The sequence below is a fragment of the Streptomyces pseudoechinosporeus genome (genome assembly GCF_054783935.1).
Window position 1 is genome coordinate 525,908 of sequence record NZ_BAAGPS010000005.1, and the last position, 105,332, is coordinate 631,239.

Annotated in this window: 93 protein-coding genes and 4 pseudogenes; 42 read left to right on the forward strand and 55 right to left on the reverse strand. The window is 69.8% G+C overall.

Annotated features, from left to right (window positions below):
- Positions 1-29: 29 nt before the first annotated feature.
- The 3 genes from ACYVO6_RS09185 to ACYVO6_RS09195 form a co-directional block, all read right to left on the reverse strand.
- Positions 30-1,583 carry a hypothetical protein gene (locus tag ACYVO6_RS09185; protein WP_461059125.1) on the reverse strand — a complete coding sequence of 518 codons (1,554 nt, stop codon included), beginning with the start codon at positions 1,581-1,583 and terminating at the stop codon, positions 30-32.
- 75 nt (positions 1,584-1,658) lie between these two features.
- Positions 1,659-2,420 (reverse strand): SDR family NAD(P)-dependent oxidoreductase, encoded by a 762-nt coding sequence (locus ACYVO6_RS09190; protein ID WP_461059127.1) that lies wholly within the window; start codon positions 2,418-2,420, stop codon positions 1,659-1,661.
- A gap of 161 nt (positions 2,421-2,581) precedes the next feature.
- Positions 2,582-2,968, reverse strand: coding sequence for an AMP-binding protein (locus ACYVO6_RS09195; protein WP_461059129.1), 387 nt, complete (start codon positions 2,966-2,968; stop codon positions 2,582-2,584).
- Positions 2,969-3,015: 47 nt separating this feature from the next.
- Here ACYVO6_RS09195 and ACYVO6_RS09200 point away from each other — a divergent pair, with 47 nt between their 5' ends.
- Together ACYVO6_RS09200 and ACYVO6_RS09205 are read left to right on the forward strand one after the other, a co-directional pair.
- Complete coding sequence (locus tag ACYVO6_RS09200) at positions 3,016-3,639, forward strand: TetR family transcriptional regulator (RefSeq protein WP_461059131.1); 624 nt, start codon at positions 3,016-3,018, stop codon at positions 3,637-3,639.
- A gap of 575 nt (positions 3,640-4,214) precedes the next feature.
- On the forward strand, positions 4,215-5,735 hold the full coding sequence (locus ACYVO6_RS09205; RefSeq protein WP_461059133.1) for an NCS1 family nucleobase:cation symporter-1: 1,521 nt from the start codon (positions 4,215-4,217) through the stop codon (positions 5,733-5,735).
- Positions 5,736-5,930: 195 nt separating this feature from the next.
- On the opposite strand, the gene ACYVO6_RS09210 is transcribed toward ACYVO6_RS09205, so the two are convergent.
- Both ACYVO6_RS09210 and ACYVO6_RS09215 read right to left on the reverse strand, forming a co-directional pair.
- Positions 5,931-7,589 carry an ABC transporter substrate-binding protein gene (locus ACYVO6_RS09210; protein WP_461059135.1) on the reverse strand — a complete coding sequence of 553 codons (1,659 nt, stop codon included), beginning with the start codon at positions 7,587-7,589 and terminating at the stop codon, positions 5,931-5,933.
- A 45-nt stretch (positions 7,590-7,634) separates the two neighbouring features.
- Positions 7,635-9,140, reverse strand: coding sequence for an ABC transporter ATP-binding protein (locus ACYVO6_RS09215; protein WP_461059137.1), 1,506 nt, complete (start codon positions 9,138-9,140; stop codon positions 7,635-7,637).
- A gap of 23 nt (positions 9,141-9,163) precedes the next feature.
- On the opposite strand from ACYVO6_RS09215, the gene ACYVO6_RS09220 reads away from it, so the two are divergent.
- Positions 9,164-9,376 carry a GNAT family N-acetyltransferase gene (locus tag ACYVO6_RS09220; RefSeq protein WP_461059139.1) on the forward strand — a complete coding sequence of 71 codons (213 nt, stop codon included), beginning with the start codon at positions 9,164-9,166 and terminating at the stop codon, positions 9,374-9,376.
- A gap of 55 nt (positions 9,377-9,431) precedes the next feature.
- Here ACYVO6_RS09220 and ACYVO6_RS09225 read toward each other — a convergent pair whose 3' ends face one another.
- The 5 genes and pseudogenes from ACYVO6_RS09225 to ACYVO6_RS09245 all read right to left on the reverse strand — a co-directional run bounded on the left by ACYVO6_RS09225 (position 9,432) and on the right by ACYVO6_RS09245 (position 12,924).
- The gene (locus ACYVO6_RS09225) at positions 9,432-10,403 is read right to left on the reverse strand and encodes a hypothetical protein (protein WP_461059141.1); all 972 of its coding nucleotides are present in this window, start codon (positions 10,401-10,403) and stop codon (positions 9,432-9,434) included.
- Positions 10,404-10,496: 93 nt separating this feature from the next.
- Complete coding sequence (locus ACYVO6_RS09230; protein WP_461059143.1) at positions 10,497-10,727, reverse strand: hypothetical protein; 231 nt, start codon at positions 10,725-10,727, stop codon at positions 10,497-10,499.
- Positions 10,728-11,257: 530 nt separating this feature from the next.
- Positions 11,258-11,641: pseudogene (locus ACYVO6_RS09235) on the reverse strand (aldehyde dehydrogenase family protein); the annotation flags it as partial.
- Position 11,642: 1 nt separating this feature from the next.
- Positions 11,643-12,194 (reverse strand): annotated as a pseudogene (locus ACYVO6_RS09240) (SDR family NAD(P)-dependent oxidoreductase); the annotation flags it as partial.
- 160 nt (positions 12,195-12,354) lie between these two features.
- The gene (locus tag ACYVO6_RS09245) at positions 12,355-12,924 is read right to left on the reverse strand and encodes a TetR/AcrR family transcriptional regulator (protein ID WP_461059145.1); all 570 of its coding nucleotides are present in this window, start codon (positions 12,922-12,924) and stop codon (positions 12,355-12,357) included.
- A gap of 562 nt (positions 12,925-13,486) precedes the next feature.
- Here ACYVO6_RS09245 and ACYVO6_RS09250 point away from each other — a divergent pair.
- Together ACYVO6_RS09250 and ACYVO6_RS09255 are read left to right on the forward strand one after the other, a co-directional pair.
- Positions 13,487-14,365, forward strand: coding sequence for an alpha/beta fold hydrolase (locus ACYVO6_RS09250; RefSeq protein ID WP_461059147.1), 879 nt, complete (start codon positions 13,487-13,489; stop codon positions 14,363-14,365).
- A gap of 105 nt (positions 14,366-14,470) precedes the next feature.
- Positions 14,471-16,144 (forward strand): CocE/NonD family hydrolase, encoded by a 1,674-nt coding sequence (locus ACYVO6_RS09255; protein WP_461059149.1) that lies wholly within the window; start codon positions 14,471-14,473, stop codon positions 16,142-16,144.
- Between the two features lie 27 nt (positions 16,145-16,171).
- Here the strand turns inward: ACYVO6_RS09255 and ACYVO6_RS09260 are convergent, their stop codons facing one another.
- Both ACYVO6_RS09260 and ACYVO6_RS09265 read right to left on the reverse strand, forming a co-directional pair.
- The gene (locus ACYVO6_RS09260; RefSeq protein WP_461059151.1) at positions 16,172-16,696 is read right to left on the reverse strand and encodes a flavin reductase family protein; all 525 of its coding nucleotides are present in this window, start codon (positions 16,694-16,696) and stop codon (positions 16,172-16,174) included.
- A complete protein-coding gene (locus ACYVO6_RS09265) occupies positions 16,696-18,033 on the reverse strand; it encodes an NtaA/DmoA family FMN-dependent monooxygenase (RefSeq protein WP_461059153.1) in 1,338 nt (445 codons plus the stop codon). The genes ACYVO6_RS09260 and ACYVO6_RS09265 overlap by 1 nt, the downstream gene beginning before the upstream one ends.
- Positions 18,034-18,916: 883 nt before the next feature.
- On the opposite strand from ACYVO6_RS09265, the gene ACYVO6_RS09270 reads away from it, so the two are divergent.
- A complete protein-coding gene (locus ACYVO6_RS09270; RefSeq protein WP_461059155.1) occupies positions 18,917-20,014 on the forward strand; it encodes an NmrA family NAD(P)-binding protein in 1,098 nt (365 codons plus the stop codon).
- A 596-nt stretch (positions 20,015-20,610) separates the two neighbouring features.
- Here the strand turns inward: ACYVO6_RS09270 and ACYVO6_RS09275 are convergent.
- The 4 genes from ACYVO6_RS09275 to ACYVO6_RS09290 form a co-directional block, all read right to left on the reverse strand.
- Positions 20,611-21,318 (reverse strand): nitroreductase, encoded by a 708-nt coding sequence (locus ACYVO6_RS09275; protein ID WP_461059157.1) that lies wholly within the window; start codon positions 21,316-21,318, stop codon positions 20,611-20,613.
- Positions 21,319-21,498: 180 nt separating this feature from the next.
- The gene (locus ACYVO6_RS09280; RefSeq protein WP_461059159.1) at positions 21,499-22,233 is read right to left on the reverse strand and encodes an NADPH-dependent F420 reductase; all 735 of its coding nucleotides are present in this window, start codon (positions 22,231-22,233) and stop codon (positions 21,499-21,501) included.
- 152 nt (positions 22,234-22,385) lie between these two features.
- Positions 22,386-22,982 carry a TetR/AcrR family transcriptional regulator gene (locus ACYVO6_RS09285; RefSeq protein ID WP_461059161.1) on the reverse strand — a complete coding sequence of 199 codons (597 nt, stop codon included), beginning with the start codon at positions 22,980-22,982 and terminating at the stop codon, positions 22,386-22,388.
- A gap of 316 nt (positions 22,983-23,298) precedes the next feature.
- Positions 23,299-24,828, reverse strand: coding sequence for a helix-turn-helix domain-containing protein (locus tag ACYVO6_RS09290; RefSeq protein WP_461059163.1), 1,530 nt, complete (start codon positions 24,826-24,828; stop codon positions 23,299-23,301).
- A gap of 301 nt (positions 24,829-25,129) precedes the next feature.
- On the opposite strand from ACYVO6_RS09290, the gene ACYVO6_RS09295 reads away from it, so the two are divergent.
- The 3 genes from ACYVO6_RS09295 to ACYVO6_RS09305 all read left to right on the forward strand — a co-directional run bounded on the left by ACYVO6_RS09295 (position 25,130) and on the right by ACYVO6_RS09305 (position 27,524).
- The gene (locus tag ACYVO6_RS09295) at positions 25,130-25,654 is read left to right on the forward strand and encodes a peptidase inhibitor family I36 protein (protein WP_461059166.1); all 525 of its coding nucleotides are present in this window, start codon (positions 25,130-25,132) and stop codon (positions 25,652-25,654) included.
- 361 nt (positions 25,655-26,015) lie between these two features.
- The gene (locus ACYVO6_RS09300; RefSeq protein ID WP_461059168.1) at positions 26,016-26,543 is read left to right on the forward strand and encodes a peptidase inhibitor family I36 protein; all 528 of its coding nucleotides are present in this window, start codon (positions 26,016-26,018) and stop codon (positions 26,541-26,543) included.
- Between the two features lie 60 nt (positions 26,544-26,603).
- Positions 26,604-27,524: a hypothetical protein gene (locus tag ACYVO6_RS09305; protein WP_461059170.1), complete on the forward strand. Its 921-nt coding sequence runs from the start codon at positions 26,604-26,606 to the stop codon at positions 27,522-27,524.
- 210 nt (positions 27,525-27,734) lie between these two features.
- On the opposite strand, the gene ACYVO6_RS09310 is transcribed toward ACYVO6_RS09305, so the two are convergent.
- Both ACYVO6_RS09310 and ACYVO6_RS09315 read right to left on the reverse strand, forming a co-directional pair.
- Complete coding sequence (locus tag ACYVO6_RS09310; protein WP_461059172.1) at positions 27,735-28,937, reverse strand: serine hydrolase domain-containing protein; 1,203 nt, start codon at positions 28,935-28,937, stop codon at positions 27,735-27,737.
- A gap of 170 nt (positions 28,938-29,107) precedes the next feature.
- On the reverse strand, positions 29,108-29,248 hold the full coding sequence (locus ACYVO6_RS09315; protein WP_461059174.1) for a hypothetical protein: 141 nt from the start codon (positions 29,246-29,248) through the stop codon (positions 29,108-29,110).
- A gap of 147 nt (positions 29,249-29,395) precedes the next feature.
- Between ACYVO6_RS09315 and ACYVO6_RS09320 the strand changes: the two genes are divergently transcribed.
- Genes ACYVO6_RS09320 through ACYVO6_RS09335 form a run of 4 tightly spaced genes read left to right on the forward strand, consistent with a single transcriptional unit; the run spans position 29,396 to position 36,211 of the window.
- Entirely contained in the window at positions 29,396-31,765 is a 2,370-nt protein-coding gene (locus tag ACYVO6_RS09320; protein WP_461059176.1) for a hypothetical protein, read from the forward strand.
- Entirely contained in the window at positions 31,762-32,706 is a 945-nt protein-coding gene (locus ACYVO6_RS09325) for an AAA family ATPase (protein ID WP_461059178.1), read from the forward strand. Before ACYVO6_RS09320 ends, ACYVO6_RS09325 begins: the two co-directional genes overlap by 4 nt.
- Positions 32,706-33,884 carry a DUF58 domain-containing protein gene (locus tag ACYVO6_RS09330; protein WP_461059180.1) on the forward strand — a complete coding sequence of 393 codons (1,179 nt, stop codon included), beginning with the start codon at positions 32,706-32,708 and terminating at the stop codon, positions 33,882-33,884. The genes ACYVO6_RS09325 and ACYVO6_RS09330 overlap by 1 nt, the downstream gene beginning before the upstream one ends.
- On the forward strand, positions 33,881-36,211 hold the full coding sequence (locus ACYVO6_RS09335; protein WP_461059181.1) for a transglutaminaseTgpA domain-containing protein: 2,331 nt from the start codon (positions 33,881-33,883) through the stop codon (positions 36,209-36,211). The genes ACYVO6_RS09330 and ACYVO6_RS09335 overlap by 4 nt, the downstream gene beginning before the upstream one ends.
- Positions 36,212-36,473: 262 nt before the next feature.
- On the opposite strand, the gene dacB is transcribed toward ACYVO6_RS09335, so the two are convergent.
- The 4 genes and pseudogenes from dacB to ACYVO6_RS09355 all read right to left on the reverse strand — a co-directional run bounded on the left by dacB (position 36,474) and on the right by ACYVO6_RS09355 (position 41,320).
- On the reverse strand, positions 36,474-37,808 hold the full coding sequence (gene dacB / locus ACYVO6_RS09340; RefSeq protein WP_461059183.1) for a D-alanyl-D-alanine carboxypeptidase/D-alanyl-D-alanine endopeptidase: 1,335 nt from the start codon (positions 37,806-37,808) through the stop codon (positions 36,474-36,476).
- Positions 37,809-38,573: 765 nt separating this feature from the next.
- Positions 38,574-39,038: a TIGR02611 family protein gene (locus ACYVO6_RS09345; RefSeq protein WP_461059185.1), complete on the reverse strand. Its 465-nt coding sequence runs from the start codon at positions 39,036-39,038 to the stop codon at positions 38,574-38,576.
- Between the two features lie 67 nt (positions 39,039-39,105).
- A pseudogene (locus ACYVO6_RS09350) lies at positions 39,106-39,915 on the reverse strand (MerR family transcriptional regulator).
- A 655-nt stretch (positions 39,916-40,570) separates the two neighbouring features.
- Positions 40,571-41,320: a DUF4232 domain-containing protein gene (locus ACYVO6_RS09355; RefSeq protein ID WP_461059187.1), complete on the reverse strand. Its 750-nt coding sequence runs from the start codon at positions 41,318-41,320 to the stop codon at positions 40,571-40,573.
- Between the two features lie 211 nt (positions 41,321-41,531).
- On the opposite strand from ACYVO6_RS09355, the gene ACYVO6_RS09360 reads away from it, so the two are divergent.
- From ACYVO6_RS09360 to ACYVO6_RS09370, 3 genes are all read left to right on the forward strand, one after another.
- A complete protein-coding gene (locus ACYVO6_RS09360) occupies positions 41,532-42,884 on the forward strand; it encodes a helix-turn-helix domain-containing protein (RefSeq protein WP_461059189.1) in 1,353 nt (450 codons plus the stop codon).
- A gap of 95 nt (positions 42,885-42,979) precedes the next feature.
- Entirely contained in the window at positions 42,980-43,462 is a 483-nt protein-coding gene (locus ACYVO6_RS09365) for a DUF5990 family protein (RefSeq protein WP_461059357.1), read from the forward strand.
- Positions 43,463-43,658: 196 nt separating this feature from the next.
- A complete protein-coding gene (locus ACYVO6_RS09370; RefSeq protein ID WP_461059190.1) occupies positions 43,659-45,143 on the forward strand; it encodes an MFS transporter in 1,485 nt (494 codons plus the stop codon).
- Positions 45,144-45,234: 91 nt separating this feature from the next.
- Here the strand turns inward: ACYVO6_RS09370 and ACYVO6_RS09375 are convergent, their stop codons facing one another.
- Positions 45,235-46,395, reverse strand: a complete 1,161-nt coding sequence (locus ACYVO6_RS09375; RefSeq protein WP_461059192.1) for a low temperature requirement protein A — start codon at positions 46,393-46,395, stop codon at positions 45,235-45,237.
- Between the two features lie 211 nt (positions 46,396-46,606).
- Entirely contained in the window at positions 46,607-47,665 is a 1,059-nt protein-coding gene (locus ACYVO6_RS09380; RefSeq protein WP_461059194.1) for an NAD-dependent epimerase/dehydratase family protein, read from the reverse strand.
- Between the two features lie 330 nt (positions 47,666-47,995).
- On the opposite strand from ACYVO6_RS09380, the gene ACYVO6_RS09385 reads away from it, so the two are divergent.
- Entirely contained in the window at positions 47,996-48,499 is a 504-nt protein-coding gene (locus tag ACYVO6_RS09385; protein ID WP_461059196.1) for a GtrA family protein, read from the forward strand.
- Positions 48,500-48,580: 81 nt separating this feature from the next.
- Here ACYVO6_RS09385 and ACYVO6_RS09390 read toward each other — a convergent pair whose 3' ends face one another.
- Positions 48,581-49,114, reverse strand: coding sequence for an NUDIX hydrolase (locus ACYVO6_RS09390; RefSeq protein WP_461059198.1), 534 nt, complete (start codon positions 49,112-49,114; stop codon positions 48,581-48,583).
- Positions 49,115-49,308: 194 nt separating this feature from the next.
- Here ACYVO6_RS09390 and ACYVO6_RS09395 point away from each other — a divergent pair, with 194 nt between their 5' ends.
- A complete protein-coding gene (locus ACYVO6_RS09395) occupies positions 49,309-49,779 on the forward strand; it encodes an NUDIX domain-containing protein (protein ID WP_461059200.1) in 471 nt (156 codons plus the stop codon).
- Positions 49,780-49,846: 67 nt separating this feature from the next.
- Here the strand turns inward: ACYVO6_RS09395 and ACYVO6_RS09400 are convergent, their stop codons facing one another.
- A complete protein-coding gene (locus ACYVO6_RS09400; protein WP_461059202.1) occupies positions 49,847-50,245 on the reverse strand; it encodes a PIN domain-containing protein in 399 nt (132 codons plus the stop codon).
- Entirely contained in the window at positions 50,242-50,520 is a 279-nt protein-coding gene (locus tag ACYVO6_RS09405; protein ID WP_461059204.1) for a hypothetical protein, read from the reverse strand. Before ACYVO6_RS09405 ends, ACYVO6_RS09400 begins: the two co-directional genes overlap by 4 nt.
- Before the next feature lie 221 nt (positions 50,521-50,741).
- Between ACYVO6_RS09405 and ACYVO6_RS09410 the strand changes: the two genes are divergently transcribed.
- Complete coding sequence (locus tag ACYVO6_RS09410) at positions 50,742-51,125, forward strand: DoxX family protein (RefSeq protein ID WP_461059206.1); 384 nt, start codon at positions 50,742-50,744, stop codon at positions 51,123-51,125.
- Positions 51,126-51,167: 42 nt separating this feature from the next.
- Here ACYVO6_RS09410 and rox read toward each other — a convergent pair whose 3' ends face one another.
- Positions 51,168-52,604 (reverse strand): rifampin monooxygenase, encoded by a 1,437-nt coding sequence (gene rox / locus ACYVO6_RS09415; protein ID WP_461059359.1) that lies wholly within the window; start codon positions 52,602-52,604, stop codon positions 51,168-51,170.
- 269 nt (positions 52,605-52,873) lie between these two features.
- Here rox and ACYVO6_RS09420 point away from each other — a divergent pair, with 269 nt between their 5' ends.
- Positions 52,874-53,422 carry a tellurite resistance TerB family protein gene (locus ACYVO6_RS09420; RefSeq protein ID WP_461059208.1) on the forward strand — a complete coding sequence of 183 codons (549 nt, stop codon included), beginning with the start codon at positions 52,874-52,876 and terminating at the stop codon, positions 53,420-53,422.
- A 354-nt stretch (positions 53,423-53,776) separates the two neighbouring features.
- Here the strand turns inward: ACYVO6_RS09420 and ACYVO6_RS09425 are convergent, their stop codons facing one another.
- Positions 53,777-54,439, reverse strand: a complete 663-nt coding sequence (locus ACYVO6_RS09425) for a lysophospholipid acyltransferase family protein (RefSeq protein ID WP_461059361.1) — start codon at positions 54,437-54,439, stop codon at positions 53,777-53,779.
- A gap of 297 nt (positions 54,440-54,736) precedes the next feature.
- Here ACYVO6_RS09425 and ACYVO6_RS09430 point away from each other — a divergent pair, with 297 nt between their 5' ends.
- The 9 genes from ACYVO6_RS09430 (at position 54,737) to ACYVO6_RS09470 (ending at position 61,805) form a co-directional block, all read left to right on the forward strand.
- Positions 54,737-55,693, forward strand: coding sequence for a CPBP family intramembrane glutamic endopeptidase (locus ACYVO6_RS09430; RefSeq protein WP_461059210.1), 957 nt, complete (start codon positions 54,737-54,739; stop codon positions 55,691-55,693).
- A gap of 91 nt (positions 55,694-55,784) precedes the next feature.
- The gene (locus tag ACYVO6_RS09435; protein WP_461059212.1) at positions 55,785-56,414 is read left to right on the forward strand and encodes an RNA polymerase sigma factor; all 630 of its coding nucleotides are present in this window, start codon (positions 55,785-55,787) and stop codon (positions 56,412-56,414) included.
- Positions 56,411-56,959, forward strand: coding sequence for a hypothetical protein (locus ACYVO6_RS09440; RefSeq protein ID WP_461059214.1), 549 nt, complete (start codon positions 56,411-56,413; stop codon positions 56,957-56,959). Before ACYVO6_RS09435 ends, ACYVO6_RS09440 begins: the two co-directional genes overlap by 4 nt.
- Positions 56,960-57,022: 63 nt before the next feature.
- Positions 57,023-58,249: an acyltransferase family protein gene (locus ACYVO6_RS09445; RefSeq protein ID WP_461059216.1), complete on the forward strand. Its 1,227-nt coding sequence runs from the start codon at positions 57,023-57,025 to the stop codon at positions 58,247-58,249.
- Between the two features lie 28 nt (positions 58,250-58,277).
- Positions 58,278-58,589, forward strand: coding sequence for a hypothetical protein (locus ACYVO6_RS09450; protein ID WP_461059218.1), 312 nt, complete (start codon positions 58,278-58,280; stop codon positions 58,587-58,589).
- A gap of 401 nt (positions 58,590-58,990) precedes the next feature.
- On the forward strand, positions 58,991-59,485 hold the full coding sequence (locus tag ACYVO6_RS09455) for a hypothetical protein (RefSeq protein ID WP_461059220.1): 495 nt from the start codon (positions 58,991-58,993) through the stop codon (positions 59,483-59,485).
- A gap of 721 nt (positions 59,486-60,206) precedes the next feature.
- Positions 60,207-60,482 carry a hypothetical protein gene (locus ACYVO6_RS09460; protein WP_461059222.1) on the forward strand — a complete coding sequence of 92 codons (276 nt, stop codon included), beginning with the start codon at positions 60,207-60,209 and terminating at the stop codon, positions 60,480-60,482.
- Between the two features lie 15 nt (positions 60,483-60,497).
- On the forward strand, positions 60,498-61,256 hold the full coding sequence (locus ACYVO6_RS09465) for a hypothetical protein (protein ID WP_461059224.1): 759 nt from the start codon (positions 60,498-60,500) through the stop codon (positions 61,254-61,256).
- Between the two features lie 108 nt (positions 61,257-61,364).
- Entirely contained in the window at positions 61,365-61,805 is a 441-nt protein-coding gene (locus ACYVO6_RS09470; protein WP_461059226.1) for a hypothetical protein, read from the forward strand.
- 111 nt (positions 61,806-61,916) lie between these two features.
- Here the strand turns inward: ACYVO6_RS09470 and ACYVO6_RS09475 are convergent, their stop codons facing one another.
- From ACYVO6_RS09475 to ACYVO6_RS09505, 7 genes are all read right to left on the reverse strand, one after another.
- Positions 61,917-62,153, reverse strand: coding sequence for a hypothetical protein (locus tag ACYVO6_RS09475; protein ID WP_461059228.1), 237 nt, complete (start codon positions 62,151-62,153; stop codon positions 61,917-61,919).
- Between the two features lie 93 nt (positions 62,154-62,246).
- Positions 62,247-63,977, reverse strand: a complete 1,731-nt coding sequence (gene putP, locus ACYVO6_RS09480; RefSeq protein ID WP_461059230.1) for a sodium/proline symporter PutP — start codon at positions 63,975-63,977, stop codon at positions 62,247-62,249.
- A gap of 210 nt (positions 63,978-64,187) precedes the next feature.
- A complete protein-coding gene (locus ACYVO6_RS09485; RefSeq protein WP_461059232.1) occupies positions 64,188-65,894 on the reverse strand; it encodes a PhnE/PtxC family ABC transporter permease in 1,707 nt (568 codons plus the stop codon).
- 113 nt (positions 65,895-66,007) lie between these two features.
- Complete coding sequence (locus ACYVO6_RS09490) at positions 66,008-66,769, reverse strand: phosphonate ABC transporter ATP-binding protein (protein WP_461059234.1); 762 nt, start codon at positions 66,767-66,769, stop codon at positions 66,008-66,010.
- On the reverse strand, positions 66,766-67,695 hold the full coding sequence (locus ACYVO6_RS09495; RefSeq protein WP_461059236.1) for a putative selenate ABC transporter substrate-binding protein: 930 nt from the start codon (positions 67,693-67,695) through the stop codon (positions 66,766-66,768). The genes ACYVO6_RS09490 and ACYVO6_RS09495 overlap by 4 nt, the downstream gene beginning before the upstream one ends.
- 46 nt (positions 67,696-67,741) lie before the next feature.
- Positions 67,742-68,668 (reverse strand): Rv1678 family membrane protein, encoded by a 927-nt coding sequence (locus ACYVO6_RS09500; protein WP_461059238.1) that lies wholly within the window; start codon positions 68,666-68,668, stop codon positions 67,742-67,744.
- The gene (locus ACYVO6_RS09505; protein WP_461059240.1) at positions 68,661-69,794 is read right to left on the reverse strand and encodes a radical SAM protein; all 1,134 of its coding nucleotides are present in this window, start codon (positions 69,792-69,794) and stop codon (positions 68,661-68,663) included. Before ACYVO6_RS09505 ends, ACYVO6_RS09500 begins: the two co-directional genes overlap by 8 nt.
- Before the next feature lie 112 nt (positions 69,795-69,906).
- Between ACYVO6_RS09505 and ACYVO6_RS09510 the strand changes: the two genes are divergently transcribed.
- On the forward strand, positions 69,907-70,551 hold the full coding sequence (locus ACYVO6_RS09510) for a class I SAM-dependent methyltransferase (protein WP_461059242.1): 645 nt from the start codon (positions 69,907-69,909) through the stop codon (positions 70,549-70,551).
- Positions 70,552-70,570: 19 nt separating this feature from the next.
- Here ACYVO6_RS09510 and ACYVO6_RS09515 read toward each other — a convergent pair whose 3' ends face one another.
- Complete coding sequence (locus ACYVO6_RS09515) at positions 70,571-72,580, reverse strand: flavin monoamine oxidase family protein (protein WP_461059244.1); 2,010 nt, start codon at positions 72,578-72,580, stop codon at positions 70,571-70,573.
- Positions 72,581-72,884: 304 nt separating this feature from the next.
- Entirely contained in the window at positions 72,885-73,193 is a 309-nt protein-coding gene (locus ACYVO6_RS09520; RefSeq protein WP_461059246.1) for a hypothetical protein, read from the reverse strand.
- A 285-nt stretch (positions 73,194-73,478) separates the two neighbouring features.
- Between ACYVO6_RS09520 and ACYVO6_RS09525 the strand changes: the two genes are divergently transcribed.
- Both ACYVO6_RS09525 and ACYVO6_RS09530 read left to right on the forward strand, forming a co-directional pair.
- Entirely contained in the window at positions 73,479-74,303 is an 825-nt protein-coding gene (locus ACYVO6_RS09525; protein ID WP_461059248.1) for a helix-turn-helix domain-containing protein, read from the forward strand.
- Positions 74,290-74,610, forward strand: a complete 321-nt coding sequence (locus tag ACYVO6_RS09530; RefSeq protein ID WP_461059250.1) for a DUF397 domain-containing protein — start codon at positions 74,290-74,292, stop codon at positions 74,608-74,610. Before ACYVO6_RS09525 ends, ACYVO6_RS09530 begins: the two co-directional genes overlap by 14 nt.
- A gap of 87 nt (positions 74,611-74,697) precedes the next feature.
- On the opposite strand, the gene ACYVO6_RS09535 is transcribed toward ACYVO6_RS09530, so the two are convergent.
- From ACYVO6_RS09535 to ACYVO6_RS09560, 6 genes are all read right to left on the reverse strand, one after another.
- Positions 74,698-75,093 carry a GNAT family N-acetyltransferase gene (locus ACYVO6_RS09535; RefSeq protein ID WP_461059252.1) on the reverse strand — a complete coding sequence of 132 codons (396 nt, stop codon included), beginning with the start codon at positions 75,091-75,093 and terminating at the stop codon, positions 74,698-74,700.
- A 398-nt stretch (positions 75,094-75,491) separates the two neighbouring features.
- Positions 75,492-76,274, reverse strand: coding sequence for a DUF899 domain-containing protein (locus tag ACYVO6_RS09540; RefSeq protein ID WP_461059254.1), 783 nt, complete (start codon positions 76,272-76,274; stop codon positions 75,492-75,494).
- Positions 76,275-76,534: 260 nt separating this feature from the next.
- The gene (locus tag ACYVO6_RS09545; RefSeq protein ID WP_461059256.1) at positions 76,535-76,861 is read right to left on the reverse strand and encodes an SCO4225 family membrane protein; all 327 of its coding nucleotides are present in this window, start codon (positions 76,859-76,861) and stop codon (positions 76,535-76,537) included.
- Between the two features lie 164 nt (positions 76,862-77,025).
- Complete coding sequence (locus ACYVO6_RS09550; RefSeq protein WP_461059258.1) at positions 77,026-79,044, reverse strand: FtsX-like permease family protein; 2,019 nt, start codon at positions 79,042-79,044, stop codon at positions 77,026-77,028.
- A 98-nt stretch (positions 79,045-79,142) separates the two neighbouring features.
- The gene (locus tag ACYVO6_RS09555) at positions 79,143-79,826 is read right to left on the reverse strand and encodes an ABC transporter ATP-binding protein (protein ID WP_461059260.1); all 684 of its coding nucleotides are present in this window, start codon (positions 79,824-79,826) and stop codon (positions 79,143-79,145) included.
- A 29-nt stretch (positions 79,827-79,855) separates the two neighbouring features.
- Positions 79,856-80,224, reverse strand: a complete 369-nt coding sequence (locus tag ACYVO6_RS09560) for a DUF4333 domain-containing protein (protein WP_461059262.1) — start codon at positions 80,222-80,224, stop codon at positions 79,856-79,858.
- A 207-nt stretch (positions 80,225-80,431) separates the two neighbouring features.
- Here ACYVO6_RS09560 and ACYVO6_RS09565 point away from each other — a divergent pair, with 207 nt between their 5' ends.
- Together ACYVO6_RS09565 and ACYVO6_RS09570 are read left to right on the forward strand one after the other, a co-directional pair.
- Positions 80,432-81,622, forward strand: a complete 1,191-nt coding sequence (locus ACYVO6_RS09565; RefSeq protein ID WP_461059264.1) for a sensor histidine kinase — start codon at positions 80,432-80,434, stop codon at positions 81,620-81,622.
- A gap of 186 nt (positions 81,623-81,808) precedes the next feature.
- Positions 81,809-83,479: a serine/threonine-protein kinase gene (locus tag ACYVO6_RS09570; RefSeq protein WP_461059363.1), complete on the forward strand. Its 1,671-nt coding sequence runs from the start codon at positions 81,809-81,811 to the stop codon at positions 83,477-83,479.
- Here ACYVO6_RS09570 and ACYVO6_RS09575 read toward each other — a convergent pair.
- The 6 genes and pseudogenes from ACYVO6_RS09575 to ACYVO6_RS09600 form a co-directional block, all read right to left on the reverse strand.
- A pseudogene (locus ACYVO6_RS09575) lies at positions 83,471-83,905 on the reverse strand (GtrA domain-containing protein); the annotation flags it as partial. The gene ACYVO6_RS09570 and the pseudogene ACYVO6_RS09575 sit on opposite strands and share 9 nt — an antisense overlap.
- Before the next feature lie 155 nt (positions 83,906-84,060).
- Positions 84,061-85,305: a TIGR02679 family protein gene (locus ACYVO6_RS09580; protein ID WP_461059365.1), complete on the reverse strand. Its 1,245-nt coding sequence runs from the start codon at positions 85,303-85,305 to the stop codon at positions 84,061-84,063.
- 5 nt (positions 85,306-85,310) lie between these two features.
- Positions 85,311-89,528, reverse strand: a complete 4,218-nt coding sequence (locus ACYVO6_RS09585) for a TIGR02680 family protein (protein ID WP_461059266.1) — start codon at positions 89,526-89,528, stop codon at positions 85,311-85,313.
- Positions 89,525-90,850, reverse strand: coding sequence for a TIGR02678 family protein (locus ACYVO6_RS09590; RefSeq protein ID WP_461059268.1), 1,326 nt, complete (start codon positions 90,848-90,850; stop codon positions 89,525-89,527). Before ACYVO6_RS09590 ends, ACYVO6_RS09585 begins: the two co-directional genes overlap by 4 nt.
- Positions 90,847-92,454 (reverse strand): TIGR02677 family protein, encoded by a 1,608-nt coding sequence (locus ACYVO6_RS09595; protein ID WP_461059270.1) that lies wholly within the window; start codon positions 92,452-92,454, stop codon positions 90,847-90,849. The genes ACYVO6_RS09590 and ACYVO6_RS09595 overlap by 4 nt, the downstream gene beginning before the upstream one ends.
- Positions 92,455-92,625: 171 nt before the next feature.
- Positions 92,626-92,859 carry a hypothetical protein gene (locus tag ACYVO6_RS09600; RefSeq protein ID WP_461059272.1) on the reverse strand — a complete coding sequence of 78 codons (234 nt, stop codon included), beginning with the start codon at positions 92,857-92,859 and terminating at the stop codon, positions 92,626-92,628.
- A gap of 203 nt (positions 92,860-93,062) precedes the next feature.
- Here ACYVO6_RS09600 and ACYVO6_RS09605 point away from each other — a divergent pair, with 203 nt between their 5' ends.
- Both ACYVO6_RS09605 and ACYVO6_RS09610 read left to right on the forward strand, forming a co-directional pair.
- Positions 93,063-94,337 carry a sensor histidine kinase gene (locus ACYVO6_RS09605; protein WP_461059274.1) on the forward strand — a complete coding sequence of 425 codons (1,275 nt, stop codon included), beginning with the start codon at positions 93,063-93,065 and terminating at the stop codon, positions 94,335-94,337.
- Positions 94,325-94,984, forward strand: coding sequence for a response regulator (locus ACYVO6_RS09610; RefSeq protein ID WP_461059276.1), 660 nt, complete (start codon positions 94,325-94,327; stop codon positions 94,982-94,984). Before ACYVO6_RS09605 ends, ACYVO6_RS09610 begins: the two co-directional genes overlap by 13 nt.
- 15 nt (positions 94,985-94,999) lie before the next feature.
- Here the strand turns inward: ACYVO6_RS09610 and ACYVO6_RS09615 are convergent, their stop codons facing one another.
- Positions 95,000-95,950, reverse strand: a complete 951-nt coding sequence (locus ACYVO6_RS09615; RefSeq protein ID WP_461059278.1) for an SMP-30/gluconolactonase/LRE family protein — start codon at positions 95,948-95,950, stop codon at positions 95,000-95,002.
- Positions 95,951-96,241: 291 nt separating this feature from the next.
- Between ACYVO6_RS09615 and ACYVO6_RS09620 the strand changes: the two genes are divergently transcribed.
- From ACYVO6_RS09620 to ACYVO6_RS09635, 4 genes are all read left to right on the forward strand, one after another.
- Positions 96,242-96,628, forward strand: a complete 387-nt coding sequence (locus tag ACYVO6_RS09620; protein WP_461059280.1) for a hypothetical protein — start codon at positions 96,242-96,244, stop codon at positions 96,626-96,628.
- A 26-nt stretch (positions 96,629-96,654) separates the two neighbouring features.
- Complete coding sequence (locus ACYVO6_RS09625) at positions 96,655-97,050, forward strand: peptidase M23 (RefSeq protein WP_461059282.1); 396 nt, start codon at positions 96,655-96,657, stop codon at positions 97,048-97,050.
- Positions 97,051-97,190: 140 nt separating this feature from the next.
- Positions 97,191-99,512, forward strand: coding sequence for an MFS transporter (locus ACYVO6_RS09630; RefSeq protein WP_461059284.1), 2,322 nt, complete (start codon positions 97,191-97,193; stop codon positions 99,510-99,512).
- Between the two features lie 69 nt (positions 99,513-99,581).
- Positions 99,582-100,400 (forward strand): YceI family protein, encoded by an 819-nt coding sequence (locus ACYVO6_RS09635; RefSeq protein WP_461059286.1) that lies wholly within the window; start codon positions 99,582-99,584, stop codon positions 100,398-100,400.
- A gap of 25 nt (positions 100,401-100,425) precedes the next feature.
- Here ACYVO6_RS09635 and ACYVO6_RS09640 read toward each other — a convergent pair whose 3' ends face one another.
- The 3 genes from ACYVO6_RS09640 to ACYVO6_RS09650 form a co-directional block, all read right to left on the reverse strand.
- A complete protein-coding gene (locus tag ACYVO6_RS09640) occupies positions 100,426-100,740 on the reverse strand; it encodes a type II toxin-antitoxin system VapC family toxin (protein ID WP_461059367.1) in 315 nt (104 codons plus the stop codon).
- A 62-nt stretch (positions 100,741-100,802) separates the two neighbouring features.
- Complete coding sequence (locus ACYVO6_RS09645; RefSeq protein ID WP_461059288.1) at positions 100,803-101,645, reverse strand: hypothetical protein; 843 nt, start codon at positions 101,643-101,645, stop codon at positions 100,803-100,805.
- Positions 101,646-101,738: 93 nt separating this feature from the next.
- The gene (locus ACYVO6_RS09650) at positions 101,739-102,254 is read right to left on the reverse strand and encodes a YceI family protein (protein ID WP_461059290.1); all 516 of its coding nucleotides are present in this window, start codon (positions 102,252-102,254) and stop codon (positions 101,739-101,741) included.
- A gap of 104 nt (positions 102,255-102,358) precedes the next feature.
- Between ACYVO6_RS09650 and ACYVO6_RS09655 the strand changes: the two genes are divergently transcribed.
- On the forward strand, positions 102,359-102,895 hold the full coding sequence (locus ACYVO6_RS09655; protein ID WP_461059292.1) for a MarR family winged helix-turn-helix transcriptional regulator: 537 nt from the start codon (positions 102,359-102,361) through the stop codon (positions 102,893-102,895).
- Positions 102,892-104,091, forward strand: coding sequence for a CaiB/BaiF CoA transferase family protein (locus ACYVO6_RS09660; protein ID WP_461059294.1), 1,200 nt, complete (start codon positions 102,892-102,894; stop codon positions 104,089-104,091). The genes ACYVO6_RS09655 and ACYVO6_RS09660 overlap by 4 nt, the downstream gene beginning before the upstream one ends.
- Before the next feature lie 14 nt (positions 104,092-104,105).
- On the opposite strand, the gene ACYVO6_RS09665 is transcribed toward ACYVO6_RS09660, so the two are convergent.
- The coding region (locus ACYVO6_RS09665) for an alpha/beta hydrolase (RefSeq protein ID WP_461059296.1) at positions 104,106-105,332 on the reverse strand (1,227 nt) is incomplete at its 5' end.

Sequence of the window (105,332 nt, forward strand, 5' to 3'; positions counted from 1 at the left end):
GGCTACCCGACTCGGTCGGTCTATGCCCGTCAGGTGCGTTCGAGGAGGATCAGGTAGATCGCGTTGGGCGTGAGGTCGACCGTCTCGGTATAGGTCCTGCCCGGCCTGACGATCTTCTCCTTGACCAGTTGGAGGTTGGCCTTGGCCGGGTCACTGAAGTAGTTGCTCGTCGTCTGGTCGATCCGGAACACGCGCTGGCGAACCGGACCGTGCCTGAGCGCCGACGGCATGCGGGACATGTCGATCGCGGCCCGGTAGCTGCGGTCGTTGACGTGCTGCCAGTTCCAGACCATCAGCGATGCGCCGGTCCTGTCCTTCGACGCCATCGCGTAGACGCCGTTGTCCCCTTCGAGAGCCTCCGAGACGGCGGACACCCTGGTGTCCTTCATCTTGGACTGCATCAGCATCATGTTCCCGTAGGGGGTGAAGGTGTCCTTGAGCGGCCCGTTCGGAGTGCGGGTCACCAGCTGGTCCTTGCGTTCCTCGACCCTGTGCCGCACGCACCAGTTGAACATGTAGGTGTCGGGCTGGCTCGCGTACAAGTGGCCGTACGTGGCCATGGCGGCTGCCTGCCGAATGTAGTCCTTCTTGGGGTCGGCGTCGTCGTAGGCCGGACCGGGATAGACGCCCGTTTCGCTGACGAAGGCCGGGATGTGCTGGTCGAGGCGACGCTCCTTCAGCCATCCGCGCAACACCTTCCGCTGCGACGCCACCACCCTGAGGTCGCCGCTGTACAGCGTCGGAACCTTGTAGTCCGCGTCCCACGAAAGGTAGGAGTGGTACGAGAGGAAGTCGAGGCGCTTGCGCGGATTCCTGTCGGCCGCGTAGGCGTCGAGGAAGGGCTCCAGCCACTTCGGGTCCATCAGCGACAGCCCCGGCCCACCGAGCTTGACCCGGTCCGCACGCCGGAGTTCCTTGTTGACCTCGTCGACGGCCTCGTAGAACGGCACATAGAAGCGGTACAGACCGTCGATCTGCAACGTCGTCTCGTCCGCGGGGAGTCCGTCATGGCGCTGCTTTCCGTGGAACTGCCAGTCCGGTTCGTTGAACGCCTCGACGTACTTGATGCGGGGATACTCCTCTTTCAGGCTTCGGATGATCAGCTCGAGCATCGGCTTGAGGTCCTTCTGCGGCCTCTTGCCCTCGACGAAGTCCGTTGGATTGAGATTCACCATCACCGCGTCGGACACGGTGCTCGCCTGAGTGAGGTAGGCGTCCAGCCTGGAGAAGTCACAAGCCAGGGTCTTGAGGTCGCACTGGTTGAAGACGTTGTCTTCAACCGGCGCGTTGGGACTGCTGAGCCACACGCGGTAGATGTCACCGTGCAGGCCCTGCCGGTTGAAGAGCTTCACATCACCGGCGCGCTGCTGGGGCCACGCAGTGACGTTGCCGAAGTTGTTGTACCTCTCCGGCCGCGGCAGTTGACCTTGCCTCGACCCGAAGTCGACCGAAACCGTCGCCGACGAGAGCGACGCAGGTGGCTCCGCCGCCTGAGCCGCCTGCGGCTGGAACGACGCGAGGAGAAGGAGCGCCGCGACCGCTCCTGCCGGGAACGCGCGTTTCGTGGGGAATCTCGCACTCATCTGCATGCTGGAAGGACCTCGCTTCCGCGAATCGTGAGGATGTGGAGATGTGCTTCCGTCGCGACGCACGGCTCGTCAGCGCAGCACGGTGCCGCCATCGACGTTCAGGACCTGCCCGTTGATCCAGGCGCCCTCCTCGGAGAGCAGGTAGGACACCAGGCCGGCAACGTCCTCGGCGCGACCGTGACGAGTGCTGCGGGTCCGGTCGAGCATGGCCCGCAGCATCTCCGGCGGCGCACCCTGCTCGATCTCAGGAGTCAGGATCAGACCCGGCGCGACCGCGTTGGCCCGGATGCCGTCCTTGCCCCAGCGTGAAGCCACATGGCGCGCGAGCGCGTTGACGCCCGCCTTTGTCGCGGCGTACGCCGGCCGCTTGGGGTCACCTGTGAACGAGGCGATGGAGGAGGTGTAGACGATCGCACCACCGCTGCGGGCGAGGAGTTCGGGCACGGCGTGGCGGGAGACCAGCATGTGGCCCCGCAGGTTGACGGCGACGGTGCGGTCCCATACCGCGAGGTCGATGTCGACGACGTCGGTGTCCTTCTGGACCGCGCCCATGTCCCCGGCGTTGACGTGAACGGCATCCAGACCTCCGTAGGTCCGTACCGCCGCCGAGACCAGGTTCCCGACCGAGGCGGCGTCGGAGATGTCGAACTCGACCGCGATCGCCTCGCCACCCCCGAAGCGGATGCCGGCGGCGGTCTCCTCGGCACCGCCGGCGTTCAGATCGCCGACGACGACTCTGGCGCCCTCCCGCGCCAGCCGCCGCGCCGAGGCGGCGCCCAGCCCGGTGGCGGCACCCGCCACCAGGACCACCTTGCCCTTCAACCCATGCACGATGACCGCCTCCGCTTGCTTGGGCAGCTCTGACAGCTGGCATCCGCAGCCCTACGCGAACGCCATCTCCGCTGAAGAAAAATGTAATCTCCAAAAAATGAGAATATAATTCTCTCGCAGTGTGCGCCAGAGAGCGGACGACTTCAGGGCTTCCAGAAGTGTCAGCCGTCGCGCAGTGCGGGGCTGACGGTGACCAGGACGAGCCCGGCCATTGCGGCGCCGTACTGGAGGATGACCCACTCGGGGATGCCGGGGACCCAGACGGCGATGCGCTCGCCCGGGGCGAACCGTGTGGCCAGCCAGGACGCGGCGTGCTCGGCGTCGTCCAGGAGCTGGGCGTAGGTCCAGGTGCGGTCGGCGCCGGGCGGGGCGATCTCGATCAGCGCCAGGCGGTCCGGGGCGGTCGATGCGGCGTTGCGGAGTACGTCCCCGATGGTGAGTCGAGGACCGGCCAGGAGGTGTCGGCGGGCCGGTACGAGCGGGTCAGCGGCCTGCCCCGGAGCCGGGGCAGCAGCGCACGGAGCGCCGCCGCGTCCGCCTTGCCGCACAGTCTGATACTCAGTATCAAATTGAGTCCTTGCTGTACCCTTCTGGTATGAGCGAGACCGCCCGTACCGCCGACCAGCCCGCCCGCAAGCCGCCCGGATTGCGTGAGCGCATGCGTGCGACGGTTCGGGCGGAGGTGGTCGAGGTGGCGCACCGGCTCTTCACCGAGCAGGGGTTCGACCGGACGACCGTCGACCAGATCGCCGGCGAGGTGGGCCTGTCGCGCGCCAGCCTGTTCCGGTACTTCGGCACCAAGGAAGAGATCGTCCTCGGACGCCTGGAGGAATCCGGCCGCCAGATCGCGGAGGCGCTCGCCGCCCGCCCCGACGACGAGCGGCCCTGGGAGGCACTGCGCCGGGCGTTCGACGTCCTCACGCGGATGAACGAGGCAGCGCCCGAGCAGGCACTCAGCTATCTGCGCATGCTTCAGGAGACCCCGGCACTGCGCGCCCGGCACTACGAGAAGCAACTGAGCTGGCAGGAGCTGCTGGTGCCGGAGATCGCCCGGCGGCTGGGGGCAGGCCCTGACCGGCCCGAGGACACCAGGCCGAGGGCACTGGCCGCCGCCGCGCTCGCCTGCCTGGACGTGGCCGCCACGGGGTGGGTGGCCTGTGAGGGTACTGTCCCGCTGGCCGTGCTGCTCGACCGGGCGATGGGCGCGTTGGCGGAGTAACCCGGCCGCCGCCCCGCAGGCACGCTTCCACGCTCGCTGTGCCAGTGGCGGCTTACCGCACCGAGCGCACGCACAGGCGTCGCCACAGCCCGTCCGTCACGTCTGAGAGCATCTTCTGGCTGATGGCCGCGTCCGTGAGCCCCACGGAGCCGTGGAACCATCCCCGGCCTGGACGCGGAGGGGCACCTTGCCCGCCAGGCCGGTGCGGTAGCCGTGCGACCGCAGGCAGACAACTCCGTTGTCGACAAAAGGGACTTGGCATCGCCGCCATTGCATGCGATCGATGTCGTCACCAGCAGTGAGCGGCACGAGCACACGCCGCGCATCACGCCTCGGGCCCTTGCCACCGGCCGACAATTCCGTGGGAGTCCGTCTCGCCTGTGATCACGCTCCTCGCCCAACCGCTCCACAGGCACGGATCAACCGGCGACCCGATCCAGAAATGGAAGAGATTTTCCGTTGACGGGTCCGCTATGCGCCCGACATGCCGATGCAACATCCGGGCCGTTAGCTGACGCATCAACCGTCCGGCACAACGTCGGTAGGGGATGGGGCACAGCAAGAAGGAGCAGGACATGACGGCCACGGACAGCGCGGACGCGGACAGAACCGCCACCCCGCCCGGGTACTCCCCCCGTCTCTACAACGCGGACCTCGCCCCCGCCACCGAACGCAAGTGGGGCGCCTTCAGCATCTTCAACGTCTGGACCTCGGACGTGCACAGTCTGTACGGCTACTTCCTGGCCGCCAGCCTGTTCCTCGTCGCGGGCAACACCTTCAAGTTCCTCATCGGCATCGGTGTGGGCTCGCTGATCATCTACTGGCTGATGACCCTCATCGGCAAGGCGGGCGTCAGGACCGGTGTCCCCTACCCGGTCCTCGCCCGCGCCTCGTTCGGCACCTTCGGCGCCAACGTCCCGGCTCTCGTACGGGCCGTGGTCGCCACCTTCTGGTACGGCGCCCAGACCAGCGCCGCCGCCGGCGCCATCGTGGCCTTCCTCATCCGCTACGACGGACCCAGGGATCTGCACGAGACCAGCCGGCTCTTCGACCACAGCGGCCTTGAAGTGCTGTGCTACCTCGGTGTGTGGGCCGCCCAACTGCTCATCATCAGCAAGGGGATGGAAACGGTCCGCCGTTTCCAGGACTTCGCCGGCCCGGCGGTCTGGCTGATGATGCTGATCCTCGCGATCGCGCTGTCCGTGGAGGCCGGAACACTGTCCTTCTCCGTCGACATGCCGAGCGGTGACCTTGCCGCACTCGCCAAGAGCGCCACCGGGCTCGACGTCAGCCCGGGCTCATTCGCCGCGATCGCCGCGATAGCCGCCACCTGGGTCACCTACTTCGCCGCCCTGTTCCTCAACTTCGGTGACTTCGCACGCTTCACCCCCGACGAGAAGGCCCTGAAGAAGGGCAACATCTGGGGCCTGCCCGTCAACCTGATCCTCTTCTCCCTCGTCGCCGCGATCACCACGTCCGCCGCCAGCGAGGTGTACGGCGAGGTCATCCTCGAACCGGCCGAGATCTCCGCCAAGTTCGACAGCGCGTTCCTCGTCCTGCTCGCCGCCCTGACCTTCGCCGTGGCGACCCTCGGCATCAACGTCGTCGCCAACTTCGTCAGTCCCGCCTTCGACTTCGCCAACGTGGCCCCGAAGTACGTGACCTTCCGCAGGGGCGGCCTCATCGCCGCCGTCATCGCGCTCCTGCTCTACCCGCTCCACCCCTGGGACAACGCCCCCAGCTTCGTCAACGCCATCGGCTCGACGATGGGCCCCATCTTCGGTGTGATCGTCGTCGACTACTACCTCATCCGGAAGACACAGCTGAACGTGCCCGCTCTGTACGACGAAGGCGGGGAGTTCCGCTTCCAGGGCGGCTGGAACGTACGGGCGTTCGCCGCCGGGGCGGTGGGCGCCGTCTTCTCCAGCATCCTCCCCGTCTACGGACCGTCCGGATACGGGGCGACGCTGGGTCCGTACTCCTGGTTCATCGGAGTCGTCGTGTCCGGGGTGCTCTACTTCGCGTTCAGCGGGGGCAGGAGCCCCCTCGCAGCGAGGACGGCGGCAACGGAAGCGCCGGAGGCGACAGAGGCATAGGGGGCAGCTTCTTCCAGCAACCCGAGCAGGGCGCCCGACCTGGGCTGATACCGGTCAGGCGCCCTACTCGTCGTGCAGCGGGCGGTGCTGTCGGCATCCCGACACCCCTGGCTGCCGAACACCGACCAGCCGCAGTGACCGTCCCCGCGCCGGCCTTGGTGCCGGCCTTGTACTGGTACGTAGCCGGCGCCCGGGTCAGGCCGTCGGCTTCAGCGTGAAGATCCAGCTGCCGTTGGACAGGTCGAAGGACGTGATGCCCGACTTCTCGAAGGCGAGGCCCTTGCCGACGGTGTAGACCTCGTCCTCGGTGAAGAGCGGGACGTAGGGGACCTGGTCGGCGACCTGGGTGAGGATCGTCCTGGCGGCGGCCCAGCGGGTGGCGCTGGGGCCTGCGGTGGTGACGGTCTGCTGGGCCTTGTCGACCTCGGGGGTGGTCCAGTTGGCGATGTTGATCTTCTGAGGGCCTATGTTGGTCGTGCCGACGAGTTTGCCGAGCAGGGGGGCCGGGTCCGGGTAGCTCGCCCCGAAGCCGAACGGCAGGGTGATGCCCGTCAGTTCGTGCTTGAAGAACTTGGCGTACCACTCGTTCGCGGTGACGGGCTTGGGAGTGATCTTCACGCCGAGTGGCTTCAGGTTCCGCTGGAGGTTCAGCACGGTGAGTTCCTGCCAGGGGTAGTCCTTGACGTACTCGATGGTCGTCGAGAAGCCCTGAGGGTGCGCCGACTTGGCCAGTTCGGCCTTGGCCTCGGCCTCGCTGTGCTCGTACTGGGGCAGGTCGGCCAGAAAGGCTTCCGCCGCCTGCTGCGAGCCGGCCACGCCGGCCAGTTCCCCGGCGGGGACCAGCCCCGTCATCGGCTTGGCGTACGCGTCGAAGCCGGCCTTCATGATGCCCGCGATGTCGATCGAGTGGGCGACGGCCCGGCGGACGTGCACGTCGTCGAAGGGGGCGTGGGTGACGTCCATGGCGAGGAAGTTCTGGGACAGCGAAGGGGAGGCGTAGACCGTCGCGCCCGGGATGGCCTTCCACTGGGCGACACTCTTGGGGTTGGTCACGGGGCCGCCGTCGACCGAACCGGAGCGCAGGGCGAGTTGGCGGGCCGTGTCGTCGGGGATGACAGAGAAGACGACCTTGTCCGCGGCCGGTCTGGTCCGGGTGTACTGCGCGTTCCGGACCAGCGTGATCTTCTCCGCCGTCTGGGAGGCGACCCTGTAGGGGCCCGTGCCGATCGGGGCGGTCCCCGCGTTGCCCAGGGTCTTGGCGTGCGCCTTCGCGAACTTGGCCTCTTCGACGAGCGTCGCGAGGGCGATACCGGCACGCGCCGTCGGGGCGGGGGCCTTGAGCTTCACGGTCACTTCCAGCGGGCCGGTCACGCTGACGCTGCCCACCTGCTGGCCGAGGGCGGCGGTCTGGGCCGTATCGGCCGTGAAGTACTCGATGCTCCAGGCGACGTCCTGTGCCGTCATCTCCGCACCGTTCGAGAACCTCACCCCCGACCGGAGCTTGTAGACGAGAGTGGTGGTGTCCGGCTGGGTGACCGAGGCCGCGAGGTTCGGGGTGAACTCACCGGTGCTGGAGACACGCTCCAGGGGCTCCGTGACGAGGGACATGACGGCGCCGGTCGAGTTGTTGTCGTAGCTCTTGGCGTAGTCGAGCGACGCGGGCGCGTTGGGCAGCGCCCAGTCGACCACGGGTATGGCCTTGTCGGTCGTTCTCTTCGGCCCCGTGGCCGCGGTGTCGTTGTCGCTGGTGCAGGCGGTGGCGGCAACGACGGTGAGGGCGGTGAGCAGCACGGCGGTCGGCAGCGTCCGCCGCGAGAACGGCTTGACGGGTCGGCTGGGCGCGGTGGGGGGCATCTGGTTTCCTGCTTCCGTACTTGGGGGGTGTCTGAGCGGGGCTGCTCAGCTCTCGCCCGGAATCGAGGCGAGGAGTCGCTGGGTGTAGGGGTGGCGGGGGGCATCGAGGAGGGCCGCGGTCTCGCCGCTCTCGACGATCTCCCCGCCGCTCAGCACAATGGCGCGGTCGGTCATCTGGCGGACGACCGACAGGTCGTGGGTGATGAGGATCAGGCTCGTGCCGTATCCGGCGCGCACCTCGCGCAGCAGCTGAAGGATCTGGGCCTGCACCGACACGTCGAGCGCCGCGACGGGCTCGTCGCAGATCAGCAGCTTGGGGCGGACCGCCAGCGCGCGGGCGATGGCGACCCGCTGTCGCTCACCGCCGGACAGCGCGCCCGGGTGCTTTCGCGCGTACGAGGCGGGCAGGCCCACACGCTCCAGCAACTCCTGAGGCGGCTGGGCCGGGTCGGGGCCCGCTGCGACCGCCTCGCGCAGAGTCGTACCGATGGTGAGCCGTGGGTTGAGGGAGGAGTACGGGTCCTGGAAGACCATCTGGACCAGCCGCCGCACCTCGCGGTGGTCGTTCCGGCTCAGCCCGCGGTAGTCGCTGACATCGACACCGCCGAGCCGGATCGTGCCGGTGGTGGGCCTGGTCAGGCCCAGAAGGCAGCGGGCGAGGGTGGTCTTGCCGGAGCCGCTCTCGCCGACCACGCCCAGCGATTCGCGCTCGCGGAGCTCGAACGCGACCTCGCGCAGTGCCGTCGTCCCCGTCGTCGTCCTTCGCGGCAGGATGCGCGAAGACGTTCCCCGGTACGTCTTGGTGAGGCCCTTGACGACGAGGAGAGGGGGGCCGTCGGGGGCGGGGGGAGGTGTGGCCGGGGTGGTGGTGGCGAGCAGGCGGCCGCGGAGCTCGTCGTCGATCTCGGTGATCCGTACGCAGGCGGATTTCCGTTCCTCCGGCAGGGGGACCAGCTCGGGTCGCGTCGTCGCACAGGCGTCGCGCCGCCACTCGCACCGGTCGGCGAAGGCGCAGGTGCCGGCGACGCTGTCGGCGGCCGGCACCTGGCCGGGCAGGGAGACCAGCCGGTCCACGTAGTGGGAGACGGGAGGCTCGGACAGCATCAGGCCGAGGCTGTAGGGGTGTCCCGGCGAGCGGGCGAGCAGGGCGGCCGGAGCGTCCTCCAGCACGGACCCGGCGTACATGACCAGCACCCGGTCGCAGACGGAGAACGCGACACGCAGGTCGTGGGTGATGAGCACGAGGGCCATACCCCGGTCGGCCTGCAACCGTCGCAGCAGGGCGAGGACCTCTGCCTGGGTCGTGACGTCCAGGGCCGTCGTCGGCTCGTCCGCGATGAGCAGCTCCGGATCCCGCGCCAGCGCCGCCGCGATCGCGACGCGCTGCCGCATGCCGCCGGAGAGCTGGAAGGGGTAGCGGTCGACGACCGTCGCCGGGGCCAGCCCGACCTCGTGCAGGCGGCGCGCGACCTCCGCAGCGGCGACGGCCCGGTCGCGGCGCGTCCGCGGTGACCCGGAACGGGGTCTGCTCGTTGGGTGCCTGGCTGGCACCGGAGGCGCGGGGCCGCGGACTGGTGACCCGGACCGCCCGCCTCATGATCGACTGGGCTTTCGGCACCCGGGGCATGGTCCGGGCCGAGTGGTCGGCGGCGACCGGGAACGTACGCAGCATCGCGGTGGCGAAACGACTCGGTATGGAGCGCGAGGGGGTGCTCCGCTCGGCTTTGACGCTGGGCGGTGTGCGACATGATGTGGAGGTCTGGTCGCTCGTCTCCGACCGGGGGTGACGGCGCCCGATACCACCGACCAGAGGTGACCTGGCCGGAAGGGAGGGTCCCACGGTCAGCGATATCCGTAGGCGTCCAGCACGGTGCCGTACCGTTCCTCGAAGAGCTTCTCGTGCTCCGGCGTGAAGTGCTCGCGCCAGGCGCCGATCCGTCCCTGGTGGAACGAGTACGCCCGGTCGTTGAAGAGCTGGTCGACGAGGCCGGCCGGGTTCTGGACAGGGTCGCCGTCCGTGCCGAGGAAGTCGGCGATCCGGACGACGGCCGCCGACTGGAGTTGCCGGGAGCCGCCGCCGCGCGGGCCGACGAGTTCCTCGAAGGAGACCTTGCAGACGGCGGGGTGGCGCAGCAGCCACAGCCCGCGCTCGAAGGCGTCGGCGCCGGGGAAGCAGGGGTCGGTGAGGGCGATGGTCAGTCGTTCCTCGAAACTGCCCGCGTTCCGCAGGATGGCGCCGTAGACGCGGTGGTCGGTGAAGTGGCCGACTCCGCGGCCGGTCTCACTGGAGAGGAAGTTGACCATGGACAGCAGTACGTCGCGCGGATCGCGGTAGTTGAAGACGATCCTGGGGCTGCCGGTGTCCAGCCACTCGCTCAGGAAACCCTCGTCGACCCGGTGCGGATCGAGCTGGTGCAGAAACCAGCAGACGCCTCCTGGAGTGTCGGCGAAGCTGCGGGCGGCGGTCCGCGCCAGGGTCCTGGCGACGAGTTCCTGTGAAGGGGCCTCGTCTGCCGGGCCCCGCCAGGGTATGCCGAGCCGAATGCGCCAGGCCCCGTAGAACGCGGCGACCGCCTCGGCGATGGTCGCGTCGACCGCGGCCCGGTCCTTGCTCGCGGTGAGCCGGTGCAGTTCCTCTTCGTCGTGGACCATCGTCAGTACCCGCCACAGCGTGTCGCCCCTCAGCTTCGGCTGGATGTCGGCGGTGGCCGAGACCTCCCCATGGAGGGAGTAGCCGAACCGGGTCATCACTTCCTTCAGCAAATGCGTCCCCGCCTTCCGCAGGGACACCACCAGGGCGTGCGATGCGGTCATGCCGCAACGTCACCGTCCTTTCCGCTCCGCGCGGTCGGGCGCCCCGCCGGATCGACCGAGTCGGCCGATCCGGCGGGACATCGGTCGGCAGGGTCAGCTGCAGCGCCCCGGTTCGTTGGCGCCCGGCTCGCAGTAGTCCAGCGTGCCGACGACGGTGCCCTCGGCCAGGGCTTCCTGGAAGACGCTGCCGGCGGCCACGTAGGAGGTGGATCGCTCGGTCGTGCCTTCCGCGGTGGTGGCGAACGCGGTGGCGGGAACGCTGAGCAGCGCGATGGCGGCAGCGCCCGCGGCGACGGCGGATATCGCGGAAACGGGGGTCCTCATGGGGGGCCTTTCGGTGAGGGGTGGCAACAACTGCAGGAAGGAGCGGTGAAAGCGGACGGACGCGGATCCCGGCACATAGAAGTACCCCTGCGCTCTTGCCGATTCAGCAGCTCACTGCAGCAAGATCAGTAGATCACTCGGACTTAGAAACTTCAACAAAATCCCGCAACCACTCATGAGAGGGTTATCGTTCAAACAACGACGCGTTGTTACTTGCGAGTTATCGAGAACGGCCGGTAAACACCGTGAAAGAATCGTAAAACTGCTCGGCTTTCCACCCTTCCGGTTTCTCGCCGCAGGCTCCGGCTGTTCTTCCGCGATGTGGCCGCTGCCCTCAATGCTCGTGTACCGGACGTCGGTCGCCCTGCCTTCAGCATTCCCTGCATCACGGCGACGTGCTGACCACCGGTGGCCAGGACCGGCATCTCCAGCGCACGAAGCGGGTGAAGGCGGCGAGGGTGCCGGGGGTCACGTCGGCGGCAGTGTGTCCCTGCTCCGCATGAATCCCCGGGAGACATCGCTGCTCCGGTTCACGTGATCCGTCGCAGAATGCGGTCCTTGCGGCGGGTGTAGGGCGGGTAGGTCACGCTCAGGGTGTCCGGCTTGAGCGGCTTGTCGAGGACGGACTTGGTGTGGCTGAAGGTGTCCAGGGAGTACGAGCCGTGGTAGCTGCCCATGCCGCTCTCGCCCACGCCGCCGAAGGGCAGGCCGGGCACGGCGAGCTGGGCGGTCGGCACGCCGAAGGCCAGGCCGCCGGAGGAGGTCTCCGAAGTCAGGCGCCGCTTGGAGCGCTTGGACGCGGTGAAGGCGTACAGAGCCAGCGGCTTGTCCCGCTCATTGATGAAGGAGATCGCCGCGTCCAGGTCGGGGACGCGGACGATGGGCAGAATGGGGCCGAAGATCTCATCGCTCATCCTCGAATCCGGTCCTGGTGTAGGCGGGTTCGACGAGAAGCGCCCGGACGCCGAGCTCACGGACCTCGTGGTCCAGGGACTCGGAGTAGCCCTCGACCGCGTGCTTGGAGGCGGCGTAGACGGCCATGTACGGCTGGGGCAGGAACCCGAGTACGGACGAGATGTTGATGATGCGCCCGCGTCCCTGGGCGCGCATGTGCGGCAGGACCTCGTTCACCATGCGCATGACCCCGAAGACGTTGGTGTCGAAGACGCCCTGGGCCTGCGCGACGGAGGTCTCCTCGGCCGCACCCATCGAGCCGACGCCGGCGTTGTTGACCAGGACGTCAATCCGCCTGAACCGCTCGATCACCTGCTGGACCGCGGCGGTGACCGATTCGTCGCTGGCCACGTCGAGGTCGAGGAACGTCACACCGTCGAGCGGGGTGACGCGTGAGGCGTCGCGGCCTGTGCCGGCCACGTCGAAACCCGCTGCGACCAGCGCGAGCGCGGCTTCCTTCCCGATGCCGGAGGACGCGCCCGTCACGAGGGCCACCGGCCGATTTGTCGTCATCACAGGCTCCGAAGTCATTGGGAAACCGATCAGTTTCCCCTCACTGTAAACCGATCGGTTTTCCTGTGCAAGCTCAGGCAGTGAACTGATCCGGCTGCCCCAAACCGGCATCAACTCGGGGAGCGCATCGGTGACCGCGCCTGCTCGAAAAGTCGATGTGTCAGCGCATGTCTGCCGCATCGAGCAGGGTGGCCGCAGTGGGCGCGATGAGCCCTGTCAGGTTGTCGGCTCCGATCCCCGCACGGGCACTGGCGCCGTCGAAGACCAGGATCAGCTGCCGGGCCAGCAGGTCGGGATCGCTCGCCCCACCCCGTTCGGCCTCGGAACGGAAGAACGCCGTGAGGTCCGCCTTGACCCGGTGGGCCACCCGGCTCGCGGGGTGGTTCTGATCCTTGAGCTCGATCTGCACGGCCAGGTACCGACAGCCCTGGAACTCGGGCGCACCCGCCTGCGACTCCAGCCGCTCGAAGACGTGCAGGATCCGCTCGCGGGGTGAGCGGCCATCGTCCGCCGCGGGCAGGAGGGTCGCCACGAAGGCGGAGGAGCGTTCCTCCAGGCTCGCTGCCAGCAGTTCGTCCTTGCTCTCGAACAGCTGGTACAGGGAGCGCTTGGACACCCCCGCCGCCTTGCACAGCGCCTCGACGCCGATGCCGACACCGTCTCGGTAGGTGAGTGTGGCCGCCGCCTCCAGCAGCCGCTCTCTGGTACTTGGCTTCACTTGAGTGGTCATACCACGAGGTTAACTCGATGCGGACAAAATGAAAACCGATCGGTTTCTGCACGCAAGGTCAAGGGGCGGGCCGTCCCCCTCGACCCGCACCTTGCCGTCCGGCGAAAGGGGTCGGCCCTGCAGTGGGGCCAAGGCGCCCCAGCACTACGAGACCTGCAGCCACACCCAAGGCGTCGACGACGCCGAGGACGCCCATCGCCCACACCCGCACTCCTTCCACAGTGTCCATACCCCGCAGTCGGCCGACCCCCTGACCAGCGGAGACGCGCCTGCTGCGCGACCGAGGAGCCCAGGCTCACCAACGCATGCCGGGCAGAGGCGAGTTCAGCAAGATGACCGCCGGTTCGCTCTCGAGGCCGAGCGCGGTGAGCACCTTCGACTCAGCGGCCGTCCACTTTTCAGTTCACTGCCTGAGCTTGCGCGCGGAAACCGATCGGTTTACGGTGGTGGAAACCGGCCGGTTTATCAACGAGTCCGGGAGTTGGAGCGCGGTCACGACCCTTGCGGGCGGGCCGTACCCGAGTCACCTATCCGCAGTTCACACACAGGGGGAGCCGGCGAGATGCCCAGCCCAGAGATGCGTCCCACGATCCACATTCCGGGGACCACCAGCCACACCCTCGCCCCGCGCGCAGGACGCCACAGCCACGAGGGAACGCTGCGCTACCTCAAGGCGGGCACCGGTGCCCCCCTGGTCCTGCTGCACACCGTGCGCACGCAGGCCGAGCACTTCCGCTCCCTCATCCCGTTGATCTCGAACCAGTACACCGTGTACGCCCTCGACCTGCCGGGGATGGGCTACTCCGAGATCGTGCCCGGTGCGTCGTACCAGGAGCCGGAGATGCGCGCGGGCGTCGAACGGCTCCTGGCCGAACTCCACCTCCAGGACGTGACGCTGGTCGGGGAGTCCATGGGGGCGGTGCTCGCCCTGACCACCGCGGCCGATCTGCCGGAGCGGGTACGGCGCGTCGTGGCGGTGAACACGTACGACTTCCGCGGCGGAATTGCCCGGTCCGGCCTCCTCGCCCGTGTGGTGGTCACCGGTGTCCTCGCCCCGGGGGTGGGTCCGGTGATCGCCGGCGTGGAGCCCAAGCCCGCCCTCAGCAAGATCCTTCAGGGCGGCCTCGGCGACAAGAGCGCACTGCGGGAGGACTACATCGACGAGCTCCTCCAGGTGGGCAGCCGCCCCGGCTACCCGACCGTCGCCCGGGCCGTGTACCAGAGCCTGCCCAGCCTCATCGCGGCCCGCTCGCGCTACCCCGAGGTCAAGGCCCCCATCCACCTCGTCTACGGGGAGAAGGACTGGTCCCGGCCATCGGACCGGGAAGCCAACAAGGAACTGCTGCCTGCCGCCGATTTCACGCAGGTGCCGGGAGTGGGCCACTTCATCGCTCTGGAGAGGCCCGACCTGCTGGCCGACCTGTTGAACGCGGCGGCGTGACTGCCCCGGGAGCGCCGTGGCCACCCCCATTCGGGTGTGGTGCGTGAGGGGGACCCGGCTCGACCATGTCGCGTGAAGGCGTCGTGGCAGGCAAAGGAGCAGCACATGACGGAGATCCAGATCGAGTTCGATGTTCCGGCGGAGATGCGTGACGGCACGGTGCTGCGCGCGGACGTCTACCGGCCCGGCGGTACGGGACCGTGGCCGGTGCTGCTGACCCGGCTGCCGTACGGCAAGCAGACGCCCATGATGGGCGTCGTGCTCGATCCCCTGGCGGCGGCCAGGCGCGGCTTCCTGGTGGTCATCCAGGACACCCGGGGACGGTTCGCCTCCGAGGGCGAGTGGGAGCCGTGGACGTACGAGGAGAGCGACGGCTACGACACCGTACGGTGGGCCGCCGCCCTTCCCGGCTCGAGCGGCTCCGTCGGCATGATCGGCGGCAGCTACTTCGGCAACACCCAGTGGATGGCGGCGCTGTCGAAGCCGCCGGAGCTGAAGGCGATCGCCCCGATGATCACGTGGTCAGATCCGGACGACGGGCTGTTCTCGCGCGGCGGTGCGATCGAGCTCGGCATCACCGCGCCCTGGTCCCTCATGCAGGGCGCCGACACCCTGATGCGCCGGCACCGCACCGACCTCGACGGGCTCGTGAGCAGTATCACCGGGCTCGTACAGGATCTGGACGGCCTGGCGAGCGGTGGTTACGGGGAGCTGCCCGCCGGGCGGTTTCCCGCGTTCGCCCGGCACGATCTGCCCGAGCTGGGCTACGAGCGGTCCCGGCGGGAGCCCGGCTGGGCGCGGTCCTGCACTGTCGCGGGCCGGCATGACGAGGTCGATCTGCCCACCTTCCAGCTCGGCGGCTGGTACGACATCTTCGCCCAGGGCACGCTCGACAACTTCACCGCCATGCGCCGGGCCGGCCGGTCCGCCACGCTGATCATGGGCCCGTGGTCCCACACCAACTGGCGGCACGTGGTCGGCGACGTCAACTTCGGGTTCGCCGCGCACTCCGACTTCATGGGCATGCGGGGACGCGTGCACGACCTGCAGCTCGACTGGTTCGGGCGCACGCTCGGCGACGGCGAGGCTCTGGAGCCGGACACGGGCAAGGTGCTGCTGTTCGTGATGGGGATCAACCAGTGGCGCGAGGAGACGGAATGGCCCCTGTCGCGTGCGGTGGACACGGACTTCCACCTGCGCGCCGACGGGCGCCTGACCCGTGAGCCGCCGTCCACCGCCGAGCAGCCCGAGGAGTTCACCTACGATCCGATGGATCCGGTGCCCACGACCGGCGGCGCGCTCCTGATGACCGACGAGTTCCGTCCTGGGCCACTGGAGCAGACGGCCGTGGAGACGCGCGAGGACGTCCTGGTCTTCACCACCGAACCGCTCACCGAGGACGTCGAGGTGACCGGCCGCGTCAAGGCGGTGCTCTTCGCGGCCACCGACGGGCCCTCGACCGACTGGGTGGCACGCCTGTGCGACGTCGACGAGATGGGCGTGTCCCGCAATGTGGCCGACGGCATCGTACGGGTACGGGCGACACCGGGCGAGGCGGCCGAGCACGGCGTGGACCTGTGGTCGACCAGCATCGTCTTCCAGGCGGGGCACCGGATACGGATCCAGGTCACCTCCAGCAACTTCCCGCGCTGGGACCGCAACCTCAACACCGGCGAACCCGAGGAGAGCGCGACCACCGCCCGAGTGGCCCGGCAGCAGGTCTTCCACGACCCCGCCCGGCCGTCCCGCATCGTCCTGCCCGTGGTCCCGGCCCGGTAGGAAGCGCGAGCCCGTGTGATCGCAGGGTCAGGTGGCCGGCGGTGTGTGGGTGCCGAAGGCGCGTTGGTGATAGGTGAGCGGACTCGGACTTCCCACGCCCGCTTCGGCAGTGACGGCGTGGGCGAGCAGGAGGGTGTGGGCGAGCAGGAGGGTGTGGTCTCCGGCGCGGACGTAGTCGTCGACTTTGGCGGCGATCCACGCCGCTGAATCCGGCAGGCGTGGCAGTTCCTCGCTCGGCGACCAGGTGACCTGGTCGAACTTGTCCCGGTCCGAGCGGGCAAAGGCCGCGGCAAAACCGGCCTGGTGCGCGCCCAGGACGTTGAGGCCGAAGCGGCCGGTGCGGCGGATGATCGCCAGCAGCTGTGAGCGTTCGTCCAGCGACACCAGCACCATGGGGGGCGTCATGGACAGGGACGCGAAGGCGCTGACCGTGGTGCCGTGCGGGCGCTGGCCATCCATGGCGGTGACCACGGCGACCGGGGTCGCGACGGTGGCCATCGCGTTGCGGAACGCCTGCTCGGTCACGGTGTCGGAGGGCTGGGTGGTGGGCATTATCGAGCCGCTTCCGTGACGCGCGGGTCGAGCCCGTACTGGTCGCGGGCGCCGAGGTGGTCGCGCAGGGTGGGGCCTTCGTAGTCGAGGTGGAACAGGCCGCGTTCCTGCAGGATCGGGACGACCTGGTCGACGAAGGCGTCGACGCCGTCGTGGTAGCCGTCGATGGCCAGCGAGAAGCCGTCGCAGGCCCCTGCCTCGAACCACTTCTGCATGTGGTCGGCCACATCGGTGGCGGTGCCGGCCACGACCGGGTGGTAGTCGATGACCCCGTGGGCCAGGACATCGCGCAGGGACCAGCCTTCCCGGACCACTTCCAGGGCGCGGGCGGAGCGCGGGTCGTGCGGGCTGGGCACGGCGTCGGCCAGCTGGCGCGCGGAGAGGGATTCGTCGATCTGGTCGTAACCGAGTGGCAGGCCGATCATGGCGCCGAGATAGCGGACGCGCTGTCGCAGGTCGACCGACTCGTCCAGCAGACGCCGCCGGTCGAGGGCAGCCCGGCGCGAGGAGGCGATGGTCGGCATGAAACCGGCGAACATCTTCACCTCATCGGGGTCACGCCCGGCGCGCTTGGCGGCGTCGCGCAGTGCTTGGCGCTGGGCCCGGCCGTCTTCGACGGTGTAGGGGTTGGCATAGACGCCGTCGGCGTAACGGCCTGCCAGTTCCAGGCCGCTCATGCCGCCGCCCGCCTGGAAGATGACCGGCTGGCCCTGCTCGGACGGGGGGATGGGCAGCGGGCCGCGGGCGGCGACGTGGCGGCCCTGGAGGCTGACCGGCCGGATCTTGTCCATGTCGGCGAACCGCTTTCCGGGGACGTCGAGGACCCATGCATCCTTCTCCCAGCTGCCCCACAGCGCCTGCACGATCTGGACGACCTCGTGGGCGCGCTCGTACTTCTCCGTGCGCGGGGGAATCGGGCGGCCGAAGTTCGCCGCGGCGGCGGGGTCGGAGGTGGTGACCGCGTTCCAGCCGGCCCGGCCGTGGCTGATCACGTCCAGGGCCTTGAACTGGCGGGCGAGGTTGTAGGGCTCGTTGAAGGTGGTGGAGCCGGTGGCGACCAGGCCGATCCGCTCGGTCTCGCGCGCGATGGAGGTCATGACCAGCAGCGGGTCGATCGGGAAGTGCGGGGCCTGGTCTTCGAGGTCCACGTCCAGGACCGGGGTGTCCGCGAAGAACAACAGTTGGATCTTGCCGCGCTCGGCGGTCTGTGCGTAGCGCACGAACTGGTCCATGTCCGTGTAGCTGGACAGGTTCACCCCCGGCAGGCGCCATGCCCCGGGTTCGGCTCCGTAGCCGCTGGTGAACTGCATGCACAGGAGCATCTGCCGGCTTGTCATGGTCGCTCCTCCAGGCGAGACGAGAAAAACGGAGGATACATCCGTTTTCCTTCGACAATACGGAGGTATCCTCCGCATTGTCAAAAGGGCCGAATCCCACGAGTGGGAGGGGTGGCCCGGATCGCCCAGCGGCTCAGGCAGACGCCAGCTTCTGGATGCGCGGATGGTTCTCCAGTACCCACCGCACGGCCTTCGGGGGCGGCCGAGCAGGGTTTCCAGCTGGTCGCTGACGCCGCCCGCGCCGTACCGTCCGCTGGCGACCAGCCGGGTCAGGGACTTCAGGTGCTCCGCAACGACGGGGCTCGTCGCGCCCACGGCGGCCGCCCTGCTCGATGCGGCAGACATGCGCTGACGCATCGCCTTTTCGAGCTGCCCGGGCAGACGGATATGCGCTGCGATGGAGCTCGACAAAGGTTCCTCCCGGCCGATCGGGAGGAAGTCACAGGGCTCCGGCCGCGCGGGTCCAACCCGCTGCGAAGAGTCCGGCGCCGCAGAAGTGGAGCGGCTCGCTTCAGCTGTCGCCGGCGGTCCGTGGATGACCGGGCAGGTCGCACAGATACCGGCCGCCGCGCGCCTGCCGGGCTGCGGGCGACGGCCGGGCGCCGGGTGAGGGGTGCCGGGTCCCCGATCATCCAGGCCGCCTGCGACCTGCGCCTGTCCTGGCCGACCGCGATGGGGCCTTCCGTGCCCAGGCTCGCGAGGCCGTCTAGGCGCCGCTGCCGGAGACGCTTGCCACTCGAAAACCGATCGGTGTATCCTGCTTGAAACCGATCAGTTTCCCAGCGAGTGCTTGGTCGCCAAACTGATGCAGAGATCAGTCTCGAACGCACCGCGTCCATCGCGTACTGATCACGTACGTACTCAACCTCCGGAGTCGAAATCCATGTCTTCTCACACCACCTCCAGTATCTTCGTGATCGGCGGCACAGGGGCTCAAGGGATGCCCATCGTCCGCTCTCTTGTCGCCGACAAGAAGTACTCCGTCCGGGTTCTCACTCGCGATTCCAACTCCCCCCGAGCCCAAGCGCTCCTCGCGCTCGGCAACGTCTCCCTCCTTGAAGGGTCGTTCGCCGACGAGGACGTGCTGCGGGAAGGGTTTCGCGACTGTGACGGGGTATTCATCAACATCGACGGGTTCAACACCGGCGAGAAAACGGAGACCTACTGGGCCATCCGCAGTTACGAGATAGCGATTGAAGAAGGAATCAAGTTCTTCGTCTACGGAAACCTCGACTACGCCCTCAAGAAGTCCGGCTACGACTCCAGGTTCCGCACCGGCCACTATGACGGTAAAGGCCGCATGGCCGAATGGGTACTGTTTCAGAATGAAAAGAACAGGGACCGGATGGGAGCAGCGGTCTTCACGTCAGGTCCCTACATTGAGATGGTGATCTCACCGCTCACGCCCATGACACCCACCGTTGAGGACGGTGTCGTCACGTGGCGAGTCCCTCTCGGCAAGGGAGCCGTTCCTCACGTGGCTCTCGAAGATTGCGGCTTCTACGTTCGCTGGCTCTTCGATCATCCGGAGCGGGCGAATGGCATGGACCTTGAAGTCGCCATCGAACACATGACCTATACCGATATGGCTGCGGCGTTCGAGAAGGTCACCGGGCATCCGGCACAGTACATCGACACTGATCTGGACACATATTGGAACGCGCCGGACGTGAAGGGCATTGCTGATCAACCTGCCGGTTACAACGCCGATCCCAACGACAAAAGCACCATGAGCTTCCGGGACAATTTCACGGGCTTCTGGAATACGTGGAAACACGGAATCATCACCAGGGACTACGCCCTGCTCGACGAAATTCACCCCAACAGGATCAGAAGTGCTGAGGCGTGGTTCCGTCGAGAGGACCAGACGGGAAGGGAACTCGGTAAAGGTAGCCTCTGGGAGAGGGTCCAACCGGAGAACTGGAGCCTCGACTCTGCGATCCTCAAGAGCAGTGCGGATATGAGGACGGGCAAGTTGTAAACGGGTGAGCGGTATGGCGGCTCGGTAGATGCTGAGCGATGAGTTGAATGTTCGCGATCTTCGCCGGGAGTTGCTGCCGGGGAGCGTACGGCTCCGCGGCGGTTCGTCCCGGCGGCGACGGCCGTGTCAGGGCAGACCGAGGCCGCGCAGGTCGCTCGCGTACGTGGTGATGGGGCCGGGGGACAGGTGCGGGACGGCCCGTACTCGCCGATCCCGGCGTCGCGGATGGCATCCGTGAAGCGGCCTGCCGGAGCTGGGCAGCGGTGACGGCGGCGGCGTCGGGGCCGAGCCGGCGAGCGTCCAGCACTGCGGTCCACGAGGTGCGGCGAGGCGACGCAGCACGTCCTCACGGCCATCGCCGTGAACATCGAGCGCCTCAGCAGTCTGCCGCCAACCAGACAAGCGCCCCCACCCCGGCCTCCGTCCGCCTTCCAGGACCAGCACAGGATCCCTCGGCTGAAGTCCTGGCGGGCCGTCAGCGGCTGACCTCCATGACTGCCTGGTCGATGCCATCCTCGGCCACGGCTGACAGTCGATCTGCACGCCGGCTGACCAGGCATCGCGCAGCAGAGCGCGGCCGCTTGGGCAGGGGAGAACTACTGCTCGTCGAGGACTCCAAGGGTCCCGTGCAGGACCACGCTCCGCTCGAGCGGAACCCGTCCCATGCGGAAGCCGTTCACCGGAGCAGCCTGATCGGCCCTTCCGAACGAGATACCGAAGAGGAGCCTCAGCTCCTCCGGCACGCCGAGGAACTCGCGGACGACGTCGGCGTAGAACCCCAGCATGGTCTGCGGAATGCCGTCGAGCCCGCGGGCCGCCAGCGAGAGCAGGAAGTTCTGCGCATACATGCCGATGTCACCGGCCGCCCGCACCCCGTCGCCGAACGACGGCATGAAGAGAAAGGCGACATGGGGAGCGCCGAAGAAGGTCAGGTTCTCGCGGGCCGCGGCCTTCCTCCGGGTCCGGTCCGAGCGCGGTATGCCCAGAACCTGGTAGAGGGTCGCGGCGTGGTCGTGCGCCCGGTCGAGGTAGGCGCCCTCCCCGAAGTCCGCGTAGGAGAAGGTGAAATCGGAGGAGAGCCGCCCCTCCTCGTCGGCCTTGAGCAGTTCCTTGCTCAGGGCGTTCCGGGGCGCGCCCGAGACGACGTGCACCGTCCAGGGCTGGGTGTTGCAGTTCGATGGGGCGGTTTGAGCATCTTCCAGCACGCCGCGCATGTCCGACGGGGACAGCGGGGTGGGCAGGAACTTCCGAACGGAACGCCGGGACCGCACGATGTCGGTCAAGGCTGATGCTGCGCTGGGCAAGGCGGTTCCTCTCAGTGGTACTCAGTCCCGCCACTCTTCGGCCGGGGCGCTTGCGGGCAGGGTCGCGCCGAAGCTGCAGGCCGCAGCATGGTGGGGCTGTGTGCTCTTCGTGTTCGTAACGTGCCGCCGACACGGCACCCCTTGCGCCGTCCCGTGCACGAGCGCGGCGGCAGCGGGGGGTCAGCGGTGGGCAGAGCGGTTGATTTCGACGATCTCCTCCAAGGTGGGCGTGGACGTGAGGGCGGCGAAGCGCTCCATCAGGCGGTCACGCGTGCGTGGGGCCTCGGCCCGGTCGGCCGCGGCCAGGGCCGGCTCCAGCTCCTTGAGGGTCAGCTCGGTGCAGTAGGCGGGCATGCCCGGCTGTTGGCGCCAGGAGTCGGCCGGCGCGCCGGCGTCGAAGGGGTCGAAGCCGGTGTCGTCCACCAGGCGCATGGCCACACGCCGTGCCTCGTCGGAGTCGGCCGCGACCGGGATGGCGATGCGGCCCGGGGTCCCCGCCGGAACGCCCTTGGTCTGCTGGGTGCCGGCCAGGGCGGCGTTCCATGCCTTGACCACGGGCCGCCCCAGGTGCTCGGTGACCCACAGGCTTTCCACCTGTCCGTTGTCCACCGCCTCGATCTGCCCGTTGAGGTGCGGGTAGTAGTTGGAGGTGTCGATGACCACCGTCTCACCGGGTACGGAGGCGAACAGACCGGCCAGTTCCGGGACCCGCCCGAAGGGGATGGACAGGACGATCACGTCCTTGTCCTGGACGGCCGCGGCAGGGGTCGCCGCGCGGGCTCCGGACTCCAGCACGTCGTCCGGGACGACCTCGGGGCCCCGGGCGCCCGCCACCTGAACGTCGTGACCGGCCGCGCTGAGCTTGCGGGCCAGATTCCCCCCGATCGCCCCTGCGCCAATAACAGCAATTCTCATGATTTGTCCTTCAGAGGTTGCACCACCCCTGAGGGCGGCAAGATGTGATGAATGTGCGGGCGGGGGCTGCTGGCTGCCGGGCTCCCGCTCGGTCCCCGGGCGTTCCAGGCAACCGGCCACGAGGGGGCGGCCGGTGGACTGCGGCCGGTGGCCTACGCCTCGTTGTCCCGCTCGCGGTAGCCGCTTTCGATGAGCGTGCGGAGACGGCCGAGCGACTCCTCGTCGGTGGCGCCGGTGCCGCTGATCCAGGCGACGGAAATCGCCGCGAGGAACAGGTCGTACCCCTTCACCGACGGGCGCACGTGCCCCGCGTGCTGCGCGGCCCGCACGTACTCGTCGGTGGCGGCGGTGAGGGTGTCGCAGGGCAGCGTGAGCGGGTTGTCCGGCTCCTGCGCCCTGGCCGCGGCCATGAGCGGTTCCGGCAGGCCGCTGAAGGCGCTGAAGTACTCCTCCATCGCCCGCAGCCACTGCCGCAGCGCCTCAGAGGCGTCACCGAGCTGGGCGATGTCCGCCCGGCGGGCCACCAGCTCCTCGGAGCGCGTCTGCAGCACGGCCGCCAGCAGCGCCTCCCGGGTGGGGAAGTGCCGGTACAGCGTGCCGGGCCCGACGCCCGCCTCCTTGGCCACCGCCTCCAGAGACGTGCCGACCCCATACCTCAGGAAGTGACGCTGCGCCGCTTCCAGGAGGGCCGCACGGTTGCGCTGGACGTCCGCACGGGGCCGGCGCCCCTGCTGCTCCCTGGCGCCCATACGCCCTCCTGCCTCATATGACCCTGCGGCCGACAAAACGGAGGATACCTCCGCATGAAGTCGAGCATAAACCGGAGGTAGCCTCCGGTCAAACTGCGCCACCGCGCCACCGCCCGGCCGCCGGGTCAGGACACGGCCGCGCCGTCCAGTGCGACACTGAGCGCTTGGACGAGTGCCGCTCAATCGCCACTCCCACTACCGAAACACGCCGCTGACCTGCCGTTTCATGGCACTCACAGCACTGATCACCCATGAGAGCCCTCGGCGGGGCCGAATGACGTTTCCGTGCCCTTCAGAGCGGGCACCGGACGCCCGCTCACCGCCACCCGGTGTCGCCGCTGATGGGGGACAGGGAGGACCGTGTCTGGATCTTCGCCTCCGAGAACCCGTACTTGTTGAAGACGGTCCGGTTCGTGATCCAGCGGTAGCCGTACCACGCGTCCCAGATGTAGGCCCGCGAGCTGCCGCTCGTCTTGGCCAGGAACGCATTGGCCAGCTCGCGGGCTTCGTCCCATGCGCAGTCCGCGAAGACACTGCCGCTGACAACGGCGACGCCGTTCCAGTCGTCCCAGAGGTTGAAGTAGACGGTCGCGTCGGGGATGTAGTACAGACGGCTGCCGGGGCCGACCAGGTACACCCGGTCGTGGGTGGGCGTCTTGAACCGCTGCCCCGGCGTCGGGCAGGCGGTAGTCGCGGACGCCGGAGACGAGGAGGCGTCCGGTGCCGGTGCTGACGACCGGCCGCCGACCGCCTGCACCAGGGCCGGTCCGACGGCTTCGGGAGAGGCCGCGCGCTCGCAGTGCGCCCAGTCACCGAAGCCATTCGCTCGGCTCCACAGGCGGTGGGCGGCCTGGATGTTCCACTCCGGGTCCATCGCATCACGGGGTGTGCCGCCGAGTTTCCGTAACCCGGCATCGGAGATCTGGAAAACGCCCCAGTTCCGAGTGCCATTGGCGTTCGGCACAATGTGAAGCGGATCGAGGAACGACTGGCAGTCGGCGACGGCGATCGCACGGTCAGGCGTTTTGCGGAAAACTTCGCGGACCCGCTGCCGAACCTTCTCGGGCACCCACGTGTCCATCTGGATCTTCGGAGCGTAGAGCGCCTTCTTCGTCTCCTCGCCGACCACCCCGTTGGCGTCGATGTGCGACAGCGCCTGGAAGGCGGTCACCCGACGCAGGGTCTGCGGGCCGAAATCGCCGTCGACGTCCAGCTCGGCCCCGGCTCGGGCCAGGAGCCGCTGCACCTCCCATACGCAGGTGCCGCGCTGCCCCAGTCTCACCGGCTCTGCGCAGGCCGCCGAGAACAGCAGGCGTTCCTCGTCGTCGGCGGTTCCGTCGCCGGCGGCGGATCCGGTTGCGGACACGGCCGCGATCGCCCATGCCGTGGCCCCCAGCGCCAGGACGAGCGCGATCAGGATCAGAGACCGCGACGTCCTGCGGTGCCAGGGCGGACGCGGGGCGGGTACGGCGATCGGGTCCGAGGCCGGGTCTGGGTCCGATCCGTGGTTCCCGTCCTGATCGGCACCCTGACCGCCGCCAGGGTCGACGCCCGGGTCCCGCCCCGGATCCGCGTCCGCGCCCCGGTCGGGCTCCCGCGCGGCGTCCGCCAGGGCCCAGAGCCGGTGTAATCGGCGCAGCTCCTCCGGTGACGCCCCGCAGGCCGTGGCGAACCGGTGTGCCGACCCGTAGTCCTGCGGGACGTACGAGCCGGAGCAGTACCGGTGCAGGCTGGAGCTGCTGATGCGGGTCTTCCGGGCCAGCGCCCCGTAGCTGAGGCCGGCCCGTTCCTTGAGCGCCCGCAGACAGGCCGCGAACTCGTCGAACTCCACGGGTTGCGATCCCATTTCCCTTTCCCCCTCGGCACCCGCTGTCGTGCCGTGCCGTTGCTCTGTCCCACCGGTGTCCCAGCAGGTCAACTGAAGTACAAGGTCACCACGCGTTTCGGCGTCCCAGCATCCCACCGGGCGGCGATTCGTTGCCAGGCTCCGGAGCGTCCTGCCAGCGTCGGCGTGGCTCGGGAACAGGCCAGGGGCTCGCTCCCGGCAGACACCCGTGGGCCGGCCGTCGGCCGTCGTCGCAGCCGAGTGCGCCCGCACCGGCGCGTCGTCCCTGCCCGCCACACAACACACCCAAGGAGAACCAGTGATGAGGACCAGAATCACCACCGCTCTGGCGGCCGTGGGGCTTACCGCCCTGACCCTGACCGCCCTACCCGGCGCCGCGCAGGCGTCCGACCTCGACCGGGAGGCTTCGTCGCCGGTCGCCGCCGAGGCCGCCACTGCAGATCCCGGGCAGAGGAGCGACTCGGCCGATGTCTCGCCGCAGGCCTGGACCGACTGCCCGCAGACGTACTTCTGCGTCTGGGTCGACGGCAACTACCAAGGGCCCAGGGGCCAGTTCCGCGACACCAACGGCAGCTGGCACGATTTCCACCAGTCCGCTTGTCGGACGGGCACCTGGCATTGGTGCGCCTCGTCGGGCTTCAACAACGGCACGAGCGGCATGGGCGTCGTTGTCTGGGAGCACGCGGGTTACTTCGGCCATTCACGCTGCCTCCCGAAGGGCTGGCGCCACCCCTACTTCACCCAGGTGCACTGGGACGACGCCCCGACGGTGAACATCAACGACAAGATCGGCAGCAACGAGTGGCGCTCGGACTGCCACTACTGAACCGCCCCGACCGGCGACCAGGTGACTGGCAGGCTGATCTGAACCGCCTCCGCGACGGATGACCGTCCGTGAAGCGGCAACCGTGCTCTTCATGATCGCGTTGGCCGCTCAACCACCGATCGGCGCCTGACACCTCAGCGCATCGGCAACACGAAGTACGCGCGGCCGCGCCGAAGCGAGTGGGCACGCCAACAGCCGTGCCACCACCGCCCGCCACCCCGACCGGCACCACGACGCACGGTTGCGGGAGCCGCAGTACCAAGAGCAGGTGGTCCGTAACAAGCCCTGCCCGGCGCACGCCGCTCGCGAGCTCTTCGGGCCACCAACGAGCCGACACCACCACGACAGCGAAGGAAAACCAGTGATCTGGACCAGAATCACCACCGCTGTGGCGGCCGTGGGGCTTACCGCCCTGACCCTGGCCGCCCTACCCGGCGCCGCGCAGGCGTCCGACCTCGACCGGGAGGCTTCGTCGCCGGTCGCCGCCGAGGCCGCCACTGCAGATCCCGGGCAGAGGAGCGACTCGGCCGATGTCTCGCCGCAGGCCTGGACCGACTGTCCGCTGACGTACTTCTGCGTCTGGGTCGACGGCAACTACCAAGGGCCCAGGGGCCAGTTCAAGGACTCCAACCCCGGCTGGGGCAGTTTCTACCAGTCCGCTTGTCAGTCGGGCACCTGGTCCAATTGCGCCTCGTCGGGCTTCAACAACGGCACGAGCGGCATGGGCGTCGTTGTCTGGGATGAACCGGGTTACTACGGCCATTCACGTTGCCTCCCGAAGGGCTGGCGCCACCCCTACTTCACCCAGGTGCACTGGGACGGCGACCCAGCGGTAAACATCAACGACAAGATCTCCAGCAACGAGTGGAGATCGGACTGCCACTACTGAACCGTCCCGACCGGCGAACAGATGACTGGCAGGCTGATCATGAACCACCCTTCGCGACGGATGACCGTCCGTGAAACGGCAACCGTGCTCTCCGTGATCGCGTTGGCCGCGGCCCTGATCTGCGTCGCCGGATGCGCCGCGGGCCCGGCTTCCCGCCCGGACCCCGCGGCGCCCTCGGCGCAGACACTCGAGCGCGCGGCCGTAGTACTCACCAACGACGCCACCGCGAAGCAGCAGCGCTGGCGGCTGTTCAACGCCCAGCAGCTGCTGGATCAGCAGTGCATGCGGAAGCTGGGCCTGCGGTACCTGATCACGAGCGCGGGCCCGGAGCCGTCGGCCGGGGTCACCACGGCCGACGTACTCGGATCCAGCTCGCCGCCCCACTACGGGATCTCCCCGACGGCGGACGACGGGGACGCACCCGCGCAGGACCAGTACGTGCGTTCCCTGCCCCCCGCCGAACGGGACCGCTATGTCACCGCCCTCAACGGGCCAGCCGACCAGGCGGCCCCCCTGACACTCCCCAGCGGCGACAAGGGCAGCTACGCCACCGGGGGCTGCTCGGCCCAGACCCAGGCCCACCTGTACGGCAGTGTTCGCGCCGCGTTCGAGGACGTCCTCGTGCCGCAGGACGTGAACGAACTCTTCGACACGTCTCTGGCCCACGATCGGCAGTATCAGGCGGCGCTTGGCCGGTGGCAGCGGTGCATGGTGACGGACGGAAGGAAGGCGCAGACCCCCGCGGCCTTGATCCAGTCGCTCCGGACCAAGGCCGCCCAGGGCACGAACCCCGCCTCGCTCGACCGCGAACAGCGCGCGGCCGCCACGGCGGACCGGCGCTGCGACGCCAAGAGCGGCCTGCGCTCCACGCTTGCGGCCCGGCGTGCAGCCTTCCTACGACAGCAGCCCGCAACGACGCTGTCGCGGCTGGAGGGAGTATGGCAGCTCAGGCAGCAGGCACTCCGGCGAGCAGCCTCGTAGAGCGTGTTCGGTCCCGCCGGGAAGCGAGGAACAATCCCGGCGGAACCGAACCTCCCGCCCACATCCCACGGCGCCCGGTTCGGCGACCGGGAGCGGTGCCGAGCGCAAAGCAGCCGGAGGGCAGCGGGCAACCGGCGCTGCCCATTCCCGGAGTTGAGGCCCCGCCGCTTGCCCCGGCCCGGCATACACGATCCTCGATGACTCGACCACTCAGCCTGCGCAGAACTCGGCCTCGACGGCCGCGTCCTCCAGTTTCTGCTCACCCCAGTCGCTGTTGCGGTTCATGGTCAGGACGTGTCGGCCGTCGGCCGAGGCCACCGTCCGGGTCCCGGATCCGGGGATCATGCCGCCGTGGCCCCAGGCCGAGCAGCCCGCTTTGAGCTTGAACTGCCGGATACCGAGGCCGTAGACGTCCTCCGGACCGCCGTGCCCCTTGTCTCCGTCGACAGGGACGGCGTCGAGCAGCTCCCGTTGCTGGGCGGCGGGAAGCAGCTCGCCGCCCAGCAGCTTGGACAGGAAGAGGTTCACGTCTCCGACGGTCGAGATCATCTGCCCGGCCGAGAAGGCCACCGTGGGGCTGAACTCGGTGACGTCACGCACCTTTGCGTGCGGCCCCTCCTCGAAAAGGGTCGAGTAGTGCGTCGCGTGCGGTGACGGCAGTTTGGGCGAGGTGCCCGGCACGCTGGTGCCGTGCAGGGCGAGCGGCTGGATGATGAGGCGCTCGACCGCATCCTTGTAGGTGTCGCCGGTGGCCTTCTCGATGATCATTCCGGCGAGGATGTAATTGGTGTCCGAGTAGTCCCACTCACCGGGCTTGCCGGGCCTGCTGCCTCGCTCCGGCTGGAAGTTGGGCGGGTGGGCGAGCGCGATGGCCAGCAGCTCTGAAGGGGACCACTTGGTGTGACGGTTCCTGTCGAACTCGTCCCCCGCGTACTTGGCGCGGAATCCCTCGTCCATGTTGTAGTCGAAGATCCCGCTCGTGTGGTTGAGCAGATGCCGCACGGTGATGTTCTCGGGCCGGTAGCGCTTGCCGCGCACCACCCCGGGCAGCCTTTTCTCCACACTGTCGTCCAGCGACAGCCTTCCGGCGGCTTCGAGCTTGAGGAGCACCGTGGCGGTGAAGGTCTTCGTCACGCTGGCGATGCGGAACTTCTCGTGGGTGCTGCGCGGATGCCTGACAGCGAGGTCGCCGACACCCGCCCGGCCGTTCCACACCCCGTCGGCATCGCGCACCTGGGCGACGACTCCGGGGGTGCCCTGCGCGACGATCTCATTCAGCACAGCCTGGGTCTTCGCGTGTAAGCGGGGAGGAGCACGGTGGGGCGAATCGGCGGTGGTGGGAGTAACTGCGGCGAGCGTGCCCATGACGATGAGGGCGACGAGCAGACGACGAGACAATCGGAGATCACTCATGCGACAAGCTCACCAACTGCGCGATCCACGCACCATCGGGGAGAACCCGGGATCCGCTCGGGGAGACACCCTAAGGAGTCCCGTACATCATTCGACGTGCTCGATGCGTCCACGGCACGGTTACCGTCGCTGCGATCCGACTCTGGCTGCGTTCATGATCCGCATGGGCGTCACACATCGGATCCGCCCCTGAGCTGCCGCCTCAACGTCTCCATGTCCGAAGCGATCCATTCTTCGGCCAGTTCGCCGTCGGCGGCACGGTCCGGGCCGAGGGCCGACGTGGACACCTCGGCGGGTGCCTGGTCGGTCATACGGGGGTGACCAGGCGGCTTCGGAGTTCCGGGCATGGCCGGATCCGGATCACGACCGCATCTCGGGTCCTTGTTGCCACTGACACCTCTCCAATCGTCAACTAGCCTGCCAGCGAGCAGATTTGGGTATCGGCACGGGGGGCAGGGATGCCGGGGGAGAACGGGACGCCGGGCCCGCGTCCGCGCGGCCTCACCGCGAACACCGGGATGCCCGCTCCCGGGCGGCCGGGGGTCCGACAGCTCCGACAGCTCCGACAGCTCCGACAGCTCCGACAGCTCCGACAGCGTTGTGCGGCACTGGCCGCGGTCGCCTGGGCGAGGCTGCGGCCGACCGGCAACCGCGTCACCGGTTACATAGCGATCGGTGCGGTCGGCGCGCTCATCGGTACCTCGCTCGCCGTCGGAGCCGGCGCGTCCGGCACCAGGCCCGAGCTCGCCGACATCGGCGCCTGGCTGGCCAGCAGCGAGAAGGGCGAGGTCGCCCACGCCCACGGCCTGACCGGCGCGGTGGACGGCAAGGCCGTCCTGCCGGCCGGGATGGCGGGCCACCCGGTCTCGGTCGCGCAGGATGGCAGGACCACTCTGGTACTGGACGAGCAGACCGGCCGGGTCGTACGGATCGACGCCTCCCAGCTGACCGCCGAACAGTCCACGGACTACGGTGCGGCCGGGCTGCAACTGGTCTCCGGCGGTGCGTACGCGTATGTCGTCGACCCCGCGAAGGGCACCGTCCAGCGGATCGACCCGGCGATGACGACGGCCAAGGGCCCGGCCGTGGAACTGGGTGGGAAGCCGGGAGCCGCCGTGGTGGACGGGGAAGGCACGCTGTGGGTGCCGCTGCCGGACAAGGGCACGGTGGTGCCGTTCGTCAAGGGCCGGAAGGGCACGGCGATCAAGGTGGCCGAAGCGGGCCACGATCTGGCGCTGACCCTGGCCGGCGGCCGACCCGTGGTGACCGACAGGACCGCCGCCGCGATGAAGGTGCTGACGGTCACGGGCATGCAGAGCACCTTTGAACTCGACGGTGCGAGCGCCGGGTCGGCCCCTGCCGGTCTCCTGGTGCCGACGAGCACCGACGGCTCCGTGGTGCCGGTGCTGGCCACCGGCAGCGGGGAGCTGGTGATGACGGACGTCCGCAGCAGGCACACGCTGCGCGCCCGCGTGCCGGCGGAAGGCCACGACCTGGGAGCACCCCAACTGCTGGGCAAGCGGGTCTACATACCCGACGAGTCCACCGGCAGGCTGCTGGTGTACGACACCTCCCTCTCCACGCTCGCCGAACCGGTACAGGTGACCAAGGGGGCGGGTGAGCTCGAACTCTTCGTACGCGACGGCCTGTTGTGGGTGAATGACCAGGACGGTGCGGCCGCCGCGGTGATCAACGCCGACGGCGAGGTCCGGCACATCGGCAAGTACGAGACGGATGTGCCGTCCGCGCGGAAGCCCGGGGACAGGTCGGTCGAGGACAGCGTCCCGACGGGCGTCCCCGCCGCGCCGGTTCCGCCCCAGGTGGCTGCCCCGGGCGGGACGGCTCCGGTACCGGGTGCCCCCGCCTCGGGCGCCCCCTCCGACGGTGCTTCCGGCGGCCCGTCCGGAGAGACGCCGGTGCCGGGGCAGGGCACGGAGACGCCCGGGCCCGATCCGACGGAGACGGGGACCTCACCCCCGCCGGACCAGGAGCCCGGGGCGCCGGGAGCACCGCAGGCGGAGTCGCAGTCGGGCGCCATCCGGCTCACCTTCGCCGAGGCGTTGGGCGCGACCCCGCAGCGCTATGTGCTCAAGGGAGCGGCGCCGGACCAGACCGTCACCCCGGACGAGATCGGCCCCGACGGCCCGTTCGTCTTCGAGGTCAAGGGCGGGTCGTGCGAGGAGCAGTACAGCTTCACCGTCGTCGCGGAATACTCCGGAGGCAAGCCGGACAAGGAGTCTGCCCCCTCAGCCTTCGCCCGCCCCTGCATCGCCCCGGGGGCACCGCAGAACGTCACCTTCACCCCCCACCAGGGCGGCCACGGCGGCACGGTGACCTGGCAACCACCTCAGGACGCCAGTGGTTCGGTGACGTACACACTCAATGGGCCCGACGGGACGGCGGAGACCGCCGAACTCAGGCACACGTACAGGAACATGAGGAACTACACCAAAACCAACGTGGCGGTGATGGCGGGCAACGCCGCCGGATCGGGCGCGTCGGCGGTGGAGTTGATCGATCTGACCCCGCCCGATCAGCAGATGACGATCGTGAACAACATGGCCAACACCGACCCCGTCATCATCCGCGACTCGCCGTTCCCGCCGGCGGGCACCACGGCAGGCAGGATGCCCGGCGGGCGACCGGACGTGGTCACCGTCGTCCACTGCAAGGTGCGGGGCAAAGAAATAACGTACGGCGATGTGACAACTGATGTCTGGGCCTACCACACCTACCGCAACCCCGAGACCGGCGCTGCCGTCACCGGGTACACCTTTGACGCCTTCGTGAACTCCCGTTCCAACCCCGACATCTGGGAATGCGAATGACCTTCGCCGAAACCTTCCACGCCCTCGCCGACAACATAGAACGCGTCGTCAAGGGCAAACGAGACACCATCGAACTCGCCCTCACCTGCCTCTTCTCCGAAGGCCACCTCCTGATCGAGGACGTCCCCGGCACCGGCAAGACCACCCTCGCCCGCTGCCTCGCCGCCTCCATCGAGGCGGACTTCGCGCGCGTGCAGTTCACCCCGGACCTGCTGCCCTCCGACATCACCGGCGTCACCGTCTACCGGCAGAACACCGGCGCGTTCGAGTTCCTCCCCGGCCCGGTCTTCGCCAACATCGTGCTCGGCGACGAGATCAACCGCGCCTCGCCCAAGACCCAGTCCGCGCTGCTGGAGGTCATGGAGGAGCGCCGCGTCACCGCGGACGGCACCACTCACCCGGTGCCCCGCCCGTTCATGGTGCTCGCCACCCAGAACTCGGTGGACATGGGCGGCACTTATCCACTGCCGGAAGCCCAACTCGACCGCTTCCTCATGCGGATCACCGTCGGCTACCCCGATCACGCCTCCGAGGTCGCGGTCCTCAAAGGGGCGGGCGCCGACACCACCCCCGAGTCGCTGTCCCCCGTCGCCACCGCCCGGGAGATCGCGGAGCTCATCGAGGCCGCCGCCGAGGTGCAGGTGGCCGACGCGCTGTACGACTACCTGGTGCGGGTGGTGGCGGCGACCCGTTCCCTTCCCGACGTACGCCTCGGTGCCTCGCCGCGCGGCTCCGTCGCCCTGTTGCGCGCGGTCCGGGTGCGTGCGGCCTCGCAGTCCCGGCCGTACGTGTTCCCCGAGGACGTCAAGGCGCTGGCCGGGCCCGTCCTCGCGCACCGGCTGATCCTCACCCCGGAGGCCGAGCTGAGCGGCCGCACCGGCACGGACGTGATCGAAGAAGTGCTGGCCACGGTGGAGTTGGGCAGCGGGGCACGCGTCTGATGCTGACGGCCACCGGGTGGGGCACGCTGATCGGCGGTGTGGCGCTGACCGCCCTCGGTTACGCGCTCGGGTACGGCGAGGCCGCGGCGCTCGGCGTGACCTGTCTGCTCGCCGTCGCCGTCGCCGTCCTGTGGGCTCTGCCCGCCCCCGTACTGGGCGCCGAGCGGCGGATCGCGCCGAGCAGGGTGGGCCGGGGCGATCCCGCCGAGGGCGTCGTCACTCTCACCAACACCGGGGGCCGCACCCGGCGGGGCCTGCGCGCCGTCGACCGGTGCGGCGACCGGGACATCACCGTCGACGTACCGCCGCTGCGCCCGGGTACGGCCCACGAACTGCGGTACGCGCTGCCCACCGCCCGCCGCGGCCGCGTCCCGGTGGGGCCGCTGCGGCTGGAACGCACCGACCCCCTCGGGCTCGCCCGCCGCATGCGCCCGTACGGTGCCTCGGACACGCTGCTCGTACGGCCCCGGATCTGCCCGCTGCCCGTGCTGCCGTCCGGGCAGGCACACCATGTGGAGGGCCCGGCCTCCGACAGTGCCGACGACGGCTCGCTGACCTTCCACGCGCTGCGCGAGTACGTCCTCGGCGACGACCTGCGACGGGTCCACTGGCGGTCGACGGCCCGCACCGGCACTCTGATGGTCCGTCAGATGGTCGATGTCTCGCTCCCGCACACCACACTCGTGCTCGACACCCGGCAGCGTGCCTACGCCTCGGAGGACGACTTCGAGCTGGCCGTGGACTGCGCGGCCTCCGTCGCGTACGCGGCCGCCCGCTCCCACTTCCCCGTACACCTGGTCAGCGAGGCGGGACCGCTCCTGCACACCGACGGCTCGGGCAACGACGGCGAGGCGCTCCTGGACGCGCTGGCCGTCGTACGCCGCTCGGACCTGACGTCCGTGGCCGCCGCCTTCGACGGCCTGGAGAACCACCGCGGGGGCGGGGCGCTGGTCGTCGTCACCGGCAACGGCGACACCCGGGGGCTCAGTGCCGTCGACCGGCTACGGCGCCGCTTCGACCGCGTGACCATGCTGCGCGTCGGCGTTGGCGCTGAAGCCGCGGCCACGCGCGATGTGTCCGGCCCCGGTTCCGACGTACCGCAGTTGGACGTACCGCAGTTGCGCGTCACGTCGCTGGACGAACTGCTGGCCGGATGGCGCCGGGAGGCCGTGCGGTGAGCATCCCCGCCCTCACCCGTACCGTCCCCGCGGTCTCCCCACCACGCCAAGGCGACGGACCGGACCCGGACCCGACGGCGCCTGCGCGGGCGAGCGGCACCACAGGGGACGCCGGGGAGCCGGACCGGGCCCGACGGCTGTGGTCGCTGCTGCCCGTGGCCGCCATGTCCGGCGCGGCTGGGTACGGGTTCGCCCGGATCTTCCCGCCGTCCGAGCTGTTTCCGGTGCTGGTGGTGGCTGTGTTCGCCCCGGTCGTCCTGTCGGCGGTGCTGTCGGGTCTGCTCGGCCGCCGCCCCACCCGCGAGGGCCGCCCCACCATGCCGCTCTGGCCGTCCGCGCTGCTGACCGTTGTCGCATGGGCCGTCGTCGTCAGCGCGACGCTGTTCCACGAGGTGAGCGACGGGCTGCCCGGCGGGCCCGCGCTGCGCGCCGCGTGGTCCGCGCTGCTCGACGCCCCGCACACGCTGCTCTCCACCATCCTGCCCGCGCCCGGCGAGCCCGAGCTGCTGGTGCTGCCGCACGCCGTCGTATGGACGGCCGCCGCCGTCTCCGCGGAACTCGCCCTGCGCACCCGCGCCCCGCTGCTCCCGGCCCTCCCCCCGGTCCTCGCCTTCGGCTTCCCGCTGGTGCTCGGCGCGGACGGCCCGGGATCGTCGTACCCGGCCGCCGGGGCGCTGGCCGGGGCCACGGCGCTGCTGGTACTGGTGCGTTCACGGGCCCGGCTCCCGCTGCGTGCCATGGCGCTCCGGCTGCCCGCCGTGGCCGCGCTCGGACTCGTCGCGGCGCTGCTGGGCCCGCACCTTCCCGGTCTCGGCACCCCCTACGCCCCTCGGGAGGCGGTCACGCCGCCGACCGTGCGGCCGGAGTCGACCAGCCCGCTGGACCAGGTCGCGGCCTGGATGCGCAACGGCGACGAGAAGGTCTTCACCGTACGGACTTCAGGTGCGGCACCCGGGAACTACCGGCTGGCGGTCCTCGACCGATACGACGGGACGACATGGACCAGCAGCGCCGGGCTGACCCGTACCGGTGGCCGGGTCCCGGCGGAGAAGGGCGCCGACCCGGGCCGTACCAAGACGCTCGAACAGCGTTTCACCGTGCAGTCGCTGCCCGGCATCTGGCTCCCCGCCGCCGACCGGCCCTCGTCCGTGAGCACGCCCGAGGGCACCTCCCTGTCCGTCGCCCCGGACAGCGGAGTGCTCTCCACGGGAGAGGCGGTCCCGCGCGGCTTCACCTACACCGCGACCTCGCACCTCCCCGTGTACGACGCCGAGCGGCTGCGGTACGCGGCTGCCGCCGACGACCCGGCACGGGTGGACCTCCCCGGCATCGACGCGGCCGGGCAGCCGCTCCCCTCCGTGCGGTCCTTCAGGAAGATCGCCGAACGGGTGACCCAGGGCAGCACCCACCCGTACCAGCGAGCCGTGCGACTGGCCGACTGGCTGCGCGCGACCTACCGGCTCGACCCCGGGGCGCTGCCCGGCCACACCTACCGCAGCCTGGAGTTCTTCCTGGCGGACGGCGGGCGCGGCACGTCCGAGCAGTTCGCCGCCTCGTTCGCGGTACTGGCGCGCGCCCTGGGCCTTCCCACCCGGGTGGCCGTGGGGTTCCGCCCGGGTACGCGGACCGGCTCCGGCACCTGGCAGGTACAGGGACGGGACGTGCTGGCCTGGCCGGAGGTGAAGTTCACCGGTGTCGGCTGGGTACCGTTCCACCCGACGCCCGGCGAGGCCGCGCAGGGCGGCTCCTTGGCCGCATCGGCTCAGGAACCCGAGGAACGTCAGAAGGCGGACCGGGAGACCACCGAACCGGCGCGGCCGTCGACGCCCCCGCGCACGCCGGATGAGGCAGCCCCCGCCGCCGGGGATGCGTCCGACTCCCCTCTACCCATGTGGCTCACGGTTCCTCTCGCACTGCTCCTGCTCGCCACGGCATATGTGCTGTACGCGCTGTGGCTGCCGTACAACAGGCGCAACAGACGGCGAGGCGACCCGGACGCGCGGCGCAGGGTCCTCGGCGCCTGGCAGCAGATCATCGAACGCCTCACGGAGATCGGCCTTCCCGCCACGGGAGCGCACACGGCGCAGGAGGTCGCCGCCTTCGGCGTGGAGCACATGGGCGACGGAGCGGGTCGGCGCCTGCCGGCACTGGCCACACTGGTCAACGAGGTCGAGTACGCGGGCCGCAGACCTGACGCCGCAGCCGCCGACGCCGCATGGGCAGACTGCGACGCGGTCGAGGAGACCGTCCGGCGCCGCATTCCACGCCGCACCCGTCTGCTCCGCCTCCTGCGCTCCGCGGCCCCGGGCCGCGGGCGGAGGACTTGACGGCCCTTCGGGGCGGCAGGCCCGTGAATCCTTCATGTCCCCGGCAGTAGGGGGCCAGGTCGCCGCCTTCGCGAACATGAACCCCGCTATGGCATTGGAAATGCCATAGCGGGGCCACTCCGCAGGAGCCAGCTCCATCCACCCGACACAGACCCGGACCAAGACCCGGGCCAGTGCGCGGAAGAACAGCGACGACCTGATGGCTCCGCTCCGTGGGCCGCCGTGACCGACCGCTCGTCGGCTCGACGGCTCGTCAGGCGTCCTACTTCCAGCAGCCGTTGACGGTCGCGGCGAGGCCGTCCAGGGCGTCCTTGATGTCGTTCGCGTTGGCCGTGGAGCCGTTCTCGACGAAGGAGAAGACCTTCCAGCGGCCGTCCTGATCCTTCGTCAGCCCGCTCAGGGCGACGGCGCCGGTGAGGGTCCCCGTCTTGGCCTTGACCTGGCCGACGGCGCACTGCGAGTCCGGGGTGTCGAACCGGCCGAATTCGGGGCCCAGGGTGGCTCCCGCCTCACCCGAGACGGGCAGTCCGTCCACGATGTACTTCAGCGTCTGGCTGTGGCTCGGATCGGTGGCCAGGTCGAGGATGTCGGCGAGGGTCTGCGCCGGGATGCCGGTGGAGCGGGACAGCCCGCTGCCGTCGTGCATCTCGAAGTTGTCCAGCGAGACGCCGTACCGGCTGAGGACGTCTCGTACGACCGCCGTGCCGTCCTCGAAGGTGGCCGGGCGGCCTGCGCCGATCGCGGTCTGCCTCAGCAGCGTCTCGGCGATGTCGTTGTCGCTCACCTTGAGCATGTGCTTCACGGTGGTGGACAACTTGTCGGACACATGCTGGGCCACGGGCACGTCTCCCGTGCCGGCCACGCCGCGGGTGACGTCACCGTCGACCGTGACGCCGCGCTCGGCGAGGAGCCCCGCGAAGACACCTCCGGCGTCCAGGGAGGTGTCCGTGACATTGTGCGAGTCCACCACGAGCGCCCGTACCGGTGCGATGGAATCCGGGTAGTAGCCGGTGTTCCAGCCGGTGGCGAGCGTGGGCTCGGGGAAGAGACTGTCGTCGATACGGACCTTCACCGAGGTGAGACCTGCGTTCTTCAGCCCCGCCACGGCGGTCTTGGCGAGCGCGTCGAGGTCGTCGGTGGTCAGCGTGCGGTCCCCGCCGCCGACGAGGGTGAGCGTGCCGTCGCCGTAGACGACCTTCGTGGTGAACCGGTGGTCGGGGCCGAGAACCGTCAGCGCGGCGGTGGCGGTGGCGAGCTTGGTGTTGGACGCGGGCATCAGCGCGGTGGTCGCGTTGTGGCCCCAGATCACGTTGTCCGACTTGGCGTCGAGGACGACACCGCTGAGGTTGCTGCCGAGGCGTACGTCCTGGCTGCGCGTGTTCAGGTTGTCCGCGATCTTCTGCTCGACGGGGTCGAGTTCGGCGACGGTGGTCTTGGAGCTGGTCTTGTCGGCGGCGAAGGCGGACGTACCGGCCAGGATCGTCCCGGCGACAGGGGCGGTCACCGCGATCACGGCCGCTCGGCGGAGTGCCGGGTTCGTCGTCCTGGTCTTGCGGTGACGACCGCTCGCGCGGAGGGCAGAGGGGGAGCTGGGCATGGGGGGCCTCGGTGCGTGATGCATAGGGGGATGGGGGGTGTGAGGGGAAACAGAGAATATTGAAAGAGAAAGTAACAGCAGTGACCTCTGTTACTGACGGGTTCTTTGTGAAGAAGTGGCGCGCGGCCGTTTTCCCGGTCGACGCCTGCCGTTTCCCGCGACTGGCTCCCGGTGGCCACCAGGACCCTGGCCGGGTCGATCGGCGAGGCGCGGGGCCGTAGGTGGTGACACGCGCCGCCCGCCGCACGACCGGGTGGGCCTTCGAAGGCGTACGACGGCCGCTCGCGCTCAGTGAGAGAGCCGCCCTCCATGTACGCGGGACGTCGACGCCCGCGAGGGTGAGGACGGTCGGTCGCAGTCGAGGGGGGTGACGGGGGCGGTGATGACTGAGCCGGGCTCTGCGGGCGCCAAGTCCCGCCATTCTCGGGGTACTTGACGATCAGGGCAGTGCGCGGACCGCCGTCGTGGGCGTAGCGCTTGGAGCGGGGCAGGATGATGGCGTCCCGGACACCGGACGTCGAAGGCCACCGGTGGTTTTCTGAGCTGACCCTACGTCGCGCCGCCCAACCGCCTTGGCCAATAAGGAAGTTCGCGAACGGTCAGCGAACACCGGGCCACACGAAGTGTCCGGCTTGCCGCCGGGCCCGAGGCCCGCAGGACCAGAGAGCGGCAGGGACCGGGGACGATGCCGCCGGTCCGCTGCGCCGACGTGCCGACGTCAGGAAGAGGCGCGTGAACGCGCGCGTACGGAACCGCGTACGGAACTCAGTCGCCGATGTCCCAGGGCATGACGGCGCCGTACTTCCACAGATATACGGAGAGCAGCGCGGCGCAGACCGCGGCGCCGACCGAGATCAGGGCCACGTTGCGACGGCGGACACGCGGGTCCATGGCGCGCCGGGCGGCCTCGGCGACCCGGCGCTTGGTCCAGCGCAGCACTCGCTGCGCCCAGACGAACTCGGTGCCCCAGAGGGCCATACCGGCGAAGATCACCAGCCAGCCGGGACCTGGAAGCGGCAGCAGGATCACGCCGGTGACAATGACGGCCAGGCCGACGACGAAGACACCGATCCGCCAGCCCATCTGCAGAGCGCGGTGGCGCCTGACGAACCCTGGCGCCCTGGAGCCGAGTGGCTTGTCGTCCGCGTTCCCCCCGCCGGCCCGTCCCCCGCCCGTCACCGGCTCGGCGCCCCGTGCCGTCGCGGCTGCCGCATCGCGATCCGCAGACACGACGCCCCGGTGCGGGCGCGTGCCGGCCGACGAGGGCGCACGGGTCCGGTCATGGCGATCAGGATTCTCATCGGTCTTCTCGGTCTTCCTGGGGGTCGGTACCGGATCCAGCGCGGCGGAAAGCGTTGGCGTGGACCGCCTCGCGCAGGTAGGCGGCGAGGCCCGGGCGTTGCTGCGACGGCGGTACGACGAGGGCGAAGGCGCGCGGGTCGGTGACGAAGTCGTCCGCGATACGCCGGTGCATGTCCGGCGGACAAGGGGTGAATCAGCGGGTGAGGTGCCGCCGGTGTTCCTCGGCGATGTCCATGGCCCGCTCACCGTCGCTGGGTTCTCCGTCGTCGAAGGCCGCGAGCAGCTCCGCGCGCCAGGTGACGGCCTCGCCCATGAGGCGCCGCCAGTCTTCCTTCGTGTGGGCGGCCGCGCGCCCGATCGCCTCCTGATGCGCGTCCGAATGCCCCCACTTCAACCGGGCCTCAGTGGCGTAGCTGAGGTCGAAGGCGATCTCACCGAATACGTCGAAGCGTTCCCTGGGAGTCAGCGACACCCCCGTACGCTGGACCTCGATGGCCCGTTCCGCCACCTCGGCCAGCCGCTGCAGCCTGGCGATCTCCTCCCTCAACTGCCGCTGCCGGGCTCGTAGATGCTCCAGAGCATTCGCCTGGGGATCCTTGAGGATGGCGGCGATCTCGTCGAGAGAGAAACCCAGTTCCCGGTAGAAGAGGATCTGCTGGAGCCGGGCCAGGTCGGCATCGCTGTAGAGGCGGTAGCCGGCGTGGCTGCGTGCGCTGGGTGAGAGCAGCCCCGCCTTGTCGTAGTGATGAAGCGTACGCACGGTTACCCCGGCGAGCGATGAGACCTGACCCACGGAGTAGCCCATGCACCTGCCCTTTCGTCTTGCCCCAGCCTCAAGCCTGACGTAAGGAGAGGGTCAACTGGCTCGCGGGCATCGCCGCAGTCAGGTGGCGTCCACAGATGTGGTGTTGCGGAGGCGGGCGCGGCGGTGGGCCCCAGAGGGTGCTGGTCCCACGGCGCGAGCACTTCGCCCCGCCGTGTTCACACATCGCTCGCTTGAGCGCCTGATGGGCACACTCCCCCTCACTGTTCACGCTTTCTGCGGGATAGGTGTCGTGAGCCTGTGATGCGTGTACGTCCTGGGGGTCGCCCCACGGGGCGGTACACCACGTCCGCGGACGCGGCCCGCAGTCACCGAACTCCGGTGCGAGCTCCACGGCCGCGAATGAGGACGACTTCCATATGCGACCGCGACGGCATACCTGCGGCGCTCCCACCTGGGGCAACTGGGCACGCCATGAGCGGATCAGGCGAGTGTCCCGTCGCGTTCGCTTCTCGTCACCCGCTCCACGGCCAAGGCCCAGGTCATCAACCTGGGCCTTTCTGCTGTCCGCTGTGATCAGTTGATCAGTTGTCGCGTGCCGGATTCGCGCCAGGAGGCCTGTCGGGCCCCTTCGTCGCGGCAGTGGCCGCGGCCATGCCCCTGGCCTTCCGAACCGTCGCGTCAGTGAGCCGGTGCGTCACCACTTCAGGGCGTCGGCCATGGTCGACTGCCAGTACGAGACTCGAATCGAGTCGTCGACGTACACGCCCTTCGCGGGGAGTGACGGGCGGGCGGCGCTCTCCCTCTGGTCCAAGTAGACCGCGAGGGACTTGGCCGTGTAGCCGTTGGAACCGCTGCCGTCCGCGGACGTGAGAAGGACGCTCGCATAGCCCGACTCGCCAGGGGCCAGCGTGACCACCGCCTGCGGCTTGGAGTCCTCGATGGGCTGCGGGACGGACTGGGCCTCGTCGAATCGGACGGCCGGGTAGCCGGTGAGGTCGTGGCCGGTGAGGTCACAGTTCTTCGAGCCGGTGTTGGTGACGGTGAGGAGGAGGTGGTTCAGGGGGCGGGAAACCTCCGTGGCGGTCATCCGGGTGGAGGCGCTGGAGCAGGGGGTGGAGGCGGACGCCGAGTCGTCCTTCGAGCCCGTGGAGCCTGAGGCGCCCGTGGAACCCGACGAGCTCTTGGAACCCGTCGTGCCGCTTGAACCGGCCGCGCCCCCTGTCGAGCCTTCGGAGGTCGAGCCCTCCTGGTCGGTCTCTCCCGCCCCGGTGGAGTTTCCCCCACCCGTCTTGGCCGAAGGCGTGGTGGAAGCCGTGGACGCGGATCCTGCCGATGCCCCCTCGTCTTGGGTGCCCTCTCCGTTGTCGCAGGCCGTCAGTGTCAGCGTGGCGGCCGTGAGCGCGGCGGCGACGAGCATGCGGGTGCGGTTGGCGCGTATGGACATGTGAATCCCCCTTGTGTGGAACGGGTGTTGGCAGGGGCCGCTCGACCGGGTGCCGGGAGCGGCGTGTTTGGATGGCTGAAGCTTGTGCGGTGATCCGTCCCGGGCGCCACAACTGCCGGGCCATCCGGGACGCTGGAACGCGCGCAATAGCTCTGACCTGGGGGAACGACCTCCCCTGGAATGGAGGTCCGGGACATGAGGAGGGGGAGGAATGGTGGCGGGGGACGAGCTATCCGAGTTCTCGGAGCTGTTGGGCCGGTTGAAGGAGCGGTCCGGGCTCAGTTACGGGGTGCTCGGGAAGCGGCTGCACACGAGTGCGTCCACGCTTCACCGGTACGTCAACGGGGATGCCGTACCGACGGATTACGCGCCCGTGGAGCGGTTCGCGCGGGTGTGCAAGGCGACGCCCGAGGAACTGGTGGAACTGCATCGGCGGTGGGTTCTCGCGGACGCCCGGCGGCGGCAGAAGGCGGGCGGGGCCCCTCCGGAGGAGGAACCGCAGGCCCGGACAGCGGCTGAGGCCGGGACCGGAGCGAAACCCGACACCGGAGCGAACGTCAAGACCGGGGCGGCTGGGTCCGAAGCGGCGGCCGAGGCCACCCCCGAGGTCGAGCGGTGGCCCCTGACGGAGGCTCCCGTGGCGCGGCGGCGGCGTACCGTCGTCCTCGCCGGAGCCGCCGTGGCCGCCGCCCTCGTAGCGACCGCGCTCGTGGTGAATCTTGTGCCCGGCAAGGGCGATGACAGCCAGGGCGGGACGGGGTCCGTGGGTGCCGCCTCCCCGTCCGCCGACAAAGGCCCCGGCACCTCCAAGCCGTCCGACGCGAAGGGCAGGTCGCCCTCGTCGTCCGCCTCGCGCAGCGGCAGTCCTACGGTTTCCCCGTCCGCCTCCGCCTCCCGAAGCGGTGGCGCCGGTGCCGGGGCGGGCCAGGGCGGCGGTGCCGAGAACGGGGCCACCGCGCCCTCCGTCAACGTCAATCCGTACAAGTGGGAAGGGCCGTGCAGCCAGCACTACCTGGTCGACAAGGAGCCCGAGCAGGTGGTTCCGCCGCCGAGTGAGCAGGACGCGCGAGGGTGGGTCAACGCACTCGGCGCCGTCGCCGGCGGGCAGCAGATGCTCGAGCTGACCGTGCAGGGCACCGGGAGTGCCACCGTCGTCCTGGAGAAACTCCATGTGCGGGTGGTGGAGAAGAGCGTGCCGCTCGACTGGAACGACTTCGCGATGGGCGTCGGGTGCGGTGGCAACGTGGAGACGACGGCGTTCGGTGTGGACCTCGATGCCGGGCGGCCCGCGGTCTCCCCCAAGGCCGGTCAGCGCGACTTCCCGTACAAGGTGAGTCAGTCCGACCCCGAGGTCTTCTACGTCTTCGCGGACGCGCGGGCGCACAACGTGAGCTGGTACCTGGAGCTGGACTGGTCCAGCGGCGACAAGCAGGGCACCGTACGCGTCGACGACAACGGCAACCCTTTCCGTACGAGCGGGAACGTGGGACGGCCCGCGTACAACTACCCGCTCGGTGGCTCCGAGTGGACGCGGGACGAGTGGAACCCCAACATTCCCGGCTGAGCGGGCAGCGGGCAGCGGGCAGCGGGCAGCGGGCAGCGGGCAGCGGGCAGCGGGCAGCGGGCAGCGGGCAGCGGGCAGCGGGCAGCGGGCAGCGGATGATGGTCGGTATGCGCATCCGTATCGACGCCGTCGACCTGCCCGGCCGCACCGCCCGCCCTGCCCCCGCCGACCGCACCGTCCCCGCGTACGCCAATCTCCATGTCGCCGTGCAACGCCGTGACCGTCCGGCCGAACTCCTCGACCCACAGCCCGGCGACGCCGCGTCCGCGACGTGGACGCTGGAGTGCACCGCGATCGCCTCGCCGACCGGCGTCGACGTGCAGGGCCCGTACGTACAGGACCGTCTGGGCCGCCGGTTCATCTACCTCTCCTGGGGCACGGTCGACGACTCGGGCCGCTTCACCATGTTCCGCCGCGCCAAGCTCATGCTCGACGTCATCCCCGCGGACATACTCGCCGCCGCCGCACATGACGGCCTGCTGGTCGGACGCCTCGGCCTGACCGACCACGGCGGCAACCCCCTGTACGCACGAGTCGAGCCCCCGCACATCACCTGGACCGCCGAACTCGTCGGCTGAGCGCCGGGTGTCCTGAAGAGGGCGACCTCCCGCCCTGGCGAACGCGAGCACGCCAGCCGCTGCAATCGCCAATCGTCCCTGGTCAACGGTCAACGCGTTTTGACCACCTCCACAAAGAACTTGCTTGACTCAACCAATGGCATTATGTTTGAGTAAGTCAAGCAACTCACTTGCTCTCTTCGACGGAGGCCGTCTCATGTCCGACACCCTTGCCCGATCCTCCGACGCCGGGCACTCCGCCCCGCCGAGGTCGAACGCCGTGGTGGCGGTTCTGGCCTTCGCCGGCATCGTCGTCGCGCTGATGCAGACCCTCGTCATCCCGATCGTCCCCGAGCTGCCCCGGCTCCTTGACGCCTCGGCGTCGAACACGGCCTGGGCGGTCACCGCCACCCTGCTGGCCGCCGCCGTAGCCACCCCGGTGGTCGGCCGGCTCGGCGACATGTACGGCAAGCGCCGCATGCTGCTGGTCAGCATCGTCCTGCTGATCGCCGGCTCGGTCGTGTGCGCGCTGAGCGACTCCGTGATCCCGATGATCGCCGGACGCGCCCTGCAGGGCCTGGCGGCCGGTGTCATCCCGCTCGGCATCAGCATCATGCGCGACGTACTGCCCGCCGAGCGGCTCGCCGGCTCGACCGCGCTGATGAGCGCCTCGCTGGGAGTGGGCGGTGCCCTCGGCCTGCCCTCCGCCGCCTTCATCGCCGACAACTTCGACTGGCACATCCTGTTCTGGACCTCGGCCGCCCTCGGCGCCGTCGCCCTCGCGCTCGTCCTGGTCCTCGTACCCGAGTCGAAGGTCCGTACCGGCGGACGCTTCGACATGATCGGCTCCTTCGGCATGGCGACCGGCCTGGTCTCCCTGCTGCTGGCCATCTCCAAGGGCGGCGACTGGGGCTGGACCAGCGCCACCACCCTGGGCCTGCTCGCCTTCGCGGTCGTCGTCCTGCTGGTATGGGGCTGGTACGAGCTGCGCACCGCACAGCCGCTGGTCGACCTGCGCACCACCGCCCGCCGCCAGGTGCTGTTCACCAACCTCGCGTCGGTGGCGTTCGGCTTCTCGATGTTCGCGATGTCCCTGGTCCTGCCGCAGGTGCTCCAGCTGCCCGAGGCCACCGGCTACGGCCTGGGCAAGTCGATGCTCATGGTCGGCCTGGTCCTGGCACCGCAGGGTCTGGTGATGATGGCGATGTCCGCCGTGTCGGCGAGCATCACCAAGGCCAAGGGCCCGAAGACGACCCTGATGCTCGGCGCCGTCATCGTCGCCGCCGGCTACAGCCTGAGCATCGTGATGATGTCCGAGATCTGGCACATCGTTCTGATCGCCTGCATCATCGGCGCCGGTGTCGGCTTCGCCTACGGCGCCATGCCCGCCCTCATCATGGGCGCCGTACCCGCCTCCGAGACGGCCGCCGCCAACAGCCTCAACACCCTGATGCGCTCCATCGGAACCTCGGTCGCCAGCGCCATCGCCGGTGTCATCCTCGCCCAGATGACCACCGATTTCGGCGGCTTCCCCCTTCCCTCCGAGAACGGCTTCAAGGTGGTCATGGCCATCGGCGCGGGCGCGGCCGTACTCGCCTTCTTCGTCGCTTCCTTCATCCCGCGCCAGGGCGCCACCGCCCAGGAGGTACCGGCCACCGAGGGCCCGGCGAACGCCACGGAGGTCGCCGAGGCGAAGGTCTGAGCCACCGCGAACACCGGCTCCAGGCGGTCGCCCCTCGCACTCGCGGGGCGACCGCCTGGCCGTTCCCCACGTTCCGCACCGTTCCTGGGGGTCAGTTCTGCGCCGTCCGAGAGCTGGGCGGCTCGTGGGTTTCGCGGCGCTGGGAAACCGTCACGGACACCGCGGCCAGTGCGGCGACCGCCACACCGGTGGCAGGCACCGGAACATCGGTGAAGGTAAGGGCGAGGACCACTGCCGCGGTGCCCGGGATCAACAGCGCGTGCGCGGCCAGGGCGTGGTGCGGGCGGATGTGCAGCAGGTAGAGGACGAGCAGGAAGACCGCCACCGGCACCGTGACCGCCGCGCCCGCGGCGGCGTCCGAGATCTCCGAGTGGTGCGTGACATGGTCGACGTTCACCGCCAGGCCCGCGCCGACCGCGGCGGCCGAGCCGAAGACCAGGTAGTGGCCGTAACCCCAGGGGAACGCGGCCCGGTCGGAGGTCAGGAAGAGGGCGGCGGGCTTGGCGAAGTACAGCCACCACATCGACAGGACGATGAGCAGGCCGCCCGCCGCCACGGCGTAGAGGCCGCCGGTCGCCTCCCGTGCGTCCAGGGCCTGCTGCACGGCCGTGGTCGCCGCCAGTACCGACTCGCCCAGGACGATCAGCGTGAACAGCCCGAACCGCTCGGCGATGTGATGCGGATGCCAGGGCGTCCGCCCTGCCGCCTCGGCCCAGACCGGGACGGCGACGTCGAAGAGCGCCAGAACGGCGAAGAGCGGCATGCGCGAGTCGTCCGGCAGGAAGAGCCAGCCGATCCAGGCGCACTGGACTACGACGAGACCGGCGGCGTAGCGCACAGCGGTCGCCCGGGCTTCCGGGTGGGCCCGGGCCGCCCGCAGCCACAGCGCGACCAGACCCAGGCGCATGACCGTGTACCCGACGACCGGAATGGTGAAGTCGTGGTCCGCGAAGGCCCGCGGCACGCCGGAAGCAAGGACGAGAACCCCGGCGATCTGGACGAAGGCCGCCAGCCGGTACGGCACGTCATCGATGTCGTACGCCGATGCGAACCAGGTGAAGCCCATCCAGGCCCACCAGATGGCGAAGAAGACGGCGAAATAGCTGAGGACCCCCGTCGAGGCGTGGTCCTCGCTCACCGCATGGTGGAGCTGCGCGGCGACCTGCGCGACGGCGACGACGAAGCACAGGTCGAACAGCAGCTCAAGCGGGGTGGCCGCGCGATGTGGCTCGGCGGGGTCACGCGCCCTCATCGTGCGGAACCACGGTCTGAGAAACGGGGCTTGTTCGCTCACGCCTCATTCTGCGATACGAGGGGGGCCGCCGCCCGGCGGTTTCAGGCCTACGCGGCAGGCCTGTCGGCCTCCGCCCTCACCCGGAAACCGCACGGGGGACACGGCCACTCACGTGCGAGCACGTTGACCAGGAGGAACGCCCCGAGGCGGCTGATGCCGTGACCGGCGTTCAGTTCGTCCCTCGTTGCCGCCGCCACACCTCGTAATGGTCCAGGACGGTCCGCTCGATCGGACGGTAGGTGATGCCCAGTTCGTGCACGCTCCTGCCGTTGTCCACCCGGAACCGGATGCCGAGGTGTTTACGGATGTAATCCTGGGTCAGGCCGAAGGCCGGGCCCAGGATGCGTACAGGCCAGTGCGGGAGCGCGGTGCGAGGGAGGCGGAGATCGCGGGGATATCGGGTCCGGATGATGCGTGACATCTCGTGGAAGGACGTCATCGTCTCCGCCGCGACGATGTAACGGCCTTTCGCATCAGGCTTTTCCGCCGCCGCGATGTGCGCGTCGGCCACCTCTCGCACATCCGCTGTCGTGAAGCTGAAGTCCGGTGCCCCGTAGAAGAAATAGCCCTTGAACAACTCCTCCAGCAGGAACAGGCTGCCGGATTCGGATGCGGGGGTGAGCGAAGGTCCCAGTATCAGGCCGGGGTTGACGGACACCATGCGCCAACGGTCCTGGGCCGCCTCCGCCGCCCATGCCGCGCGTTCCGCGAGCGTCTTCGCGTAGTGGTAGGGATTGTTCTCCACCGTGCTGGTGGTGTTGAAGTACTTCTCCGACAGCACCTGATCGTCCATGCCGCGGACGTCGATGTAGTCGCCGAAGATCGCGCCGACGGTGGATGTGAAGACCAGCCTTTGGACCGTCGACGTCCCCTCAATGCTTGCCACTACGTTGCGGGTGCCGAGCAGGGCCGGATCGACCATGTCCCTGCGGCCGTCTTTGATCTTCTCCGGCATGAAGAACGGCGACGCAGCGTGGAACACCATGGTGCAGCCACTCATCGCCTCGTCGAAGGAGCCTTCCCTGAGCAAGTCCGCCTCGAACAGGGACAGTCGGCCGGGATACGCCTCCTGCATTGCCCGAAGTGGCCGCACCTTCGCCGTGTTCGCCGTGCTGCGCACGGTGGTGTGGACCCGGTAGCCCCGCTCCAACAGCCGCCTGACCAAATGGCTGCCGACGAAGCCACTGCCGCCGGTCACCACAACGGTTGTCTCCGCGCTTCCGCCCACGCCCTCACTCCTCGGTCCCGGCCAGTGGGCCCTTTCCAACTTTGCGTGTCGGCTGGGCAGTTGGCCTTGACGGACGGATGAAACCCTACCCTCCGCTTCCTCACCCACCTCCGCAACGGCCAGCGTTATGCCCAGCTCGTGACCGTGAGCTCGTGGTCGTGTCGACACCGGGAGGACCTTGCCGACGGTGGCCTCTCGTCGAAAGAGGGGTCGGCCATTACTTGCGTAACTCAACCAAGTAAGCTTATGCTTGAGTAAGTCAAGCAATCTTCACGGTCGAGCAAGTCGGCCTTCGAGGCGCGCGCCCACCTCTACCCCGGAGGGACCCTGATGAAGTCGCTGCTCCCGTTGAAGCCCGAGTCGACAGCCCCGGCCGCTTCCGGTCCGCTCGCGTCCTTCGCGCGGTTCGTACTGTTCGGCGGCGGCATCGGTGTCCTCTCCAGCGCGGCCGTGCCGCTACTGGCCGCGGTGATGCCCTGGGCGGCAGCCAACGCGGTGATCACCGTCGCCTCCACCCTCCTGTGCACCGAGCTCCACGCGCGCTTCACCTTTAGGACCGGGCGACGAGCCGAATGGCGCCAGCACTGGCAGTCCGCCGGCTCGGCCACCGCCGCCTACGTGGTGACCTGCGCCGCGATGTTCACCCTCCACGCGGTGCAGCCGTCACCCGGGATGCTGACCGAACAGGTCGTCTACCTCGGCGCCTCTGGCCTCGCCGGCATCGGCCGCTTCGTGATTCTCCGCCTGTTCGTCTTCGCCGCCGGCCGCAACCGCACCCAGGTGCCGGTGCGGACGAAGAGCCCGGCACGCGTGTCGGCTCTCCTTGCGGCGTAGTGGAAGACCGAGCGGGACGCTCAAAACATCCAGATATGGTTGAGGAGCGGGAACTGCTCACAGTGTGAGGCGGGCCGCTCGTCAGCGGATTGCCTCGTCCATGAGCACGTAGAGCAGGCCGACGAGCGAGCCGCTGCTGACGATCTCGCGACGGTCGATCATGCCCCGTACCTCGGCGAGGGGGATCCACTCGATGCGGTCGGACTCGTTCTTCTCCGTCGGCGGCCCCATGTAGGTCGCGCCGTCGGCCCGGAAGATGTGGTGCTGCGAGTCGGTGATGCCGTTCGCGGGCTCGGCGTAGATGAGCGGCTTGATCGGTCCCGGACGCCAGCCGGTCTCCTCCAGGACCTCACGGGCAGCCGCCTGCTCGGGTGTCTCCCCGTCTTCGATCAGGCCCATGGGCAGTTCCCATGCCCAAGCGTCGGTGATGAACCGGTGCCGCCACATCATCAGCACCTCGCGGCGGTCGTTGATCACGGCGGCCACGGCGAGGTGCCGCAGGCGCACCACGTGGTGTTCCCAGCGGCGCCCGTCAGGCTGCTGGACGTCCACCAGGCACAGATTCACCCACTGATTGGTGTAGATCTGCCGCTCGCCGTGGGTCTTCCACTGCATGAACGCCGCCTCCCTCACACGATGCATCGAGCATCTCAGACAGAGCCGAAACCGAGCACACGATTCGCGTCAAAGTGACGAAATACCTAGCGGATCCCGTGGCGCACCACTCGGGACGCGCTGCGGCGACCTACACCGAGAGCTTCAACGTGGCGTGGGCGACAGCTACGCCAGTACTGCAGGAAGGGTGACCCGTGGCACGGACCGAGTACTACGACGATCCGAACGCGCCGAAGCCGAACAGCATGGTCGTCGCGGCTTCCGCTGTCGTCACCGATGAGCAGGGGCGCATCCTGCTCCAGCGCCGACGGGACAACGACCTGTGGGCATTGCCCGGCGGCGGCATGGAACTGACGGACTCCTTGCCGGGTACGGCAGTTCGCGAAGTCAAGGAAGAGACTGGCTTGGACGTGGAGATCACGGGCCTGGTCGGCACGTACACCGACCCGAAGCACATCATCGCCTACACGGACGGCGAGGTGCGCCGTCAGTTCAACGTCTGCTTCACCGCCCGCGTCGTTGGTGGCGAACTCGCGATCTCCGACGAGTCCACGCAACTGCGATTCGTACACCCAGATGAACTGGGCGAACTGCCGATGCATCACACGCAGCGGCTCAGGCTCCGTCACTTCCTGGAGCATCGAGAACAGCCGCATCTTGGCTGATCGCGCGCCTATTCGTCGCCAACAGGCGCCAACTCCCCCAGGATCACCTGGGTGGTTCTTTTCGAGATCAGACCTTCTCGGCCATCACTCGCGGATGCTCGGCGGCAAGCAGGCCGATGTCCTCGACGTCGGAGGTCAGGATCGTCACCCGGCCCGGATGCTGCAGCGCGGTCGCGCACAGCATGGCGTCGATGGCGTACTTGTGGCCATGCAAACCGGCTTCGCGCAGCAGAGCGGCGGCGGACTGGGCGAGAGCCTGGGTCACCGGCTCCACGCGCAGAAGCGAGAGCGTCCACCGCAATGCGGCATCGTTGACCCTCGGATGGATCACCTCGACCAGCACCGCGGCCGAGGTGACGACCGGGAGGTCAGCGTCACGGGCCGCCGTCAGCCACTCATGCACCTCCCGATCCCGCTGCACAGCCTTCGCCAGTCCCTCGCTGTCCAGGACCAGAGCACCGCTCACGCAGCGGCTCCCGCTCCAGGGGCATCCCCGGTGAGCCGGGCCCGCTTCGCTGCCACGGCCTCCGGGTCGGCGGGCCCGTGGACCTCCTCGAAGCCCGCGATCAGCTCGTCAAGGTTCTCCCGCTCGATCTGCCGCTGGGCCGCCTTCTCCAGATACGCCGACACACCTCGCTTGCCGACCCGCTCACGGATCGCGTGCAGGGTGCCGGCGGTCAATGTGACGGAGATGCCACTACTGGGACCGTCGCCGGGCGGGAAGTCCGTGTCGTCATCCATGAACTCACTATGGCATTGAAAATGCCATAGTGCGACCACTCCGCAGGAGACGCCCCATCCACTTTTCGTTGTGGAGCCGGCGGCCCAGGAGCACTGACACGGCACAGCCGGTTCACGTACGCATAGTCGCCATGTCACAAATCGCTGCCCTCCCTCGTCTCGATGTCGGAACCTCACCGGAGAGGTGGAGGAGAGATGTCGAGCAACAGGGGCGTGACCTCATGAACCTCGCACTTTGGATCAGTGCCGGTCTGCTGGCCGTAGTAGCCCTGACCGGCGGCATCAGCAAGTCATTCGTACCCAGGGAGAAACTGGCCGCGGTCCATGGTGGGGGATGGACCGCAGACGTCGGAGGCGGCTTCGTCAAGACCCTCGGCGTTCTCGAGTTGCTGGCCGCGGCGGGCTTGATCCTGCCCGCCGCGGTCGACATCGCGCCCGTTCTGGTGCCGGTGACCGCCGTCTGCTGGGTGTTGCTGATGGTCGGCGCGATGGTCACCCACGGCCGCCGCGGCGAATCCTGGCTGGTGGCGCTGAACCTGGTCTATCTCGCGCTTGCGTCGTTTATCGCGTGGGGCCGCTTCGGCCCCGAATCCTTCACCGGCTGACCGCCTGACCGCTTGACCGGCGGCAACGGGCACAGTTCCGGATCAGCTGACGGCAGCGCCGAACCACTTGGGCAGCCGGCTGAGCAGTTCCTGCTGGTCTTCGCCGACCCACGCCACGTGGCCGTCCGGGCGCAGCAGCACCGCGGGCACGTCCTTCGTGTCGAGTTCCTCGCTGACGTCGATGACGTGGTCGATCCGGTCGGCCCACCCGGTGACCGAGAGCCGGCCGGTCTGGTCGAGCAGCAGGCCGCGGCCGTCGTGCATCAGCTCGTAGAGGCGGCCCCGCTTCAGCTTGATGTCCCGCAGCCGCCTGCCGAGCAGTTCGTGGCCCTCGCCGAAGTCGTAGCGGACCGAGATCGCGGTGATCTTCTCGGTCAGGTACCGGTTCACCTCCTCGAATTCCATCAGTTCCGACAGCAGTTGGCGTACTGACTGTGGGCCCGGCTCGGTGGACATCAACACCGTCTGCGCGCGGGTGTTGTCCAGCACGTCGGCGGCCACCGGGTGCCGTTCGGTGTGGTAGCTGTCCAGCAGCCCCTCCGGTGCCCAGCCGCCGACCTCGGCGGCCAGTTTCCAGCCGAGGTTGAACGCGTCCTGGATGCCGAGGTTGAGGCCCTGTCCGCCCAGCGGCGGGTGGATGTGCGCCGCGTCGCCGGCAAGGAGCACCCGGCCGACTCGGTACCTCTCGGCCAGCCGGGTGCCGTCGCCGAAACGGGACAGCCAGCGCGGTGAGTGCACGCCGAAGTCAGTGCCGGCGTACGCCCGTAGCTGTTGCTTGAACTCCTCGAGGGTCGGCGGGACCGTACGGTCCTCGGCCACCCCCTCGGCGGGTACGACGACGCGGTACGCCCCGTTCCCGAGGGGCCCGAGGCCGAACCGCTTCTGGGTCTCGCGGACTTCCGCGACGATGGCAGCAATCGTCTCCGGGTCCTCGGTCACCTCCATCTCGCCCAGCAGCGTCTCGACCGCGCTGGGCTCGCCGGGGAAGCCGACGCCGAGCAGCTTGCGTACCGTGCTGCGGCCGCCGTCGCAGCCGACGAGGTAGCGCGAGCGCAGCCGCGTGCGGTCGGCCAGCTCGGCGGTCACCCCGTCCTCGTCCTGGCTCAGCCCGACCAGTTCGCAGCCGCGCCGGATCTCGGCGCCGAGCTCGGTGGCTCGCTCGGCCAGCAGGCGGTCGGTGGCGGGCTGCGGGATGCCGAGGACGTACGCATGTGCGGTGTCCAGCCGGTCCGGCGACGGCTTGGGGATGCCGGCGAAGAAACCACCGACCGGGTATTGCCGGCCGAGCGCGAGGAACCGCTCCAGCAGACCGCGCTGGTCCATCACCTCGATGCTCCGCACGTGCAGGCCGAGCGCGCGGACCACCGGCGTCGGCTCCGCCTCCTTCTCCAGCACGACCACGTGCACGCCGTGCAGTCGCAGCTCGGCTGCGAGCATCAAGCCGGTCGGTCCGCCGCCGGCAACGATCACGTCGATCATGAAATCCCCCATTTCCGCAGGTCCTGGCCTTGGCCGGGTAATTCTGCGGTACGACGGGGGTCTTGCCGCAAGCCCCCCACTGCGCTATACGTTGAGAGTGGCAAGGAGTGGGTGACCCTCCTTGCCTTTCCTTTTGTCGCCCGCTGCCGTCCGTTGTGGACGGACCATGGAACTTCGGTGGGCTGGGGGGAGTTGGCAGAAAGGACGTGCGGAACGCACGCGGACGACCGTAGCGACAAACGACATGGGCTTAGGCCGAGGTGGCACGGATGGCGATGTGGGACAAGATCAAGGACCAGGCCAAGGGTCTGCAGCAGGCGCAGGGGGCCAGGGGCGCCGGTGGACACGGGCGGAGCGGCTCACGGTCCTCCGGGGGGTCGAAGGCTCAGATGGTGAGCATGCTCAAGTCCCAGCTCACCTCCCTCAAGACTGAGTTGAAGAGCGGCTCCTACCGAGACGCCAGCATGGCCATGTGCGCACTGGTCGCCGCAGCCGACGGGAATGTCGACCCGGCCGAGCGGCAGCACGTGGAGTCGCTGATCGTGCAGAACGACGTCTTGCAGAACTTCCCGCCGGAGCAGCTGCGGCAGCGCTTCAACAAGCATGTCGACCAGCTCGCGTTCAACTTCCAGCAGGGCAAGGCCGAGGTTCTGCAGGAGATCGCCAAGGCCGCGAAGAAGCCGACGGAGGCCAGGGCGGTCGTGCAGACCGGCTTCGTCGTGGCGGGTGCGGACGGGTACATCTCGCCCCCCGAGGAGCAGGTCCTGCGTGAGGCGTGCTCGGTACTCGGGCTGTCCGCCCAGGAGTTCGGCCTCTGACGGCGCGTACCGCCGTCGGTGACCGGACCGCTCTCACGCGTTTACGAGCGGACGGTCACAGCCAGGGCGGAAGGGTCACCGGCTCGGGGCGTGGCGCCCGGCCGGTGGTCCAGGCCGGCAGGTCCGCGGTCGGGCCTCGACGATGGTCGCGGTCTCGGCCGTCATCGGCCCGAACCGCCAGGTGCGGTCCCGGCCGGACGGGTTGAGGCAGACCGGTGGGCAGCCGGGCGGGTGGACAGGGCGGCGGTGACGTCGCGAGCGAGCTGACGCCTGCGCAAGTTGATCGCCCACCCGGCGGACTGGGCCGTGCTCGGCTTCATGGCGCTGTCCGCCTGCCGCGGCGGGCGGTAGGGCCTATGCGGCAAGTGCGGCGGGCTCGCCCAGATGGGAGGCGGCCCTCCGCCATGCGGTGGTCACCGCGGTGCGGGCCCGTGCCGTACCTGCGATGCGGTCGCCGGTCAGCTCCAGCGGCGCGCCCACGTGCACGTGCAGGTCCGGCCGGCGCAGAGGGGCTGTGACGAGGCCGGCGAGCTGCTTGACGGCGCTGCCCGAGGTGACCCGGCGGGCACCGGCCTGGCCCACGGGTACGACGGGGGCGCCGGTGCGCTCGGCGAGCCGGGCCAGGCCGCTGTGGAAGGTGCCGGGTGCCGCTTCCGCAGCGTCCTTGCGACGGGGCAGGCCCCCCTCGGCGTAGATGAGGACCAGCCGTCCCTGCTCCAGGGCTCCTGCCGCAAGGTCCAGCGCGCCTGCGGCGCGCTGGTCTCCGCGGAAGACGGGGATGTGTCCTTCGCGGGCGAGAGCGCGCCCCAGCAGCGGGACGCGCCACAGTCCTGCGGCCGCCATGATGACCGGCTCGGCGCCGAGGCTGTGCAGGGCGGCGACCACGATGGCGGGGTCGGCGAGGGAAGTGTGGTTGGCGGCGATGATGCTGCCCGGCGCGAGTTCGGCGCCGGGGTCGGTGGTCACCGACAGGCGGCCGACGGTGGGAACCAGGATGTCGGCGATGCGGCTGAGCATGAGCGTGCTCCCGGTCTCGACAATGTTGATCTTCATCGTCGCGGACAGGCGCCGACCGGGCCTGAGTCGTCGTACTCATCTTCTCGGCTGGTCTACCCATGGTGGACAGCCGGCTTCCTATCGCCTCGACAACGAGGTCCCTCTTCGTCATCTGACTCCTCCCCTTCGGGTCCTTCGGGCGCCAACCGCCGGTACAGCCTGCTGTACCGGCGGTTAGGGCGTGCGCGGCAATGATCTGTGGGCCCGTGGTTGGTGTGCTGAACACGTCACATCAGCCGTCTCCGAAGGGGCACCACGGTGAGTTCGCGAGCACACGTCACACCCGTCAGCATCGACATCCGACCGGCACCCACCGGGCCGAAGGGCGACCGCGGCAGTCTGCGGGACAGCCTCCGCCGCCGCCCGTTGACCTGGTTCTTCTCGCTGGCCTATCTGCTGAGTTGGGCGGCGTGGACACCGTACGTACTGTCCGAGAACGGACTGGGCGTCTGGCACTTCGCCTTCCCCGGGGCCGACGGCAGCAGCCAGCTCCTCGGCGTGCTGCCCGGCGCCTACCTCGGCCCGATCGCGTCGGCCCTGCTGGTGACCGGCGTCACCGAGGGACGTCCGGGGCTGCGGGCCTGGCGCCGTCGGATGACCAAGTTCAAGGTCGGCTGGCGCTGGTACGCCGTGGTGCTGTTCTCGGTGCCCGCCGCGCTGACCCTGAGCTCAGTCGCACTGGCCGACCGCGGCCCCGCAATGCCGTCCGCCGCCGTGCTGGCCGCGTTCCTGCCCGGCCTGGTCCTGCAGATGATCACGACCGGGCTCGCCGAGGAGCCCGGCTGGCGCGAGTTCGCCATGCCCCGTATGCAGCGCCGCTACGGCCCTGTGATCGCCACCCTCGTCGTCGGTGTCCTCTGGGGTGCCTGGCACCTGCCGCTGTTCCTGAGCGACTGGGGTGGCTGGCCGGACGTGGACGCCACGAAGCCGCTGGAGTTCGTGGGCTCGGCGATCGCCCTCAGCTTCGTCATGACCTGGGTGTTCAACCGCTCCGGCGGGAGCATGCCGCTGGTGATGCTGCTGCACTGCGGTGTCAACAACTACATCTCCATCGCCTGGTCGGACATGTTCCCCTCGCTGTCCTCCGACGACACGACGCACGCCCTCCTGCTCAGCTCCACCGCCGCGGCCCTCGTCCTGCTGCTCGCCACCCGCGGCCGACTCGGTTACGCGCCCAGCACCACGAAGGCCCCGAACGCCACGCAGCGTCTGTAACGCTTTCCGCGCCCCGGACCAAGAACAGGTGAAGTGCCGTAGGAAGCAAGCCCGGAGTACGGCCGAACGTCCGAGGAGAAGGAGCCGCCGAGTGGATGGCGCGGAACGGGAACGGATACCGGGTGGGCCCGCCGCGGCGGCACGTGACCCGGAGCTCTTCGAAGCGTTCTACCGGCGCCATGTGGACGCGGTGCTGCGCTTCGTGGCCCGGCGCGTCGACGATCCGCACACCGCAGCGGACCTGACGGCGGAGATCTTCCTCGCCGTTCTCGACTCGGCCCACACCTACCGCCCGCGCCTCGGCAGCGAGACGGCCTGGCTGTACGGCGTCGCCCGCAACGTCGTCTCGTCGGAGCGCCGTCGCGTGGCCCGGGAGGCCGAACGCGATCTGCGCTTATCCGGCAGACGCCTGCTGGAAGCCGACGACATCGCCCGCCTCGAGGACAAGCTCGACGCGGAGAGCCCGGGGCGGCGCGTACTGGCCGCCCTCGCGAAGCTTCCCGAGGGCGAGCGGGCCGTCATGGAGCTGATCGCGGTGGACCAGCTCACGGTCACGGAGGCCGCTGCCGCGCTGGGGATCCGCCAGGTCACGGCTCGGGTGCGACTGCACCGGGCGAGGAAGGCGCTGCGGGGGGAGGCGTATTCCAAGGCCGAGGCGGACTCCAAGGCCGCGGAGACGCCGGACGCATCACTGCTGTACGTCATCAGGGGAGAGGCATGAGTACGAGGCCGACTTTCGAGGACCGGCTGCTCGGCGAGCTGAAGCGGGAGATCGAACTCCGCGAGCCCGAGCCGACCTCCTCCGCGCGCCGTCTGTTCACATCGCGCCGGATCGCCGTCGTTACGGCGGCCTGTGCGCTGGCCGGGCTCGCCGTCGTGTTCGTACCCGGTTCGGCGGCCGACTCGAAGGCGTACGCGGTGGAACGCCACGACGACGGCAGCGTCACGCTCACCATCAAGGACCGGCGCATCGACATCGAGACCCAGCACGAACTCGCGCGGCAAATGCGTCCGTGGGGCATTCAGGTGGAGGTCACCTGCGCGTCCAAGTCGTGGGGAACCGACGCTGCCCTTGAACTTACGGCGATCAATGAGCAGGGCGCCCCCGAACGCCTCGTCACCTGGTCAACCACCCTGGATCGGGGCAGCAAGCTGGTCCTCGAGAACACCGCCAAGCCGGTGACCAGGGACGAGATCAAGCGCCACGAGGTCAAGCGCTGCGTCCCGGGGAAGCTCGCTCCGCCCGACAACTCGCCGACGGACTAGCCGAGGCGCATCTACGTGGAACCCCTACGCCCCGCTGCTCCATGCCCAGAACTGTCACTCTTCGTGTCTTTACGATTACCCAAAGCTAATCCGTCGACCGACCCTCCCCGCTCAGCCTGGCTCGACGCCCTGCGCGGCATCGCCGCACTCATCGTGGTCTTCGACCACTCCTCGTACGCCTTCATGCCGGAGTTCCGGCAGGAGCTGATGCCGGAGTTCAACACCAGCCGCTACGGCATCATGGTGTTCTTCCTGGTGAGCGGCTACATCATCCCCGCCTCACTCGAACGCCGGGGCTGCGTCCGGACGTTCTGGATCGGACGGGCCTTCCGCATCTACCCGCTGTGTGCGGCCGTCGTCACCGCCGTACTCGCCCTCAACCTGATCGGCATCGCGGAGATCCGTACCGACTTCGGCGGACAGAGCGCCACCACAGTCGCCCTCGCCCACATCACCCTCCTTCAGGAACTGCTGGGGACGCCCAATCTCCTCCTCGTCCTGTGGACGCTCTCGTACGAGATGGCCTTCTACCTGCTGGTCGTCGCCCTCTTCACGATCCGCCGGCACCAGCGCTCGGCAGCGGTCGCCGTCACCCTGGCGCCGCTTGCCGCCGTGAGCGTGACAGCAGGGGCAACGCTCCCGGCCTCCGCCCTCTCCGGCACGATCGGCACCGGCCCGCTGATCGCGCTCGCCTCCATCGCCATGGCGGTCGCCATCTGCTGCGCGAGCGCCAGCTCACCCCAACTCCGCGTGTTCGGGGGCGGGTTGGGCGGCGTACTGGCACTCGTCCTGGTCCCTCTCAACGGCACGGTCCCCCTGTGGGAAGGCCTGGTCATCCTCGCCGTGATGTTCCTCGGCACCGCCATCTACCAGGCCGAGCACGGTCAGAACACCTGGCGGTACGCGGCCTGCACGGCCGCCGTGGTGGTGGCCTGTGCCGTGGGGAGTGCGTACGGGCACGGCGACGGCGCCCTCTTCACCCGACGCGGCTGGATCGTGGCGTTCCTGCTGGCCGTGCTCACCTTCGGCATCGGACTGGCATTGCGCCGCCGGCGGATCCCGCGCCTGCTGACCGGGCTGGGAACGATCAGCTACTCCGTCTACCTCGTGCACCCGGTGCTGCTCGCGGTGAGCGACGGCACGATCGGGCGGTCGCGGCGCGACAGTCTCGTACTCGAAGTGACGTTCTTCGCCGTGCTGTTGCCGCTGTGCGTGCTGACCCACCGTTACGTCGAAGCACCGGGCCAGGCATGGGGCCGGAGACTGGCACGGGGCGTTCGGCCTCCGTAATGGGCACGGCAATGCGGCGAGGAACGTCATGACAGATCAGCGGGACACCAGCGGAGCCGAGGAAGCAGAGGACGCCGAGGACTTCTGTCGTATCTGCGGATACGACGAGGAGCGTTTCTGGGAGCACAGCGTCCCCACCAGCGCCATCTGCCCGTGCTGCGGAATCGAGTCGGGCATCGAGGACATGGGGGACCCCGGTACCTGGGAGGGCCTGCGCGGGATCCGCAACTTCCGCGGATACTGGGTCGGCAACGGTGCCCTGTGGTGTTCCCCGACACTCCGGCCGAAGGACTGGGACCTGCTGAAGCAGGTGGCCAACATCCCGCCCGAGTGGCGCTGACCGGCGCCTGCGTGGGCCGGTGAGGGTTTCGAAGTGCCTCGGTGCGATCACCCACGAAATGAGGCAAGTGATGAACAAGGAGGCAGCCCGGCCTTCCCCTGACTGGCCGACGAACGCCTGGCCGGTGGGCACACGTGTCCGTGTCATCCAGGATCCCGCCTGGGCCGGACCGTGGCCGGTGGAGTTCTGGGGAACGGTGGACGATCTGCGTCCGCCGTTCCCGGTGGACCACGCGTCAGCACGGGAAGGCGAGCTCGTCTATTGGGTCCGCTTCGACGAGCCCCAAGTCGACAGTGACGGCTCCGGTCCCTACCGCGGTGCGGAGATCTGGGACCGCTACCTGATCAGGGACCTCCGTTCGGGGCCGACACTGGATCCCCCACCATTTGATCGGAGCACATATGGAACACGACGACAGCCACCGGAATCCCGAGCAGCTCGAAATCGCCAGCGTCCTCGCGTTCCTCGAAGAGTTCAACGCTTGCCACGACGAACTCAACCGGTTCACCGCAGAGATCCTGATGGAGTTCGAGCCCGACGAGGACGTCAGGGGACTGAGTCAGATACTGCTGACCCGACAGAGCGTTGGGTTCGAGCTGCTTTCCTCGTATCGATTCCACCGCAGTGAGGACGCTCCGCAGGGCGACGCCGGAGTGGTCGACATCTACGCAGCACTCCTGCTCGGCCCTGAACACTGCGCTGTGGAGGTCGGTGTCGAGGTCGCTCTGGACCAGGACCTGGGCACGATCCCCGCCGGTACCCGGACCCCGTACCACTGGAAACGCGAGGGAATCCCGTTCGACGAGGCTTTCACCGCCCTCCGTGAGCAGATGCGAGCGCTCATGGAGCTGAAGGACCCCTTCACCGCCACTCCCTCTCCCGGACCGCACAACTGACCAGCGCCGCCACCGCGCACCCGGCCGCCGCCGACGCGTTCGGCGGGCTGCGACTCCACGAGGTCCCTCGAGCGCAGTACCCCGTTCGCTGGTGCTGCAGCGGTCGAAGTCGCGAAGGGCGGCCTTCCGGGAGGGCCGCGCTGACGTTCAGTATCCGCGCACCGGGTTGCCGGTCCGGGTGTCACCAGACCCACTTCTGGTCGTTGCTCGTCGAGCACGTCCACTGAATCGCCTTGGTGCCGATGGTGGTGCTGGAGTTGGGGATGGCAAGGCAGCGCACCTCCGTGCGCCGGTGACGATGTGGCGGATCCCTGGCGATCCGCCACACCCGGTCTCACCAGCCAACGAGACGTGAACCAGACCCGTGCGGAAGGCTCACCGTCCGGCGCTCCAATGGCGGCCACCGACACCAACTGCCCCTGCTCGGCCCGCAGATGGTCCTGCAGGCTGCCGCGGCCCTCCTTCGAGCCGGTGGGGCCGACCGGGTGTCGATGGTGACAGGTGTGACGGGCGCTCGCGAACTCACCGTGGTGTCTCTTCGAAGGCGGCTGATGCGACGTGTTCAGCACACCAACCACGAGCCAACAGATCGTTGCCGTGCATGCCCCGAGCCGGGTACAGCAGGCTGTACCTGGCAGGAGGCGGCTTCGGCGGTGGCAGGCGGAGCCGCCTCCAGGTCGGTTTTCAAATTGAGGTACCTAGGTACTATGGTCTTGAGGTGATGACATTGACTGCTAAGACGGCGCGGCAGGCTCCTCTGAAGGTGGATCCGGAGACGGACAAGCTGATCAGTCAGGGTGCCCACTTCCTGGGACTGACGAAGAAGGACCTCGTTGCCGAGGCAGTGCGGGTCTACCTGGAACAGCGGCGAGAAGACTTGCGCGTCGGCATGGTCGAGGCGCTGCAGGTGCTGGACGGGTCACTGAAGTCGGACGTAATGCTGCTGACCGGGCTGACCGCGGAGGAGATCGACGCGGTCGGCGGGATCGACGAGTAACGGAATCGGAAAGAGATGCGCCCAGCCCGTCCCACGCTGCGATGCCTGCGCGAGGATCTGGAACTGCCCGTACCAGCTGTCACCGCACCGCTCGAAGAGATCGAGCATCCGATCCTGGCGAAGGCGGCGGAGCAGTTCACCGAGGATGACACCAAGCACGACAGGATTCGCGCCATTGACGACCAGGTGTTGTTCAAGGTCAAGGTGCAGCGGTGGCGCGGTGCGGTGTGGATAGACGCGGACCTGCCCTGGCTCGTCGCGGCCGGGCGCCGCGAGGACGGCTCAAGTGACGATTTTTATGCCGCTTTGGAGGCTGAGGGTAAGGCCGCTCGGGCCCGCTACAACGCCACGTATACGGACGGGCTGAAGACCACGACATACACCGGGCACCTGCTGCCGGCTCGCGAAGATCACGTTCGCTACCAGGCTGAGGCCGGAGTCCGGTTCGTGCGACGGCTGCGCGCCGCCATCCTGGAGCTGGCCAAGGCGACCTTGCGCGATGGCCGCGAGCACGCGCAGGACTTCGACACTTTCACGCTCGGGCTGCAGGTCCGCGCGGACGACGGGCATGAGACGTATCTCGCGGTCCGGATCACAGGCTCCGTCCCGGCGAACCTCGCCGCTGCGATCCTTGGCAACGTCCCGGGCTGCGACAAGGACGGCTGGTATCCCGAATACGCCTTGCCCGAAAGGGACTTGCTACCCGCCGAGCAGGCCTGGTCCAACCTGATGGACCCACGCGAAGCAGCGAAGGTACTGGGCGACGAGACCTGATCGGTCTCACCGTGCGGGGGGGAGCGGGCTCCTGCAGGCTGACGTGTGTAGAGGCCGCGGGGACTTCTTCCACGCCGGCATGTTGGAGAAGGGATACGTGACCCACTGATGCGGTTCTCCCCTGACGACGTGGTCTTCCGCGTCCGCTTCAACCTGGAAGAGGTGACCACCGCCGAGGCCGCGCTGCACGCCTGGCTGCCCCTGGTCGCTGAACTCCGCCCTCGCGCAATGGAGTTCGAGGAAGCAAGCCCGGACGGTCTGCGCCGAGGCTTCATAGCCAGCCTGCTCTTCGTCTCCCCTCTTACGGGAGCAGGTGACGTGCCGGACCGGCTGCGCGCCTCGGTCAAGCCGTTCATCGAGCGGCTGGGGATGGACGCGGCGAAGTTCGAGGTCGACGACGAAGGCACCGGTGGTTTCGTGGACTCGAAGGATGCCGAAGGCACGCCTTACGGCGCGTACCTCATCTTCGCCCTGATCGGCGAGGACCCCCTGAACCCCGAGGGCGAGGAGATGGACTACGAGGACACGGGCGAAGACCTGCTGCCCTGAGCCCAGGCCTCCCGGAAGCCGTCGCCCCCTCGCCGGAGGCGACGGCCACGCTTCGCACGACGTGTTCGCCCGCCGTGACCGGAAAACGATCGCACATCAGGGGCGTGCCCCTCAGCGACCACGCGCGCCCCCGCCGGCGCCCGAGCCCGGGCGAGCGGGCACATGGTTGGGGCCCTGGTTGTACCCGCCGGGATTGACGTCGCCGGACGACGGCCCCTCCCCGTCCCCCAGCCAGGAGATGTCGACGACCTCCAGCCTGTCCAGGATGCCCAGCACGATGATCGCGAAAAGCGCCACGCAGAACAGGGCGAACAAGGCATCAGCGAGTAACGGCCGTTTGAGCTTCATCAGCGCTTCTCCCCCGTGCGCTACGAGCCATAAAGTCCGGTATCGATATGGACTGCGCCTTCGCCGGGCTGGTTCCCGAATCAGTGCAAAACGCTACGAGCGCCACCAGTCCTGATGCTGCGGCGCCCCTTGAGAAGCGTCGTAACCCGGCTCCCCGTACGCCCCCGTGCCATAGCCACCAGCCGACCCGTACCCGCCCGCCGGACCGTAGCCCTCCGCCGTGCCGTACCCACCCGCCGGGCCATAACCCCCCGCCGCGCCGTACCCGCCCGCCGCGTCGTAAGCCGTCGCCGTCTCCCGCTGCCCCACCCGCGGCAGCGGCGTCGCATGCTCCATCGTGCCCTTCCAGGTACGGGCCGGGGGACGCCCGGCGTACCGGCCGAAGACGACGGCCGCGGCCGTGGCGGCCAGCACCCCGGGCACCATCTCGTACACGCCCGTCTCCAGCGGGCCGAGGAGCGGGTCGATGTCGTCCCACAGGAAGACCGTCAGCGCGCCGGTCACCATGCCGGCCTTCGCTCCGGCCGCCGTCATACCCGGCCAGTACAGCGACAGGAGGACCACCGGGCCGAAGGCCGCGCCGAAGCCGGCCCAGGCGTACGCGACGATGTCGAGTACGGCACCGCCGCTCAGCGCGATCACGTACGCGACGACCGCCACGGCCACCACGCTCAGCCGGCCGACGAGCAGCAGCGAGGTGTCGGAGGCCCGGCGGTTGAGGAAGGCCCGGTAGAAGTCCTCGGTGAGGGATGTGGCCGAGACCAGCAGTTGGCTGTCCACCGTGGACTTGATCGCGGCGAGCACCGCCACCAGCAGGATTCCGGCGATCCAGGGGTTGACCAGCAGGGTGGCCAGTTCGATGAAGACCGTCTCGGGGTTGTCGAGCGGGTCGGGGAGTACGGCGATCCCGGCAAGGCCTATGAACGAGGCGCCCGCCAGTACGACGACCGCCCAGCTCACCCCCAGTCGGCGGGCCCGCGGTATGTCACGGGTGCTGCGGATGCTCATGAAGCGGCTCAGGATGTGGGGCTGGCCGAAGTAGCCGAGGCCCCAGGCGAGCAGCGAGATCATCGCGACGGTGCCGAGCGGGCCGCCGGTCGTCCAGACGTTGTCCGCGAACGATGCCTCGGCGGCCGGGTCGAGCAGGGCGGGGCTCGCGTCGGTGACCGCGTCGTGCAGGGCGCCGAGGCCGCCGAGTTTCCAGAGGGCGATCAGGGGGAGGGCGATCGCCGCGAGGAACATCAGCGTGCCCTGGATGGAGTGCGTGATGCTCAGGGCCGTGAAGCCGCCGAGGATGGTGTAGACGACGATCACCACGGCGAAGATGGTGAGCCCGGTCTCGAAGTCGGCGCCGAAGATCTCGTTGAAGAGGAGGCCGCCGGCGATCAGTCCGCTGGCGACGTAGACGGTGAAGAACACCACCGTGACGACGGCCGAGAGCGAGCGGAGCACGTGGCTGCGGTCCTCGAAACGCTCCTCCAGGTACGAGGACAGGGTCACGGAGTTACCGGCCTGCTCGGTGTAGGTGCGCAGGCGGGGCGCGACGAGCCGCCAGTTCAGATACGTACCGATGATCAGGCCTACGGCGATCCAGGTCGCCCCGATCCCGGTCATGTACACGGCGCCAGGGAGGCCCAGGAACAGCCAGCCGGACATGTCGCTGGCTCCGGCGGACAGGGCGGCCACCGGGGCGGTGAGCCGGCGTCCGCCGACGCTGAAGTCCTCGAAAGTGCTGGTCTCCCCGTGGGCCATGACCCCGATCATGACCATCGCTATCAGAAACACGCCAAAGGTGATCATGGCTGGGATGGTCAGGGTGATCATGCGTTTCTCCCTGCGATACGGCGACCGGGGCATATGTCAAACGCGCACACAGGCCACCTTTTCGGGCCGGAATGGCGCAGTGTAGGGGCCACGGTCCGTATCGGCGAGAGCACGGACGAGACAAGCGGTTCCATCGGTTCCGGGTTGTGGCGGATATGGATGGATACGCGAATGCGAAGGTTCTTTGAAGATGGTGGAGGTGGGGTGGGCTCAGCCCCGGAGGCCCCGGCGCAGTCGGCGGCCCAGCAGCTCGACGGTCAGGCTGACCAGCAGCGACGCCAGTAGGACGCTCATGACCACCGGGAAGTCGAAGGACGCCAGGCGGTCGCCGAGGAGCTGGCCCAGGCCCGCGGCGCCCACGACGCCGACCACGGCGGTGTCGCGTACGCAGATCTCGAAGCGGTAGAGCGTGTAGGTGAGCAGGTGGTTCGCGGACGGCGGGACCATGGTGACGACGGACGCGACCGCGCGGGGGACGCCGGCGCCCAGCAGGGAGTCACGGGGGCCCAGGTCCATGGTTTCCCAGGCTTCGGCGACCAGGCGGGCGAGGATGCCGCCGGTGTAGAGGCCGAGTGCGAGGGCGCCTGGCAGTACGCCCGGGAAGAGCGCCAGCAGGGCGACGATCGCCCACACCGTCGGGGGGATCGACCGCAGGATCAGGAGCAGGAGGCGGGTCGTCCACCAGAGGGCCCGCCGGGCCAGGGCGGCTGAAGCCCGGGCATCCGCGCCGCGTCGGTCGGCTCGTGGGCGGGTGGCCCAGGGGCCCACGGCCAAGGTGATCACGACCGCCACGGCCATGGCGAGTACGGCCATCGCCACGGTGTCCAGGGCGGCGCCGGTCAGCGCCCGCCAGCCGCCCTCGGGGAGTGCGGGCGGCCACAGGTCGGACAGCAGCCGGCCGCCGAGTTCCCGGGTGCGGGCCGAGACGAGTCCGGCCGGTGAGAGGCCGGACCACCACCAGGCGACCGGGATCGCCGGCACCACCAGGGCCAGCGACCAGCGGGTCGTACGGGACAGGCCATGCGGCGACCGGCCCGCGTCGCGGGAGCGCTCATCCGCCTCGCGGGACGGCTCGCGTCCGACCGACCGGCCCGCCTCGCGGGAGCGCTCGCGTCCGACGGAGCGGGATTGCTCGCGTCCCACGGACCAGTCCGCGCAGGTCACCACCGCGACATCGGAGCGGACGCGGCTGCTCCACAGCTCGACAACCGCCGCGAGGGCCAGCAGCGCCGCGACGAGCGTCCAGACCTCGTCCCAGTTACGCGACTGAAGGCTCACCGTGAGCTCGAATCCCAGGCCCCCGACGCCCGCGACCCCGAGCACGACCGCGGACCTGAGGGCGCACTCGAACCGGTAGAAGGAGTACGACAGAAGCAGTGGGGCGGTGCCGGGCAGCAGCGCGTAGGCCAGCGCGGAGCACCGCTTGGCGCCGGCCGCGCGCAGCGAACGCAGCGCGGCGTCCGGCACGGCATCGAAGGTCTCCCCGAAGACCTGGGCGCTCTGCGCGCCGAAGGGCAGGGCGAGCGCCAGGACGGCGACGAGCGGATCGAGACCGAGCACGCTCACGAAGAACAGCGCCCACACCAGCTCGTGGACCGAGCGAACGGCCACCAGTGCGCCGCGCAGGACCAGCCGCCCTATGCGTACCGGCCAGGGGAGCTTTTCGCCACCCCATGCCACGTCGCTGAGGACCAGGCCGCCGATCAGGCCCAGCACCAGCGCCCCCACCGTCCCGAGCAGGGCCAGGGCCAGCGTCGTCGCCGTCGCCTCCAGCACCACCGCGAGGAACTCGGCCTCCAGTGAGGGGTGCAGCGCACTCGCCGCGACGTCGTCGAGCAGGGCGAGACCGCCTCGGTTGACCAGCTCGCCGCCCGAGGGGACCGCGCGCCAGGTCGCCCAGACCAGCAGCGCGGCCACGGCCGCGAACGTTACCAGCCTTCGGAGCCGTACCCTCCGCCCGCTCACGGCCTTTCGCCCCGGCGCGGACGAGGACACGGTCGGTGGCGTGGGCGGAGCGTCGAGTTGGAGCGTCATACGAGCTCGTACAGATCGTGCAGGGCCGAGTCAGGCACCTCGGCGGCCGGGCGGTCGAGGACGATGCGGCCCTCGCGCAGGCCCACCACGCGCGTGCAGTGCTCGCGGGCGAGCGCGGGCTGGTGCAGGCTGACGACGAGCGTGCGTACGGGCTGAAAATCAGCGGCACCGAGCAGGTCGAGGACCCCCGCCGCTCGCACCGGATCGAGGCTGGCCACCGGCTCGTCGGCCACCACCAGCTCCGGCGACTGCACCAGGAGCCGGGCGATCGCCACCCGTTGCCGCTCGCCGCCGGAGAGGCGTTCGGTGCGTTCGTGGAGGGCCCAGCCCAGGTCGACCCGGTCGAGCGCGTCCCGGACCACGTCGAGCGAGCGCGGCCAGATGAGCGAGGTCAGCGCGCGGGCGGTGCTCCACTGGCCGAGCCGGCCCGCGTTGACGTTGTGCAGTACGCGGACCTGCTCGATCAGGGCGAGGTGCTGGCTCACCGAGCCGATACGCCGCTGAAGGTGCCGGCGCCGCGCGGCAGTCAGCCCCGCGAGTTCCTCACCGAAGACCTCCACCGTGCCCGTGGTCGGTTCCAGCGAGCCGTTGAGCAGGGCCAGGAGCGTACTTTTGCCAGCGCCGCTCGTACCGAGAACGGCGACCCGTTCCCCGGCGTGGATCGTCAGGTCCAGCTCGCGCAGCGCCTCGTGCGAGCCGAACCGGCGCCCCGCACCGCGGAGTTGGACGACGGGCGCGGCGCCCGACGTGCCGCTCACCGCAGCAGCCCCAGTTCACGGGCCACGTCCTCGATCCGGTCGTACGCGGAATTCCCGGCCCGTACGAAGGACTTGGCGCCGAAGAGCTTCAACAGCTCGGCATCCTCGGCGTTGCGGTGATCGAGCCCCAGGAGCAGGTCCAGCACCTTCTTCCGCGTACCGGCGCCGAAGGTGTCGTCGAGATCGGGACGTACGAGCCAGTGGTAGTCGGCGTAGCCGGGGGTGCGCCACAGCACGACCACCTTGCTCAGGTCGACCTCCTTCGCCGCGACCGTGGCCTTCCACACCTGCTCGTTGACGGCCCCGGCCTCGAAGCTGCCCTGGGCGACGACCTCGATGGTGGCGTCGTGGGAGCCGGAGAAACCCGGTTTCCCCCGCAGTTCGCTCTGCTCGAGCCCGGCCTGCCGCATGAAGTACTGAGGCATGAGCCGCCCGGAGGTGGACGTCTCGCTGCCGAAGCTGAGCGTGTGGCCCGCGAGGGCGCGCAGGCCGTCCGCCTTGGCGAACGGCCGCAGCCCCGAGTCCTTGTGGGCGATGAACAGGCTGTGGAAGTCGGCGTCGATGTCGCGTTGGGCGATGGCGGCGGCGCCCGGTACGCGCTCGCGTGCCTGGACGCCGGTCAGCCCGCCCATCCAGGCCAGGTGGATATCGCCGATCTCGAAGGCCCGTACTACGGCGGTGTAGTCGGTGACGGGGCGGTAGGCGACCTTCAGGCCGGTCGCGTCGGCGAACCGCTCGGCCACGGCCGGGTAGAGCCGGTTCAGGAGTTCGGGGTCCTGGTCGGGGATGGCGGAGATCCCGAGCTGTCGGGCACCCGACCCGCTGCCGCTCCCGCTTGCGCTGCCGCAGGCGCTCAGCAGGGCCGTCGCTCCGGTGGCTCCGGCGCCGAGGAGCAACGTACGACGGGTCATCGGTCGTACAGGCATGGACACTTCCTGGCCTTCCTGACGTTGCTGATGGTCCTGGGTGGGCTCAGTCGCGCGGCGACGCCCGCCCCGGTGCGACGGCGACCGTCACCGCGACCACCGCGACGGACAACAGGAAGGCCGCCGAGGTCGCGGTGCCGCCTAGGGAGGGATCGGTGAAGCCGATCTGGGCGTGCAGGGACAGCGCGGCGGCCACACCGACGAGTGCCGCCGCCCAGCCGAGGAAGGCGAACCGGCTGAAGGTGGCCACGAGCACCAGTGCGCCGGCCACCAGCAGCACGAGGCCGCCGAGGAGGTTGTACGCGCCGAGGCTGATCGACGGATCGGAGGACCCGAGGATGTAGCCGCGCGGGTCGAGGGGATCGTCACCGGCTGTGCCCAGCACCGTGACGGCGCCCGCGACCACCGCGACCGCGCCCCACACCAGGCCGAGGTTCCGGGCGGAGCCGAGGCGGGAGCGCACCGCGTCGACGGCGAACGCCCGCCCCGCCGAGGAGAACAGGATCACCACATGGGCGCCGATCATCAGCCAGTACGCCCATGGCCATTCGTGCGGCCCATAGGCGACCGAGAGGCCGATGGCCAGCGACTGGGCCACCCCGAGCAGCGCGGCGAGCCGCACCCAGGCACCCGACAGCAGCAGCACCGCGAGGGCGGTCTCGGAGATCAGCACCCCCCAGCCGAAGACCTGGATATTGGGCAGTACGGCGTGTTCCACGATCCAGCTGTACGGCGGCAGCACCGGGTCGCTCACGGCGAAGGCCGTGAACTTGTAGAGCCCGGTGCTGGTGTTCTCCCCGAAGTCCGGGGGCCGCTTCCACGCCACGTTGTAGAGCCACATGAGCCCGAGCAGGATGCGCAGGAAGGCGGCGGCGAAGGCCTGTTGACGAGGGACGGGGTCGGTCGCGGGGGCGAACAGCCAGCGCACGAGCGCGAGTTGGGGCGTACGAGTTCTGGTGGGCGCATCAGGCACAGCGGAACACCTCACGTCCCGACCGGTCGGCGGCGTCCTGGACGGCGAGTGTGTCCCGTACGACTCCGAAGACCTCGGCGAGCGGCAGCGGGGCGTCGGCGATCCGCAGATGCGGGTTGGTGACCGCCACCGGATGCCACCAGGCGCCGTCCACGGTGAGCGTCGGCTCCGGCTCCAGGCTCTCGAGCGCCACATGTACGCCCTTGTCGGCGAAGCCCTCCTGGGCCACCGGCCGGATGATCCGGTCCGGCAGGGCGATGCGGGCGTCGTCGAGGCGCCGGTGCAGCGCGTCGACGCCCTTGGGGTCCTCGTCGTACAGCGTCGCGGCCACCCGCACCCGGAACCCGAGCGAACGCGCCAGCTCGATCCCGTCGAACGCCCGCGCCCACGAGCCCGCGCCCCGCTGCCGGTCGTGCAGTTCGGGGGTGGCCGAGTCGAGGCTGATCTGGAGGACGACGTCGCGGTCCAGGCTTTCGAGGGTCTTCCGGCGGTTGCCCTTCGCGAAGATCATTCCGTTGGTCAGTACGGTGCGTTCCAGGCCGTCCGCCGCCTCGATGAGGGCGCCCAGCTCCGGGTGCATGAAGGGCTCACCGCCGGTGAGGAACACCTCGCGGCCGCCCTGGGCCCTGAACTCGTCGAACACCACGGTGGCGAGGGCCGCGTCGAAGCGCCGGGCGGCGGCCTTCGGGGAGGACTCGGCGCAGCAGTAGGCGCAGGCGAGGTTGCAGTCGAAGTTGGTGTAGATCCACAGCCGTCGGCCGACCGGCGTCCGCTCACCCTGGCTGAAAACGGTGCCCGGCTGCTCCGTACCACTGCTCTTGTCCCTCTCACCGGCCTTGCCGACCTTGCTCACGGCGAACCACCAAGGCCCCTGGTCCGACTCGGCCACCCGGGTGACGACGTCATGCCCGACGAGCTCGGCCCAGACCGGCAGATCGGTGTCCACACTCGCCTCCGCGCTGCGTACCCCGAGCAGGTCGCCGGGCTTCAGCCGCCGCATCGCGCGGGTGATCAGCAGCAGCAGACCGCTGCCGCAGTCCATGTCGCCGCCGTCGACCAGGGCGTCGACTTCGCCGAGGGGATTCGGCGGAGTCGACGCCCGATCCAGACCTGTCAGTTCGACCATGGTCCGACCGTAGCCATGGCCGAGCACGACAGGCAGTGGCTGGATCCTTACCGAACCATGACGGCGCCCGTCCGGGGTGCCGAGGCAGGCGCACCAGGTCTACGGTCGGACCATGACCGACCACGGCATCCAGCGTCCCGACGACCCGTCGACCCGGACGGAGTTCTGGGAGGGGGTCCACCACAGCAAGGACGTCGACGGAGTCTCCTGGTGGCAGTCGGTCCCGGGACTCTCCCTGGGCCTGGTCGACAAGGCCGGAGTCGGCCTCGACGAGCCGATCATCGACGTGGGCGCCGGCTGGTCGACCCTGGTGGACCACCTGCTCGAACGCGGCTACCGCGACCTCACGGCCGTGGACCTGTCCACCACCGCCCTCCGGACGGTCCGCGACCGCCTCGGCCCGGCAGGCGCGGACGTCACCCTCACCGTGGCCGACGTCCTCGACCTGCGCATGGACCGCGAGTACGCCCTGTGGCACGACCGCGCCGTCTACCACTTCCTCACCGAGCCCGACGAACGCGCCGACTACCTGACCTCCCTGAACCGCTCCCTGCGCCCGGGCGGCCGGCTCGTAGTGGCGACCTTCGGCCCCGACGGCCCCACCACCTGCAGCGGCCTCCCGATCGTCCGCTACACCCACACCGAGCTGGCCGCCCAGTTCCCCGGCTACGAACTCGTCGACACCGCGGGCGAAGAACACCGCACCCCCTGGGGCACGTCACAGCAGTTCACGGCGATCCTGATGCGCCGCCGCTGAGCCGCGAGAAACGGAACAGTCAGGCCATGTGCACCTCGAGTGCCGCCCGTACGCCGGACTCCAGCGCCCCCTCGATCCACGACGGCTTGACCGAGGTGTGGTCGCCGGCGAAGTGGAGCGGACCCTCGGGGGCGCGGATGGCGGCGAGGAGTTCGGTGTGCTGGCCGGGCAGGAGGACGGACGCCTCGCCGTACGCGTACGGGTCGCGGAGCCAGCTCTGGGTGCGGCCCGCGCCGGTGTAGAAGACCTCGACGCGCTGGCCGTACACCTGCTGAAGCCCGCGCAGCGCATGCGGATAGCGGGCGTCGTCGTCGAGCGAGTCCCAGCGGGAGGCGTCGTCGGCCCAGCTGTAGGAGGCGAGGACGACGCCTCCCTTGCTGCCGGGGACCGGGTGGGAGGGGTTGATCATGAAGCGGTTGGAGTTGTCGGAGACGGAGCCGCCGCCGATGATGTGCGCCGCCTCGGGCTGGTCGCGGCCGGCCCAGCGGTTGGCCGTGTAGTGGGCGCGCTGGGCGTCGCTGATGTGTCCGGACGGGACGGAGGGGTGCGCGCCCAGCAGACTCCCGTCGGCGGGCGCCTTGCCGCGCCGGTAGTCGTCGTACAGCCCGGGGCGTACGGCATCGAGCTCCCGCTTCCAGTCACCTTCGTCGAACTCCCACCAGCGGCGGGCGAATTCGATGAGCACCTTGGTCGCGCTGTCGTAGTGCAGCTCGGCGACGGCACGGCGTTTGCCGTACGTCATCAGCGGCCTGACCTGCACCTGCCGCAGCCCGGAGAACGGCACGGTCACGATCGCGAGGTCGCCGGTGAACTCCTCCCGTACGACCTTGCCGTCCCGCCCCTCGGACACCGTGTCGATCCATACGTGCGGGCCACCGGCGCGGACCTGCGACTGGTCGTCGTGCCGCTCCGGATCCCAGTACTCGATGTGCGTCGCGCGCCGGTCCAGGCGCAGCAGGTCGCGTACCTCCCGCAGCAACGCGTCCGGGAGCGTCGCCGTGCCGCCGACCAGCTCCCAGAACTCGGTGTCCGGGCTGATCAGGGACTGGCTGATGAAGCTGTGGACGAAGGACAGTGGCAGCCGTGAGGTCAGGTTCTCCAGGGTGCCGACGAGATCGATGGTGCGCTCGTCGAGGCCTGCCCGCTCGGTCAGGAACCGGTACATGGACCAGTCGCCGTACCGCTGGATCACCCGCGCCCAGCTGCGCACCCGCTCGGGCATGGGCTTGTCGACGCGCTTGCCGTCAGGACCGGCCGTGCTGAACTCGTCGCGTACGGGGTCGAGGGCGTCGCGCAGGATCTTGCTGGAGGGCGTGTCCCAGTACTTGCGCGGCACCCCGAAGGACCTGTTGATCCTGCGGGGCGCCTTGGCGTACTCGGAGCGGCGTACGCGGATGCCGTTGACGTGCAGCCAGGCATGGTTGACGGGCTTGCCCTCGCCGTCGACGTCCACGAGGTGGAACCGCCGCTTTTCGACGCCGAGTTGGTCGATCAGGCTCATCACCAGCGGATGGCTGCCGGGGATGCGCATGGCGCCGGCCTCGGCGTACTGCCGCGCATCGGCGAACGGCTGCGCCGCCTGCTCGTGCCCGCCGGTCCGGAAGGTCTTGATCCGGCCGCCGACACGGTTGCCGTTGGCCTCCAGCAGCGTGACGTCATGCCCGGCCCGCTTGAGCAGCCAGGCCGCCACAAGACCGGCCGGGCCCGCACCGACCACCAGGATCTTCTTGGCACCCTTGGTCTTCGGGCGGGGCAGACCGGAGTTGAGGATCTTCTTGTACGTCGGCACCAGCGGCCGGTTGTCGTCGTCGACGACCAGCAGCGCGCGGGCGACCGCGAGACAGGTGGTCCAGTCGGCAGTGGATCTCGGGGGGCAGGGTGCCTGTCGAGGCTCGGCCGGCGCCGCGGCGGCCTCGCCCGCCGTGGCCGGACCGAGCGCCGTCACGGTCGCGGCGGTACCGGCCACGGCCGTGAACTGCCGCCGGGAGAACGGACGATGAGGGCTGGCTGCGGTGCGGAGTTCATCCATGCGTCCTGGATAGGCGCCCCGGCGCACGTCCGACAGCGCGATCCCAGTTGATCACCTGAACGTGCGAGCGCACGGGTTGCGACCGCTGCCGCGCCCACCGCCCGAGCGCATGTGACGCCTCGTCACGCCCCTGATTACCCCACTGACCAGGCGCCCGGAGGTTTCGCCATCCTGAACGGGGATTTTCCCGGTGCCCGTACGGTCTCTGAGCTCGTATCCACTCCAGCAGGAAACTCAAAGTCAGCTTTAGTTTCGCGTCGAAGACCTGCGTGAAACTAAAGCTGACTTTGCTGTTCTCGTCGGCCTACGTGAAATCGTCGCCGTAGGCGGGCTCCGGCAGGCGCGCGCCGCGGCTCTCCGCGATGCGATGTACGTCGGTCAGGGACTCGGTCATCCGCGCGAGCAGGAACCGGAGTTGGGCCGGGGTGACCGTGTGGTCGGTGAGCATGTCGGCGGCGTGGTCGAGGAGGTCGCCCGCCATGCCGAGCTGGACGCTTTCGATGTTGTCCGCGACGCGCGAGAGATAGCCCGTGCCGTCGCCGATGAGGTAGGCGGGCCTGCCTTCCGGGGTGGACCACGGAAGCAGTCGTGGGGTGTCAGTGCGGTCGGTCATGCCGACACCTCTACACCGTGGATGAGGCGTGGCCTGTGAGATGCGGCTGTCGCCCGATGGCGACCTCGGGCGGGCAAAAGGAGCCGCAGCAGCGGCTCGATCAGCCTCGCGACAGCGTGGGTCATGTCATCAACTCCCTTGTGGTTGACGGCCACGCCCCTGGACCGGTGATGCGGCTACGGGTGTTCGTTGCGTGACCTTTCCCTCACAGCCTGTGGTCGGCGTCGCTACCCTGCCAGTAGGTCGGGCCTGACAACGCGGCTTTCAAGTACGGGAGTTGATCGCATGACGCAGGTGCGTAAGCCACGCTCACCCAGGGAGAAGTACGGGGAGGAGCTGAGGCTCCGGCGCATGGCGGCGGGCCTAACGCAGGAGGCGTTGAGTGACATCGTGGTGTGTTCACCCACGTTGATCAGCCATATCGAGGCGGGTCGCCGGTTGCCGAACCCTGATGACGCCAGGCGGATCGACAAGGCGCTGGGGACGGACGGGTTCTTCGAGCGTTGGCTGCTGGACCTTGAGTCGAAGTACGCCGACCACTTCGGACCTGTGGCGGAGTTGGAGCGGCTGGCCACACAGATCCAGCACTACGGCCTCTCGCTGGTGCCAGGCCTGTTGCAGACCGACGCCTACGCGCGTGCGGTCTTCCGTTCCTCGAGCCCGAACTACCGGCCGGAGGACCTTGACAAGCGCGTCGTCAACCGCCTCGAGAGGGCTCGCATCCTTGCTGATCCAACAGGCCCCGTAGTGTGGACGATGCTGGACGAGGCGGTACTCCGACGGAAAGTCGGCGGTCCGCATGTGATGGCTGAACAGCTTCACAAGATCGCGGACATGGCCGAGGCGGGACGTCTACGGCTGCATGTGCTGACGTTCGGGGCTGGTGAGCACGCCTTGATGGAGAGCATGGTCTCCTTGATGCGTTTCACCGACGCCCCGCCAGTCGCCTACGTCGAAGGGCTGCGCACCGGGCATCTGATGGAAGACCCGGCCCTGGTGAGCAGCTGCCAGTCGGCCTACGATCTGGCCCTGAGCGACGCTGAGTCGCACAAGGAATCACTAGCCCTTGTACGGGCGGCAGCAGAGGAACATGAACATGGGCAGCAGTAACCGCACCATCCCCGACGCGTCCGCCCTGACCGGGTGGCGCAAGTCCAGCTACAGCGGAGGCGGTAACGGCGACTGCCTCGAAGTGATCGACGGACACAGCACCGTCCCCGACGCATCCGCCCTCACCGGGTGGCGCAAGTCAAGCCACAGCGGCGGCAGCAACGGCGACTGCCTCGAAGTGATCGACGGACACAGCACCGTCCCCGTCCGTGACTCCAAGAACCCCCACGGCCCCGCCCTCCTCATCCCGACGGGCGGCTGGTCCTCGTTCGTCGACGCCGTCAAGGGCGGGCAGTTCCCCGTCTGAGCTCCACGCGTCCCCCGACCAAGTGGCCCCTGTCGTGCCTGACAGGGGCCCTGTCACGTCAGGCAGGCGCAATGCGGCGAGGTCGGCTCAGAGCGCGAGGAGACCCGCGGTCGTCGGCTTGAACCCGCAGGCGTCGAAGTAGAACGACTGCAGGTCGTCCTCGAAGTCGACGTGTAGCCATTCGCACTTGGCCGTACGGGCCTGTCGGGCGGCCTCGGCGACCAGCCCGGCTCCGATCCCGGAGCGGCGGTGGCTCACTGCGACCACGGTGTCCAGGATGAACGCGTGGACACCGCCGTCCCACGCGACGTTCACGAAGCCGACGAGATCACCGTCATGGCGTGCACAGACCCAGCCGAGACTGTGACCCCGCACCCGGGCCAGCCAGTCGATATCCGAGGTCCGATGGTCGAATCCCGCTGCATGCAGCGCATTGACGGCTGCGTTGTCGAAGTCGCCCCGCCACTCGTACGTGATCGTCATGACAAGAGCGTAGACCGCTGATTCTGACCGCTGATTCGGATGAACTGCCCGTGCCGGCCGCAGGGTTGATCGTCCGTGCGGAGGGCGTACCAGTGGTGTCCCCGGATGTGGCGGTCGGTCAGTGGGCGCGGTGGTGGGCCCATGGGTGCTGTTCCACGGCGTGAGCATTTCTCCCCACGGTGTTCAAGCATCGCTCGTTTGAGCACCTGAAGGGCATACTCCACGTCACCGTTCACGCTTTCTGCGGGCCTGCCCCCACACCCGCCGGTACTCCCCGCCGCCGGATTCACGTTCCGGGCGAACCACCCACCGACCGAGCGCGCGGGCGGACCCTCGCATCGTCCGGAGGTTCCGCCCGGCCCCCAACACCTTTTGCCGACGCCGTCGACGAAGACGCGTCAGTGGTGGTGGCCGTGTCGGCCGAGGGTCTCCACGGGGGTCGCGCCGGGGCGGGTCCACTGCGGCACGGGGCGGCTGGTCGGGCCCCAGGTGGCGTTCCCGTCCGCGTCCGAGCGCCAGGACCAGCACGGGCTGCGCCCCTCGGGCCAGCCCTCGGGGTTGTCCTCCCACGCCTCACCGCGGCCGTAGGGCGTCATGTCGAGCAGGCCGAGGGACCCGTTGACCCGCTCGTTGCCACGGCCCGTCGTGGAGTAGGTGAGGAACACGCGGTCGCCGTCGCGCAGGAAGCAGGTGAGGTAACCCATTTCTCCGCCGACCGGCGCCTCCACACCCCGCACCGAGTACCAGGGCTGGGTGTAGCCCATGAACTCGACGTAGGAGGCCACCTCGTCCGGGCGGCCCGTGGTCAGGATGGCGAACGAGACGCCGCGGGCGTTGAGGTAGACGGCGTCCTTCAGGTGCCAGGCCGTGGTGGTGCAGCCCTCGCACTGCCCCTGGTGCGGCGCGCCGTCGTACCACATGTGCTGGTAGACCACGAGCTCGTCGCGACCCTGGAACAGGTCCAGGAACGGGACCGGGCCGTCGGGTCCGACGACCTCGACCGTCCCGTCGAACTCCACCATCGGCAGCCGCCGCCGGGCCGCGGCGATCGCGTCGCCCTCGCGGGTGTGGGCCTTCTCGCGGACCAGAAGCTCGTCACGGGCCCTCTGCCAGGTGGCCAGGTCAACGACGGGCGGCCGGCCGGGCAGCGCGGTGGTCGGGTCGTCCGGTGTGGTCGTCATGGTGTCCTCCGTGGTGTCTCGTGCCGGGCAGCGTCGTACGACCTCCTACGACACTCACCAGAACAGACTCCCGACCCGGCCGGAACTCATCGCGGCAGGCGGCGCCCTCGGCCGATAACACTCCGTGCCGGTCGGCGGCAAGCCGAGCAGATCGATGCCCCGCCCAGGGGGATTGGTGCTTGCTTGTCCCCCGGGCGGGGCCCGATGTCATGCGGTGGGTGGGTCGTGTTCGGTGATGACGGTTACTTGAGGACCGCGTGTCAGGCATTGCTGATGCCGGCGCGCTGCGCGGGCCGCCCACGGAACCAGCGGTACGCGGCGCCGAGCGCGAACGCCTGGGTCACGGCGCCGACGGCGACCCCGACGAAGGACAGCGCGCCGGGAAGGGCCGCGAACAGCAGCGAGGTCGGGGCGGTGACGACGAAGAGCCAGACTCCCGCGAGACTGGCGTCCGCGTGCTCGACGAAGAGTGCGTCCAGCCCGACCCAGACGCCGACGGCGGCCACGAGGGCCAGATAGCCGAGGGCAGCGGGGTTCACCAGGTTGTGGCGGAGGGTCTGGGACAGGGAACGCGACGAGGCAGCCATTTCTGAACTCCTTTGAGACGGTGTGGTGTTGCTCGGTTTGTTGAGGTCAACCATGTCGTCGGGGAGCGGCTGCCGCCTGAGTACCCGTACCTATGTCTGTGTCCGCGATCGGACGCAACTGGGGCCCGGGTCAACGACCCGGGCCCCACGCCGTACGCGAACCGTCAGTCGGCGGTCTGCGCCGGATTCGCCGTGACCCTGCGCAGCAGTGGCCTGCTGCCGCTGATCGCCATGAACATCGCCAGCGCGCCGAGGAGTACGCAGACGGTGAGTTGGATGGCGCCGGAGGTGTTGATGGTGGAGTCGGCCAGCTTGTTGAGTTGGTAGGCGCCGTAGACGCCCATGGCCGTGGTGCCGCCGGCCAGGACGACCAGGGGGAGGACTGTTTCGCGGATCCTGGCGCGGTCCAGGGTCTTCAGCGGGGTGCCGGACAGCCGCAGCAGGCCGTAGACGCGGCGGCGGTCGAGGACGTTCGCCGCGGCGGTGAGGCCGGCGGAGGCGGTGGCGATGAGGAAGCTCAGGGCCAGGGTGGCGGTGCTGGCCGCAGCGATGCGGTCGGTGATCGTGTCGTCGCTCGCGTTCACGTAGTCCTGGGTGAGGGGGAGGCCGCCCGCTGCGACGGGGGTCAGGGCGGTGACGGCGGCGTCGATCTGCTCGGGGCCGCCGGTGACGTGGGCGATCACGCCCTCCTCGCCGAACAGCACGGTGTCGAAGTTGTCGTCGCCCGGGATCGTGACCTTCGCCTGGATGCCCGCCTCGCGCAGCAGCGTACGGGCCTCGGTGGCGGTGTGGCGGGCTGCGGCGGCGTCCGAGGTGACCACCCCGACCTGGCCCGGAGTGTCGGCGAAGCCGATGTCCAGCTGGCTGACGGAGAAGAAGCCGGCCACGAACCCGGCCAGCACCAGGCCGCTGACGGTGCGCCAGGCGCCGCGCGGGTCGTCGCTGAGCCTGCGTGCGGCCAGCAGGGTCGCCGGGCGGCGGGCGAAGCGGGCCACGATCCGGCCCAGCCGGTCCACGACCCACGGGCCGAACAGCCAGAACGCGGCGTAGAACAGGATCAGGAGCGTGATCAGCTGCCGAGTGTTCAACTGGCCGCCGCCCGAGCTCATGTAGATGTAGATGAGGGCTCCGACGAACAGCACGAGACGGATCGCGCGGGTGCGGCGCGGGTTCGACTGCTGGGCGACACCCAGCGGCGAGGTCGCCACCTGGCGCAGCATCGACACCGCGCTCACGGTGATGAGGACGGTGACCGCCGCCACCACCGCCGCCAGCCACGGCAGCCCCACCCACAGCTGACCGGTGTACCAGCCGCCGACGCCGTACGGGATCTCGGCGAGGACGGGCAGCAGCGCCCCGTACGCGACCGCGCCCGCCAGGGCCCCGGCCGCGCCGACGCCCGCCGCCTCGACGGCGGTCATCGCGAGGATCTGCCGCGGGGTCGCCCCGGCCAACCGCAGTGCGGCGAGCCGCTGTTCGCGCCGGGCCGCGCCCAGCCGCCCGGCCGCGGAAGCCAGTACGACCACGGGCATCACCAGCAGCACCACGCCCAGCAGCACTGCTCCCTGGTCGCTCCCGGTGGACAGGGTCGCCTTGGGCTTGGCCGCGGAGAAGTCGGAGATCATGGCGCGTTCGGTCTGTCCCTCGTCGTACCAGTTGCCGCCGTCGGCCGCCTTGGAGAGCGCCGGGTCGGTCGGGGCACGTCCTACGACGGCGACGAGTTCGTCGGGCGAGGCCAGTCCGGCCGCGCCGATCGTTCCGTACGACTTCACCTTCGGGAAACGGTCGGCCAGTTGGCCGGCGGGCAGCTTCCGCATCAGCTCGGCCAGGGCGGGCGAGACGTACATCTCGCCCTGCTTCGGGAACGAGCTCAGTCCGGGCGGCGCGTTGGTCGCCCCGCGGCCGGGCAGCTGGGCCAGCGAGACGACGGAGACGGGCTCGTCGCGTACGTACGTCGTGGCCAGGGCCTGGACCGCGGTCGCTTCCTTCGCGGGTACGGCGGCCGGGGTGCGCCAGGTCGTGTGGTCGGCGCGGGCGCCGGAGCCGAGCGCGGCGGCGACCATCACCAGCATCACGAACGCGCCGACGGCGGCGGCCCCGGCCGCGAGCAGCTGGCTCTGCAGGCCGCGGCGGCCGGAGGACCGGGCGAGGTGCCAGGTCAGGGGCAGGACAGGGGAACGCATGAGGTCTCCGGGAGGGGAGGGGCGGGGAGGGTGGTGACGGGGGTCGGGCGGGCGACCGTGTACTGGCTGGGATCCGGGCTGTGTCCGGGAGGGCCGGGTCAGGCGACCGTGTACTGGCTGTGGCCGCTGATCCGGCCGTCCCGTACCTGGAGGATCCGGTGGCAGTGGGCGGCGACGTCGGCGTCGTGCGTGACCATCACGAGGGCGGCGCCCTGGGAGCGGGTGACGGAGGTGAGGAGCTGCACGACTTCGGTGCTGGTGTTCTGGTCCAGGGCGCCGGTCGGTTCGTCGGCGAAGACCACGTCCGGTTCGATGACGAGTGCACGGGCGATGGCGACGCGCTGGGCCTGGCCGCCGGACAGCTGGCCGGGGCGGCGGCCCTCCAGGCCGTCGAGGCCGAGCGGCGCGAACCAGCGGCGGGCCCGCTCGACGGCTGCCTTACGGGGTACGCCCTCCAGCATCAGCGGTAGGGCGACGTTCTCCTCGGCGGGCAGCTCCGGCAGCAGCTGGCCGAACTGGAAGACGAAGCCGAAACGCTTGCGGCGCAGGGCGCTGAGCCGGTTCTCGCCGAGGTTGTCGATGCGCTCGTCACGCACCAGCACCTGGCCGCCGTCCGGACGGATGATCCCGGCGAGGACATGGAGAAGGGTCGACTTGCCGGAGCCGGACGGGCCCATGATCGCCAGTGAGTCGCGCTCGCGGACCTCCACGTCCACGCCCGCGAGAGCCATGGTGGAGCCGTACTTCTTGATGAGGCCGTGACCGGCCAGGACGGTGCTCATAATGTGTCTGCCCTCTCTCAGATGGCTTCTCAGCGCTCGAACTTCCAGGTGATGGAGGAGTCCGTCGCCTTCACCACGGACACCGGGATGGAGACGCTCTTGCCGGCGTCGTCCTTGGCGGTGCAGGTGAGGGTGACCCCGGCCACCGCCTTCAGTCCGGTCGGGCAGGTCACGCCGGTGACCTTCTCCCCGACCCAGGGCAGCGGGTTGTACTTGCTCTGGGTGCGGGTCGCGACGATGTTCGGCGACAGAGCCTTGTGACCGTCCACCGTCACCATGCTGTATTCGTCGAGGGAGGTGGTCGACTCGGTCCCGGAGAGCAGATAGGTGCCGACACCGCCCAGGGCGACCACGGCCGTCGCACCGCCGATGACGCCGATGAGGAACTTGCGCTGCATCACGTACTCCTGAAGTCGGAGGAATGGAGCCCCTGTTGGCCGCAGGAGAGGAACTCCTGATGGCCAGCGGGAGGAAGTGGCTCCACCCTCGCCCGCGGGCCCGGGCGCGCGCCTCAGCCGAACGGTCAGGGATCGCACGGTCCGCGCGGCGGCTCCTCGGCCATTCGGCCGAGGACGACGGCGATGGCCTCACCTACCGTTTTCGGCATGAGATCCCCTTCTGCCCGTGGCTGCCTCCGGGGCTTCGCCGTGGGCGTCCTGCTCGCGGCCTCGGGCGTCGACCTGCTGTACGCGGCCACTTTCTTCGGCCCCAGCCTCTTGCCGGAGGCGGTGCTTCTGGTCGTCGGGCTCGCCGCCGTGCTGTGGCCGACCGAGCGTCGGCCGGAGTGGCTCACCCCGCAGGTGCGCACCACCGTTCCCGCCCTCCTGTCGCTGCTCTACACGGCACTCGCGCTGCTCGTCCCCTGGGAGACCCTGTTCGGCCCGGGCGAGGCGATGATCCTGCTGTGCCTGCTGTTCATCGCCGTACGGCACTGCCCGCCGCGCCGGGTGCTGGCCTGCGCCGTACTGGACGGCGGCGCGCTCCTTGTCATGCCGATGCGCTACTTCCACCCGGGGCGGGAAGAGACGCTGGCGTTCGCGGTGATGGGGCTGGTCCTGATCGGTCTCGTCGCCGGACTCGCGGGCTACCTGCGATCGCTGGACTACCGCAGGACGGTGGCGGTCACCGAGACCCGCCGGGGCGAACGCTTCGCCATCGCCGCCGATCTGCACGACTTCGTCGCCCACCACGTCACCGGCATCCTGGTGCAGACCCAGATGGCCCGCATGATGGCGGCCACCCGGCCCGACGAGCTCGACCCCGTCCTCGCGGGCATCGAACGCGCGGCCACGGAGGCCCTGGCCTCGATGCGCCGCACCGTCGGCGTACTCCGCGACACCGGGCCCGAGGCGGCCGACCACCGCCCGGTGGGCGACCTGGCGGGCCTCACCGAACTGACCGAAGGCTTCGCCGCCCCCGGCCAGCAGGTCACCCTGCATCGCGATCCCGCACTCCCCGACGATCTCCCGCACGAGGTGCAGGCCGCGGCCTTCCGGGTAGTCCAGGAGGCCCTGACCAACGTACGGCGGCACGCGTCCGACGCCACCGAGATCACCGTGAGCGTGCGCCACGACGGCGACCGGCTGGAGGTCAGGGTGACGGACGACGGGCGGGGCGGCACCCAGCTCCCGGCCGCCGCACACGGCGGCGGCTTCGGCCTGGTCGGACTGACGGAACGGGTCACCGCGCTGGGGGGCGAGCTGCATGCGGGGCCGCGGGCCGGGCACGGGTGGGAGGTTCGGGGGGTGTTTCCGGCGGCTGCGGTGCACAAGCCCTGGCGCTTGCAGAAGTCCTGAGGGGTGCGCCAGTCCTCAGAGGTGCGGAGGCCTGACGGTCGCGGAAGCCCTGATGGTCCCGGCAGCCCTGACGTTCGTGTGCTGTTGGCCACGTACTCGCGGCCCTCTCCTCGTCATGCGCGACAGCTATCGTGGCGAAGCAAATCGAACGTGATGTACGTGAGCAAAATTGGCGGAGGCTGGGCGGTGTCGGACGAGGGACGGCTCGTTGCCGGGCGGTACCGGCTGGCCGAGCGGATCGGCCGGGGCGGCATGGGCACGGTGTGGCGCGCCGAGGACGAGGTCCTGGGCCGCCAGATCGCACTGAAGCGACTGCATACGCACCACCTGTCCGGCGAGGAACTCGCCACGCTGTACGAGCGCATGCGGCGCGAGGCGCGCAGCGCGGCCCGTATCGCCCATCCCAACGTGGTCGTCGTGCACGACGTCGTCGACGACGAGGGGCTGCCCTGCGTCGTCATGGAGTACGTGCCCTCGGTCACACTCGGCGACCTGCTCAAGAGCGAGCGGACCCTCCCGCCCGCGGAGGCGGCCCGGATCGGCCTCGGCATGATCGCCGCCCTGCGCGCAGCCCACGCCGCCGGAGTGCTGCACCGCGACGTGAAGCCCGGCAACGTACTGCTCGCCTCCGACGGCCGCGTGGTCCTCACCGACTTCGGCATCGCGATGACGGTCGGCACCTCGACGCTGACGAAGACCGGCGAGATGGTCGGTTCGATCGACTACATGGCGCCCGAGCGGATGCGGGGCCTCACCCCCGGACCGGCCTCGGACCTGTGGGCGCTGGGCGCCACGCTCCACCAGGTGGTGGAGGGACGGCCACCGTTCCGCAAGGCCACGGCGATGGAGACGGCGTACGCCATCGCCACCGACCCCCTGGGACCGATGACGCAGGCCGGTGCGCTGGAGCCGCTCATCGAGGCGTTGCTGGTGAAGGACCCGAACGAGCGGCCTTCGGCGGAGCAGACGGAGCGGGCGCTGCGGACGGTACGGGCGGGGGAGCCGACGGAGGTGCTTCGGTCGGCGGCGTTCGCGAGGACGGGGACGCGGACGGGTTCGGTCGCGGGCTCGGTGACTGGTTCAGGGGCGGGTTCGGTGACGGGCTCGGCAGCCGGTCGGGGCCGGGGGCCGGACGTGCCGGACGCGTCAGAGGTGCCGGGCGCGTCGGACGCGCCGGACGGACCCACCTGGGCGGACACCGGCGGGGACGGTCGGGGCCGGGAACGCAGCCGGGGCAGTGGCCGGGGCCACAAGCGCCGCGCCCTGCTCTGGAGCACCGTGGCCGCGACGGTCGCGGGCGCGGCCGTCGCAGGCGCCCTCTACGCGACGGCGTACGAGGGCGGGGCGACGGACGACGGCGCCGCGCGGAACCCCGGTCCGACCACCGCACCGCCGTACAAGCCGCCGCCCGTGCCCGAGGGATACCACCTGGTCCGCGACAAACGCCTCGGCGTCTCCTTCCCCGTACCGGACGGCTGGAAGGCCGCCAAGAGGACCACCGAAGAGGTCACCTACACCGACCCGACCAAGCTGGCCGGCATCACGATCGGCGTCGTGGACCCCGCCGGCTCGCACCCCGTCGAGCACTTCAAGACCATCGAGGCCAACACCAAGGTCAACTACCCGAACTCGTACCGCAAACTGCGCATGCAGAGGACCACGTTCCGCGGACAGCCCGCCGCGGTATGGGAGTTCACGTTCCAGGGCCGCGCGCGGGCGTTCCGCGCCATCGACCTCGGTTACGGCCGGGAGGGCGCCAAGGAGTACGACATCTACCTCTCGGCCCCGGACGCCCAGTGGGCCACCTACCGCCCCGTCTTCGACAAGGTCAGGAACGGCTTCACCACGACGGGCTGAGGCGAAGACGTACAGCCGCAGCACCAGAAACCGCCCGATTCCGGCAAGCCCGGCGGCGCTGAGGTACACGGCCTGCTCGGTCAGTACCCCGGGCGACGACTGCACCGTGTGGAGACCGAACATCGCGGCACAGGTCACCAGATAGGCGGCCGTGGCCGATCCCGCGGACTGCCAGTGCTGACGCCATCCGGCCCGCCGCCCGGCCCCGAAGGTGAAGCGGGCGTGCAGCTCCGTGCAGAGGAGGGTAGAGCCGACGGTGACCAGGGCGTTCGCCACCACCCAGGGCATCAACGCGGCCAGCAGCCCCACGGCACCACTGGAGAGGACCCCGATCCCGCCGCCGCACAGGACGAAGCGGGCGAAGGAAGCGAGGGGGCCGGGAGGTACGGGGGCGGCCGAGGTCCGGCGTATGTCGGCCGCGTTCATGGCGGTTTCCTTCCGGCAGGTGGGAGCGGTGAACCTCTCGGATCAACCGGCTCCAACCCTGCCGCCACCAGCCCACAAACACGATGACGCCCACTCCCGAACCGAAGGTAGGGCTGGCCCCACCATGGGGGCGGGGGCTGCTCCTCAGCGGCGCGTCAGCGACCCGCCGCCTCCTTGCGCTCGGCGAGCGCGGCCAGGTCACCGAGGAGCGAGTCGGCGACCATCTCCTCCAGTACGGACGTGCCGTGTTCCGACATCGCGGGCGTCAGCGCCGGGTCCCACGGGGCCTCGGTCAGCCGTCCCGGAGGCGGTCCGTGCGGGGCGCGGGCGTGGGCCTTGCGGTAGTCCTCGGTGGTCATGCGCCAAGGGGTGGCGGGGGTTTTGTCCAGGATGTACGCGGCGATGCGTACGCCCTCGCCGTCGAAGTCACCGTGGTAGCGCAGGACGGCTCCGTGGTCGGCGAGCAGCCGGAGCAGATGGATCACCGCGCTGTTGGGCCAGCCCGAGGTGCAGACCAGGGGTGGGCAGCGCGGGCCGAAGCGGCGCAGGGCGAGGGCGAGGACGCTGGGGTTCTCCGTGATGTACACCGCTGCGGCGGGCGGGAAGCCGAAGGCCCCCGCGTCCCGGAGCTGGGCCAGGGTGAGGGACGCCGCGTGTCCGGTGTCCGCGCAGATGCCCGTGATACGGCTGAGCATGCCGTCCCCGAGGGGACGGAGCCCGGCGGCGAGGACGGTGGCGGAGAGTTCGTCGTCGGCGATGCCTGCCCGGGCCCAGAGCGTACGTCGCTGCTGGGCGCTGTCCGGTGCGTCGATGCCGTAGATCGTCGACAGGGCCCGTAGGACGAGGGTGGAAAGGCGGGTGCCGTCGTCCAGGGCGTGGGAGTCGCCGTGCAGCAGGCGCGCCGCGAAGACCGGCAGCGGCTCTCCTTCGGCGGGCAGCGCGGCCAGCACGGCCAGCGCCGAAGCGAGCAGGTCACGGGTCCTGGCGACCGAGCCGTCGACGAGACCGCCGCTACGGCAGTACGCGGCCCAGTCGGCCAGCGCCGGCTGGGAGCGCACCGTCTCGTGAGCCGCCAGCCAGGCCCACAGCGCCGCCCGTTCGTCCTGCGCGCGCTGCCGCTCGGCGGCGCGGTCGTCGAGCGGGCCGACGAGGTCGGCGACGACCTCGCGTACCGTACGGCCGTCGATCTCGGCGACGGCCTCTTCGAGGCGGGCGAGCGCCACGAAGGGCCGGGCGTCCGGCAGCCGGTCGAGGCCCAGCAGGTCGGCCAGCGCCGCACGCTGGTCGTCGTCCAGCGGGCCGATGCGCACCCGGCTGACGGGCCGCCCGGAGGACAGCCGGTCGTGGACGGCCAGCCAGAGGGGACGCAGCTCGGGGCGCCGCAGCGCACGGCTCCTCATCCCGCTCACCCGAGGGCTCCCTCCTCGTCCCGCCCGAGGGCTCCCTCCTCGTCCCGCCCAGGGGCTCCCGCCTCGTCCCGCCCGGGGGCTCTCTCCTCGGCCGGCTCCACACCCACCCCGTTCCACACGAACCGCGCACTGGTCACCGCGTCGTCCCCGTCCGCCCCCGTGATCAGCTGGTGGATCGCGATGCCGGGCAGCTCCCGGTAGGTGCCCCACTCGTGGTCGGACGTCAGCATGAGGTCGAGGTCGAGCGCGCTGAGCAGGGCGAAGACCTGGCCACGGTTGACGGTGTCGACGCCGACGAAGACCTCGTCCAGGAGGATCGGCCGGGGCGCGTCGGGCACGGCTTCGTAGTGGGCGGCGACAGCGGCGAACAGCGGCAGATGCAGGGCGATCGCCTTCTCCCCGCCGGACAGCGCTCCGTGCAGCTTCTTGGTCAGCGGCTGCCAGCCCGCGCCGTTCGCCCGGTCGAGTCTGACCACGAACTGGTGCCAGGCGGTGTAGTCGAGCACCTCGGCGAGCTGCTCCTCCCAAGTGGCCGCCGTGTTCCGGGCCTTGGCCTCCTCGATACGGCCGCGGAAGAAGGCGTGCAGCGCTTCCCGGTCGGCTTCCGTGACCCGCCCGGGGTCCTTGAGCAGCAGCTCGCGGGCGGTACGGGTGCCGGGCGGGAGGTCCGGGTGGATCTGCCACACCAGCTGGACAGCGACGTTCGACGCGGTACGGACCCGCTCCAGGTGGCCGTTCATCCGGTCGACCAGCTCGCCCGCCTGGCGGATCCGGGCGGCGAGATGGCGCCGGGTGTCTCCGGTGAGCGTCTGGTCGAACAGGCGCCGTTCGGCGGCGGTGATGTCGTCGCGGCTGCTGTCGCGCTCGGCCGTGAGGGTGTGGAGCAGTTCCGTCGCCCCGATGCGTACGCCGTCCATCGTGGCCGTGAAGATCTGTACGTCGTCGTCGGCCTCCAGGTCCAGATCGGCGCGGCGGCCGAGGAACTGCCGGGCCTCGTGCACCGCTTCGGACAGCCGGTTGACGGCGTCGCCGAGGTTACGGGCCTCGTGCGGGATGTTCGCCCACTTCGCCGCCACCGCACGGGCCGCCTCCAGGGTGGCGCGCGTGCCGTCCTCTCCGCTGAGTTCGAGGTCGATCCCCGCGTCCTCGGGCAGGCCGAGCAGGCACAGGCGCCTGAATCTCCGCCCCGCCGCATCCCTGGTGGCGATGGCCTGGTCGCGCTTCTCCGCGTCCTGCGCCATCGTCGCGGTCAGCGTGCCGATACGCCGCTCCAGCTCCAGGAGCTGACGGCCCTTGACCTTGAACTCCTCGCGGCTGAGGCGCAGTTGGCCCCTCATCTCGCTGATCCGGGCGGCCACCTGACGGAAGTCCTCGCCGACGGTGCTCTCCACCGCCTCCAGCGTCGCCCTGAGGCCCGCCGCCTCCGACGCGGCGGCCTCTGCTTCTTCTGCCTGCTCCCGCGCACTCTCCTCCGAGCGGTCGGCCCGGTCGCGGGCGGACGCGGCCCGCCCGACGGCGGACGCCCAGTGCAGCTGGGCGTCCGCCCAGGCGTCGGCCAGATCGCGGAACGTATCGACAGCGGACGACAGATTCCCCAGCAGCCCGCTGTCCGTGGGAAGCCCGTGCTCCGCGGACAGCCGGCTCAGCGCACGCAGGGCCTGCTGTGCTGCCGCCTCCCGTTCCTCCAGGAGCCCGGCAGCGGTGCGTACGGCGTCGTCGCGGACGCCGATCCCTTCCTCCGCCCGGTCCCAGTCCCGGCGCCGCTCGTCGAGGTTCCGGTACCGGGGACGCGCCGCGAGGTCGGCGTCCAGACGCCTGCGCCGCTCGCGCAGTTCGCGCACCGACGCGTCCAGCGTGGCGATCGTGCCGTTCACCTCGGTAAGCCGCTCGGTGAGTTCGGTGATCCGCCGCCGTCTGGCGCGCTCCCGGGCGAGGGAGCCGATGTGGGCGGGCTCCTTCTTGCTCCACGTGCCGGTGGCGGAGGCCAGCCGCCAGCTGCCGTCGGCGCCGACCGCGGCCATGTGCCGCTCGGGCAGCCGCGGTCCGTACGCGATACCGCCGAGCAGCCGGGCGATCGCGTCGACGGGCACCGGGACGCCGGCTTCGGGACGCAGTACGTCCAGAAGCGAAGGACCCGGAGCGGGCACCGCCCAGGCGGCCTCGGCCAGCGTGTCGTGCCCGGGCAGCTCGATCCCGTCGTACGGGCTCACCCACGCGTCCAGCAGCCCCGACGCCTCCAACGCCGCCTCCACACCTGCCTGGACGGCGGGCGGCACGTCCTCGTGGAAGGCCACCAGGCGCCACAGCGGGGCACCGATCATCGTCGAGCGCTCCGTGGTGCGGGTGGGCGGCACGGCCGGGGGCAGATCGGCCTCGCGGCGAAGCGTGTCGAGGGTGTCGGTGAGCGCGGACCGCTCGGCCAGCGCGGTCTCGCGGGCGGCCTCCGTACGCGTCTCCCGCTCGGCGATGTCCCGCTCCACGCCGCGTACGGCGGACTCGACGAGGGACATGACGTCGCTCTCGACCGCCGTCCGCGAGACCAGCTCCTCGATGTCGTCGATCCGCAGCTCCACACAGCCCGTGGCCCACTCGCGCAGGCCCTCCGCCTGCCGGGCCAGCGCCTCCTCGTACGCGCGGGCCGCCTCGTCCCTGCGTACGACCGCTGCCGCGAGAGCGCGACGGGCGTCGTCCAGCGACGTCTCGGCGGCCGTGCGGTCACTCACGGCCCGTTCGTGACGGTCTATGGCGGCCGAGACCTCGGTGATCTGGTCCCGCCGAGCCCTGACCGCACCCCGCAGCAGACGGCGGGGCCGCCGGACCCGGTCCTCGCCCCCGGGGCCCGTGGAATCGGCGGAGGCGGCGGTCGGTGCGCCGAACATCGTCGCGGCTTCCAGGTGCACCGATTCCAGACCGGCCGTACGTGCCGCCTGCCGGGCGTCCTCGGACGCCTCCTGTACGTGGTCTTCGGCGGCATCGGCTCGCTGCTCGGCCTCGGCGGCGAGTTCCCGGTCGTCGCTTGCCTGGCGCTGCTTGCTTTCGGCGGTGGTGCGCAGCCGTCGCGCCTTCTCCTCGGCGTCCTCCGTACTGCGGCGGAGCCGGCTGAGCTCTTCGCCCTGCTGGTAGGCGTCGCTGTTCACCAGGCCTTCGATGCCCGCCTCCAGCTCCTGCCCGCGCCGCTCGCACTCGTCCTGCGCCCGCGCCGTCGACTCCTGGTCGCGCAGGGCCTGTTCGTGCTGCTCCGTGCTCTCCTTCGCGACCCGGGTGAGGTTGTCCATCTCGGTCGTGGCCGAGATCAGGGTCGCGGCACCGGCGCGCAGGACCCGCTGGGCATAGCCGCGCTGGCGGTGCGCGATGGTGCCCGCCGCCGTGACCTCCTCGTCCAGCTGCTTCAGCTGTTCACGCTGCCGGTCCAGTCGCTCGAAGCCCTCGGCCAGTTCGCTGATCTCTCCCTCCCCGAGCGGGGGCAGGGCCCGGGAGAGCAGGGAGGAGAGCAGGGACGGGTCAAGGCGTTCGGAGAGCTTGGGCTGGCGCAGTTGCAGCAGGGCGGTGATCAGGGCCTCGTACCGCTGCTCGCCCATGCCCGCGAAAAGCGTGTGGCGGACCGTGGTGCGGTAGCTGTCGGCCGAGGCGTGGATCTCCCCGTGCCCTTGCAGGGCGTCCGCGAGGGCGGCCCTTGTCAGCGGCTGGCCGGAATCGTTGGCCAGGAACAGGCCGCCGGGCCGGGCGATGCGCCGGCTGGTCGTGAAGTAGTCGGCGTGCGCGCCGCTGGTGTGGACGCTGGCCTGCAGACGGGCTCCGCAGGAGAACCAATCGGTCCCGCCGTCGCCGCCTTGCTTGCCTTCCTTGGGGCGGCCGAACTCCATCCACACATAGCCCACCCGTGTCTTGCCGGACGCCCCCTCGCCCATGAGGTTCCAGTGCATGGTGCGTTCCGAACCGCCGAAGGTGGACAGCCTGTTGGGCCTCAGGTTCGCGTCGAAGAGGAAGGGCAGCAGCAGCTCCAGGGCCTTGGACTTGCCCGTGCCGTTCTGCCCGCGCAGCAGCAGACGTCCCTGGTGGAAGGTGAACGTCTCGTCGTAGTAGCGCCAGACGTTGAGGATGCCCGCGCGATACGGCTGCCAGCGGTGCCGCGAGGGAGGAACGTCCTCCCCGGCCCCTGCGGCCTCCTCGGCCGGGGCGCCCGCAGTCCGCACCGGAAGATCAGTGACGCTCAACCCGAGCCTCCCTTGACAGCAACAGACTCGACTGCAACAGATCCGCCCTCACCTGAACCGGCCGTGTGGCCCGTATCGCCTGTGTCGTCTTCGCCCGTCGTCGTGGCCCCCACGACCCGGTACCGCGAAGCCGCCGGACGCACGACCGTACGCGCGCCGACGCGCTGCGCCAGACCGAAGTCGCACAGGACCCGCACCGCGTCGTCGGCCAGCCGCCCGGCCCCGTCCACCGACTGGTACGCCTTCGCCCACCGCGGAAACCTGCGCAGCAACTCCGAGCCGATCGCGACGAGTTGCTCGGGTGTCGCCCCGCCGGGCACATCATGGATCCGCTCCAGCAACAGCAACGCGGCGACCCTGGCGGTGGACGAGTCGTCGGGAAACCTGGCGTCGGTGGCGACGGCGTCCGGGTCGATGAGCAGGAACCCCTCCGCCCGCTCCTCCAGCACGAACCCCGCCTGCTCGACCGAGCGGCGCAGGATCTGCCGGCCCGTCGGGGAGGCCACGTAGGCCAGCTCGTCCTCGGTGAGGTCCTCGCGGTAGAGGACCGGGTCGTCGAAGAGGCGGCGCAGTACGGAGTGCCGCAGCCACAGGTTCCGCTGCGTCTCGGAGGCGACGGCCTGCTCGCCCCCGGACGCCGCCCCGCCATAACGCCGCTCCCGGGTCAGCCCCGTCATCAACTCCTCGAAGCGCAGGGGCACTTCGTCCGGCGGTACGGACAGCCGCGAGGCTCCGATGGGCGCCGCCGGCAGCCGCATCAGCAGCGTGGCGTCCACGCGGTACAGCACCTTCGCGTCGGCCGAGTCGACGAAGGCGTCCGTCGCTCCGTCGACGGCCAGCAGCGCTCCGTACGACTCCAGCAATTTCAGTACGTCGACGAAGGCCATCCGCTCCTGTTTGCCGGACGTGTCGAAGGACGGGAGTGCCGGATCGGCGGCGGTGGCCTGGACAACGCGATCGGCGAGCAGCCCTATCGTCGTCACCGGCACGGACAACAACTCGGCGGCCACGACGCACAGCAGCACATAGCGCCGGCGGTCGAACGGCGCCCGCCCCGAGCGCAGCCGCCGGGCCGGCCGCGAGGCGTCGGCGGTGGAGCGGACCTTGACGAGTCGCGCGTAACCACGCCTGGGCTCGACGACCAGGCTCCAGCCGCAGGTGTAGTCGAACCACTTGGTCAGCGGCTCCTTGCGGCGCCGGACGACGTCGAAGGCGGCCGGGTCGGCGCGCTCAGTGATCAACGGCCGCGCCAGCAGGAGACGGATCCCCCGGGCGACCTCCTCCCGCTCGGCGACGACCAGCTGATTGGCGAGGGTGCTCATCCGGCGGCCTCCTGGCGTCCTGCGGACTCCTGAAGTCCCATGATCCCCTGGGGACTTGGCCGCAGGATCGGCGCCGCAGCCGCGCCTCCCCCGGTCACCGTGCCGCCCCCCATGTCTCCTCCAGCCACCGTGTCGATGTGCACCAGATAGTCCGGTCCTCTCAACTCCCCCTTCGCCGTACGCAGTACGGCGATCCGTCCATCAGCGGGCGGCGTCAGGGTGATCTCCACCCGCCCGTCCGAAGTCCCGGCCCGCCGCGCCCCCGAACGGTCCGGACGCGTCGACAAGGCCCTGCCGAGCAGATCGAGCAGCCGCTCGAAGGACGCCTCGTCCAGCACACCGAAGTCGGACAGCCGCAGCGGACCGTCATCCGTCCGCAGGGTCCGCCATGCCTCCTGGAGCTCGGCGCGCTCCCGCCGGGCCCGCTCCGCCCGCGCGGCCTTGATGGCGGCGACGTCCCGCACCCTGCCCGTGCGGGTGAAACGCTCCGTACGACCGCTCGTACGCAACAGGGCCGACACCTCGACCGGCGGCGCCTCCTCCCACGTCCGGGACGAAGGGACCAACTCCGGGTCGGGGTGCGCGAGATGGGCATGGCGGGCCGGGCCGAGTCCGAAGGTCACCGTCCACAGCCTGTGGAGATCGTCCTCCCCGGGGGCCGCCGCGAACCAGCGCGCCAGCTCCCGGAAGTCCTGTACGGCGCTGGAGGACCGGCGGCGCGACTCGGTGATCCGGTCAAGCACCTGAAGCAGCGAGACGATGGCCCGCCGGGCGACGTCATGCAGCTGGTCCACCCGCGGCCGGGCCCCGTCCACCGGCAGGAACCACGCCCGCAGCCCCGCCCAGCGCGCCCGCCGCCGCTCCAGCCAGGCCGGCCCCGGATCCTCACCGGACACCGGCGGCAACTCCGCCCCGCGCAGGGCCCGTTCGTGCAGAGCGGCGATCCCGCGCTCCTCCACCCGGGCCACGGCCTCGGCGACCCCATGCCCGCGCTGATCAAGATTGACCAGGAACTCCTGGAGATACGCCACGGTGGCCGCCTTCACCTCCCGGAACACACCCAGATCGGCGCCCTCGGCACGCAGCAGCCGCTGAAGCTCGCCGTTGAACGCCCTGGTGTTGTCCAGCAGGGCCTCGAGATGCCCCTCCAGCTCCTGCAGGGTGCTGAAGATCCGCCGATCCACCGACGCCGGCTCACCGGCCAGGCCGTACAACTCGTCGAGCCGGTCGGTGATCGCTTCCAGTACGGCCGTCTGCAAGGCGCCCGTCGAGGCGAGCACCGTCAGCGCGTGCTGGACACCCGCGAAGGCGGCCTCACCGCGCCGGGTCAGGGAGTACTGGAGGTTGCGCCGCTCGTACTCCTCGGCCGTGCGGTAGTTCTCCGCGTGGTTCTGGACGACGTCCAGCAGCTCCCACTGGCGCAGCTGCTTCAGCGCCTCGTGCAGATCTTCGTCGGCGATCGCGTCGAGCCAGCCCACCGTGCGCAGTCGCATCCGTACGTCATCCAGCCCCAGCGCCGTCTCCAGGCGCTCGTTGGCCGCTCCGAACGCCCGCAGGATCGCCCCGTACAACTCCGCCCGGTCGCCCGTAGTGAACCGGAACATGTCCGGCGGCACCCTGCGCACCCGTCTCCCCCTCCTCAGCCCACGATCGACTCCTCAGCCCACCCACAACCGTAGGGCTGCCCACAACCGTAGGGCCGAGCACTGACAACAGAGTCGGGAATGACGGACTCGCCACCATTCCGGGCCGACGTGTGCTTCAGCGGGAGCTGCTCATCGGCGACTCCGCAGGCGCTGCACGACCAGCGCGGCCAGGCAGACCGCGGTGACGGCGCTGCACGCGAGGTGCGTCGGGGTGAAGGCGGCGGTGAACGAGGCCACCACGTTGCCGATCACGCTGATCACGAGCACCACCCAGAGGAGGGGGCGCGTGACGCCGGACCCGGTGACGACGGGGTGCGGCTCGGTGGCGGTCGCGGAGTGCGTGAGGCGGTTGAGGTCGGTCATTTTCGTGCTCCTGTTCCGGTTGCCGCGAAGGTTCGCGGAGGCTTCCGCTGTCGTCACCGACGCTATGAATCGCGACCCCTCGCGGCCGAGCCCGCCTGCCGCCCGGTTCGAGGTACAGCAGGCTGTACTTCTGGGACTACCTGGGGCCTTGAGCTGACGGCCAACTGATCGGCGCCTTAGGGTCGTTGCCCGAGGAGGAGTACATGTCGAGCCAGCGGTACGCGTCTGACGGCGCCCCGAAAACCCGTATCCGGGACATCGTTGTCCGGTCGGCCGGTGCCGCCCTCGTGGCGCTCGAAAAGCTCGCCGGCGGATTCGGTACGGCCGTGCTGGCGCTGGCCGTCCTGCTCCTGGTGACCGTCACCGCCGTGGCCTCGCTGGTGGGAGTGGGCCTGCTGATGGCGCCCTTCGCACTGCGCGCCCTGCACGCCGTCGCCGAGCGCGAACGCGACCGGCTCACCCGATGGGGCCCGGAGCTGATCGGCCCGGGAGCCGCACCGGCTCAGCTGCGCCCGGCCCTCGCCGACCCCACCACCCGGCGGGAGCTGGGCTGGCTGGCCACGCACGGGACGCTGGGGCTGCTGCTGGGCCTGATCGGCGTGCTCCTGCCGGTCGTCGCGATCCGCGACACCGCGTTCCCGCTGCTGTGGCCGTTCGCACCCGAGGACGCGAACAGCACGTCCATCGGGCTCGGCAACGCGCAGACCTGGCTGGACGCCCTCGCCGTGACCCCGTTGGGCCTGGCCTGGATCGCCATCATCGTGGGGCTCGGGCCGGGCATGGCGCGGCTGCAGGCGCGGCCGGGACGCCGTCTCCTGTCGGCAGGACCCGACGCGGATCTTTCGCTACGGGTCGCGGAGCTGACCGCCACCCGGGCTGCCGCCCTCGACGCCCACGCGACCGAACTGCGCCGTATCGAGCGCTCGTTGCACGACGGCACCCAGAACCGGCTCGTCAACGTCACCGTCCTGCTCGGCGCCGCCCGCCGTATGGTGGCCCGCGACCCGGCGGGCGCCGACGAACTCCTCGAACGCGCCCAGAGCGCCGCCGAGGGAGCGCTGGCCGAACTGCGTTCGGTCTCCCGGAGCATCCTGCCGCCGGTACTGGACGACCGGGGACTCGAAGGCGCGCTGAACGGGCTGGCCGCGGACTGCCCGGTGCCCTGCCGCGTCGACGTCGAGACGCCCGCGAGATGTGCGGCCTCCGTCGAGGCGACCGCCTACTTCATCGTGGCCGAAGCCCTGACCAACATCGCCAAGCACAGCCAGGCCCAGCATGCCACCGTCACCGTCCGCAGCCACGACGCCCGACTGCACCTGCAGATCAAGGACGACGGCCGGGGCGGCGCGGATGAGGCCGGCGGCTCGGGCCTGACCGGTATGCGCCGCCGCATCGCGGCCCACGACGGCACCCTCACCCTGACCAGCCCGCCCGGCGGGCCCACAACCCTCGAGGTGGACCTCCCATGCGGATCGTGATCGCCGAGGACGACCCCCTGCTGCGCGAAGGGCTCGCCCTGCTGCTGCGGGCGGAAGCGCTCGACGTGGTGGGCACCGCCGGTACGGCCGACGGGATCCTCGACGCCATCGACGTACACAAGCCCGATGTCGCCATCCTCGACGTACGGATGCCCCCGACCCACACCGACGAGGGCATCGTCGCCGCGGTCGAGGCCAGACGCCGCCGGCCGGACCTGGCCGTGCTCGTGCTGTCCGCGTACGTCGAGCAGAGCTTCGCCACGGAGCTGCTCACCGGCGGCGTCACCGGCCTCGGCTACCTCCTCAAGGAGCGGGTCGGGCGGGTCGAGGAGTTCCTGGACGCCCTGCGGCGGGTGGCGGCCGGGGGCACCGCCATCGACCCCGAGGTCGTCGCGCAGCTCTTCACCCGCAGCCGCCACGACAGCCGCCTGGAACGCCTCAGCCCGCGCGAACGCGACGTACTCGCCCTGATGGCCGAGGGCCTCGGCAACTCCGCTATCGCCGAACGCCTCGTCGTCACGGACGGCGCCGTCCACAAGCACATCCGCAGCATCTTCGCCAAGCTCGACCTGTCCCCCACCGACCAGGTGGACAGGCGCGTCGCCGCGGTCCTCCGCTATCTGGAGGACGTACGACGCCGCGCCTGAACACCCTCTGTCCGGCTAGGCGGGAACGGCGACGGCGTTGAACGTCGTCTCCGGCGTCTGAGGGCTGGTGAACCGGGCGTTGACGAGATAAAGCCGGTCCCCCCAGCGAGCGGCCGTGGCCGGTACGTCGAACCGCGGATCGATGATCGTCCGCTTCAGCGTGGCCGTGGTGACCTTCGCGTCGAGGTCCCAGACACTGATCAGGTTCTGCCGGTTCTGCACGACGTACAAGGTGCGGCCTATACGGACCAGACCGTCGCCGTTGGCGACATCGGCCTGCCCGCTCAGCGTGATCTTCTTCGCGGCACCGGTCTTGATGTTCACGTGGTAGAGTTCGCCCGGCGTGCTCTTGACGACGATCAGACCGCGGCCGTCCGGGGTGTCGACGATGCCGTTGGCGTTGTTCACATCGGGCGTCTGCACCCAGTCACCGCCGAGCGGCAGGCTGCGTACCTCGCCGCCACGGCCACGAGGTACGCCGTACAGTGTGGCGCCACGCGAGTCGGTGAACCAGGCGCGGTCGCCGAGCAGGATGACGTCGTTGATGAACGGGGCGGCGTTGGTGGTCAGTTGGTACGTGGCCTTGAGCTTGCCGCTGCGGGAGTCGACGATGCGCGCGGTGCCGCCGGCGCCTCCGGCGAGGTAGAGCAGACCGTCGTGGTCCAGCTTCAGCCCGATGGACGCCGTACCGGTGGCTCCTTCGAAGAGGACGCCGCCCTTGCCGGTGCGCAGATCGGTGCGGTAGACGGCGCCGTTCGCGCGGGAGCCCATGTAGGCGTACGGCTTTCTGCCGATGGTGATGCCCTCGGGCAGCCAGCCGTCCGGGAGCGGGAACTCGGTCGGCCACGCACTCTTTACGGTTCCGGCGGCGGCACTGGCCGTGCCGGCACCGGCCGCCAGCGTGAGCGCGGCGGCGGCCCCGCCGAGAACGGTGCGCCGAGACGGCCGGGCTTGGTTCGGGGACATGTTCCGGGCCTCCATGAAGGTGGGGGTGAAACTCTGTGAACTCAGCAACTCAGCGAACTGGTAGTGCACTTGGGGACGTCGAGAACCAGACCGAGCCCAGCTCCCGAACTCTGTCCGCTCGAACGCCCCACCCCCCACCAGAGTTCCCCTGTGCCCCCCCTGTGCGCCCGCTATGGCCGCCCCCATTGACAGGTGACGCACGTCACATTCACCCCTGTCATACGAAGCGCCCTCCCCCGTCGTGTCCCGTGCGCAAGGCACACACGGTCAACGACCAACGGGGAGAAGCACATGAAGGTACGTACCGCACTTGCCGGGGCGGCAGCCGCCGCGACGCTCCTGGCGGGCTCCGTCGCCACGGCCGGACCCGCCGCGGCCGCCGACACGGGCGCACAGGCCACCTTCACCGTCTGGGCGACGGACGTGAACGTCCGCGACAACCCGAACGACGTCGCCACCTGCGACAACAACCCGTCGACCGCGAACTGCCCGCGCGTCGTCGGGCAGTTGCAGCCGAACCAGCCCTTCGAGGCGGTCTGCCAGAACCAGGGTCAGGTCGTCGGCGGCAACGAGTGGTGGGTGCTCGTCGAGCGCGGCGACATGCTCGGCTGGATGGCGAGCTACTACGTCGACCACCCGGACAACAAGCTGCCGAACGTTCCGGAATGCGGAATGTGAGCAAAGAACGAAGGGGGATGAACACCATGAAGACACGCACGGCACGCATCAAGGGAACCCTCGGCCGCAAGGCCGCCGTCATGGCGGGCATCGCCGCCGCCGGGGCGCTGGCCCTGACCGGCCCGCAGGCCCTCGCCGCGGACACCGGCAGGGCGTCCGCCCAGGCCAAGGAGGTTTACGTCTGGGCGACGAACGTACGCCTGCACGTGGAGCCCTACGTCAACTCGCCCTCGCCGGCGAAGGTGTCCCAGGAGACGCTGATCGGCTTCTGCCAGAAGCAGGGTGACACGGTCACCGAACCGGGCCAGGGCACCAGCAGCTGGTGGACGCTCGTCGAGAAGCCGGGCGGCAGCGACAGCCTGTTCATCAGCAACGTCTACCTGGTCGGCGGCGAGAAGATCGAGGGCATCCCCGACTGCTGACAGGCACTCACGCACGTATGAGAAGCGGGATCCGGTCGGGTCCCGCTTCTCTCTTGCGGATTCTTAACTTGCTTAACTAAATCAACGTACTTACATTTTATGTCATCGCGCATACCGACCGCCCACCCGGAGGCCCGACCATGTCCCACGCACAACCCCGCACCGCCACCACCGGGGCGGCAGCCCCACCGCGGCCGAACGTCGTGGTCGCGGTGCTGGCCTTCGGCGGGATCGTGGTCTCGTTGATGCAGACCCTGGTCATCCCGATCGTTCCGGAGTTGCCCACCCTCCTGAACGCCCCGGCGTCCGACACCGCCTGGGCGGTCACCGCCACCCTGCTCGCCGCCGCCGTCGCGACCCCGATGATGGGGCGGCTCGGAGACATGTACGGCAAGCGCCGGATGCTGCTGGTCAGCATGGTCATGCTGGTGGCCGGGTCGGTCACGGCCGCGCTCAGCGAGTCCCTGGTCCCGATGATCGTCGGGCGCGCGTTGCAGGGCCTGTCGGCCGGTGTCATCCCGCTCGGCATCAGCATCATGCGCGACGAGTTGCCCGCCGAACGGCTCGGCTCCGCCACCGCGCTGATGAGCGCCTCGCTCGGCGTCGGCGGCGCCCTCGGCCTGCCCGCCGCCGCGCTCATCGCCGACAACTTCGACTGGCACGTACTCTTCTGGGCCTCGGCCGGCATGGGCGTCGTCGCCCTGCTGCTCGTACTGGCCCTCGTACCGGAGTCCCGGGTGCGCACCGGAGGACGGTTCGACCTGATCGGTGCGGTCGGGATGGCGGCGGGGCTCGTGTGCCTGCTGCTGGCGATCTCCAAGGGCGGGGACTGGGGCTGGGACAGCGGCACCATCCTCGGCCTGTTCGGTGCGGCCGTCGTGATCCTGCTGGTGTGGGGTTTCTTCGAACTGCGTGTCAGCCAGCCACTGGTGGACCTGCGGACCACCGCGCGCCGTCAGGTGCTGTTCACCAACCTCGCCTCGATAGCCATCGGCTTCGCCATGTTCGCGATGTCCCTCGTCATTCCGCAGCTCCTGCAGTTGCCTGAGGCGACCGGATACGGTCTGGGCCAGTCGCTGCTCGCCGCCGGTCTGGTGATGGCGCCGTCCGGTCTGGTGATGATGGCCCTGGCCCCGGTCTCCGCGGCCGTCTCCAAAGCCAAGGGCCCGAAGGTGACGCTGATGATCGGCTCCCTGATCGTGGCCGGCGGCTACGCACTGAACATCGTGCTGATGGACGAGGTCTGGCACTTCATCCTCGTGTCCTGCGTCATCGGCGCCGGTATCGGCTTCACGTACGGCTCGATGCCCGCGCTGATCATGAGCGCCGTGCCCGCGTCCGAGACGGGCGCCGCGAACAGCCTCAACACCTTGATGCGGTCCATCGGTACATCGGTCGCCAGTGCGGTCGCCGGCGTCATCCTGGCGCAGATGACCACCACCTTCGGCTCCACCGCCCTCCCTTCCGAGGACGGCTTCAAGGCGGTCCTGGCCATCGGTGTCGGCGCCGCCCTCCTCGCCTTCTTCGTCGCCTCGTTCATCCCGCGCCGGCAGCCGCTCGCGGACGGGACGTCCAAGACGCCGGCCGGGGACGGGGACGAGGCCACGGACGACGCAGGTGCGGCGAGCGCGTCGGTCGCCCTTCCGCGCCCCCGCCAGGCCCTGGCCCTGGAGGCGGCGGCCCCGGACGACGGCGGTACGAGCGGATTCATCGTCCGCGGACACGTCCGCGGCGCGGAGAGCGCGCCCGTGTCCGGTGCCGCGGTGACGCTGATCTCGCTCGAGGGGCGGCAGCTCGGCCGGTCGGTCGCGCAGGGCGACGGCTCGTACGGTGTGCACGCACCGGGCGCCGGTTCGTACGTCCTGATCGCCTCCGCCGACGGCTACCAGCCGCAGGCCTCGACCGTCGTCGTGGCCGATGCGCCGGTGACGTACGACGTACTGCTGAGCGGCACCAGCGGGCTTGCCGGGGTGGTGCGGTCGGCGGACAGCGGGGTGCGGGTCGCCGGGGCCGTGGTCATCGTGACCGATGTCCGCGGGGATGTGCTGGCCACCGGGGAGACGGACGCCATGGGTGAGTTCACCGTCTCGGACCTGGTGCCGGGGACGGTGACCCTCGCGGTCAACTCGGCCAAGCACCGGCCGCTGGCCCTGCCCGTCGAGATCGGTGTCACCGGGGCCACGCGGGTCGAGGTCGAATTGCACCCCGGTGCGCACGTACGGGGCACGGTGCTCGGTGGGGGTGTTCCGCTGAGCGAGGCGCGGGTCACGCTGATGGACGCCGCGGGCAACGTGGTCGCCACGACGACGACCGGCGTCGACGGGGCGTACGCCTTCTCCGACCTGGACAGCGGCGAGTACACGGTCATGGCGACCGGCTACCCGCCAAAGGCCACCGGGGTGACCGTCTCCGGCGGCGGCGTGGACGGCCACGACATCGAACTCGCCCACCCCGGCGAGTAGTTCGCCCCAACGAGGCGGCCCAGCAGGACCCAGCATGCACGGACGAGAACGGAAGAGGCGAGAGACGCGATGGCACTCAGCGCATCGGTACGCACCCGGGACGGCTGGGCCGTGCCGCACGCGGTGGTCACGGTGACCGACATGAGGGGCACGCAGATCCTGCGCGCCGAGGCGGACGCCGAGGGCGCCGTGAGGGACGACGTGCACCTCGAGCCCGGCTCGTACACGGCGATCGTCACCGCGGTGGGGTACGCGCCCGCCGCCTCGACCGCGCTCGTCACAGCGAGCGGCCGTGCGGAGCTCGGCCAGGTCGTCCTCGGCCGGCAGGCGGGCGTCGAGCTGCCGCCGCCGGGGCCGTGGACGATCGACCCGGTGCACTCCTTGGTGGAGGCGGTCGCCCAGCATCTGGGGCTGTCCAGCGTGCACGGCCGCTTCACCGACTTCGGCGGGCGTATCGAGATCGCGCAGGACTCCGCCAAGTCCCGGGTCGAGGCGTCCATCCGCGCCGCCTCGATCGACACCGGCAACGCCATGCGCGACGACCACCTCAGGTCACCGGACTTCCTTGACGCCGAACGGTGCCCGGAGATCACGTACCACTCCACCGGCCTGAGCCCCGCCGGCCCTGACCGCTGGACCGTCCACGGCGAACTCACCCTGCACGGCATCGCACGCCCCGTCGACCTGGACCTCGCCTACCTGGGCACGGGCCCCGACGCCTGGGGCGGCGTACGGGCGGCGTTCCGCGCCACGACGGAACTGCGCCGCGAGGACTTCGAGATGAACTACAACCAGGTCGTACGGGCCGGCATCGCGGCGGTCGGCGCGACGCTGAAGGTGTCGCTGGATGTGCAGGCGGTGCAGGGGGAGAGCCTGCCGCAGATGTGACGACCGCCGACGCCAGGAACGCCCCTCACACGGGCATGACCTGCACGTCGTACTGCGGGATCCACTTGTCCCGCGTCACCAGGGTCACCCCTTCGGTCTGCGCCTGAGCGACCAGTATCCGGTCGAAGGGGTCCCGGTGATGCGCCGGAAGCCGGTCTGCCCGCACCCCATGCCCGGCGGTGATGGGCAGGCCGGTGAACTGGCTGTCGCGTACCCGCTCGGCCAGGTCTGCCGGGCCTTCCAGCTTCCCGAGTGACTGCTTGATCGCGATCTCCCACGGCGATACGGCACTGACGTACACGGCGGGTTCGGTATCGAGCAGATCCTTACGGTGATCTATTGGGGCATCGCTCTCACTGGCTCACCGGCTCACCGGCCGCTGACGACAACGCATCTCAGCTCTCAGTAGCCGTACCTGCTCTTCAGATGCCGCCAGAAGTCGCGGAGCATCCACTTGTCGAACTCCGTGATCTGACTGGCGCTGCCCGCCTTCATCAGGAAGCAGCACTGGCCGGTCGGGGTCCAGTCGTAGAAGTCGTCGAGGCCGAAGGTGTGGCCGACCTCGTGCAGATAGACGTGGATGTTCTCTTGGTCCAGGGCACCGGTGAAGTACTCCTGCCCGACCCGTTGCCCCCAGTCACCGCCGGCACCGCCCTGGAACCCCTTGGTCAGCCACAGTGACTGGTCGTAGTGGCGGGCGGGGCCGCCGGGGCACTGCGAATAGTCGCCGTCCTGGTGGAAGAAGCGGCCGCAGTCGGGCGCACACTGCGGGGCTCCGCCCTCGTCCAGCATTCCGGTGTAGATGTCGACGGAGTTGTCGGTCCACTGGAGGGTGGAGCGGTCCTTGACGGCCCAGCCGACGATGTTGACGGGAACCTCGGTGTACGGCCACGCATTGTGCCCCGTACCGCCGTCGACCATGGCGGCCATCCACTTCCCGAACTGCTTCTTCAGCGCGGCGTGGATCCGATCGCGCAGCGCGGTGCTGACGGGGGCGTCGGACTCCCAGCGGACGCAGTAGTTGACGCTCCCCTTGTTGGCCATGACCTGGTCCCACCCGTAGTTACGGAAGCCGTACAGGTCGGGGTAGGTCGACTCGACGTGGTTCCACACCTCACCCAGCGGCTGCACCAGCTCCGCGGGCGGATCCCATTCCTCGGCAGCCTCGGTACGGGGAGCGAACGCACCGGCCGCAGCGACGAGCACGGCTAAGACGGCCAGCAGACGCGCAAGGTACTTGCCCATGGTGATTCCTCCCGGTGGGGGACGGGGGTTCACTCACGGGTCGCCACCGGGCGGGCAAAGGTTGCCCGCCCCCGGCTCGGCCTTCCGTGTCCGTCAGGCCGCCGCGCGGGCGAAGCGGAGGCTGGTCGTGATGGTGGTCAGGCCGCGCATCATGCCCATCTGGTTCCAGGAGATGCCGAACTCGGTGCGGTCGACGGTCAGTTCGGCAGCCAGGGTGACCGCGTCGGCTGACGAGTCGGTGGCGCGGGCGGTGAAGGACACGGGGCGGCTGACGCCGCGTACGGTCAGCTGGCCGGAGACCTCGACGGTGTCGTCCGTACGCGGGACGCAGCCGCGTACGGCGAAGGTGATGGTGGGGTGCCGGTCCACGTCGAAGAAGTCGGCGGAGCGCAGGTGCTTGTCGCGCTTTTCGTGCTTGGTGTCCAGGGAGGCGGCGTCGAGAGTCACCGTGCCACTGGCGGAACCGTCGGGGCGGACCTCTCCGTCGCCCGTGATCCCCGCGAACGTGCCGTTCACGGTGACCATGCCCCACATCGTCTTCTGCCGGACGGCGACGGTGGAGCGGGCGGGGTCGAGCTGCCAGAGACCGGTTTCGACTGCGACGGACATGGGGTTTCTCCTGACGGGGGTATCCATGACGGGGGTCGTCCAAATTTGGATAGCCACACGCTAGCCCGTAATTCAAAATTGGACAACAGGTAGACTGGGGCATCATGGCCGACCCCACCGCCCCCACCGACCTGCCCGAGCGCGACCCCTCGGACGAGAGCGGGCTGCTGCCGGCGGAGCTGCGCGCCTGGATGCATCTGCTGGCCGCCGCCGGCGCGGTCGAGCAGCAGCTGCGCGCCCGCGTCAAGGACGCCCTCGGGATCTCGCACGACGAGTTCCTCGTCCTGTGCCTGCTGGCCGACCAGCCCGGAGGCGGCCTGCGGATGACCCGGATCGCCGAACTTCTGGGCCGCCCCAAGACCCGGCTGACGTATCAGGTCGCCTGCCTCCAGCACGCCGGACTGATCACCAAGGGCTCGGTCTGCGGCGACAGGCGCGGCATCGAAGTGACCCTCACCGAGAAGGCACGCCGGCTCCTGAACGACACCACGGCCCCTCTCGCGAACGCCGTCACCGACGCCATCACCCGCACCCTCGGCCCCCAGCAATGCGAAGCCCTGCGCGACCTGCTGCCGGACACACCGGACACCGACCGGCAGCCGGGCGAGACGTCGAATACGTCGAACAGGAGGGCCTCGTGACCGAGCACCCCGGCCAACTCCCCCTCACCGGCGTCACCGTCGTGAGCGTCGAGCAGGCCGTGGCCGCCCCCTTCGCCACCCGCCAGCTGGCCGATCTCGGGGCGCGGGTCATCAAGGTGGAGCGGCCGGGGGAGGGGGACTTCGCCCGACGGTACGACACCACGGTCGACGGAGAGTCCAGCTATTTCGTGTGGCTCAACCGCTCCAAGGAATCCCTGACCCTCGACCTGAAGTCGCAGCAGGGGCGGAAGATCCTGGAGCAACTGCTCGGCGGCGCCGATGTGTTCGTACAGAATCTGGCCCCGGGCGCGGCTGCCCGGCTGGGCCTGGGCGCGGCGGACCTGGCCGAACGGCACCCCTCCCTCATCCCCTGCTCCATCTCCGGTTACGGGAGCAGCGGACCGTGGGCGAACCGAAAGGCGTACGACCTGCTCGTGCAGTGCCAGACCGGCCTGGTCTCGCTGACCGGGAACGAGCATGGAGCGGCCCGCGCCGGGGTGTCGGTCGCCGATATCGCCGCGGGGATGTACGCGTACTCGGGAATCCTCACCGCCCTCTACACCCGCGCGACCACCGGGGTCGCCCGCGCCGTGGAGGTGTCCCTCTTCGAAGCGCTGGCCGAGTGGATGAGCCAGCCCGCCTACTACACCCGCCACGGCGGAACCCAGCCGCCCCGCATCGGCACCCAGCACGCCACCATCGCCCCGTACGGCGCCTTCACCGCGGCCGACGGCAAGGACGTGCTGTTCTCGATCCAGAACGAGCGCGAATGGGTCGCGCTGTGCGAACGGTTCCTGGAACGTCCGGAGCTCGTCGACGACCCGCGGTTCGCGACCGGCTCGGACCGAGTGGCGCACCGCGACGAGCTCAACGCGATCGTGGCCGAGCGGTTCGGCAGGTCCGACAGCCGCGAGGTGACGAAACTGCTGGACGAGGCGGGCATCGCGAACGCCGGGGTCAACGACGTAGAGGAGTTCCTCGCCCATCCCGTGCTCAGCGCGCGGGACCGCTGGAGGGACGTACGGATTCCCGGCGGCGGTGCGGTGCCGACGCTCCTGCCGCCGGTGGACCTGGCCGGCACCCCCGCCCGTATGGACCCCGTCCCCGCCGTCGGCGAGCACACCGAACGGATCCTGGCCGAACTGGGACACAGCGCGGAGGCCATCGAGGGCCTCCGCGCCGCCGAGGTCATCTGACGCGGCCTCGGACGTCAGTCGCAGTAGACGTCCCGCCCCGGCCGCTCCCCCGTGGCCAGGAAACGGGACACGGTCCGGTCGCCGCACTCGTTGCCGTTGGCGAGGTAGGCGTCATGGCCGGTGGAGTTCACGGTCACCATGGTGGCGCGCTCGCCGAGGGCGCTACGGAGCTTCAGGGCGCCGCTCAGCGGAGTGGCGACGTCACGCTCGTTCTGGACGAGCAGGATGTTGGAGGGGCCGCGGTCGGTGATGTGTACCGGAGGCTCCTTCGGCTCGTACGGCCAGGCTGCGCAGACCATCGCGTTCCTCGGCATCCCGGCGGTCAGCGGGTACTTGACGCGGCTCTTGTCGACTCCCTTCTGGTACACGTCAGTTGACCTGGGCCATGCGGCGTCGTTGCAGATGGTCGCGGCCCCGACCGCGGTGACGTTCTGCTGGACCGACTCGGGCGGCGCCGGGGGCGCGGGCGGTACCGTCCCCTTCCTCGCGGCCAGGATCAGCTTGGCCAGGACGGGATAGTCGTCGGGGTCGGCAAGGGTGTCCAGCATGGTCTGGCGCAGGACGTTGCCGTTCAGCTCCTCCGGGTTGGCGCCGGGCCAGGGGATCGGCTCGCGGTCGAGGCGTGCGGCGAGGCGCAAAAACAGGGGCCGCACTTCGGCCGCCGTCCTGGCCACCCGGTCCGGATTGCCGGGCGCCGACGCCCACTTGGCGAACTCCGGGAAGTTGTCCTCGACTCCGACCTCGTACGCGGCGAGCCAGGCACGCTGCACCCGGACGGGATCGGGATTGTCGTTGCTGTCCAGCACGATGCGGTCGGTGCGGTGCGGGAACAACTGGCTGTAGACGGCGCCGACATACGTCCCGTACGAGACACCCCACGCGGAGAGCTTCCGCTCGCCGAGCGCGGCGCGGATACGGTCGAGGTCGCGGGCTTCGTTGGCGGTGCTGATGTGACGCATCAGCTCGCCGCCGTTGCTCGCGCAGTCGTCCGAGAGTCGCCGGGCGTTCGCCATGTTCTCCGTGACGGAGCCGTCGGGGGCGGGCCAGGGGCGCAGCTTCGAGAGGGCGAGGTCCTCGTGTTCCAGTTCGCAGCTGACCGGAGCGGAAGTGCCTCCGGCGGTTGGGCGGCTGCGGGTTGAGTGTGGCTGGTCGCGCCGTTCCCCGCGCCCCTGGGTGGGTGGTGGGTCGGGGCCGTGGGCCGGTGCGTCAGCCCGTCGCAGGCCGGGCGTACGACCCTGGCC

Coding starts and splice junctions, on each gene's coding strand:
- ACYVO6_RS09185 (WP_461059125.1), bottom strand. CDS start 1,583: ATGAGTGCGAGATTCCCCACGAAACGCGCGTTCCCGGCAGGAGCGGTC.
- ACYVO6_RS09510 (WP_461059242.1), top strand. CDS start 69,907: ATGACCGACCACGGCATCCAGCGTCCCGACGACCCGTCGACCCGGACG.
- ACYVO6_RS09525 (WP_461059248.1), top strand. CDS start 73,479: ATGACGCAGGTGCGTAAGCCACGCTCACCCAGGGAGAAGTACGGGGAG.
- putP (WP_461059230.1), bottom strand. CDS start 63,977: ATGATCACCCTGACCATCCCAGCCATGATCACCTTTGGCGTGTTTCTG.
- ACYVO6_RS09330 (WP_461059180.1), top strand. CDS start 32,706: ATGCTGACGGCCACCGGGTGGGGCACGCTGATCGGCGGTGTGGCGCTG.
- ACYVO6_RS09255 (WP_461059149.1), top strand. CDS start 14,471: ATGACGGAGATCCAGATCGAGTTCGATGTTCCGGCGGAGATGCGTGAC.
- ACYVO6_RS09225 (WP_461059141.1), bottom strand. CDS start 10,403: ATGACCGCATCGCACGCCCTGGTGGTGTCCCTGCGGAAGGCGGGGACG.
- ACYVO6_RS09615 (WP_461059278.1), bottom strand. CDS start 95,950: ATGTCCCCGAACCAAGCCCGGCCGTCTCGGCGCACCGTTCTCGGCGGG.
- ACYVO6_RS09420 (WP_461059208.1), top strand. CDS start 52,874: ATGGCGATGTGGGACAAGATCAAGGACCAGGCCAAGGGTCTGCAGCAG.
- ACYVO6_RS09410 (WP_461059206.1), top strand. CDS start 50,742: ATGAACCTCGCACTTTGGATCAGTGCCGGTCTGCTGGCCGTAGTAGCC.
- ACYVO6_RS09655 (WP_461059292.1), top strand. CDS start 102,359: ATGGCCGACCCCACCGCCCCCACCGACCTGCCCGAGCGCGACCCCTCG.
- ACYVO6_RS09260 (WP_461059151.1), bottom strand. CDS start 16,696: ATGCCCACCACCCAGCCCTCCGACACCGTGACCGAGCAGGCGTTCCGC.
- ACYVO6_RS09375 (WP_461059192.1), bottom strand. CDS start 46,395: ATGAGGGCGCGTGACCCCGCCGAGCCACATCGCGCGGCCACCCCGCTT.
- ACYVO6_RS09520 (WP_461059246.1), bottom strand. CDS start 73,193: ATGACCGACCGCACTGACACCCCACGACTGCTTCCGTGGTCCACCCCG.
- ACYVO6_RS09270 (WP_461059155.1), top strand. CDS start 18,917: ATGTCTTCTCACACCACCTCCAGTATCTTCGTGATCGGCGGCACAGGG.
- ACYVO6_RS09280 (WP_461059159.1), bottom strand. CDS start 22,233: ATGAGAATTGCTGTTATTGGCGCAGGGGCGATCGGGGGGAATCTGGCC.
- ACYVO6_RS09390 (WP_461059198.1), bottom strand. CDS start 49,114: ATGCAGTGGAAGACCCACGGCGAGCGGCAGATCTACACCAATCAGTGG.
- ACYVO6_RS09325 (WP_461059178.1), top strand. CDS start 31,762: ATGACCTTCGCCGAAACCTTCCACGCCCTCGCCGACAACATAGAACGC.
- ACYVO6_RS09580 (WP_461059365.1), bottom strand. CDS start 85,305: ATGAGGAGCCGTGCGCTGCGGCGCCCCGAGCTGCGTCCCCTCTGGCTG.
- ACYVO6_RS09455 (WP_461059220.1), top strand. CDS start 58,991: ATGGAACACGACGACAGCCACCGGAATCCCGAGCAGCTCGAAATCGCC.
- ACYVO6_RS09200 (WP_461059131.1), top strand. CDS start 3,016: ATGAGCGAGACCGCCCGTACCGCCGACCAGCCCGCCCGCAAGCCGCCC.
- ACYVO6_RS09560 (WP_461059262.1), bottom strand. CDS start 80,224: ATGCAGCGCAAGTTCCTCATCGGCGTCATCGGCGGTGCGACGGCCGTG.
- ACYVO6_RS09450 (WP_461059218.1), top strand. CDS start 58,278: ATGACAGATCAGCGGGACACCAGCGGAGCCGAGGAAGCAGAGGACGCC.
- ACYVO6_RS09620 (WP_461059280.1), top strand. CDS start 96,242: ATGAAGGTACGTACCGCACTTGCCGGGGCGGCAGCCGCCGCGACGCTC.
- ACYVO6_RS09440 (WP_461059214.1), top strand. CDS start 56,411: ATGAGTACGAGGCCGACTTTCGAGGACCGGCTGCTCGGCGAGCTGAAG.
- ACYVO6_RS09205 (WP_461059133.1), top strand. CDS start 4,215: ATGACGGCCACGGACAGCGCGGACGCGGACAGAACCGCCACCCCGCCC.
- ACYVO6_RS09210 (WP_461059135.1), bottom strand. CDS start 7,589: ATGCCCCCCACCGCGCCCAGCCGACCCGTCAAGCCGTTCTCGCGGCGG.
- ACYVO6_RS09285 (WP_461059161.1), bottom strand. CDS start 22,982: ATGGGCGCCAGGGAGCAGCAGGGGCGCCGGCCCCGTGCGGACGTCCAG.
- ACYVO6_RS09550 (WP_461059258.1), bottom strand. CDS start 79,044: ATGCGTTCCCCTGTCCTGCCCCTGACCTGGCACCTCGCCCGGTCCTCC.
- dacB (WP_461059183.1), bottom strand. CDS start 37,808: ATGCCCAGCTCCCCCTCTGCCCTCCGCGCGAGCGGTCGTCACCGCAAG.
- ACYVO6_RS09315 (WP_461059174.1), bottom strand. CDS start 29,248: ATGACCGACCAGGCACCCGCCGAGGTGTCCACGTCGGCCCTCGGCCCG.
- ACYVO6_RS09595 (WP_461059270.1), bottom strand. CDS start 92,454: ATGTTCCGGTTCACTACGGGCGACCGGGCGGAGTTGTACGGGGCGATC.
- ACYVO6_RS09365 (WP_461059357.1), top strand. CDS start 42,980: ATGATGGTCGGTATGCGCATCCGTATCGACGCCGTCGACCTGCCCGGC.
- ACYVO6_RS09295 (WP_461059166.1), top strand. CDS start 25,130: ATGAGGACCAGAATCACCACCGCTCTGGCGGCCGTGGGGCTTACCGCC.
- ACYVO6_RS09230 (WP_461059143.1), bottom strand. CDS start 10,727: ATGAGGACCCCCGTTTCCGCGATATCCGCCGTCGCCGCGGGCGCTGCC.
- ACYVO6_RS09590 (WP_461059268.1), bottom strand. CDS start 90,850: ATGAGCACCCTCGCCAATCAGCTGGTCGTCGCCGAGCGGGAGGAGGTC.
- ACYVO6_RS09385 (WP_461059196.1), top strand. CDS start 47,996: ATGAAGTCGCTGCTCCCGTTGAAGCCCGAGTCGACAGCCCCGGCCGCT.
- ACYVO6_RS09605 (WP_461059274.1), top strand. CDS start 93,063: ATGTCGAGCCAGCGGTACGCGTCTGACGGCGCCCCGAAAACCCGTATC.
- ACYVO6_RS09245 (WP_461059145.1), bottom strand. CDS start 12,924: ATGACCACTCAAGTGAAGCCAAGTACCAGAGAGCGGCTGCTGGAGGCG.
- ACYVO6_RS09360 (WP_461059189.1), top strand. CDS start 41,532: ATGGTGGCGGGGGACGAGCTATCCGAGTTCTCGGAGCTGTTGGGCCGG.
- ACYVO6_RS09610 (WP_461059276.1), top strand. CDS start 94,325: ATGCGGATCGTGATCGCCGAGGACGACCCCCTGCTGCGCGAAGGGCTC.
- ACYVO6_RS09625 (WP_461059282.1), top strand. CDS start 96,655: ATGAAGACACGCACGGCACGCATCAAGGGAACCCTCGGCCGCAAGGCC.
- ACYVO6_RS09630 (WP_461059284.1), top strand. CDS start 97,191: ATGTCCCACGCACAACCCCGCACCGCCACCACCGGGGCGGCAGCCCCA.
- ACYVO6_RS09290 (WP_461059163.1), bottom strand. CDS start 24,828: ATGGGATCGCAACCCGTGGAGTTCGACGAGTTCGCGGCCTGTCTGCGG.
- ACYVO6_RS09370 (WP_461059190.1), top strand. CDS start 43,659: ATGTCCGACACCCTTGCCCGATCCTCCGACGCCGGGCACTCCGCCCCG.
- ACYVO6_RS09645 (WP_461059288.1), bottom strand. CDS start 101,645: ATGGGCAAGTACCTTGCGCGTCTGCTGGCCGTCTTAGCCGTGCTCGTC.
- ACYVO6_RS09305 (WP_461059170.1), top strand. CDS start 26,604: ATGACCGTCCGTGAAACGGCAACCGTGCTCTCCGTGATCGCGTTGGCC.
- ACYVO6_RS09555 (WP_461059260.1), bottom strand. CDS start 79,826: ATGAGCACCGTCCTGGCCGGTCACGGCCTCATCAAGAAGTACGGCTCC.
- ACYVO6_RS09540 (WP_461059254.1), bottom strand. CDS start 76,274: ATGACGACCACACCGGACGACCCGACCACCGCGCTGCCCGGCCGGCCG.
- ACYVO6_RS09650 (WP_461059290.1), bottom strand. CDS start 102,254: ATGTCCGTCGCAGTCGAAACCGGTCTCTGGCAGCTCGACCCCGCCCGC.
- ACYVO6_RS09470 (WP_461059226.1), top strand. CDS start 61,365: ATGCGGTTCTCCCCTGACGACGTGGTCTTCCGCGTCCGCTTCAACCTG.
- ACYVO6_RS09460 (WP_461059222.1), top strand. CDS start 60,207: ATGACATTGACTGCTAAGACGGCGCGGCAGGCTCCTCTGAAGGTGGAT.
- rox (WP_461059359.1), bottom strand. CDS start 52,604: ATGATCGACGTGATCGTTGCCGGCGGCGGACCGACCGGCTTGATGCTC.
- ACYVO6_RS09635 (WP_461059286.1), top strand. CDS start 99,582: ATGGCACTCAGCGCATCGGTACGCACCCGGGACGGCTGGGCCGTGCCG.
- ACYVO6_RS09565 (WP_461059264.1), top strand. CDS start 80,432: ATGAGATCCCCTTCTGCCCGTGGCTGCCTCCGGGGCTTCGCCGTGGGC.
- ACYVO6_RS09545 (WP_461059256.1), bottom strand. CDS start 76,861: ATGGCTGCCTCGTCGCGTTCCCTGTCCCAGACCCTCCGCCACAACCTG.
- ACYVO6_RS09320 (WP_461059176.1), top strand. CDS start 29,396: ATGCCGGGGGAGAACGGGACGCCGGGCCCGCGTCCGCGCGGCCTCACC.
- ACYVO6_RS09475 (WP_461059228.1), bottom strand. CDS start 62,153: ATGAAGCTCAAACGGCCGTTACTCGCTGATGCCTTGTTCGCCCTGTTC.
- ACYVO6_RS09535 (WP_461059252.1), bottom strand. CDS start 75,093: ATGACGATCACGTACGAGTGGCGGGGCGACTTCGACAACGCAGCCGTC.
- ACYVO6_RS09515 (WP_461059244.1), bottom strand. CDS start 72,580: ATGGATGAACTCCGCACCGCAGCCAGCCCTCATCGTCCGTTCTCCCGG.
- ACYVO6_RS09250 (WP_461059147.1), top strand. CDS start 13,487: ATGCCCAGCCCAGAGATGCGTCCCACGATCCACATTCCGGGGACCACC.
- ACYVO6_RS09310 (WP_461059172.1), bottom strand. CDS start 28,937: ATGAGTGATCTCCGATTGTCTCGTCGTCTGCTCGTCGCCCTCATCGTC.
- ACYVO6_RS09425 (WP_461059361.1), bottom strand. CDS start 54,439: ATGCTCAGCCGCATCGCCGACATCCTGGTTCCCACCGTCGGCCGCCTG.
- ACYVO6_RS09405 (WP_461059204.1), bottom strand. CDS start 50,520: ATGGATGACGACACGGACTTCCCGCCCGGCGACGGTCCCAGTAGTGGC.
- ACYVO6_RS09355 (WP_461059187.1), bottom strand. CDS start 41,320: ATGTCCATACGCGCCAACCGCACCCGCATGCTCGTCGCCGCCGCGCTC.
- ACYVO6_RS09530 (WP_461059250.1), top strand. CDS start 74,290: ATGGGCAGCAGTAACCGCACCATCCCCGACGCGTCCGCCCTGACCGGG.
- ACYVO6_RS09600 (WP_461059272.1), bottom strand. CDS start 92,859: ATGACCGACCTCAACCGCCTCACGCACTCCGCGACCGCCACCGAGCCG.
- ACYVO6_RS09495 (WP_461059236.1), bottom strand. CDS start 67,695: ATGCCTGTACGACCGATGACCCGTCGTACGTTGCTCCTCGGCGCCGGA.
- ACYVO6_RS09465 (WP_461059224.1), top strand. CDS start 60,498: ATGCGCCCAGCCCGTCCCACGCTGCGATGCCTGCGCGAGGATCTGGAA.
- ACYVO6_RS09265 (WP_461059153.1), bottom strand. CDS start 18,033: ATGACAAGCCGGCAGATGCTCCTGTGCATGCAGTTCACCAGCGGCTAC.
- ACYVO6_RS09505 (WP_461059240.1), bottom strand. CDS start 69,794: ATGGTCGAACTGACAGGTCTGGATCGGGCGTCGACTCCGCCGAATCCC.